The sequence below is a fragment of the Streptomyces sp. NPDC018693 genome, from assembly GCF_044391385.1.
GTDB lineage: Bacteria > Actinomycetota > Actinomycetes > Streptomycetales > Streptomycetaceae > Streptomyces.
In genome coordinates this window covers 226,315-339,276 of record NZ_JBIRZZ010000003.1, presented here as the reverse complement: position 1 = coordinate 339,276, position 112,962 = coordinate 226,315, and the positions used below count along the sequence as shown (strand labels likewise).

The window sequence follows — 112,962 nt, the reverse complement described above, 5'->3', positions numbered from 1 at the left end:
TCCGCGGGCACGCCCGTAGCGCCCGGCAGGGCCTCCGAGGCTGCACCCGCGCCATGCGAGACACCCGCCGACGCGCCCGAAACCACGCCTGCACCGCCCGACACACCCGCCGGGGCCTGCGGGGGCGCACCATCGACACCCGACACACCCACCGAAGCCTCCCAGGGCCCGCCCGCGCCGCCCGCGCCGCCCGGGACGCCCGCCGGGGCCTCCGAGGGCGTGGCCGCGTCGGTCCTCGGGGTATCCGGAGCTGTGTCCTCGGGGCGTGCCGGGGTGGGGGCGTCGAGGGGGGTGTTGGGGGTGTGGTCGGCGGTCACAGGACCGCTCCCGCTGTGACGGCCGCTTCGATCTCCGTGGGTGTGGGCATCGCCGATGAGCATTCCAGGCGGGAGGCGACGATGGCTCCGGCCGCGTTGGCGTGGCGCATGATCTTTTCCAGGTCCCAGCCGGCGAGGAGGCCGTGGCAGAGGGAGCCGCCGAAGGCGTCGCCCGCGCCGAGGCCGTTGAGAACGTTCACGGGGAGTGGCGGGACCTCCGCCGACTCTCCCTTGCTGTTGACGGCGAGCACACCCTTCGGGCCCTGCTTGACGACCGCCAGTTCGACGCCGGCGTCCAGGAGGGCGCGGGCGGCGGAGTGGGGGTCGCGCTCGCCCGTGGCGACCTCCACCTCGTCGAGGTTGCCGACGGCGACCGTGGTGTGGCGCAGGGCCTCCTCGTAGAAGGGGCGAGCGATGGCGGGGTCCTGCCAGAACATGGGGCGCCAGTCCAGGTCGAAGACCGTCGTGCCGGACTTCGCGCGGTGTGCGAGCGCGGCCAGCGTGGCCGTACGGCTCGGCTCCTCGCTCAGCCCCGTGCCGGTCACCCAGAAGACGCTCGCCTCGCTGATCGCGTCCAGGTCGAGGTCGTGCGCGTCGATCTCCAGATCCGGCGCCTTGGGCTGCCGGTAGAAGTACAGCGGGAAGTCGTCCGGCGGGAAGACCTCGCAGAAGGTGACGGGCGTGGGCAGCCCGGGCACGGACGTGACCCAGCGGTCGTCGACCCCGAAGCCGCGCAGCGCCTCGTGCAGATAGGCGCCGAACGCGTCCTCGCCGGTGCGGGTGATCACGGCCGTACGGCGCCCGAGGCGGGCCGCGGCGACAGCGACGTTGGTGGCGGAACCGCCCAGGAACTTCCCGAAGGACGACACCTGGGCCAGCGGAACCCCCGTCTGCAGCGGATAGAGGTCCACTCCGATCCGCCCCATGGTGATCAGGTCGTACGCCATCGGGTTCCCTTCGTTTCGACTCCTCCCGGTTGTAGTGCCGGACACTGAGCCCTGTCAATACTTTGTCCAGACATTCGGACCAGCCCTTGACAGCACGTACCGGGAGCTCCACGCTGACGCCCATGACGTCGTTGTCACCGCACTCCGCACTCTCCCGCATCCGGATCGGGTCGGCCCCCGACAGCTGGGGCGTCTGGTTCCCGGACGACCCGGTCCAGGTCCCCTGGCGGCGCTTCCTCGACGAGGTCGCCGACGCCGGCTACGAGTGGATCGAACTCGGCCCGTACGGGTATCTGCCGACCGACCCGGCCGTCCTCACCGAGGAGACCGCCAAGCGTGGCCTGAAGGTGTCGGCCGGCACGGTCTTCACCGGGCTGCACCACGGCGAGGCCGTCTGGGAGAAGACCTGGGCGCACGTCGCGGACAACGCGGCGCTGGCGCAGGCGATGGGGGCCCGGCACCTCGTCGTCATCCCGTCCTTCTGGCGGGACGACAAGACCGGTGAGGTACTGGAGCCGTCCGAACTGACGGCGGAGCAGTGGCGGAACCTGACCTCGCTGACCGAGCGGCTCGGCCGGGTGGTGCGGGAGCGGTACGGGCTGAGGATCGTCGTCCACCCGCACGCCGACACCCACGTCGACACCGAGGAGAACGTCGTCCGCTTCCTCGACGGCACCGACTCCGACCTGGTGTCGCTCTGCCTGGACACCGGGCACTACGCCTACTGCGGCGGCGACAGCGTCAAGCTCATCGAGACCTACGGCGAGCGGATCGGCTATCTGCACCTCAAGCAGGTCGACCCGGAGATCCTGGCGGACGTACGGGCCAAGGGCACGCCGTTCGGGCCGGCCGTCGCACAGGGCGTGATGTGCGAGCCGCCGGCGGGTGTGCCGGCACTGGGGCCCGTCCTGGAGGCGGCGCAGAAGCTGGACGTCGACCTGTTCGCGATCGTCGAGCAGGACATGTACCCCTGCGATCCGGACAAGCCGCTGCCCATCGCCCGGCGGACCCGCGCGTTCCTGCGGAGCTGCGGGGCATAAGGGCCTCTCCCGGCACCACCACGCCCCCTGGGCGAGCCCGGCGTGCGCCTTGCTGCGCCCGTGTCACAAACACCCCCTTCCTGTCACAGATGTCGCGTGTACGCGGGTTTCTCGTCACACGCGGCCAACAGCCGCTTGCCGTCGGTCACCGGGCGTCGTTCAAGGGGCACAGGGCTGATTGATCGCCGCTCGGCGATCGGCAGCGCGCCGCGGGGCTCCCCCGGGCGGCCTCCCGGCCGCCGTCCCGTGGGCGCAGGGAGGTGCGACTCATGTCCGACCAGAGGCTGTGGTCCTACAAGGAGATCGCGGCGCACATCCGGGTGCAGCCGGACACCGTGCGGTCCTACCGCAAGCACGGGCTGCTGCCCGCACCCGACCATGTGGAGGGCGGCAAGCCCTACTGGTACGCCGAAACCGTGCGCGCGTGGGTGGCCTCCCGGCCCGGGAACCGGGGCCGCCGACAGGACTGACGGGCCACGGCCCCGCCTCCGGAAATTCACTCTGTGCCCCACCGTCGCGTGGGGCACAGTGCTGCGCATGACCTTCTCCGGCTCCTCCGGCTCCCCCGGCCCCTCCAACCCCTCCAACCCCTCCGGCTCCCCCGACCCCTGCGACTTCTCCGTCAAACCCGTGCTCACCGGCGAGAGAACAGTGCTGCGGCCGTTCACCGAGGAGGACGCGACCGTGATGGCGCGGATCCTCGCCGACCCGGAGGTGATACGCCTCACCGGCAGCCCCGACGAGACGTTCGCACTGGACCGGCTGCGCGCCTGGTACGGCACCCGCAACGACCAGGCCGACCGGCTCGACCTCGCCATCGTCGACCGGGCGAGCGGCGAACTCGTCGGCGAGGCCGTCCTGAACGACTGGGACCAGCACAACCGCAGCTGCAACTTCCGCATCCTGATCGGCCCCGGCGGCCGGGACCGCGGCCTCGGCAGCGAGGCCGTCCGGCTGATGGTGGACCACGCCTTCGGGCGACTCGGTCTGCACCGCGTCTCCCTGCACGTCCAGGCCCGCAATCCGCGGGCCCGGCGCGCCTACGAGAAGGCCGGGTTCGTCGCCGAGGGCGTCGCCCGGCAGACCGTGTGGCAGGCGGGCGAGTGGATCGACGAGGTGACGATGGCGGTCCTGGCCCCCGACTGGGCCGCGCTCAACGCCACGGCTCGATGACCGTCACCCCCGCCCCGGGCGCCGTCCCCATCTCCGCCAGCGCCCGCGGTACGGCGTCCAGGCCGATCGTCGACGTCACCAGCAGGTCGGGGCGCAGCACTCCGGCGCTGACCGCGTCCAGCATCGCCGGGTAGGTGTGCGCGGCCATGCCGTGGCTGCCCAGGATCTCCAGCTCCAGGGCGATCACACGGGCCATCGGCACGGGCGTCGTACCGTCCGACGAGGGCAGCAGGCCGACCTGGACATGCCGGCCGCGGCGACGCAGCCCGCCCACCGAGGCCGCGCAGGTGGCCGGGGAGCCGAGGGCGTCCAGGGAGAGATGGGCACCGCCACCGGTCAGCTCACGGACGGCGGCGGCCGTGTCGGGCACGCCCGTCGCGTCCAGGCAGTGGGTCGCGCCGAACTCACGGGCCAGCTCCAGCGCCTTCGGCGACACGTCCACGGCGACCACGCGGGCCCCCGACGCCGCGGCGACCATCACCGCGGACAGGCCGACCCCGCCGCAGCCGTGCACCGCCACCCACTCCCCCACCGCGATCCGGCCCTGCTGCACCACCGCCCGGAACGCGGTGGCGAACCGGCAGCCCAGGCCGGCGGCGGTGGCGTACGACAGGTCCTCCGGGATCGCGACCAGGTTCACGTCGGCGTGGTCCAGGGCGACGTACTGGGCGAAGGAGCCCCAGTGGGTGAAGCCCGGCTGGGTCTGCTGCTCGCACACCTGGTGGTCGCCGGCCGCGCACGCCTCGCAGCTGCCGCAGGCGCACACGAAGGGGACGGTGACCCGGTCGCCGGGGTGCCAGCGGGTGACTCTGTCGCCGACCCGCTCCACGACGCCGGCGAGTTCGTGGCCCGGCACGTGCGGCAGCTTGATGTCCGGGTCGTGGCCCATCCAGCCGTGCCAGTCGCTGCGGCACAGGCCCGTGGCCTCGACGCGGACGACCACTCCGTGGGGGGCGGGTTCGGGGTCGGGCAGCTCCCGCACCTCGAGCGGCTCGCCGTACCTGTCGAAGACCACTGCCCGCATGTCTGCTCCCTTCCTCGATCCCTTCCTCGGCCTTGAACAGTAGACGGCGGGCGCACTCCTGGATTCATACCCCCTAGGGGTATACTCTGAGGAGTGGAGGGCCCCACAGGGTCCCCGTGTTCCCACACGCCTCGACGAGGAGTAACGACATGACCGCCCCCACCGACACCCCGGGTACCGTCACCACCGTCTACAAGGTGAGCGGCATGAGCTGCGGCCACTGCGAGGGCGCCGTCTCCGGCGAGCTCTCCCAGATCTCCGGCGTCAGCTCGGTGCAGGCCGTCGCCGCGACCGGCGAGGTCACCGTCGTCTCCGCCGCGGAGCTGGACGAGGAGGCGGTGCGCGCCGCCGTCGACGAGGCCGGCTACGAACTGGTCGGCCGCGCCTGACCCACCCCCTCCCCCTGCGGGCCGTACCGACCGGTTCACACTGGTCGCGTACGGCCCGTTCCGCTCCCAGGAGTACGGACACATGACCAGCACCACCGCGCCGACAACCGGCCAGGACAGCCCCGCCCACGAGGTCGAGCTGCTCATCGGCGGGATGACCTGCGCCTCCTGCGCGGCCCGCATCGAGAAGAAGCTCAACCGCATGGACGGCGTCACCGCCACCGTCAACTACGCGACGGAGAAGGCCAGGGTGACGTACCCCGAGGGCGTCGCGGTGGCCGACCTGATCGCGACCGTGGTGAAGACGGGGTACACGGCAGAGGAGCCGGTCCGCGAGGAGGTGTCGGACGAGCCCACCGCCGGCGACGCCGGCGACGCGGAAATCACCGCCCTGCGCCACCGCCTCCTCGTGTCCCTCCTCCTCGCCACGCCCGTCGTGCTGCTCGCGATGGTCCCGGCCGTGCAGTTCGACAACTGGCAGTGGCTGTCGCTGACGCTCGCCGCGCCCGTGGTCGTCTGGGGCGGATGGGGCTTCCACCGGGCCGCGTGGACGAATCTGCGGCACGGCTCCTCCACCATGGACACCCTTGTGTCGGTCGGCACGCTCGCCGCGTTCACCTGGTCGCTGTGGGCGCTGTTCTTCGGCGACGCGGGCATGCCCGGCATGCGGCACCCCTTCGAGCTGACCGTCTCACGGGAGGACGGCGCCTCGACGATCTATCTGGAGGTCGCCGCCGGCGTCACCGCCTTCATCCTGCTCGGCCGCTATCTGGAGGCCCGCTCCAAGCGGCGCGCGGGGGCGGCGCTGCGGGCGCTGATGGAGCTGGGCGCCAAGGAGGTCGCCGTCCTGCGGGACGGGCGTGAGGTGCGGATCCCGGTGGAGCGGCTGGCCGTCGGGGACCGGTTCGTGGTGCGGCCCGGCGAGAAGGTCGCCACCGACGGGACGGTCGTCGAGGGCGCCTCGGCGGTCGACGCGTCCATGCTGACCGGCGAGTCGGTGCCGGTGGACGTGACGGTCGGCGACCCGGTCACCGGGGCCACCGTCAACGCCGGCGGGCGGCTCGTCGTGGAGGCCACCCGGGTCGGCGCCGACACCCAGCTCGCCCGGATGGCCCGGCTGGTCGAGGACGCGCAGAACGGCAAGGCCCAGGTGCAGCGGCTCGCCGACCGGGTCTCCGGGATCTTCGTCCCCGTGGTGCTGGTGATCGCGGCCGTCACCTTCGGGGGGTGGCTGGGCGCCACGGGCGACACCGTCGCCGCCTTCACCGCCGCCGTCGCGGTGCTGATCATCGCCTGCCCGTGCGCGCTGGGGCTGGCCACGCCGACCGCGCTGATGGTCGGCACGGGGCGCGGCGCGCAGCTCGGCATCCTCATCAAGGGGCCGGAGGTGCTGGAGTCCACGCGCCGGGTCGACACCGTCGTACTCGACAAGACGGGCACCGTGACCACGGGGCGGATGACCCTCCAGGAGGTGTACGTCGCCGAGGGCACCGACGAGAAGGAGCTGCTGCGGCTCGCGGGCGCCCTGGAGCACGCCTCCGAGCACCCCGTCGCCCGTGCGGTCGCGGCCGGCGCCGAGGAGCGGGCCGGGGAGCTGCCCGCGGCCGAGCACTTCGAGAACGTGCCCGGTCGGGGCGTACGGGGGCGTGTGGAGGGGCGTGAGGTCGCGGTGGGGCGGCTGTACGACGCACTGCCGCCGGAGTTGGCACGCGCGCGTGACGAGGCCGAGCGGGAGGGGCGTACGGCCGTCGTGGCCGGCTGGGACGGAGTCGCGCGCGGGGTGCTGGCCGTCGCGGACGCGGTGAAGGACACCAGCGCCGAGGCGGTGCGTGAGCTGCGGGCGCTGGGGCTGACGCCGGTGCTGCTGACCGGGGACAACCGGACGGTCGCGGAGGCGGTGGCCCGGCAGGTCGGCATCGATGCCGGCGATGTCATCGCGGAGGTGCTGCCCGAGGACAAGGTGGAGGTCGTACGGCGGCTGCGGGACGAGGGCAGGGTCGTCGCCATGGTCGGCGACGGGGTCAACGACGCGGCCGCGCTCGCCGGCGCCGATCTGGGGCTGGCGATGGGTACGGGGACGGACGCGGCGATCGAGGCGGGCGATCTGACGCTGGTGCGCGGGGATCTGCGGGTCGCCGCGGACGCGATCCGGCTGGCGCGGCGGACGCTGACGACGATCAAGGGCAACCTGGTGTGGGCCTTCGGCTACAACGTGGCCGCGTTGCCGCTGGCCGCGGCGGGGCTGCTGAATCCCATGATCGCGGGGGCGGCGATGGCCTTCTCGTCGGTGTTCGTGGTGAGCAACAGCCTGCGCCTGCGGGCCTTTCGCTCGGGCGCGCGCCTCACATAAGCTCTTCACAAGGCTCGCGCATCTTCCTTACGCTTGGTCTCCGTTCGTCATATCGGTGCCCTTGCGCATCTAAGGGACATATGCAAGAGACGCAGATCACAGTGATGTGAACGTAACCATCGAAGGGGTTCGAAGGTCTAAGTTGGCGATGTCAGAAAGCGTCTTGGGGGGCGCGGACTGACATCTGGAGTTGTCTTGGGGGACTGCTCCAGAGATGCGTTGCCGGGGCACGTACACCGGGAAGCTTTGAGCGGCCCTCCCTGCGTGCGCTGTCCCGGCAGATGCACCACATCACACAGGAGTACGGCGGGTTCGCGCGTCGTGCTCAACAGCGATTCAGGCGCTGTGTCCTCACAGACGCCCGGCCGGATCCCGTGGGGGGAATCCGCACCGGGACATGGGAAGGCGCCCTGGTCGTCGGCCCGTGGGGGGACCGGCGCCAGGGCGCCTTCTGCCGTCTGCGTCAACGCCGCAGGGGCCGCCCTTCCTTCCGGACAGCCCCTGCGGTGCCAACGAGCGTCAGCGCTGCTCGACCGGGACGAAGTCGCGCTCGACCACGCCCGTGTAGATCTGGCGGGGGCGGCCGATGCGGGAGCCCGGCTCCTTGATCATTTCGTGCCACTGGGCGATCCAGCCGGGGAGGCGGCCGAGGGCGAAGAGCACCGTGAACATCTCGGTCGGGAAGCCCATGGCGCGGTAGATCAGGCCGGTGTAGAAGTCGACGTTCGGGTAGAGGCTGCGGGAGACGAAGTAGTCGTCGGAGAGCGCGTGCTCCTCCAGCTTCAGGGCGATGTCCAGGAGCTCGTCGGACTTGCCGAGGGCGGAGAGGACGTCGTGCGCCGCAGCCTTGATGATCTTGGCGCGCGGGTCGAAGTTCTTGTAGACCCGGTGGCCGAAGCCCATCAGGCGGACGCCGTCCTCCTTGTTCTTCACCTTGCGGATGAAGGAGTCGACGTCACCGCCGGAGTCGCGGATGCCCTCCAGCATTTCCAGGACGGACTGGTTGGCGCCGCCGTGCAGCGGGCCCCACAGCGCGTTGATGCCGGCCGAGATCGACGCGAACATGTTGGCCTGCGAGGAGCCCACCAGGCGGACCGTCGACGTGGAGCAGTTCTGCTCGTGGTCGGCGTGCAGGATGAGCAGCTTGTCCAGGGCCGAGACGACGATCGGGTCGAGGTCGTACTCCTGCGCCGGGACCGAGAAGGTCATCCGCAGGAAGTTCTCGACGTACCCGAGGTCGTTGCGCGGGTAGACGAACGGGTGACCGATCGACTTCTTGTAGGCGTAGGCCGCGATCGTCGGAAGCTTGGCGAGCAGACGGATCGTGGAGAGGTTGCGCTGCGTCTCGTCGAACGGGTTGTGGCTGTCCTGGTAGAACGTGGACAGCGCGGAGACGACCGACGACAGCATGGCCATCGGGTGGGCGTCGCGCGGGAAGCCCCGGTAGAAGTTCTTGACGTCCTCATGCAGCAGGGTGTGCTGCGTGATGTCGTTCTTGAAGGTCGAGAGCTCGTCGACGGTCGGCAGCTCACCGTTGATCAGCAGGTAGGCGACCTCCAGGAAGGTGGAGCGCTCGGCCAGCTGCTCGATCGGGTAGCCGCGGTAGCGGAGGATGCCCGCCTCACCGTCGAGGTAGGTGATCGCGGATTTGTACGCGGCCGTGTTGCCGTACCCGCTGTCCAGGGTCACCAGACCGGTCTGGGCTCGGAGCTTCCCGATGTCGAAGCCCTTGTCGCCGACCGTGCTGTCGATCACCGGGTAGGTGTACTCGCCGTCGCCGTACCGCAGTACTACAGAGTTGTCGCTCACGTCTTCCCTCACCGACGTTGTGCCTCATCTTCGAGGTTGCCCTGACTGTCTCTACCTTCCCCCATTTGGCGCAGGAGAGTGCACTCGGGGTCGACCATTGGGCTTGTCGACGGCACTCAGTGCCGCCAACTTGCTCATCCTGCCGCCTCCGTTCCGCTTCCGGAAGTGGTCTGTGACCTTCACGACTCATTTGATCGATCATTTGTTACGAAGCCTCACGACGCCACTCGTGGCCCGCCCCGCGCGGCACGGGGTCAGCCGCCGGAAAGCCGGTGGTCGAGCGCGGTACAGCGGCGTCCCGCCGAGACCGTGCGGACCGCCTGCGCGATCGCCTTGCGCGAACCGACCAGGACGACCAGCTTCTTGGCGCGCGTCACGGCCGTATACAAGAGGTTTCGCTGGAGCATCATCCACGCGCCGGTGGTGACGGGGATCACCACCGCCGGATATTCACTTCCCTGCGAGCGGTGAATGGTCACCGCGTACGCGTGCGCCAGTTCGTCGAGTTCGTCGAACTCGTACGTCACCTCCTCGTCCTCGTCCGTCAGCACCGTGAGCCGCTGGTCCACCGGGTCGAGCGAGGTGACCACGCCCACGGTGCCGTTGAAGACGCCGTTCTCCCCTTTTTCATAATTGTTACGGATCTGGGTGACCTTGTCGCCGACCCGGAAGACCCGCCCGCCGAACCGCTTCTCGGGCAGGTCGGGGCGGCCCGGGGTGATGGCCTGCTGGAGCAGGCCGTTCAGGGTGCCCGCTCCGGCGGGGCCCCGGTGCATCGGCGCCAGCACCTGCACATCCCGGCGCGGGTCGAGCCCGAACCTGGCCGGGATCCGGCGGGCCGCCACATCCACGGTGAGCCGGCCGGCCTCCTCTGTGTCGTCCTCGACGAAGAGGAAGAAGTCCTTCATGCCGTCGGTCACCGGGTGCTGCCCGGCGTTGATCCGGTGCGCGTTGGTGACCACGCCGGACTGCTGAGCCTGCCGGAACACGCGCGTGAGGCGCACGGCCGGGATGGGGCTCCCCTCGGCCAGCAGGTCGCGCAGGACCTCCCCCGCGCCGACGCTGGGCAGCTGGTCCACATCCCCGACGAAGAGCAGATGGGCGCCCGGCGGCACGGCCTTGACCAGCTTGTTCGCCAGCAGCAGGTCCAGCATGGACGCCTCGTCGACGACCACCAGATCGGCGTCCAGCGGCCGGTCCCGGTCGTACGCCGCGTCGCCGCCCGGCTTCAGCTCCAGCAGCCGGTGGACGGTGGACGCCTCGGCGCCGGTCAGCTCGGCCAGCCGCTTGGCGGCGCGCCCCGTCGGGGCGGCGAGCAGCACCTTGGCCTTCTTGGCACGGGCCAGCTCCACGATCGAGCGGACGGTGAAGGACTTGCCACAGCCGGGGCCGCCGGTGAGCACGGCGACCTTCTCGCTCAGCGCCAGCTTCACCGCCGCCTCCTGCTCGGGGGCGAGCTCGGCGCCGGTGCGGGAACCCAGCCAGGCCAGCGCCTTGTCCCAGGCCACGTCCCGGAAGCCCGGCATACGGTCCTGGCCCGTGCGCAGCAGGCGCACCAGCTGGGCGGCGAGGGAGAGTTCGGCCCGGTGGAAGGGGACCAGGTAGATCGCGGTGACGGGCTCGGAGTCGCCGTCCGGGCCGGGCACCTTCTCCCGTACGACACCCGGGTCCTCGCCCTCCTCGGGGGCCTCGGCCAGTGCGGCGAGGCACTCGATGACCAGCCCCGTGTCGACGGCCAGCAGCTTCACCGCGTCGGCGATCAGCCGCTCCTCGGGCAGATAGCAGTGGCCCTGGTCGGCGGACTGCGACAGCGCGTACTGCAGGCCGGCCTTGACGCGCTCCGGGCTGTCGTGCGGAATGCCGACGGACCGGGCGATCTTGTCGGCGGTGAGGAAGCCGATGCCCCAGACGTCGGTGGCGAGCCGGTAGGGCTGGTTCTTCACGACGGAGATCGAGGCGTCGCCGTACTTCTTGTAGATCCGCACCGCGATCGAGGTGGAGACCTCGACCGTCTGGAGGAAGAGCATGACCTCCTTGATCGCCTTCTGTTCCTCCCAGGCGTCGGCGATCTTCCTGGTCCGCTTGGGGCCGAGACCCGGGACCTCGACGAGCCGCTTGGGCTCCTCCTCGATGATCCTCAGGGTGTCGGTGCCGAAGTGCTGGGTGATGCGGTCGGCGAAGACCGGCCCGATGCCCTTGACCAGGCCCGATCCCAGGTAGCGGCGGATGCCCTGGACGGTGGCCGGCAGCACGGTGGTGTAGTTCTCCACCAGGAACTGCTTGCCGTACTGCGGATGGGATCCCCAGCGGCCCTCCATCCGCAGCGACTCGCCGACCTGGGCGCCGAGCAGCGCGCCGACGACCGTGAGAAGGTCGCCGGCGCCTCGGCCGGTGTCGACGCGGGCGACTGTGTAGCCGTTGTCCTCGTTGGCGTAGGTGATTCTCTCCAGAACGCCTTCGAGCACGGCCAGTCGTCGCTCCCCGTTCGCCGTCTGCTGGGACATGATCCGACCGTACCGCCCGGCACCGACAGTCCCGTCCGGCTAGGAGCAAGGAGGCGTCACGCGGGCCCCGTCACGCAGGTGCCGACCACGTAGCCGGTGATGCCGTTCTTGGTGACCTTCACCCAGCGGTTGCTGATGATCCCGCACGCGGTGTAGGAGCCGTTGTAGTACATCTGGCAGGGCGCCGACGCGCTCTGCCCCTTGTTGAGCTGGCCGAGCGCCGTGGTGCCGGTGCTGGTTCCGGACCGGATGATCACGGTCTCCAGGGCCGTGGTCGTGCAGGTCGCCGCGGCCGCGTGGGTGCCGCCGACGACGAGCGTGGTCCCGGCCAGGGCGACGGCCGCCATGGACGCGCCGAGGATCCGGCGTGCGCGCATATCTCAGTACTCCCCTGTCGTTTGGCGCGGGCATGCCACCCGCTTGGTCGGGTGCAGTTCATCACGATCCGGTTTCGGCATGCGATCGAGGGCTTGCCCCATCCGCGTGTAATCGATTCCAATCCTCCCTACGCGTGGATGTAATCGATTCCACGTGTTCCGTACGACCCACGAGGAGGTGGAGCGGGCGATGGCGAGCATCAAGGACGTCGCCGCCGAGGCGGGTGTGTCCGTCGCGACGGTCTCACGCGTCCTGAACGACCATCCGTCGGTCAGCGAGGACGCACGCGCACGCGTGCTGGCCGCCGTCCAGACCCTGGGCTACCGCCCGAACGCCGTCGCCCGGTCGCTGCGCACCGACCAGACCCACACCCTCGGGCTGGTCATCAGCGACGTACTGAACCCCTACTTCACCGAGCTGGCCCGCTCGGTGGAGGAGGAGGCCCGCGCGCTCGGCTACAGCGTGATCATCGGCAACGCCGACGAACGGCCCGACCTCCAGGACCACCACGTACGGAACCTGCTGGACCGCCGGATCGACGGCCTGCTGGTCTCCCCCACCGACGGCGGCTCCCCGCTGATGCTGGACGCCGCGCGCGCGGGCACGCCGATGGTGTTCGTCGACCGGTGGATCCCGGGCGTGGACGTCCCGGTGGTGCGGGCCGACGGCCGCGAGGCCGTACGCGACCTCGTCGCCCATCTGCACGGGCTCGGGCACCGCCGGCTGGCGATCATCGCCGGACCGGCGGCCACCACCACCGGCAGTGAGCGCGTCGAGGCGTTCCGCGCCGCGCTCGCCGAGCACGGGCTGCCCCTCCCCGACGCCTACATCGGGCAGGGCGACTTCCAGGCCGAGAGCGGACGCCGGGTCACCGACGGGTTCCTCGACCTGCCCGAGCCGCCCGAGGTCGTGTTCGCCGCCGACAACCTGATGGCGCTGGGCGCGCTGGACGCCGTACGCGCGCGTGGGCTGCGCGTGCCCGACGACATCGCGCTGGCCGCGTTCGACGACATCCGGTGGTTCGTGCACACCGACCCGCCGATCACCGCGATCGCCCAGCCGACGGACGAACTGGGGCGGGCTGCCGTGCGGGCGCTCGTCGACCGCATCGAGGGACGGACCCCCCGGTCCGTCACCCTCCCCGCCCGTCTCGTCGTACGCCGCTCGTGCGGCGAACCGGCTCACCCCGAGCCGACCTCTGCACAGGCCCCCGCTGTGCAGTCCCCCGTTCAAAGGAGCCAGTCGTGAGCAACCCGGACGAGTTGCTGCGCATCGAGGGCATACGGAAGACCTTCCCGGGCGTGGTCGCGCTCGACGGCGTGGACTTCGATCTGCGCCGGGGCGAGGTGCACGTCCTCCTCGGTGAGAACGGCGCGGGCAAGAGCACCCTGATCAAGATGCTCTCCGGCGCCTACCGCCCCGACGCCGGGCGGATCCTGGCCGGAGGCCAGGAGGTGCGCATCCACAGCGCACAGGACTCCGAGCGCCTCGGGATCGCCACCATCTACCAGGAGTTCAACCTGGTGCCCGATCTGACGGTCGCCGAGAACATCGTCCTGGGCCGGCAGCCGCGCCGCCTCGGCATGATCGACCGGACGCGGATGGAGGCCGACGCCGCCGTCCTGCTGGAGCGGGTCGGGGTGAACGTGTCGCCCCGCGCGCGGGTGCGCGAACTCGGCATCGCGCGCCTGCAGATGGTCGAGATCGCCAAGGCGCTCAGCCTGAACGCGCGCGTGCTCATCATGGACGAGCCGACCGCCGTACTGACCTCCGAGGAGGTCGAGAAGCTCTTCGCGATCGTGCGCAGGCTGCGTGAGGACGGCGTGGGCATCGTCTTCATCACGCACCACCTGGAGGAGATCGCCGCCCTCGGCGACCGCGTCACCGTCATCCGCGACGGCAGAAGTGTCGGCCAGGTGCCCGCGTCCACGCCCGAGGACGAGCTCGTACGGCTCATGGTGGGCCGGTCGATCGAGCAGCAGTACCCGCGTGAGCGCGCCGATACGGGGGCCGCCCTGCTGTCCGTCGAGGGGCTGACGCGCGACGGTGTCTTCCACGACGTCAGCTTCGAGGTGCACGCCGGTGAGGTCGTCGGCATCGCGGGGCTCGTCGGGGCGGGTCGTACCGAGGTCGTACGGGCCGTCTTCGGGGCCGACCCCTACGACAAGGGGGCCGTCAGGGTCTCCGGCGCCCCGGTCCCCCGGCACGACGTCAACGCGGCGATGACCGCGGGCATCGGCCTCGTCCCCGAGGACCGCAAGGGCCAGGGGCTCGTCCTCGACCAGACGGTCGAGCAGAACCTCGGTCTGGTCACGATGCGCGCCGCCACGCGCGCGGGGCTCGTCGACCTGAGGGGACAGCACGAGGCCGCCGAACGGATCGCGAAGCAGCTGGGTGTGCGCATGGCCGGACTCGGCCAGCACGTACGGACGTTGTCCGGCGGCAACCAGCAGAAGGTCGTCATCGGCAAGTGGCTGCTCGCCGACACCAAGGTGCTCATCCTCGACGAGCCGACGCGCGGCATCGACGTCGGCGCCAAGGTGGAGATCTACCAGCTCATCAACGAGCTCACCGCGCAGGGCGCGGCCGTCCTGATGATCTCCAGCGATCTGCCCGAGGTGCTCGGCATGAGCGACCGGGTGCTGGTGATGGCGCAGGGCCGGATCGCGGGCGAGCTGTCCGCCGACGAGGCCACGCAGGACGCGGTCATGTCCCTGGCCGTCAGCACTTCTTCTACTGAACTGGAGGCCCGCCGTGGCCGCTGACACGCTCAAGAGCACGACGGGCGCCGGTGGCGGCGCGGCGGCGGTCCGCCGGCTGCTGCTCGACAACGGCGCGCTCACCGCGCTGATCGTCCTCGTCATCGCCATGTCGGCGCTGTCGGGCGACTTCCTGACGACGGACAACCTCCTCAACGTCGGCGTCCAGGCGGCCGTGACCGCCATCCTCGCCTTCGGCGTGACCTTCGTGATCGTCTCGGCGGGCATCGACCTGTCGGTGGGCTCGGTGGCGGCGCTCTCGGCGACCGTCCTCGCCTGGAGCGCGACCCAGCAGGGCGTGCCGGTCGCGCTGTCCGTCGTACTGGCGGTGGTCACCGGTGTCGCCTGCGGCCTGGTGAACGGTTTCCTCATCGCGTACGGCAAACTGCCGCCGTTCATCGCGACGCTCGCGATGCTGTCGGTGGGCCGCGGTCTGGCGCTGGTGATCTCCGAGGGCTCTCCGATCGCCTTCCCCGACTCGGTCTCGCACCTCGGTGACACGCTGGGCGGCTGGCTGCCGGTGCCGGTGCTGGTCATGGTCGTCATGGGGCTCGTCGCGGCCTTCGTCCTCGGCCGGACGTACATCGGCCGCTCGATGTACGCCATCGGCGGCAACGAGGAGGCCGCGCGGCTGTCCGGCCTGCGGGTGAAGAAGCAGAAGCTCGCCATCTACGCCCTGTCCAGCGTGTTCGCGGCCGCCGCGGGCGTCGTACTCGCCGCCCGGCTGTCCTCCGCGCAGCCGCAGGCCGCCGACGGCTACGAACTCGACGCGATCGCGGCCGTCGTCATCGGCGGCGCCTCGCTCGCGGGCGGCACCGGCAAGGCGTCCGGGACGCTGATCGGCGCGCTGATCCTGGCGGTGCTGCGCAACGGCCTGAACCTGCTGTCGGTGTCCGCCTTCTGGCAGCAGGTCGTCATCGGTGTGGTCATCGCGCTGGCGGTGCTGCTGGACACGGTGCGGCGCAAGGCGGGGGCCCAGGCTCCGGCGGTGAGTGCCGGTGGCGGCGGGGGCAAGCAGGCGGCGACGTACGCGCTCGCGGCCGTGGTGACGGTGGCGATCGTCGGCGCGACCTCCTTCCTGCACAGCGGCAGCTCCTCGGCGGCGAACCCGAAGATCGGTCTGTCCCTGTCGACGCTGAACAACCCGTTCTTCGTGCAGATCCGCTCCGGCGCACAGGCCGAGGCGAAGAAGCTGGGCGTGGACCTGACCGTCACCGACGCGCAGAACGACGCCTCGCAGCAGGCCAACCAGCTGCAGAACTTCACGAGTTCCGGCTTCGGGGCGATCATCGTCAACCCGGTGGACTCGGACGCGGCGGGCCCCGCGGTGCGGGCGGCCGACAAGGCGAGGATCCCGGTGATCGCGGTCGACCGCGGTGTGAACAAGGCGTCGCTCGACGCTCTGGTCGCGTCGGACAACGTGGCCGGTGGCGAGCTGGCGGCGAAGACGATCGCCGAGAAGCTGGGCGGCACCGGCAAGATCGTGATCCTCCAGGGCCAGCCCGGCACCTCGGCGGCCCGGGAGCGGGCGGAAGGTTTCGCCAAGGGGCTGAAGGCGTTCCCCGGCATCCAGGTGGTGGCCCAGCAGCCGGCCGACTTCGACCGCACCAAGGGCCTCGACGTGATGTCGAACCTGCTCCAGGCGCACCCCGACGTCCAGGGCGTCATCGCCGCCAACGACGAGATGGCGCTCGGCGCGATCAAGGCCCTGGGCTCGAAGGCCGGCAGGTCCGTCCATGTCGTCGGCTTCGACGGAACTCCGGACGGCCTCCAGGCCGTTGAACAGGGCACGCTGTACGCGTCGGTGGCCCAGCAGCCGTCCGAGCTGGGCCGGATCGCCGTGGACAACGCGCTGCGCGCCCTGCAGGGCAAGAAGGTCGAGGAGATGGTGAAGGTGCCCGTGAAGGTGGTCACGAAGGAGAACGTGGCCGGGTTCGGCGGCTGACGGTCGGTGAGCGGGCGGGCGGTCGGGTGACTGTCCGCCCGCCTGCGGCCGTCCGCCCGCGTGTGATTGGGGAGTTGTGTGATGTACGACTACGACCTGCTGGTCGTAGGGTCGGCCAACGCCGACCTCGTGATCGGTGTCGAGCGGCGGCCCGGCGCCGGGGAGACGGTCCTCGGCTCCGACCTGACGGTCCACCCGGGCGGCAAGGGCGCCAACCAGGCCGTCGCGGCGGCCCGCCTCGGCGCCCGTACGGCGCTGCTGGCCCGCGTCGGCGACGACGCGCACGGGCGGCTGCTGCTGGACTCGCAGCGGGCGGCCGGGGTCGACACGGTGGGTGTGCTGGTGGGCGGGGCGCCGACGGGCGTCGCGCTGATCACCGTCGACCCGTCCGGGGACAACAGCATCGTGGTCTCCCCGGGCGCGAACGGCCGGCTGACGCCGGAGGACGTCCGGGCGGCGGGGAGTCTGTTCCATGCCTCGCGGGTGGTGTCCGCGCAGCTGGAGATTCCGCTGGAGACGGTGGTGGAGGTGGTGCGCCGCCTGGCGCCCGGGAGCCGTTTCGTACTGAACCCCTCGCCGCCGCGCGCTGTGCCCTCCGAGGTGCTGGCGGCCTGCGACCCGCTGATCGTCAACGAGCACGAGGCGAAGGTGATCCTCGGCGAGGAGTCGTACGACGTGGCGTCCGGGCCGGAGGACTGGGCTCGGCTGCTGCTGGCGAAGGGGCCGCGGTCGGTGGTCGTGACGCTGGGGGCGGAGGGCGCGTTGGTCGCCTCCGCTGAGGGCGTGCTGCGGGTGGACCCCGTGAAGGTCGACGCGGTCGACACGACCGGCGCCGGGGACTCCTTCACGGCGGCGTTGGCCTGGCGGCTGGGCGCGGGCGCGTCCCTGACCGAGGCGGCGGCGTACGCGGCCCGGGTCGGGGCGGTCGCGGTGACCCGGGCCGGGGCGCAGGAGTCCTTCCCCACGGCGGAGGAGGTGGCGGCGCTATGAAGAAGGCGGGGATTCTCCATCGCCATCTGTCCGGCGCACTCGCCGAGTTGGGGCACGGGCACGGGGTGCTGATCTGCGACGCGGGCATGCCGATACCGGACGGGCCGCGCGTGGTCGACCTCGCCTTCCGGGCCGGGGTGCCGTCCTTCGCGGAGGTGCTGGACGGGCTGCTCGACGAGTTGGTCGTGGAGGGGGCGGTGGCGGCGACGGAGATCCGGGCGGCGAACCCCGGGGCGGCCGACCTGCTGACCGGGCGCTTCCCCGCCGAGCTGACGCTCGTTCCGCATGAGCGGTTGAAGGAGCTGTCGGCGGGGGCGCGGCTGGTCGTCCGGACCGGGGAGGCGCGGCCGTACGCGAATGTACTGCTGACGTGCGGAGTCTTCTTCTGACTCCCTGAACCGACTCCCTGAACCGCATCGAGGGGCCCGATCCATCGACCGGGCCCCTCGGGTTGTCCCCCTCCTGCCAGAACCCCCGCGATCCCCCCGGATCCCCCTCCAGAAGTCCTGACGCCAACTACGACACGGTCGAGGTGGGGAGGGTTGCAGGATTCCCGAAGTTTTTCTCCGGCTCCGGAGCGCGACGGCTCACTCCCGCTGCGGGACACGCGCCCCCCTGCTCTCCGCGACGCGCTTGACGTCGCGCAGACAGTCACAGAGCCGCCGGGTGAGGTAGCGCAGCTCCGCCGCGGTCGCGCGGGGTTCGCTGAGGAGCGCGTCGGCGTGGCCGAGGAGTTCGACCGCCATGCTGAGCTGGACGGCCTCCATTTCGTCGGCGAGGCGTGCGATGGGGCCCGTGCCGTCGGTGCTCAGGTAGCAGGGTTTGCCGTCGGGGTTGGTCCAGGGCAGTAGGCGCAGGGCGGATTCGGATTCGTGGAGGGCTTCGTCGCTCACCTGTTGCTGTCCTCTCGCGGGAAGAACAGGGAGCCCATTCCGATGCCGCGGACATCAGGGGGCGGCGACGGTGTCGTGGGGCGGTGTGTGTGCGTCGGGGAGAGGAATCTCCGAAGCGGCTGGAAGAGACGTGCGATGCGCGCGGGCATGGCGACCTGCTTTCTCACCTGCGGCGACTGCGGACTGTTGCGAATCACTCACAGAGTGGGGTCGTCGGCGACTACGCTTCTAGGGGTGAGGACTTGACATCGCAATCGTCAAGAAGGGGGGTTGGCGGCATGAGCGAAGATCGTACGCCTCGCACTGCACGGGAGAAGTTCGGAGAGGAGTTGAGGCTGCGCCGGAAGGCGGCCAAGCTCACCCAGACGGAACTGGGTCTTCGGGTGAACAGCTCGCCCACTCTGATCAGTCACTTCGAGGCAGGAAGGCGGCTGCCCCGCCTCGACGACGCCGAGCGGATCGATCAGGCGCTGGCCACGGGCGATTTCTTCGCCCGCTGGCTGCAGGAACTAAAGTCGAAGTGGGCCTCCTACTTCGCGGCCGTGGCGGAGTTGGAGCGGCGAGCGACGCTGATCCAGCAGTTCGCCATCACCCTGGTTCCCGGCCTGCTCCAGACCCCCGCCTACGCGCGGGCCGTATTCAGGGCATACCGGCCCAACTACACGACAGAGGAACTTGACAGAGAAGTTGTCATTCGTACAGGGCGTGCCCAACTTCTGGATGGGCCGTTGAACCCTGTCATCTGGACGCTCCTCGACGAGTCCGTGCTCCGACGCCCCGTCGGCGGCCCTCGGGTGATGGCAGAACAACTGCGCAAGATCGCCGATATGGCCTCAGCCGGCCGCCTGCGGCTGCATGTGCTGCCCTACAGCGCTGGGGCCCACGCGCTTCAACAGAGTTGTCTCACTCTGATGAGTTTCGAGGACTCTGCCTCCGTGGCCTATGTCGAGGGATTCCTCACCGGCAACTTGATGCGCGATGCGGCGCTGGTGGAGGAGAGTCAGTCGGCGTACCGTCTCGCGCTGAGCGACGCGTTGTCGCAGCAGGAGTCACTGGCCTTCGTCAGGGCCGCAGCGGAGGAACACGCACATGGTCAGCAGTGAGCACACGGTTTCTGACTCGTCCACGCTCACGGGTTGGTACAAGTCCAGCTACAGCGGCGGCGGCCAGAGTGACTGCCTCGAAACAGCCCGCGGCCACGCCACCGCACCCGTCCGCGACAGCAAGACCCCCACCGGCCCGGCGGTGCTCTTCTCCGCAACCGCCTGGTCAACGTTCGTCACAGCCCTCAAGGACGGCTCGCCGCTGTCCTGAGGCGCGCGGCGAGGCTCCGCGCCGATTGGAGCGAATGTTCCACCCCGCCTCCCGGAAAATCGGCGTCCACGGGGCCAACGGCCGAGACGTTCGCTCCAGTCACCCTTCGAAGGACCCCGCGAGGACCCGGATCGATGCGCCTCGGTCGTTCAGCCAGCCTTCTAGGGCGGGGCCTGTCAGCTCGCGGGGGGGTGCGGCCGTTGGTCGCGATGCGGGCGGGGCCGTAGAGGGTGCCGGTCAGGCCGGTCACGAGCGTCCTGTCGTCGAGGGTCACCTTGAAGGAGGTCTCCTGGACCGTCGCACCGGTCAGGTCGGCGGATTCGAGGTGGGCGTCGATGAGCGTGGCGCCGGTGAGGCGGGCGGCGCGGAGGGAGGCTGAGCGGGCGTCGACGTCGACGAGGTCGGCGCGGCCCAGGTTGGCGCCGTCCAGTGTGGCGTTTCGGAGCGACGCGCCGTCCAGTACGGCCTTGGCCAGGCAGGAGTGGGTCAGATCGGCGCCGTCGAGGTTCGCCTCCTCCAAGTGGGCTCGGCACAGGCAGGCGCCGGTCAGGGGGACGCCGGTCAGGATGCTTCCGCAGAAGAGACCCAGGGCGAGGTCGGCCTCGCTGAGGTCGGCTCCCGTGACGTCGAGGCCGCACAGGTCGACGGTGGTGTCCGGCCGCTCGCTCCAGGAGCGGAGTTCGGCGGCGGCCTGCGGGTCGGCGGGGAGTGTTCGGGCGGCGCGGCGCACGTCAACGGTCGTATCGCGCACCTCGATCACCCTCCCCATCCGACACGCGGCCATCATCCCTCCCCCGACAACGCGGTCCACAGTCCGGGCCGAGGGGCAAGGGGCAGGGGAGCAAGGGGGCATGCCGGCCGCATCCGGCATGCCCCCGGACTCGCGTCAGGCGGCCACGTGCGTCACGAATCTCTCCGCCGTCTCCGCCAGTACCTCCCGGCCGTCCCGGGCCCACAGGCCGTCGTTGAACAGTTCGACCTCGATGGCGCCGGTGTAGCCGGCCGCCTCGACGTGGCCGAGCCATTCGCGCATGTCGATCGAGCCGTCGCCGATCTGGCCGCGGCCGGTGAGGACGCCCTCGGGCAACGGGGTCGTCCAGTCGGCGAGTTGGAAGGTGTGGATGCGGCCGGTCGCGCCCGCGCGGGCGATCTGGGCGGGGGCGTTGTCGTCCCACCAGATGTGGTACGTGTCCACCGTGACGCCCACCTGGTGCGCGGGGAAGCGTTCCGCGAGGTCCAGGGCCTGGGCCAACGTCGACACCACGCAGCGGTCGGCGGCGTACATCGGGTGGAGGGGCTCGATGGCCAGCTTCACGCCGTGCTGCTCGGCGTACGGGCCCAGTTCGCCCAGCGCGTCCGCGATGCGCTCCCGCGCGCCGTGCAGGTCCTTGGAGCCGGCGGGGAGGCCGCCGGAGACCAGGACCAGGACGTCCGTGCCGAGGGCCGCGGCCTCGTCGACCGCGCGGCGGTTGTCGTCGAGGGCCTTCGCGCGCTCGTCCGGGTCGATCGCCGTGAAGAAGCCGCCCCGGCACAGGGTGGTGACCGTCAGGCCCGCGTCGCGGACCAGCTTGGCGGTCGCCTCGACGCCGTAGGACTGGACCGGTTCGCGCCACAGGCCGACGCCGGGGACGCCCAGCTCCAGGCAGGTGTCGACCAGTTCCCGCATGCCGAGCTGCTTCACGGTCATCTGGTTGATGCTGAAGCGTTCGAGTCCGGTCACTGGGTCACCCCGTACAGCGCCAGCAGGTTCCTCATGCGCTCCTCCGCCAGCTTCGGGTCCGGGAACAGGCCGAGGCCGTCGGCGAGTTCGTAGGCGCGGGCGAAGTGCGGGAGGGAGCGGGCCGACTGCAGGCCCCCGACCATCGTGAAGTGGGACTGGTGGCCGGCCAGCCAGGCCAGGAAGACGACGCCCGTCTTGTAGAAGCGGGTCGGGGCCTGGAAGAGGTGGCGGGAGAGTTCGACGGTGGGGTCGAGGAGGGCGCGGAAACCGTCCGTGTCTCCCGTGTCGAGGACCCGTACCGCCTGCGCCGCCAGCGGGCCCAGCGGGTCGAAGATGCCGAGCAGGGCGTGGCTGAAGCCCTTCTCGTCGCCCGCGATCAGCTCGGGGTAGTTGAAGTCGTCGCCGGTGTAGCAGCGGACCCCGTGGGGGAGCCTGCGGCGCAGGTCGATCTCGCGCTGGGCGTCGAGGAGGGAGACCTTGATGCCGTCGACCTTGTCCGGGTGCGCGGCGATGACCTCCAGGAAGGTGTCGGTGGCCGCGTCGAGGTCGGACGAGCCCCAGTAGCCCTCCAGCGCCGGGTCGAACATCGGGCCCAGCCAGTGCAGGACCACCGGCTCGGACGCCTGGCGGAGCAGGTGGCCGTAGACCTCCAGGTAGTCCTCGGGGCCGGACGCGGCGGCGCACAGGGCGCGGGAGGCCATCAGAATGGCCTGGGCGCCGGACTCCTCGACGACCGCGAGCTGCTCCTCGTAGGCCGCGCGGACGTCGGCGAGGGTGCCGGACGCGATCTGGTCGGTGCCGACGCCGCAGGCGATACGGCCGCCGACCGCGCGCGCCTCGGCGGCGGACCGGCGGATCAGTTCCGCCGCGCCCGCCCAGTCCAGGCCCATGCCGCGCTGGGCGGTGTCCATGGCCTCGGCGACGCCGAGCCCGTGGGACCACAGGTGGCGGCGGAAGGCGAGGGTGGCGTCCCAGTCGACGGCGGCGGGAGAGTCGGGGCTCACATCGGCGAACGGGTCGGCGACGACGTGCGCCGCCGAGAAGACCGTACGGGAGGTGAAGGGGGTGCCGGGGGCCGGCGCAAGGGGCTCCGTGCGGGGCTCGTACGTCCTCAACGCCCCGGTGGAGTCGGGTAGTTGGATGGTCACAGCGAGATCTCCGGTACGTCGATACGGCGGCCCTCCGCCGAGGACTTCAGGCCCAGCTCGGCGAGCTGGACGCCGCGGGCGCCGGCCAGCAGGTCCCAGTGGTACGGGGCGTCGGCGTAGACGTGCTTGAGGAAGAGCTCCCACTGGGCCTTGAAGCCGTTGTCGAAGACGGCGTTGTCGGGGACCTCCTGCCACTGGTCGCGGAAGACCTCGGTGACGGGGATGTCCGGGTTCCAGACCGGCTTGGGGGTGGCGCTGCGGTGCTGCACGCGGCAGTTGCGCAGGCCGGCGACGGCCGAGCCCTCCGTGCCGTCCACCTGGAACTCGACGAGCTCGTCGCGGTTGACGCGGACCGCCCAGGAGGAGTTGATCTGGGCGATGGCGCCGCCGTCGAGCTCGAACACGCCGTAGGCCGCGTCGTCGGCGGTGGCGTCGTAGGGCTTGCCGTGCTCGTCCCAGCGCTGCGGGATGTGGGTGGCAGTGAGGGCCTGGACGGACTTCACCCGGCCGAACAGCTCGTGGAGGACGTACTCCCAGTGCGGGAACATGTCGACGACGATGCCGCCGCCGTCCTCGGAACGGTAGTTCCAGGAGGGGCGCTGGGCCTCCTGCCAGTCGCCTTCGAAGACCCAGTAGCCGAACTCGCCACGCACCGAGAGGATGCGGCCGAAGAAGCCGCCGTCGATGAGGCGCTTCAGCTTGAGCAGGCCGGGGAGGAAGAGCTTGTCCTGGACGACGCCGTGCTTGATGCCCTTCTCGTGGGCGAGGCGGGCCAGCTCCAGGGCGCCGTCCAGGCCGGTGGCGGTCGGCTTCTCCGTGTAGATGTGCTTGCCCGCGGCGATCGCCTTCTTGAGCGCCTCCTCGCGGGCGGAGGTCACCTGGGCGTCGAAGTAGATGTCGACCGTGTCGTCGGCGAGGACCGCGTCCAGGTCGGTCGAGACGTGCTCGATGTCGTGCTTCTCGGCGAGCGCCTTCAGGGCGTGCTCGCGGCGGCCCACCAGGATCGGCTCCGGCCACAGCACGGTGCCGTCGCCGAGGTCGAGTCCGCCCTGTTCGCGGAGGGCCAGGATGGAGCGGACGAGGTGCTGGCGGTAACCCATCCGTCCGGTTACGCCGTTCATGGCGATACGCACCGTCTTGCGTGTCACGTCGTACAGGTCCTTTCGTACGCGGGAGCGGCGCCGCGTACGCCCCTCCCATCTCACTGGCGAGCGTCACAGCAAGCGCTTTCTATGCGATAAAAGCTAGCCTCTGTGCAGTGGTCGCGACAAGACCGTGACGGGGTCGAGTTGTTCGAGGGGGCGAACAACGGGGGCGCGGGGGCTTAGGGTCTGGTCGACACGCCCGGAAGAGGCTCCGGGAGACTGTCCGGAAGACGGCCCGGAGACGGTCCGGAAGACGCCGGAACCGTGCCCCTGGCGGGGCTGTCTACGAGGGCGTACGAGGAAGTACGCCGTCGTACGACGAAGTACGGCCAAGTGCGGCCAAGTATGGCCAAGTACGGCCAAGTGCGGCGATGCACGACGGTGCACGACGAGGTGGACGAGATTGCGCGACCGGAGGACGACGAGATGACGGTGACCCTGGCGGACGTGGCGGCCCGCGCCCAGGTCTCCCCCGCGACGGTGTCGCGCGTACTGAACGGCAACTACCCCGTGGCCGCGTCCACGCGCGAGCGGGTGCTGCGCGCGGTGGACGAGCTGGACTACGTGCTCAACGGCCCGGCGAGCGCACTGGCCGCCGCGACGTCCGACCTGGTGGGCATCCTGGTCAACGACATCGCCGACCCCTTCTTCGGGATCATGGCGAGCGCGATCCAGTCGGAGATCGGCGGGCCGGGCGGCCGGGCGGGCGGCGAGCGGCTGGCCGTGGTGTGCAACACGGGGGGCTCGCCCGAGCGGGAGCTGACCTACCTGACCCTGCTGCAGCGGCAGCGGGCGGCGGCCGTGGTGCTGACGGGCGGGGCCGTGGAGGACGAGCCGCACGCGGCGGCCGTGGCCTCGAAGCTGCGCAAGCTCAGGGCGGCCGGGACCAGGATCGTGCTGTGCGGGCGTCCGCCGGCGCAGGACACGGACGCGGTCGCGCTGACCTTCGACAACCGGGGCGGGGGACGCGCGCTCACCGAGCATCTGATCGGGCTCGGGCATCGCCGGCTCGGGTACATCGCGGGTCCCGAGGAGCGGACGACCACCCGGCACCGGCTGGAGGGGCACCGTGAGGCGCTGGCGGCGGCCGGGATCGAGGAGGACCCCCGGTGGACCGTGCACGGGCCCTACGACCGGCGGGCTGGCTACGAGGCCACGCTGGAGCTGCTGCGGCGGGACGCCTCACTGACGGCCGTGGTCGCCGCGAACGACTCCGTCGCGCTCGGCGCGTGCGCCGCCCTGCGTGAGTCCGGGCTGCGGATCCCGGAGGACGTGTCGGTGGCCGGCTTCGACGACCTTCCCTTCAGCATCGACGCGGTGCCTTCTCTTACGACGGTGAGGCTGCCGCTCGCCGAAGCGGGGGCCCGGGCCGGGCGCATCGCGATGGGGCGGGAGGAGCCGCCGCCCGGCGGCATCGCGACGATCCGGGGGGAGCTGATGGTGCGGGGTTCTTCTGGGGTGCCTCGGGGGTGACCCGGGCGGGGAGGCGAAAGCGGTGTCGGGGCTGACCGGGGCTGACCCGGGGCTGACCGAGACTGGGAGGGTCGGGCGGTGTCGGGGCCGACCCGCGCGGGGGAGGGGTCGGGCCGCGTCGGGGCTGACCCGCGCCGGGACGCGACAGGCGGCGTCGGGACTGACCCGCACCGGGACCCGACAACCCACCACAAGCCGGCCCGCGCCAGGGAGAGCACCGTCCACCCAAGGGCCGACCCGCGCCGGGACCCGACTAGCCCAAGCCGAAACCGGCCCGCGCCGGGAGAGGACGGTGCGCCTCAGGGCTGACCCGGGTGAAAAGGCCACAGGCGGCGTCGGGGGACCCCGACGGAGAGGCGACGGCCTACCTCAGGGCTGACCCGCGCCGGGACGCGGCCCGCCCCAGGACGGACCCGCGCCGGAACTGCCACGATCCATCCCGGAACCGACCCATGCCGGAACCCGAGGTCCACCCGAGAGCCAACCACGCCGGAACCCGACAGCCTCACCCAGACCGCCCCGCGCCGGGAGGCGGCGGTCGGTGTCGGGAATCGGTGGGCCGGTTGCCGATGAGTTTTCTTCGGCGTTCCGGTCTGTACTGCTGAACGACCGATCAAGACCGAAGAGAAACCGGAGTGGATCCCATGGGTATCGTCGTCACCTCCTTCATCAGCCTCGACGGTGTCGTGCAGGCGCCGGGCGGGCCGCAGGAGGACACCGAGGGTGGGTTCGCGCACGGTGGGTGGACGGGGGCGTACTTCGACCCGGAGGTCGTGGGCGGGGCGTTCGACGCGGCGCTGGGGAAGGCGGAGGCGCTGCTGTTCGGGCGGCGGACCTGGCAGAACATGGCGGCGGCCTGGCCGGAGCGCGCGGGCGACCCCTTCGCGGACCGGATGAACTCCATCCGCAAGTACGTCGTGTCCAGCAGCCTCGCGGAGAGCGACCTGAGCTGGGACAACAGCGTGCTCCTGCCCGGCGGCGAGGCCATCGCGCGGGTGCGTGAGCTGCGCGACTCCGACGGCGGGGACCTGGTGGTCATGGGGAGCCCGAGCCTGGTACGGAGCCTGATCAGCGCGGGGATCGTCGACGAGCTGGTGCTGATGCGGATGCCAGTCCTACTGGGCGGCGGCAAGTCGATCTTCCCGGAGGACGGAGGCAAGCGGGGCTTCGAGCTGGTGTCCGCGACCTCCGCGAAGACCGGGGCCGAGGTGTGCGTCTACCGCGCTGCCGCCTAGGTGTAGCGCCGCTCCCCGTTCCGGACAGTAGGGTCCCTTCCATGAAGCTCGCCTTCTCCACTCTCGGTGTTCCCGGTCTTCCCCTCCCCGAGGTACTGCGGCTCGCGACCGCGCACGGATATCACGGTGTCGAGCTGCGGGCCCATCCCGAGGAGCCGGTCCATCCCGGGCTCGGTCCGGGCGAACGGGCCCAGGTGGCCGCGCAGTTCAAGGCGGCCGGGGTCAAGGTGCTGGGGGTCGCCGGATATGCGCGGGTGGCCGCGCCGGGGGATGACGAGGCCGTGGTCGGCGAGATCCGGGAGCTGCTCGATCTCGCCCGTGACCTCGGCGCTCCCTTCGTCCGCGTCTTTCCCGGAGGCGGTGCGGAGCAGTCCGACGCCGAGGCCGACGCGGTCGCCGCGCGCCGGCTGGCGAGCGCCGCCGAGTACGCCGGCGATATCGGCGTACGGATCCTGCTGGAGACCCACGACTCGCATCGCACCGGGGCCGCCGCGACCCGGGTGCTCGGCCTGGTCGGGCATCGGCAGGTGGGTGCGCTGTGGGACGTGATGCACACCTGGCTGGGCGGCGAGCAGCCGGTGGACAGCTACCTGGCGCTGGCGCCGTACCTCGGATACGTCCAGGTCAAGGACATCGCCTCGGCCGACGACACGACCCCGCTGCCGCTGGGCTCGGGGGTGCTGCCGCTCGCCGAGTGCGTGGAGGTGCTCTCCCGGCACGGCTGGGACGGCTGGCTGTGCTGGGAGCACGAGAAGCGGTGGTACGAGGCCGCCGAGCCGCTGCCCGGGCTGCTGGGCGGGGGGCGGGAGCATCTGGGGCGGCTGCTCAACGAGGCGGCCTGACCACATCCGAGGCGGTCGACTCGCTGCGAGGAGGAGAGAGCCATGGCCGAGCGAACCGGCAAGGTGATCTGCGGCATCACGATCTCGGCCGACGGGTACTCGGCCGGGCTCAACCAGACCGAGGAACGCCCGTTCGGCGACGACGGGGGCGACGGCTGGGGCAGCAGGCTGCACGCCTGGTTCTCCGAGACCCCCGAGGAGAACAAGGCCGAGATCGAGCGGATGCTCGCCGCCAAGGCATTCATCATGGGCCGCAACATGTTCGGCCCGGTGCGCGGCGAGTGGGACCGACAGTGGAACGGCTGGTGGGGCGACGAACCGCCGTACCACGCGCCGGTGTTCGTGCTCACCCACCACGCGCGCGAGCCACAGCCGATGGCCGGCGGCACCACGTTCCACTTCGTCACCGAGGGAATCGAGTCGGCACTGGACCAGGCACGCGCGGCGGCCGGTGACGGCGATGTCGCGATCATGGGCGGCGCGACCACCATCAACCAGTACCTCGCCGCCGGCCTGATCGACGAGCTGCGGCTGGACATCGTGCCGCTCACGCTCGGCGCCGGCACGCGGCTGTTCGAGGGTGTCCCGCCGCTGGCGCTGGAGCAGGTGAGGTCACGGCCGGCGAGCCTGGTCACCCACGTGACCTACCGGGTGCTGGGCACCCTCTAGGTCCGGGCCCGGAACTTCGCCTCTCCGTCCAGGCACCACTCCAGCACCGACGGCCAGGGGCCGTACCCCGCGTCCAGGTCCAGGTGGGCGGCGCCGGGGACGATCTCCGCGGTGAGGGCGAGGGGATCGCCGTAGACGGTCTGGGCGCCTTCCGGGCAGTACGGGTCGTCGTCGCCGGCCACCAGGCGGGTCGGGGTCGGCAGGCGCAGGCCGGCCGGCGGGGGCGGGGCGAAGCCGGCCACCTCCGGGTGGCGGGCGAGCACGGAGGGGGAGGGCGGGGCGACCAGCAGGACGCGGTCGATGCCGCCGAGGCCGGGCAGTTCCCGCGCCACCGCGTGCAGCCACAGGACGACGGACAGGCTGTGCGCCACGACGACCCGCTCCTCACCGCCGCGGGCGCCGAGTGCGGCGAGGTGGCGGCGGAGCTCGGTGAGCCAGGTCTCCAGGTCGGGGTCGTCCGGATCCGGGAGTTGCGGGTATGTCACCGGGTGGCCGTGGTCGGTGAGGCGGTCGGCGAGCCAGTGCTGCCAGTGGGGTTCGGGGCGGTGGTTCTGCCAGCCGTGGAGGATGAGGAAGGAGGTTGAAGAGGGGGTCGAGGAGGGTGTCATGGCTCCGATGATTCCTGGCCGCCGGGATTCCGGTCCAGTTAAACTTTTCCGATGGATCCCTTAAGCCCTGCCTTCACCATCGATCTACGGCGCCTCACCGTCCTGCGGGAGCTGCAGCGGCGCGGGAGTCTGGCCCGTACCGCCGAGGCGCTGCACCTGACCCCCTCGGCGGTCTCCCAGCAACTGTCGGCGCTGGCCCGGGAGTTGGGGGTCCCGCTCACCGAACGGGACGGGCGGGGCGTACGGCTGACCGGGCAGGCGCGGGTGCTGCTGGACCACGCCGATGTCATCGCCGCCCAGCTGGAGCGGGCCCGGGCCGACCTGGCGGCGTACGGAGAGGGCGGGCGGGGCGCGGTGACGATCGGCGGCTTCTCCAGCGGCATCCTCGGGTTGCTCCCGCCCGCCCTGCGCGCCCTGCGTGAGCGGCTGCCCCGGCTGCGGGTGGACGTGGTGGAGGCGGAGCCGCCGGACCTGTTCACCGCGCTGGACGGCGGGCAGGTGGACGTGGCGGTGGCCGTCGACTTCGCCGCCGCTCCCCCGCACACCGACCGCCGCTACAGCCGCGAGGACCTCCTCACGGACGTCCTGGACATCGCGCTGCCCGCCGGACACCGGCTCGCGGACCGCGACCACGTCGAGCTGCGCGAGCTGGCGGCGGAGCCCTGGATCGTGGGCGCGGCGCGCAGCTGCTGCGGTGCGGTGGCCCGCTCGGTGTGCGCGGCGGCCGGTTTCACCCCCGACATCCGGCACGCCGTGAACGACTGGTCGGCCCTGGCCGCCCTGGTCGAGTCCGGCCAGGGCGTCGCCCTGATCCCCCGCCTGGTCCACTCCGCCTACGCCCACCGCGACCTCGTCCTGCGCCCGGCCGCCGGTGAGCCGCCCTCCCGGAACGTCTTCGTGGCCGTACGAGCGGGCTCGGAGACGGACCCGGTTCTGACCGCGGTCCGGGAGGAACTCCGGGTGGCGGCAGCCGCCAGGTGACGGTGGTGACTGGAGCGAATGTTCCACCTGGGCGGCGCAAAGGGCCTGGTGGAGCGGGCGCCGGGTGCACCATTCGCTCCAATCCCTGCCGCCATCACCCCGGGACCCGGCGTCACGCGGTCGTCGTCCTGGCCGCGTGGCTCGCCACCCTCTCCGCCAGCTCCGCCTTCCTCTGCGGCCATTCCTCCGCCGTGATGGAGAAGATCGCCGAGTCGCGCAGGCGGCCCTCCTCGCCCGGCACCTTGGAGGTCTGGCAGTTGCGGAGGACGCCCTCGAAGTGGGCGCCGAGGCGTTCTATGGCCGCGCGGGAGCGAGTGTTGCGGGCGTCGGTCCTGAGGTCGACCCGGGCGACCTGCCACGCCTCGAAGGCATGGCGGAGGAGGAGGTACTTGGCCTCGGCGTTCACGCCCGTGCCCTGGGCCGGGGCGGCGAGCCAGGTGTGGCCGATGTCGACGGCGTCGAGGCGGTCGTCGGAGCGCCAGGAGCGCGGCTCGCAGTACGCCGTCGTACCGACCGCGCGGCCGGTGGCCAGGGAGACCTGCGCGTACGGAGCGACCCGGCCTGCCACCGCTCTGGCCGATTGCAGGTCGATGTACGCGCCGACCTCACCGGCCCTTGGCACCCAGGTGAAGCCGTACGTCCCCCGGTCCTGCTCCGCCGCCACCGCAAGGTCGGCCGCGTGCCGGTGGGTCAGCGGTTCCAGGCGAACCAGCGTGCCCTCCAGGACCGGACCCTCCAGCGTGAAACTCATCCCGTGATGTCCTCTCGCAGCCGTGCGAACGCCTCGTGGAAATCGGGGAACGTCTTGCGGACGCAGCCGGGGTCGTCGAACGAGATTCCGGGTGTGCGCAGGCCCGTCACGGCGAAGGACATGACGATGCGGTGGTCGCCGTGGGTAGTGATCTGGGTGTCGGGGGCGGGGGTGCCCGGGTGGATCTCGATCCAGTCGGGGCCGGTGGCCACGGGCACGCCCAGCCGCCGGAGGTTCTCCGCGCACGCCTCCAGGCGGTCGCACTCCTTCACGCGCGTGTTGGCGACGTCCTCGATGCGCACCGGGCCGGTGGCGTAGGGGGCGATGCCGGCGAGGGTCGGCATGGTGTCGGAGATGTCCCGCATGTTGACGGTGACGCCGCGGAGTTCGCCGGTGCCCTCGACGGTCGTCGCGTCCGGGCCGATGTCCACCTTCGCGCCCATGCGGCGCAGTACGTCGACGAAGCCGAGGTCGCCCTGGAGGGCGCCCTGCCCGAGGCCCTCGACGGTGACCCGGGCGCCGGGGGTGACGGCGGCGGCAGCGAAGAAGTAGCTCGCCGTGGACGCGTCGGGCTCGATCGGGTAGGTCGTGGCGCGGTAGCCGCCGGGCGGGACGACGAAGACGTCGCCCTCGCGCTCCACCTCCACCCCGAAGGCCCGCATCATCGCGATGGTGATCTCCACGTACGGCACGGAGACCAGGTCGGTGACCCGGATCCGCAGGCCGTGCCGGGTCAGCGGGCCCAGCAGGAGCAGGGCAGTCAGGTACTGGGAGGACTGGCCGGCGTCGAGGGTGACCTCGCCGCCCTCGACGCCCGCCGCGCGCACCGTCAGCGGATGGTGGCCCTCCGCCTCCTCGTGCCGCAGGTCGACGCCGAGGTCGCGCAGGGCGCGGGTGAGCGGGAGGAGGGGGCGGCGGCGCATCTGCGCGGAGGCGTCGAAGCGGTACGTGCCCCGGCCGGCGGCGGAGACCAGCGCGGGCAGGAAGCGGGCCGTGGTCGCGCCGTCCCGGCAGTACACGTCCGCCTCGGCCACCGCCGGGCCGTCCGGGCGGCCGTCGATCTGCCAGCTGTCCGGGGTGCGGCCGACGCGGTAGCCGAGGCGGGTCAGCCCCTCGGCGAAGCCCTCCGTGTCGTCCGAACGCAGCGGCCGCACGAGGGTGGTGACACCGTCGGCGGCGGCCGCGAGGAACAGGGCGCGGGCGGTGATGGACTTGGAACCGGGGATGTCGACGCGGGGCATGCCCCTCATGATCCCGTGCCGACGGCCTCCGGGGCGAGGCTGTCCACGGTATGAACGTCAGGTCGGACCGCCGCCGACCTCCGGGCGGGGCGCCGGCGAGGTCAGTGCCACTCCACCGACCAGCAGGACCGTCGCACACCGGCTCGCCACCACGCTGCCCCTTGCGAGTACGTCGTCAGCAGCCCGGCTGATTCCCATCCCGCCGGGCCTTGGCGAAGGCATCCGCCAGCAGACCCTGAACCTCCGATTCGTGGGAGGTAGTCCCAGCCCTCGCCGATCCAGGAGACCTGGTTGTTCGTGGCGGACGTACGGCCGTCCGAGGACTGCGAGTTGTAGCTGAGGGTGACGTTCGGGGTGGGGCCGGCCGGGACCTGCGGGGCGGCCATCGTGTACGAGTAGGCGAAGGCGCCGTTGGAGCCGCCCTGGGACCAGGAGCCGACGGAGACCAGCGGGGACGCGCCGAAGTCGCCCCCGGAGCCGGCGTCGTGGGAGATGCCGACGAGGAGGTCGCCGCCGTCACCGGAGGCGACCTGCTGGACCGCCGACTGCTGGGTGGAGCCCCGCCAGACGGCCGGGCTCACACTGCCGCTGTCGGTGGCCGCGGCGGTGGACGTGCCGGCTGGCTGGGCGGAGACCGCCTGGAGGTCGGCGGTGTCCACGGTCAGGTTGAGCAGGTCTCCGAGACCTGGACGGTGGTGGCGGTGCTGCCGCATCGGCATGGTCACCTCCACCTCCACCTCGGCGCCGACGACGTCCGCGACCGCGCTGGAGACGGACACGTCGCAAAGACCAGCGAGCTGTACATGTCGGCCAGGGGAACCGACCCGGACGGCGTCCTGTCCAAGCTGGAGTTCGAGTTCGGCAAGGACAACGACTGGCCCAACACCAAGACGTCGTACTTCCGCTCCATCGCCAACGGCGAGACCGGCTCGTACCGGCTCCCCAGCCTGCACGCTGTCCAGCAGCTTCGGCGCCCACAACAAGGGCACCCTGATCAAGGACAAGGGCACGGCGCCCCACATCTGGGACGGCGCCGGCACCTACGCCCTGGTCACCCACAACGGGGACTTCGCCCCTGCGGACGGCATCTCGGACTGGGTGGTCCGCACCCCCGACGGCCGCCTGTTCATCTACCCCGGCGACGGCTACGGGGCGATCGACGTGACCCGCAGGGTGGAGGTCCGGCTGCCGGCCGGAGCGCCATCCCCCGCGACCTTCTCGGAGATCAAGTCGGCGGGCGACATCACGGGGGACGGACAGCCCGAGCTGTTCGTGGCCGGCGGTGCCGGGGGCGCGGAGCTGTGGGTGTTCAGCGGTTACAGCGGCGGCTACTTCGAGACCGCGACCAAGATGACGTCGTCGGCCTGGGACACCCGGGACTTCGTGGCGATCGCCGACTACAACAACGACGGCGCCGCCGACCTGACGTACCGCACGGCCGCGGGCAACATCTGGCTCCGCAAGGGCAAGCTCGACGCGTCCGGCCACACGGATGTGAAGAGCCTCGGACTGGCCACGTCGAGCCTGGACGGCGACAACGCCTACGCCTCCGGCTACATGACCACGGCCGACTACCCGCTGCTCTACGGCAGTCCCGATGTCACCGGTGACGGCATCCCCGACGTCTGGGCGACCAACAGCGCCGGAGACCTGCTGCTGTTCAAGGGCGGCGCCACCTCCCTGGGCACCTCGACACGGCTGCGGACGGGCACCTGGGGCAATGTGAAGCAGCTGGGCTGACGCAACAACGGACGACCGGCCCCTGGGCGCATCCGCCCAGGGGCCGCTCTGTCACTCCCGTCCCTCCTCTCCCGACTTCCCGCGAACCACCCCCTGCCGGGAACCCATCCCCCGCGCCGCTCGTCCAACCGCCACAACCGCCGGAGAGTCTCCGCGGCGCGGTGTCGGCCCTCGCTGCTGGCTGCGATAGCTGACCACCCTCTCCGCCGCACCGCGGCCGGCGGCCCGCCGCCATCGGCGCGCCCCCCTCCAATGCGCCGATGGCGGCCCCTCGCCGGGCACCATGTCCCCCAGTTCCCTCAGTGGATCCTCCGGAAGGAGCGCAGGTGCCCTCCAGACGTACTCTCCTCACCGCCGGCGCCGGGCTCACCGCGGCCCTCGGCGTCGGCGGTTCCGCGCAGGCACGCGACGACGGCGGACTGCGGCGGCTGGTCTCCCGGATGACGACCGAGGAGAAGGTCGGCCAGGTCTTCGTCTCCCACGTGTACGGCCACTGCGCGACCGCCCCCGACCCGGCCGACGCCGACGCCAACCTCAGGGAACTGGGCGTGCGCACGGCCGCCGAGCTCATCGCCCGCTACCACCTCGGCGGGATCGTCTACTTCACCTGGGCACACAACACCCGCGCCCCGCGCCAGATCGCGGACCTGTCGTCCGGCATCCAGCGCGCCTCGCTCGCCCGACCGCGCGGACTGCCGGTGCTGATCTCCACCGACCAGGAGCACGGCATCGTCTGCCGCATCGGCAGACCGGCCACCCTCTTCCCGGGCGCGATGGCGATCGGGGCGGGCGGCTCACGCGGCGACGCCCACACGCTGGGGCGCCTCGCGGGCCGTGAGCTGCGCGCGATGGGCGTACGGCAGGACTACTCCCCCGTGGCCGATGTCAACGTCAACCCGGCGAACCCGGTCATCGGCGTGCGCTCCTTCGGCGCCGACCCGCAGGCCGTGGCCGAGCTGGTCGCCGCCGAGGTCCGCGGCTACCAGTCGTCCGGGGTGGCGGCGACCGCCAAGCACTTCCCGGGACACGGCGACACGGCCGTCGACAGCCACTACGGCTTCCCCGTCATCACCCACAGCCGCGAGCAGTGGGAGGAACGGGACGCGGTGCCGTTCCGGGCGGCGATCGCGGCCGGTGTCGACGCGATCATGACGGCCCACATCCTGATCCCCTCCCTCGACGACTCCGGCGACCCGGCCACCCTCTCCCGCCGCATCGTCACCGGCCTGCTGCGCGAACACCTCGGCTACGACGGGGTCGTGGTCACCGACGCGCTCGGCATGGCGGGAGTACGCACGAAGTACGGCGACGACCGCGTCCCCGTCCTCGCCCTGAAGGCGGGCGTCGACCAGCTCCTCAACCCGCCCAGACTGGACGTCGCGTGGAACGCCGTCCTCACCGCCGTACAGGACGGGGAGTTGGCCGAGGCACGGCTCGACGAGTCCGTCCTGCGGATCCTGCGCCTGAAACAGCGCCTCGGACTGCTCGACGAGCCGTACCCCGACCGAGCCGGTGTCGACCACATGGTCGGTGCCCCGGCCCATCTCGCCACCGCCGACCGGATCGCCGAGCGGACCACGACCCTGCTGGTCAACGAGGGCGCGCTGCTGCCGCTGTCCCCGCGCACCCGGCCCCGGCTGCTCGTCGTGGGCGCCGACCCGGCCTCCCCCTCGGGCACCACCGGCCCACCCACCACCGTCCTCGCCACCGCCCTCACCGAACTGGGCTTCACCGCGACCGCCCTGCCCACCGGCACCAGCCCCTCCGCCACCACCATCGAGCACGCGGTCGCGGCGGCCGGCGAGGCGGACGCGGTGATCGTCGGCACGTACAACGTCACCGCCGGCAGCCCGCAGCGGACGCTGGTGGAGCACCTCCTCACCACCGGCCGCCCGGTGGTGGCCATCGCCCTGCGCAACCCGTACGACATCGCCCAGCTCCCCGACGTCAAGGCGTACTTGGCCTCCTGCTCCTGGACCGACGTCGAACTGCGGGCCGCCGCACGGGTGATCGCCGGATCGGCGGCGCCGCGCGGCAGACTGCCGGTGCCGGTGGTCCGGGCGGACGACCCGGACCGGGTGCTGTATCCGATCGGGCACGGCCTGTCGTACTAGCTGCCTGTCAGCGGCGTACGAGGGCCGCACCCCACGCCGGTTGTGCGACCCGCACCACGCGCAATGGCCCTCCGCGCCGCTGGCGCACCCACGGCACCACCCGCCACGCTGGAGTGTGACATGCGGGGGTATGCGGGACTATGGGGGTGCGCGATGCGGGACAGACCTGGCCGCCCCCGGGCAACGTCCGTCCTCGCCGCCCTGGTGCTCTTCCTCGCCGGGTGCGACCGCCCCTCGGCGGAGAGCTCCGCCGCCCCCGCCTCCTCCGGCTTCGGTGCCGTCTTCCTCGGCGTCGGCGACTGCGGCTCCTCCGGGACGACGCACACCTACACCGAGGTGTCGTGTGCGAGTGAGCGGGCGGCGGCCCGGGTCGTCGCCCGGCACCCCGGCAAGCCGTCCGACGGCCCACCGTGCCCGGCGACCACCGACTTCGTCCTCCACATCACCGAACAGACGTCGTCCTCCGACGAGGACGGCGACGGCACCGTCCCGCAGGGCTACGCCTGCATGCGCAACCTCCGGCCCCCGCACCCCGGCGACCCGGGCGGCGGAGGCGGACCGCGCACCATCGTCGGCGACTGCGTGTACGGGCTGGGCGACGGTCAGGTCCGGGAGACGGCCTGCGACGGCTCGGGCGAGCGGCCGCCGCAGTACAAGGTGGTGAGGGCCGTGGACACCCGGGCACACTGCCCGGCGTCCACGGCCCTCTATGTCCAGCTCGGCGGCGGCGACCCGGTGGGCTGCGCCCGGCCGGTGTGAGCCACCGCGGGCGGCGGCGCTACGGCCGCAGCGCGGGCTCGCGCTCCACGTCGCGGACGTCCAGCTTCGCGTCGAAGGTCGCCAGCGGCTTGGCGCGCTGGACGGCGGTGGAGGAGACGCCCGCCCAGTCCAGGATCCTGGCCGTGGCCAGGGCCCTCTCGTCGGGTACCAGGCCGGCGACGTTGGCGCCGTGGTTCAGGCCGGGGGCGGTGAAGACGTAGGAGTCGCGGGCGCCCTTGCCGAGGTGGAAGGGTTCGGCGCCCCAGGGGTCGTTCTCGCCGTAGACGAAGAGCATCTGGCGGGCGTTGTCACGCACCCAGGTGTCGATGTCCCACATCGCCCACGGCTGGAAGGTCATGGGGATGTCGCGGGGCACAAAGTTGCGCGGAGGCTGGTAGCCGTAGCGGATGTGCTTGTTCTCGATGTGCGGGAAGCGGATGGTGGGGGCGCCGAGCTGGGTGCCCGCCTGGTAGTAGTACGGCGTGTACGGGGCGAGGCCCTGGTCGGTGTAGAAGGAGAAGCCGGAGATCTCGTCGACGGAGTTCCAGATCTCGTCGTCGGTGGCGCTCGCGGCGTTCGCCGGGATCGAGTCGCAGTCCGAGAGCAGGCTGTACTGCCAGAAGCCCCAGACGTAGTCGAGGACGACGGCCTCGTAGGCGCGGTCGAGGCTGCCGATGGTGTTGAAGGTGAAGCCTTCCGCCGCCGCGTACTGCGCGTACTTCTTCTCCAGCGGCTCGCGGCGTACGAGGGCCTCGCGCTGGACGGCGTTCAGCCGGTCGCGGCACTCCTTGGTGCCGACGGTGGCGAAGAAGCGGTCGTAGGCCGAGTCCTCCTTGTTCCACACGTCGTTGGGGGCGACGTAGGCGACGACGCCGTCCATGTCACGGGGGTAGAAGCGCTCGTAGTAGGTGGCGGTCATGCCGCCCTTCGAGCCGCCCGTGGAGATCCAGTTCTGGGAGTAGACCGGCTTGAGCGCCTTGAAGACACGGTGCTGGTCGCTCGCCGCCTGCCAGATGTCCAGCTTGGACCAGTCGGCCGGGTCGGGGCGGGACGGGGTGAAGAAGCGGTACTCCAGGGAGACCTGGTTGCCGTCGACGATCTGGGTCGGCTCGCTGCGGCGCGGCGTGGTGGAGACGTGGTAGCCGCTGGTGAAGAAGACGGTGGGGCGGCTGACGTCCCTGTGCAGCACGGTGAGGCGCTGCTGGAAGCTGCCCGCGGCCGGGTTCCGGTGGTCCACGGGCTGGGTGTAGGTGAGGACGAAGTAGCGGTAGCCGGGGTACGGCTTCTCCTCGACCAGGCTCATGCCCGGTATCGACAGGAGCCGTTCCTTGATGTCCGCCGGCTGTGGCTCGGCGGCGGTGGCCGCCCCCGCCGTGCTCAGCGTGCCTATGAGCACGGTGAGCGCCAGCAGCCATCTGAGCGCCTTGCGCATGCGCGTGCACCCTCCTTGTGAGACAGATGTGCGTGAGACAGATGTCCGCCGGAAGCTATCGGAGCAACTGCCTTCACACCAGGGGAAGTTGACGCGCATTCAGGGCATATCCGGGCAGGGGGGTCAGGCTTGTCAGCACAAGATCCAGCCGGAACTGACCGACCCGCTCCCGACCGAGCCGCGCACCCACACGCACCGCTGTCCCGCGCGCACGGTGACCGGGCCGGCGCTCAGCGGCGAGCGCACCTCACGCCGTACGGGACGGTGGCCGCGCGCCTGCACGCTCACCGTCATCCTGCGCTGCACGCCGGGCCACTTGGCGTAGGTCACGGCGCAGACGGAGCCGTTGCGCTTGAAGACGTAGACCGAGCCGGTGGAGAAGGACAGCGTCCGCGCGTGGCGGCCCGGGCAGGGGGCGCCCGCCGCCTCGGCCCTGCCCGGCAGGGCGAGGGCCAGCAGCATGGACACGAGCAGTACGGCCCCGCCGAGCGCCGCCCGCCGCCGTACCGTCCCTCCGATCACCGCCACCCCTCTCCGCACACGAGCCCCGTACTGGTGTACGGACGCGGGGGCGGTGCGCATGGTTGCGCACCCCGGCCCCCGCTCCCCGAAAGATGTGATGTGGTCACACTCACGTGGACGTGAGCGACTGCGACTGCGACTGCGACCGCGACTGCGACTGCGACTGCGACTGCGACAGGATGAACGTGCTGCCCCTGCCAGGCGCTGAGGGCCTGGCACAAGCGGTCGCGGCGGCTGCGCGACCGGCTGCCCAAGCTGGGCCGGATCTGGGCGACGGAGCGCACGGCCACGGCCGACGATCCCGCGAACGTGGTGGAACGGCTGGGCGGGCTCATCGCTCCCGCCATGCCGCCGGAGGAGACGGCGGCATGGCTGCGGGCGCGGGGCACCCACGGCCGGCGGGAGCCGGAGCAGGGTCAGACCGGTCCGGCGCCCACCGGCTCGCCCACGAACGTGCGCCACAGTTCGGCGTAGCGGCCGTCGCGGGCGAGGAGCTCCTCGTGGGTGCCGTCCTCGACGACCCTGCCGTGGTCCATGACGATCACCCGGTCCGCGCGGGCCGCGGTGGTCAGCCGGTGGGCGACCACGAGGGTGGTACGGCGGCCCGCCAGCCGGTCCGTCGCCTGGTTGACCTGGGCTTCCGTGGCCAGGTCCAGGGCGGCGGTGGCCTCGTCGAGGAGGAGGACGTCGGGGTCGACGAGTTCCGCGCGGGCCAGCGCGATCAGCTGGCGCTGGCCGGCGGAGAGGTTGCGGCCGCGCTCGGCGACCTCGTGGAGGTAGCCGCCGGTGAGCTGGGCGATCATCTCGTGCGCGCCGACCGCCCGGGCCGCCGCCTCCACCTCGGCATCGGTGGCGTCGGGCCGCCCGTAGGCAATGGCGTCGCGGACGGTCCCCGGGAAGAGGTACGCCTCCTGCGGGACGACGCCCAGACAGTGGCGGTACGCGGTGAGGTCCAGGTCGCGCAGGTCCGTGCCGTCGGCGGTGACCCGGCCGGCCGTCGGGTCGTAGAACCGTGCCACCAGCTTGACCAGGGTCGACTTGCCGGCGCCGGTCTCACCGACGAACGCGACGGTCTGCCCGGCGGGGATGCGCAGGTCGATGCCGGTCAGGGCCGCTTCCCCGGCTTCTTCGGCGCCGTACGCGAAGTGCACGTCCTCGAAGGCGATCTCGCCGCGCAGCGACCGCACCTGGCGGGGCTGCGGGGCCGGCTTCGTCGACGCCGGTTCCCGGAGCAGCTCCTGGATGCGGCCGAGGGAGACGGTGGCCTGCTGGTAGCCGTCGAAGACCTGGGAGAGCTGCTGGACGGGCGCGAAGAACAGGTCGATGTAGAGCAGGTACGCCACCAGCGCGCCGGCCGTCAGCGTGCCGTTCTCCACCCGCCCCGCACCCACGATCAGCACCGCCGCCGCGGCCGCCGACGACAGGAACTGCACGAAGGGGAAGTAGACGGAGATCAGCCACTGCCCCCGGATGCGCGCCAGGCGGTAGCTGTCGCTGGCCTGGGCGAACCGCCTGCCGCCGGAACGCTCACGCCGGAACGCCTGCACGATCCGCAGCCCCGCCACCGACTCCTGAAGGTCGGCGTTGACCACGGACACCCGCTCCCGGGCCAGTTCGTACGCCTTCACGCTCGCCCGGCGGAAGAAGTACGTGGCGATGATCAGCGGGGGCAGGGTGGTGAAGACGACGAGGGCGAGCTGTACGTCGATCACCAGCAGGGCGACCATGATGCCGAAGAAGGTGACGACCGAGACGAACGCGGTGACCAGGCCGGTCTGCAGGAAGGTGGAGAGCGCGTCGACGTCCGTCGTCATCCGCGTCATGATGCGGCCGGTGAGCTCCCGCTCGTAGTAGTCGAGTCCGAGCCGCTGGAGTTGGGCGAAGATCTTCAGGCGGAGTGCGTACAGGACGCGTTCGCCGGTGCGGCCGGTCATCCGGGTCTCGCCGATCTGCGCGGCCCACTGCACGAGCACGGTGAGCAGGGCGAGCAGCGAGGCCGCCCAGACGGCGCCGAGCGCCACCTGGGTGACGCCCTCGTCGATGCCGTGCCGGATCAGCACCGGCAGGAGGAGTCCCATGCCGGCGTCCACGGCGACCAGGCCGAGGCTGATGAGCAGCGGCAGCCCGAAGCCACGCAGGAGGCGGCGCAGGCCGTAGGACTCCTCGGGGCGGACCGCGCGTTCCTCGTCGATGTCGGGGGTGTCGGTCGCCGGGGGCAGCGCCTCCACCTGGGCGAGGAGTTCGGGCGTGGCCGGGGAGCCGGACAGCGCGGTGTCCTTCGGCTCCCGGTCGCCGGTCCACAGCCGGGGCGTGACCCCGCGCTCGGCGTCGAACTCGGCGTCCAGCTCGTCCCGTACTGACGTGTCCTCGACGGCGGCTTCCGGCCGGGCGTGGCCCGGGGAGACACCGCCGAGTTCGTCGGGGTCGGTGAGCAGGCGGCGGTAGAGGGCGGAGCGCTGCTGGAGTTCCTCGTGGGTGCCGAGGTCGGCGAGGCGGCCGTGGTCGAGGACGGCGATGCGGTCGGCGAGGTTGAGGGTGGAGCGCCGGTGCGCGATGAGGAGCGTGGTGCGGCCCTCCATGACCTGCTGGAGGGCCTCGTGGATCTCGTGCTCCACGCGCGCGTCCACGGCCGAGGTGGCGTCGTCGAGGACGAGGAGCCGCGGATCGGTGAGGATCGCGCGGGCGAGCGCGATGCGCTGGCGCTGGCCGCCGGAGAGGGTCAGGCCGTGTTCGCCGACCTTGGTGTCGTAGCCGTCGGGCAGCTCGGCGATGAAACGGTCGGCCTGGGCGGTGCGGGCCGCGGCCTCGATCTGCTCGTCGGTCGCGTCGGGACGGCCGTACGCGATGTTGTTGCGGACGGTGTCGGAGAAGAGGAAGGAGTCCTCGGGGACCAGGCCGATCGCGGCCCGCAGGGAGTCCTGGGTGAGCTCGCGTACGTCATGGCCGCCGATGAGGACGGCGCCGCGCGTCACGTCGTAGAAGCGCGGGAGGAGCAGGGACACCGTGGACTTGCCGGAGCCGGAGGAGCCGACGACCGCGAGGGTCTCGCCGGGGCGGATCTCGAAGCTGAGGCCGTCGAGGACGGGCCGCTCGGGGTCGTAGCCGAAGGAGACGTCGTCGAACTCGACGGTCGCGGGGGCGTCCGCCGGCAGCTCCTTGGTGCCGTCGGTGAGCGTCGGCTCGGTGTCGATCAGCTCCAGGACGCGTTCGGCACCGGCGCGGGCCTGCTGGCCGACGGTGAGGACCATGGCGAGCATGCGGACCGGGCCGACCAGCTGGGCGAGGTAGGTGGAGAAGGCGACGAACGTGCCGAGCGTGATGTGCCCGCGCACGGCGAGCCAGCCGCCGAGGGCCAGCATGGCGACCTGGCCGAGGGCGGGCACGGCCTGGAGGGCGGGGGTGTACCGGGAGTTCAGCCGGATGGTGCGCAGCCGGCCCGCGAAGAGGCGGCGGCTGACGTCCCTGATCTTCCCGGTCTCCTGCTCCTCCTGCCCGAAGCCCTTCACCACGCGTACGCCGCTGACCGCGCCGTCGACCACGCCCGCCACGGCGGCGGCCTGGGCCTGCGCGTACCAGGTCGACGGGTGCAGCCTGGTCCGGCTGCGCTTGGCGATCCACCACAGGGCGGGCGCGACGGCGATCGCGACGAGCGTGAGCGGGATGGACAGCCAGGCCATCACGATCAGCGAGATCAGGAAGAGGGCGAAGTTGCCGATCGTCATCGGCAGCATGAACAGCAGGCCCTGGATCAGCTGGAGGTCGCTGGTGGCGCGGCCGACGACCTGGCCGGTGGACAGCTCGTCCTGGCGGCGGCCGTCGAGCCGGGTGATCGTCCCGTACATCTCGGTGCGCAGGTCGTGCTGCACGTCGAGGGCGAGGCGGCCGCCGTAGTAGCGGCGGATGTAGGTGAGGACGTAGACGAGGAGGGCCGCGCCGATCAGGGCGCCCGCCCAGGGGGCCATCTCCCGGCTGCGGTCGCCGACCACATCGTCGATGATCACCTTGGTGATCAGCGGGACGATCGCCATGACCGCCATGCCGAGGAGCGACGAGGCCAGGGCCAGGACGACGTCCTTCGGATAGCGCCAGGCGTATCCGGCCAGCCGTCGTGCCCAGCCGGCTTTCTCCCGCCCGACCCCACCCCGTTGCGCTGTCACTCGGGTGCCTCCCGTTCGCCCTGATCTTCCGCAAGGCACCAACGCGGACGGCAGCGGATTTCATCCCTCGGACGTCATCTCTCGGACGTCCCCCTCGGACGTCATCCCTCGGACGTCAGTCAGCGCGTCCGTACGCGCAGGGAGTAGAAGCGGGTCGTCTGTACGGGGTTCTGGTTGTCGTCGCTGACGAGGAGAACGGTCAGGCGGTCCTTGGTGCGGCCGGTGACCGCCATGCCCTCGATGTTGTCGAGGAGGGGGTTGGGCTGGGGCTGCCTGGCGGTGGCGCCGAGGGTGGGACAGTCGGCGAGGTCGGCGAGGAGGGTCTTCCCGACCAGCCGTTCCCGCCCGGTGAGCCGGTCGATGCCACCGGTGTCGGTGGCGTGGCGGAGGTCGGCGAGGTAGAGGCGGACGGTGTTGCCGACGCCGGAGGTGTAGCCGCGCTCCAGGACGAGGAGGCGGCCGTCGGGGGTCGCCTGGACCTCCGGGACGCCGAGGCCGGGGTCGGTGCGGTAGCCGTACTGGGCGGCGAGGTCGAACCGGCCGCTGGGCCGGCGGGTCCAGGTCTGGAGGCGGACGGTGTCCGCCGGGTCACCGGCGAGCGCGCCTTCCATGGCGGCGAGCAGGGTGCGGCCGCCACGGAACAGGGTCAGCCCCTCGAAGGTCTGGTTGGCGGCGGCCCGCCCGGCGGGGGCGACCTTCAGCGCGTCCGGCACGGGGAGGCGGTCGAGGATCCGGCGGCCGTCGGCGCTGTGCCGGCGTACGGCGGGCTCGGTCTCGTCGGAGATGATCCGCGTGCCGTCACCATCGATCACCAGGCCCTCGGCGTCGAGCGCGCCACCGTTCTCGTCGGCGAGCGGGACGGCGGAGCGCGGGCGGAGGGTGCGGGGGTCCAGGGAGAAGAGGGCCGACCGGTCGGAGAGGGCGGCGAGGGAGCCGTCGCGGGGGTCGGTGGCGAGCGCGGAGAGGTTGCCGACGAAGGTGCCGCCGTACGTCGTCTTGTCGAGGGCGTCGGAGAAGCCGGTGAGGGAGACGGACGGCGAACAGGCGTGGGGCTGCTGGGCGTTCGCGGGTCCGGCGACGGAGAGGCAGGTGGCCGCCGTCAGGCCGGCGGTGACGGTGGCGAGTACGGTTCTCAGGCGCATGGGCGCCACCGTAGGGCGGGTGGGTGTCGCTCGGGGGGCGGTGCGGTGAAGCGCCTGGGGTTTCTCAGGGGATCCCGTATTCGTCGTGGCGGCGCAGCCAGTGCATGTCCGCGCCCTCCTCCTGGCGGCCCAGCGGGGCCCGGTCGAGGAGGCCGTAGTAGGGCATGGCGAATTCGAGGCCGCGCGCGGTGGTGACGTACGTGCGGTGGACGGTGCCGTCGGCGAGGGCGTAGGCGCTCAGCCCGGGGCCCTCGGTGACGTACTCCTGGACGCCCGTGCCGGTCGCCTCCGCCTGCTGGCGCACGACCGCCGGGATGTCCCCGTCGAGGAACGGCCTCAGCTCGTCCTCCGAGTAGACGAAACCGAGGTCGCGGTGGAAGTCGGGGCCGATGGTGGAGACCCAGTCGAAGCTCCAGCCCATCCGCTCCCGGTACGCGAGGAGCCTGTCGAGCGGCGCCCGGGAGGAGCAGACCAGCGTCACGTCGCGGGCCGTGAGGTGAACCGCGTTGGGGTCGAGGGTGTCCGCGATGGAGGAACAGACAGGGCAGCCCGCCTTGTACGGCGGGCCGAACATGAAGTGGTAGACGAGCAGCTGTGAACGCCCGCCGAAGAGGTCCGCGAGCGTCTGCGTCCCGCGTTCGCTCTCGAAGCGGTAGTCCTTCTCCACGGGCACCCAGGGCAGCTCCCGCCGCTTCCGGGCGAGTTCGTCGCCCCGCCGGGTGAGCTGCTTCTCCTCCACGAGCAGCTCCTGCCGGGCCGCCTCGAACTGCTCGGGTGTACCGATCCTGTGGTCGGGCATGGCGTCGTCCCTCCGGTGAGACCCCCTGAGGCAGCCCCATCTCCACCGTACGCGCGCGACGACCGGTCTTCTCACCCGCAGACGGCGGGCCTGTCGGTGCTTCGTCCTGAGGCGGTCTACCCAGATGGATCACGGAACATCAGACTGATCGCCGACGGCGACGACATGAAGGCTCTCAGTGACGACGCCGAAGCCGAAGCCGAAGCCGTGGGGACTGACGCGGATGAGGCCGTTTCCGGCAACGGCTGTCCTCGTGGCGCCTACGGTCGTACTCGATCCCGAGAGTCGGACCGGGCGGTGGATCGGACCGGGCGGTCCGGACGTTCCGTCCCTCGACCGGCACAAGCGCAGCGAGACGAGCAAGGAGACCAGGCCCAAGACATCGCTGGACGGCAACACGGACGAGGGCAGCGACCAGGAGGGGGACACCGATTGACTCGGACGTCGCCGGTTCTCGTGGTCACGCGGTTGGACGACTCGACGGCCGACCTGGTCATCGAGGAGCTGGGCAACCGGGAGGTGCCGGTCGTCCGGCTTGACCCGGCGGACTTCCCTGACACGGTCATCGTGACGGCTCGCGTGGACGACACCGGGTTGACGGGGAAGGTGCGGACGGCAACCCGAGCCTTGGCGCTGGAGGCGGTGCGGTCGGTGTACTGGCGTCGGCCACGGCCGTACTCCGCACCCGAGGGTCTGAACGGGCAGGACGCCCGCTGGTGCGCAGAGCAGGCCCGCTACGGGCTCGGCGGGATCCTGGCCTCACTGGCGGACGGGCAGTACATCAACCACCCGTGGCGCAACCGTGCCGCCGTGACCCTGCGGTCGCCGCGGGGCTGCGTCAGGCAGGGGTCCGCGCCGACACCAGGGCGAGGACCGGGCCGGTCACGGCCGCCACGGCCACGTGCAGGCCGGCGATCACCCTCACAGCCACCTGCGCGGTCTGCTCCTGCGTCATCTTTGGGCGCATGACGCTGCGGAAGTAGGCGATGCGGCCGCCTACGCCACTTCGCGTGTGTGCGGGGCATACTGGCTCCAGTTCGGTGCATCCATTCCGAACCGTACCCGCGCAGAGATGCCGCGTGGACCGTTACGGCACCACCAACCCTCTGTTGAGTGAGGCTCGTTCATCAGCGGCCTGCGATGGCCTGGAGTTCCATCAGGCTGTCGATACGCCAGTCAGCTGCTGCGGCCACCTCTGGGTCATCCGCCCAGAGATGACCCCATGGCCCGCGCCGCAGGTGAACCACACGCAATCCCGCCGCACGCGCGGGGAAGACATCGTTGGCCGGATGGTCCCCCACATACACCGTGGCCCTCGCCGGAGCCTGCGCCACCTCAAGCACGCGCTGGAAGAACTCCGGCTGCGGCTTGGCCACCCCCCACTCCCCCGAAGTGACGACGAGGTCTGCGGGCAGGTCCAGACCGCGCAGCAGCTCGCCTGCCCGCACCGTCTGGTTGCCCGCGATGACGACGCGCACGCCGACCGTCTGGAGGGCGGCCAGGGCGGGCCGCACGTCCTCGTACAGGTCGCTGTCGTCCAGGTGCTCACCATGACCGGCTGCCTCGCGCGCGCGGTACTCGGCGCCCACATCGATCCCGGGCCGCACCAGGCGGAGAGCCTCGGCATTGTCCAGGCCGCGTGCAACGACGACGCCGACGAGTGCCGAGAGGGTGTGCCGGGGAATGTCGAGCCAGTCGGCCCACAAGGCCCAGTAACGGTCGTCCCGGGTGATCGTCTCGCCGATGTCCAACACGATGGTCTCAATCACCATGTGAGCCTACGGCGCTGCGGCGGGTGCTCAAGATCCCGTTCGGCCGCCGAGGAGTACGTCCAGGAGACGATCTACCGCCTCGCCCCGTCTGACGTCAGCTGACAGCTGTTCCCCTGCGTCAACTCGCGTAGATCAGCCCTGATTTGCCGCTCCCCGTCATCCAATCGCCATGTTGGCTTCATGGACACACCCACATGTCCATGTCACTCTCCCGATTGCGCCCCCCACTCAACACGCGTAGATCGGACCCCACATGAAGCTGGCGACACGCATGGGCCGCTGGAAGTCGGTGGCACTGACGACCGCAGCGGTGATGGTCGGCCTCACCGCTCCCGCGCTGACCGCGACCCCGGCCGCGGCGACGACGACGGCGTACGACTCGACGTACTACAGGAACGCGGTCGGCAAGAGCGGGACGGCGCTGAAGTCCTCCCTGCACACGATCATCAGCAGCCAGACCAAGCTGTCGTACTCCGCGCTCTGGGACGCCCTGAAGAACACCGACCAGGACCCGAACAACAGCAACAACGTGAAGCTGCTGTACTCGGGCATCTCGCGGAGCAAGTCCCTCAACGGCGGCAGCAGCGGCAACTGGAACCGGGAGCACGTCTGGGCGCAGTCCCACGGCGACTTCGGCACCTCGGCCGGTCCGGGCACCGATCTGCACCACATCCGCCCCGAGGACGTGACCGTCAACGCGATCCGCGGCAACCTGGACTTCGACAACGGCGGCGGCAGCTTCACCAACAGCGGCGGCAGCCTCGTCGACTCCAACTCCTTCGAGCCGCGGGACGCGGTCAAGGGTGACGTGGCCCGCATGATCCTCTACATGGCGGTCCGCTACGAGGGCGACGACGGCTGGCCGAACCTGGAGCCCAACGACTCCGTCAACAACGGCGGCACCCGCTTCCACGGCCGCCTCTCCGTCCTGAAGGCGTGGCACCAGGCCGACCCGCCGGACGCCTTCGAGGAGCGCCGCAACCAGCTCATCTACAGCACCTACCAAGGCAACCGGAACCCGTTCATCGACCACCCGGAGTGGGTGGAGGCGATCTGGTAGCACCGGCCCGAGCCAGGGGCCCCGCACCGGCCGCCACCGGTGCGGGGCCCGCGTGCTGCCGCTCCCCGCGCCCCTGGATCATGGATGTACGGAACCGATGCGAACGGGGGAGCAACACGTGGGCCACAGCCTGGAGATGAGCACCGGCGACATGCGGACCGTCGTACGGCTGCTCACCGCGGTCGAGCGGACGCCCGAGCAGGACCGGCACCTCGAACGGGTCCGGGAGCGGTGCACGGCGCTCGACGTGCGGCTGGAGAGCCGGGGCGTGACGCTGGGGACATCGGTACGCCGTGCGCTCGACGAGCTGATCGAGGGTGACTACAGCTCAGCCATGTGCCCGTCGTACACCCACGCCTTCCACGAGGTCGTGGCCTCCTGCTTCTCCGACACGGTCGACCTCGGCAGCTGGCGGCGGATGTCCTGGTTCCAGACGGTGTCGAACGAGCTGGGCCGCAACGGCGTCCCGGCCGCCCTCCTGCCCGACGCGTACCTCTTCAACGGCCCGCCTCTGCGCATCCCGCACCCCGGCGACGTCCATCCCCAGATCGGCACCCTCCCGGTCCAGCGCGCGGCCGAGGCCGCCGACGCCTACGAGGCGGTCCTCGACCGCGTCCACCCCGACTGCCGTGACACGGCCCACCGCCTGACCGAAGTCCTCCGCTTAGAGGCGCAGGAGTGGGAGCGCGAGCAGAAGCGCGGCGGGACGGCGGACACGCTGTTCTTCTGGTTCAGCTGAGCGGGGGAGCAATGCCGTAGGGACCCAGGTTCAGGGGTCCTCAGGCATGGCCGGAACGCCGCTCTCGATGATGCAGTGGCGGTCCGGGGCCGCCGAGTGGGCCTGACTGTCACCCGGGGCGCCCGTACCGGTAGGGGACGGGGTGGCGGTGGAGTCGGCCGCCGGTCCGGAGGAGGAGGGGCAGGGCCGCGTCTCCTCCGGAGCCGTACCGCCGCCCCCGCCGCCTGTTCCTTCGGCTCCACAGGCCGTCAGCGCGCACAGCAGGACGGCGGTGACCAGGACGTACGTGCCGCCGCGTGCCGCTGCGCGCGCCATGATCTTCCCCTTTAGTAGGTGGAGTACTTGTTAGTAGGTGGAGTACTTGTTGAACGCGTCGCCGACCCAGGTCGCGAAGTACGGCGAGCGCATCTCGGTCGGGTTGGTCCGGCTATTGACGTTACTGTTCACGCCGTTGACCCAGCCGCTGTAGTAGACGTTGTCGTCCTTGCCGTAGATCCAGGGGCCGCCGCTCGACCCGCCGGTCATGTTGCACGGCATCTTGATCTGGTCGGTGGTGAACAGGCTGCGCTGGGAGGTGGTGGCGGCGCAATAGTACTGCCACTGCCCGTCGAACGGCGCGGCCTGCGGGTAGCCCATGGCCGTCATGTAACGGGCCTTGGGGTAGTTCCACTGGATGCCCAGGCCGCCGACGTTGTTGACGAGTTCGCCGCTGCTGTTCGGCCAGGTGATGACGATGCCGAGGTCGTAGCCGAAGTTCCCGTCGTTGATCCAGCCGTTGAAGGCGACGAGGGTCTTGGCCCACCAGGTGCCGTAGGGCCGGCTTCCGTGGTCGTAGTACGGCACGAACTGCCAGTTGGAGGACCAGGACTGGCCTGGGCCGCCGTGGACGCAGTGCCCGGCGGTGAACACCATGTTCTTGTTGGTGCTGTTGACGGCTGAGGCGGAGCAGACGTAGTCGACGCCGTCCGAGCCCCTGAAGAAGACCTTGCCGACGACCCGGGTCGCGGTCACCGCGATCTTGATCCCACCGGGCGCGGGCGCCACCCCGGCCACCGGGTCGGATCCGGTCGTCGCGGGCCCGGTCGGCCGCTGCGGCGCCTTCGGGGAGGCCGGGTCGGCCTTGGGGGCGCGGTAGGTCATGTCCAGCGGGACGGCATGGGCCATCCGCTCGGGGGTCCAGTACTGGGCGAGCCGCGCGGACTCATTGGCCGGTACGGCGTGCTCGACGGCCGCGCTGGGCGCGGGGGTCGTCTTGTGCGGTGCCTTCGGGGCCTCGGTCGCCTGGGCGGCGGCGGTCGGGAGGAGGAACAGCGCGACGACGGCGGCGAGGCCGGCGGCGTACGAGCGCGAACGTCTGTGGCGTATGCCTAACACGTGATACCTCGATCTCCATTGCTGGGCACAACCGACATGGACACGGCATGTCTAGAAGGCATGTGACCGAGCGTCAACGGAGTGTGAGGGGAATGGCCGGTTCGCCGGTCCGCATTTCAGCCGCCCGCGGCCCCGGCCCGGACCTTCCGCGACACGGGCCCCGGGGGTCACCGCCACCCCAAGGCGGCGACTACTGGCCCGGCGTCTGCTGAGCGAGATGTGTCGGTGCGAACATCCGTAGTACCGCCGGGAGTACGAGCACCGACGGGCCCTCGGACGACAGTGCCTTCGCCAGGTCCCGCTCCAGGGTTTCCGGGGTCGTGTGTACCCCCGGCACCCCGAAGGACTCCGCCAGGGCCGCGAAGTCCGGGCGGGTCAGTTCCGTGCCCGTCGGTTGGCCGTAGGTGTCGGTCATGTACTCGCGGAGGATGCCGTAGCCGCCGTCGTCGATGATCAGCCAGGTCACCGGCAGGTCGTACTGCTTGGCCGTGGCGAGCTCGGCGATCGAGTAGAGGGCGCCGCCGTCGCCGGAGACGGCCAGGACCGGGCGGCCCGGGTCCGCGATCGCCGCGCCGAGGGCTGCCGGGAAGGCGTAGCCGAGGCCGCCGGCGCCCTGGGCGGAGTGCATGGTGTGGGGGGACCCGGGGTCGAAGGCGGACCAGGCCCAGTAGGACAGGATCGTCATGTCCCAGAAGGACGGGGAGGCGGAGGGCAGGGCGCTGCGGATCGAGGTCAGGAGGGACTGTTCGAGGGTGAGGTCCTGGGAGTCGATACGGGCCCGCACCTTCGTCAGGACCTCACGCACCCGGTCGGGGGCCGACGCGTCCTGCCTCGGCTCCGCTGTCTCCAGGAGCGCCTGGAGGGCGAGGCGCGCGTCCGCGTGGATGCCGAGCGCCGGGTGGTTCGACTCCAGTTTCCCCAGGTCCGCCTCGATCTGGACCACCCTGCCCCTCGGCTGGAACGTGTGGTAGTTCGAGGAGAGTTCGCCGAGGCCCGAGCCCACCACCAGCAGGACGTCCGCGTCCTCCAGGAAGTCGGTCATATGGCGGTCCTCCAGCCAGGACTGGAGGGACAGGGGGTGCGTCCAGGGGAAGGCGCCCTTGCCGCCGAAGGTGGTGACCACGGGTGCCTGGAGCCGCTGCGCCAGCTGCTTCAACTTGCCCGACGCGTCCGAGCGCACCACTCCCCCGCCCGCGATGATCGCGGGGCGGGAGGCGTGGGACAGCCAGTCGGCCGCCACGGCCGTCAGTTCCGGGCGGGGGGCCAGTTCCTCCGGAAACGCGTCGACGCCCGTCACCACCGGGATCGCCGTCCCGGCCGCCAGTACGTCCTGCGGGATCTCCACCCACACCGGGCCGTGCGGGGCGGTCAGCGCCGACGTCCATGCCTCGGCGATCGCCGACGGGATCTGGGACTGGGTGCGGGCGGTGTGGACCGACTTGACCACGCCCCGGAAGGAGGCCGCCTGGTCGGGGAGTTCGTGGAGGTAGCCGTGGCGGCCGCCGCCCAGTCCCGCCCTCGGGATCTGGCTGCTGATCGCCAGGACGGGGGCGGAGGCCGCGGCCGCCTCGTGCAGCGCCGCGAGGGACGTCAGCGCGCCCGGGCCCGTCGACAGCAGCAGCGGTGCCGCCTCGCCTGTGATCCTGCCGTACGCGTCGGCCGCGAAGCCCGCGTTGTTCTCCACCCGCAGGCCGACGTAACGAAGGGACGAGCGGCGCACCGCGTCGAACATCGCGAGCGCGTGCTGGCCGGGCAGCCCGAAGACGGTCGTCGCGCCGAGCCCGGCCAGGGTTTCCACGACCAGGTCTCCGCCCGTGCGGCCGGGGGGCGGGTTGAGCGCCGCCCGCGTCTGCGCGGGCGTCGGGCGGAGTACCAGGTCGTGGTCGTGGGTCACTGTGCTGCCGAATCCTTCCGGGCCTCAGCGATCTGGCGGGACATGATCGTCGTCAGTTCGTACGCCGTGTGGGAGGCCGCCACCGACGTGATCTCGGCGTGATCGTACGCGGGGGCCACCTCGACGACGTCCGCCGAGACCAGGTTGCAGGACGCCAGGCCGCGCAGGATCTCCAGCAGCTCGCGGGAGGTCATGCCGCCGGCCTCGGGGGTGCCCGTGCCGGGCGCGTGGGCCGGGTCGAGGCAGTCGATGTCGATGGAGATGTAGAGGGGACGGTCGCCGATGCGCTGTCGCAGCTGGTCGGCGACCTCGTCGGCGCCGCGCCGGTAGACGTCCGCCGAGGTGACGATGCCGAAGCCCATCTTCTCGTCGTCCGTCAGGTCCTGCTTGCCGTAGAGGGGGCCGCGCGTGCCCACGTGCGACAGCGCGGACGTGTCGAGGATGCCCTCCTCCACCGCCCGGCGGAACGGGGTGCCGTGCGTGTACTCGGCGCCGAAGTACGTGTCCCAGGTGTCGAGGTGCGCGTCGAAGTGGAGCAGCGCGACCGGGCCGTGCTTCTTGGCCACCGAGCGCAGGAGGGGTAGCGCGATGGTGTGGTCGCCGCCCAGCGTCATCAGGCGGGCACCCGAGTCGAGCAGGTCGTCGGCGGCGGCCTCGATCGTCTCGACGGCCTCGTTGATGTTGAAGGGGTTGACGGCGATGTCGCCGCCGTCGGCCACCTGGGCGAGGGCGAAGGGGGACGCGTCCTGCGCGGGGTTGTAGGGGCGCAGCAGGCGGGACGCCTCGCGGATGGCGTTGCCGCCGAAGCGGGCGCCGGGCCGGTAGGAGACACCCGAGTCGAAGGGCACGCCCACGACGGCGACGTCGGCGCGGCCTCCGACCTCGTCCAGGCGGGGCAGCCGGGCGAAGGTCGCGGGGCCGGCGTACCGCGGGATGCGGGAGGAGTCGACGGGGCCGCGCGGTGTCGTCTCGTTGCTGCTCATGGTCGGGTGCCCTCTTTCTCTGTGCGTTCTTCGCACGTCGACCCTAGGTGGCCGGACAGCGACTGCGAAGTGTACGTTTCCTCCATTCCTGCCGTACGAAATGGATGAAGCGCACATCATGCCGTCGGACCCGACCGTCCCGCCGACACCGCCCGTACCGCTGTCCGCCCTCCTCGCCCGCGAGGATCTCGGGCTGCGGCAGATCGCCGGCCCCTCCGACCCGGAGACCGCCGTCCACTGGGCGCACGCCTCGGAGATGGCGGACCCGTACCCGTATCTGCTGGGCGGTGAGCTGCTGCTGACAGCGGGCGTGCACATTCCCAAGGACGTGCACCGAAGGACGCACTTCGACGCCTATGTCTCCCGAATCGTCGCGGCCGGCGGCGCGGCCCTCGGCTTCGGGCTGGCGCCGGTGCACGACACCGTGCCGGGCGGGCTGGTCGCGGCCTGCGAGGCGCACGGGCTGCCGCTGCTGGAGGTGCCGCCGGGGACGACCTTCTCGGGGGTGGCCCGCGCGGTCTGGCAGCTCATGGAGCGGGCCCGTACCGCGGAGCTGCGCCGTGTGACGGAGGCCCAGCAGAGCCTGGCGGCCGCCGCGTCCCGCCCGGACCCGGTGCCCTCGGTGCTGCGGCAGCTCGCCCGGCGGGTCGGGGGCCGGGCGGTGCTGTACGGGCCGGAGGGCGGCGAGATCGCGGCGGCGGGGCGGGCGCCGCTCGACGAGGTTGTGCGCGGCCCGCTGGCCGAGCTGGCCGGTGTCGTCACCGCCCGGGCGTCCCGTTCCGCCACGGACACCGTGCCGGGCGCCCATCTGTCCGTCTACGCCCTCGGTGCCGCTCGCGGCTTCGTGCTCGGGGTGGCCACCCCGCGCCGTGCCGCCGGGGACCACACCATCGCCTCGGTGGCCGCCGTACTGCTCTCCCTCCTCACCGGCGAGCAGCAGAGCGGCAGCGGCGCGGCCCGCTCCTCCGCGCTCGTACGGCTGCTGCTGGGCAGCGCGCCGGAAGAGGTGGCCCAACTGCTGGGCGAGGGCGAGCGGTGGACCGTCGTACACGCCCGCCCGGACACGCGACCCGCCGACCCCCTCACCGCGTCCGCCCTCGGCGCGGCCCTCGGCTCGCCGCTGGTCGACGTGGCGGAGGACGTCGTACGGGTGCTCGTGCCCGGTGACCGGGAGCCCGCGCCCTCCCCGGGGTGGACGCTGGGGGTCAGCGCCCCGGTCGCCCCCGCCGACTGGCCGGCCGGCGACGCGCAGGCGGCCCGCGCGCTGGCCCGGGCCCGGGCCACCCGGGTCCCGCTGGTCCGGGACGGCGCGCGGCCGGGGCTGGCCGAGCTGGTGCCGGCTGACGCGGCCGAGGCACACGCGCGTGCGCTGCTCGCACCGCTCGCCGCCACGCCCGCCCTGACCGACACCCTGCGCGCCTGGCTGTCGCTGCACGGCGGCTGGGACCGTACGGCGGTGGCGCTGGGCGTGCACCGCAACACCGTGCGGCAGCGGATCGCGCGGTGCGCGGCGCTGCTGGGGACGGACCTGGACGATCCGGACGTACGGATGGAGCTGTGGTTCGCGCTGCGGGAGCCACCGCGGGAAACCCCGGAAAAGCGCACGTGACCCGCGTCCCAGCGGGGGAAACAGCGCAGACGCGCACAGGTCGCTGCCTCACAATGGACACCATGCCGATACCCGGGACTCCCAGCCGTGCCGAGCTCGTCGACCACCTCGTGCACACGCGTATCGCGGGCAATGTCGCCACGCCGCGCGAGAACAACCTCTCCCACTACCGCCAGCTGGCGAACGGCAACCGGCACTACTGGCTCGGCCTGGAACTCGGCGACCGCTGGAGCGACGAGCAGGACGTGCTCGCGGTGATGGCGGAGCGGGTCGGCGTGAGCGACGACCCCGAGCACCGGTACGGGCAGGACACCATCGACCCCGAGCTGACCGTCGACGGGCTGGAGCGGATGGCGGGGCGGCTGCGCAAGGCGGCCGAGGACCGGCAGCGGGTGCTGTTCGCCACCGGTCACCCGGGAGGTCTGCTCGATGTGCACCGCGCCACGGCGGCCGCCCTGCGCACGGCGGGCTGCGAGATCGTGGTCATCCCGGACGGGCTGCAGACCGAGGAGGGCTATGTCATGCAGTTCGCGGACGTGGCGGTCCTCGAACACGGCGCGACCCTCTGGCACACCCACTCGGGCGAGCCGATGAAGGCCATCCTCACCGCCCTGGAGCACCTGGGCCGCCCCCTTCCCGACCTGGTCGTCGCCGACCACGGCTGGGCGGGCTACGCCGGCCAGCACGGCGTCGACTCCGTGGGCTACGCCGACTGCAACGACCCGGCGCTGTTCCTGGGCGAGGCGGAGGGCACCGTCCAGGTCGCCGTCCCCCTGGACGACCACGTCGTCAGCCCGCGCCACTACGACCCGATGACGGCGTATCTGCTGGCGGAGGCGGGGCTGGAGTGACGCGGCTGCGCCACGTCACGGCGGACGACGTCGACGCCTGGGTCCGTATGCGCTGCGAGCCCGTCATGATGGCGGACCCTGGCGGTCCCCTAACCCGCGAGGCCATGGCGGAGAAGGTCCGGCGGGACGCCCGGGATGCGGCGGCGGACCGTGCCGGTGGACCGTAGGCGCCCTGCTCGAACAGGCCGGAAACGACGACCGCCGGGGCGTTCCGCACGCCTTCCCGGCGCCGGGCGACGGGGCCTCGAACGGCGTCTGCCGACTGGCTCGGACTCCGGCTCGTCGGCGAACGCGACGTGACGTTCGCCGGTCGGGGCCTGCGCAGCGACCACTGGGTCATCGACCCCCGCGCCGATCCGGCCGACGCCGGGCCGGCCGGGCGGACCGTCAGCGCGGTACCCGGACCACGCCCTCCTGGATGACGGAGATCGCCAGGCGGCCGTCCTGGGTGTAGATGCGGGCCTGGCCGAGGCCGCGGCCGCCGTACGCCGAGGGGGACTCCTGGTCGTACAGGAGCCATTCGTCGGCGCGGAACGGGCGGTGGAACCACATCGCGTGGTCCAGGGACGCGCCGACCACGTCACCGACGGCCCAGCCGCCGCGGCCGTGGGCGAGCAGCACCGAGTCGAGGAGGGTCATGTCGGAGACGTACGTGGCGAGGACGATGTGCAGGAGCGGGTCGTCGGCGAGCTTGCCGGTGGTGCGGAACCAGACCTGGCTGTGCGGTTCGCGCGGCTCGCCGAACTGTCCGTACGGCGGCTCGTCGACATAGCGCAGGTCGATCGCCTCCCGCGCCTCCAGGAACCGTTCGACCACGTCGGGGTCGAGGTGGTCGTAGGCGCGCAGCCGTTCCGAGGAGGTGGGCAGTGCGGCCGGGTCGGGCGCGGGCGGCATGGGGGTCTGGTGGTCGAGTCCTTCCTCGTACGACTGGAAGGACGCCGACAGGGCGAAGATCGGCCTGCCATGCTGGACGGCGACCACCCGGCGGGTGGTGAAGGAGCGGCCGTCGCCCATGCGTTCGACGGTGTAGACGATGGGCGCGCCCGGGTCGCCCATGCGCAGGAAGTACGCGTGCAGCGAGTGCGGGGGCCGGTCCTCGGGGACCGTGCGGCCGGCGGCGACCAGCGCCTGGGCCGCGACCTGCCCGCCGAAGACCCGGGGGACGACGGCGGAGCGGGACTGCCCGCGGAAGATGTTCTCCTCGATCTGCTCCAGGTCGAGCAGATCGAGGAGATCCTGGAGTGCCTTGCTCATGGCTGACGGGTGATCGCCAGTGCCTTACAGGCCCATGTCCTTGGCGATGATCGACTTCATGATCTCGCTGGTGCCGCCGTAGATGCGGTTGACGCGGTTGTCCGCGTACAGGCGGGCGATCGGGTACTCGTTCATGTAGCCGTAGCCGCCGTGCAGCTGGAGGCAGCGGTCGATGACGCGGTGCGCGACCTCGGTGCAGAACAGCTTGGCGGAGGCGGCCTCGGCGGGGGTCAGCTCGCCGGCGTCCAGGGCCTCGGTGGCCCGGTCGGCGACGGCCTCGGCGGCGTCCACCTCGGCCTGGCAGGCGGCCAGCTCGAACTTGGTGTTCTGGAAGTGGGCGACCGGCTTGCCGAAGACGGTGCGCTCCTGGACGTACTGCTTGGCGAACCGGACGGCGGCCTTGGCCTGCGCGTAGGCGCCGAAGGCGATGCCCCAGCGCTCGGAGGCCAGGTTGTGGCCGAGGTAGTAGAAGCCCTTGTTCTCCTCGCCGAGCAGGTCCTCGGCGGGCACCTTGACGTCGACGAAGGCCAGTTCCGCGGTGTCGGAGGTGCGCAGGCCCAGCTTGTCCAGCTTGCGGCCGACGGAGTAGCCCTCGGACTTGGTGTCCACGGCGAAGAGGGAGATACCGAAGCGGCGGTCGTCCTCACGCGGGGCGGAGGTGCGGGCGCAGACGATGACCTTGTCGGCGTGAACACCGCCGGTGATGAAGGTCTTGGCGCCGTTGAGGACGTAGTGGGTGCCGTCCTCGCTCAGCTTGGCGGTGGTCTTCATGCCCGCGAGGTCGGAGCCGGTGCCCGGCTCGGTCATCGCGATGGCCCACATCTCCTCGCCGGTGACGAACTTCGGGAGGTAGCGCTTCTTCTGCTCGTCGGTGGCGAGCATCTTGATGTAGGGCAGGGCGAGCAGGACGTGCACGCCGGAGCCGCCGAACTGGACGCCCGCGCGGGCGGTCTCCTCGTAGAGGACGGCCTCGAACTTGTGGCTCTCCAGGCCCGCGCCGCCGTACTCCTCGGGCACGTTGATGCCGAAGATGCCCAGCTCACCGAGCTTGTAGTAGAACTCGCGCGGCGCCTGGCCGGCGGCGAACCACTCGTCGTACACCGGTACGACCTCGGCCTCGATGAAGGCCCGCAGGGTCTCCCGGAACGCCTCGTGATCCTCGTTGAACACCGTACGGCGCACGCCGCCACCTCCACGTACGTCAGCCGGCCCGGCCGAGCTGAAATGTCTAAGCGCTTGCTCAGAGCAACCGTACCGGCGAGTACCTAGGGCGTCCAGAGTGGTTTCGGGGGTCGGGGGGTAACGCTCGTCACCCCTGCGCGTCCGCCGCCGCGCCGAACGCGCCCCGCGCCATCCGGTGCAGCAGCTCCGCCGTGGCGCCCCGGCCCGGCAAGGAGCCCGGGCGGCCCAGGTGGGGGGTGGAGTTCAGGAGGCCGAAGACCGAGTGGACGGCCGAGCGGGCGGTGGGCTCGGTGAGGGTGGGGTACACCTCGCGGACGACCTCGACCCACAGCTCGACGTACTGGCGCTGGAGCTGGCGGACCAGTTTGCGGTCGCTGTCCCGGAGGCGGTCCAGCTCGCGGTCGTGCAGGGTGATGAGGGGGCGGTCGTCGATCGCGAAGTCGATGTGGCCCTCGATGAGCGAGTCGAGGACGGCCCCCGGCGTCCCCCCGTCGGCCTCCGCCAGGCGCCGCTTCGCACCGGTCAGCAGCTGGCCGCTGATGCCGACCAGCAGCTCGGCGAGCATCGCGTCCTTGCCCGCGAAGTGCCGGTAGAGCCCGGGGCCGCTGATGCCGACCGCGGCGCCTATCTCGTCGACCCCGACGCCGTGGAAACCGCGCTCGGCGAAGAGGCGGGCGGCCTCCTTGAGGATCTGCTCGCGGCGGGTGGGGGCGTCGGTTCTGGTGGCCATGAAAACAATTCTAGACAGCGAGGTTAGCGCTCGTTAACCTGAAGGAAATGGTTAACGCTCATTAACAGTCGATCACTGGGTGAGGGGACCGCAGGACATGGATCAGGCACCGGAGCTGACGAGCGCGGCCGACCCCGCGTCGGCGGCCTGGCGCGCCAACGAGCAGGCGCACCTCGCGCTGGTCGAGGAGTTGCGCGGCAAGCTGGCCGCCGCCCGGCTCGGCGGCGGCGAGAAGGCGCGCGCCCGGCACACCGCGCGCGGCAAGCTGCTCCCCAGGGACCGGGTGGACACCCTCCTCGACCCCGGCTCGCCCTTCCTGGAACTGGCGCCCCTCGCGGCCGACGGGCTGTACGACGGACAGGCACCGGCCGCCGGTGTGATCGCCGGGATCGGCCGGGTCAGCGGCCGGGAGTGCGTGATCGTCGCCAACGACGCCACGGTCAAGGGCGGCACGTACTACCCGATGACCGTGAAGAAACACCTGCGCGCCCAGGAAGTCGCGCTGGAGAACCGGCTGCCCTGTCTCTACCTCGTCGATTCCGGCGGCGCCTTCCTGCCCCTGCAGGACGAGGTCTTCCCGGACCGCGAGCACTTCGGGCGGATCTTCTACAACCAGGCCCGGATGTCGGGCGCCGGGATCCCGCAGATCGCCGCCGTGCTGGGCTCCTGCACGGCAGGCGGCGCCTATGTCCCCGCGATGAGCGACGAGGCCGTGATCGTCCGCGGCCAGGGCACTATCTTCCTCGGCGGCCCCCCGCTGGTGAAGGCCGCCACCGGCGAGGTGGTCACCGCCGAGGAGCTGGGCGGCGGCGAGGTGCACTCCCGGATCTCCGGTGTCACCGACCACCTCGCGGAGGACGACGCCCACGCGCTGCGGATCGTCCGCAACATCGTCGCCACCCTCCCGGCCCGCCGGGACCTCCCCTGGGAGGTACGACCGTCCGCCGAGCCCAAGGCCGACCCGTACGGCCTCTACGGCGCCGTCCCGGTCGACTCCCGCACCCCCTACGACGTACGGGAGATCATCGCGCGCGTGGTCGACGGCTCCCGCTTCTCGGAGTTCAAGGCCGAGTTCGGGCAGACCCTGGTCACCGGCTTCGCCCGGATCCACGGCCACCCGGTGGGGATCGTCGCCAACAACGGCATCCTGTTCTCCGAGTCCGCCCAGAAGGGCGCCCACTTCATCGAGCTGTGCGACCAGCGCGGGATCCCGCTGCTGTTCCTGCAGAACATCTCGGGCTTCATGGTCGGCCGGGACTACGAGGCGGGTGGCATCGCCAAGCACGGCGCCAAGATGGTGACGGCCGTGGCCTGCACGCGCGTGCCCAAGCTGACGGTCGTCGTCGGCGGCTCGTACGGCGCGGGCAACTACTCCATGTGCGGCCGCGCCTACTCCCCCCGCTTCCTGTGGATGTGGCCCAACGCCAAGATCTCCGTGATGGGCGGCGAGCAGGCCGCCGGCGTCCTCGCCACGGTCAAGCGGGACCAGTTGGAGGCGCGCGGCGAGGAGTGGCCCGCCGAGGAGGAAGAGGCGTTCAAGGCGCCGATCCGTGCCCAGTACGAGCGCCAGGGGAATGCCTACTACGCCACCGCCCGGCTCTGGGACGACGGGGTCATCGACCCGCTGGAGACCCGCCAGGTGCTGGGTCTGGCCCTGACCGCCTGTGCCAACGCGCCGCTGGGTGAGCCCCGGTTCGGCGTCTTCCGGATGTGAGGGGAGCGTCCATGTTCGACACCGTCCTGGTGGCCAACCGGGGTGAGATCGCCGTCCGTGTCATCCGCACGCTGCGGTCGATGGGCGTCCGCTCGGTCGCCGTGTTCTCCGACGCGGACGCCGACGCCCGGCACGTCCGGGAGGCCGACACGGCGGTACGGATCGGTCCGGCGCCGGCCGCCGAGAGCTATCTGTCCGCCGAGCGGCTCCTGGAGGCGGCCCGGCGCACCGGCGCCCAGGCGATCCACCCCGGGTACGGATTCCTCGCCGAGAACGCCGGCTTCGCGCGCGCGTGCGAGGAGGCGGGCCTGGTGTTCATCGGGCCGCCCGCCGACGCCATCGCGCTGATGGGCGACAAGATCCGCGCCAAGGAGACCGTACGGGCCGCCGGTGTGCCGGTGGTGCCCGGCGGACGCGATCCGGAGCTGGCCGAGGCGGCCCGCGAGCTGGGGGCACCCGTGCTGCTGAAGCCGAGCGCGGGCGGCGGCGGCAAGGGCATGCGCCTGGTGCGGGACATGAGCGTCCTGGAGGAGGAGATCGCCGCCGCGCGCCGCGAGGCCCGCGCCTCCTTCGGCGACGACACGCTCCTCGTCGAGCGGTGGATCGACCGGCCCCGGCACATCGAGATCCAGGTCCTGGCCGACGGCCACGGGGGCGTCGTCCACCTGGGCGAGCGCGAGTGCTCCCTCCAGCGCCGCCACCAGAAGATCATCGAGGAGGCGCCGAGCGTGCTCCTCGACGAGGCGACGCGCGCGGCGATGGGCGAGGCGGCCGTCCAGGCGGCCCGCTCCTGCGGCTACCGGGGCGCGGGCACGGTGGAGTTCATCGTGCCGGGCGGGGACCCCTCCTCGTACTACTTCATGGAGATGAACACCCGCCTCCAGGTGGAACACCCGGTCACCGAACTGGTCACCGGCCTGGACCTGGTGGAGTGGCAGCTGCGGGTCGCGGCGGGTGAGCGGCTGGGGTTCGCGCAGGACGACATCCGGCTGACCGGGCACGCCGTGGAGGCCCGTGTCTGCGCCGAGGACCCCGCACGGGGCTTCCTGCCGTCCGGCGGCACGGTCCTCAGGCTCCGGGAGCCGCAGGGCGACGGCGTCCGCACCGACTCCGGGCTCAGCGAGGGCACCGAGGTCGGCAGCCTGTACGACCCGATGCTCTCCAAGGTGATCGCCTACGGCCCCGACCGGCCGACGGCCCTGCGCCGGCTCCGCGCCGCCCTCGCGGAGACGGTCACGCTGGGCGTGCAGACGAACGCCGGGTTCCTGCGCCGGCTGCTGGCCCATCCGGCGGTCGTCGCGGGCGAGCTGGACACGGGGCTCGTCGAGCGGGAGGTGGAGGGGCTGGTCCTCACCGAGGTGCCGTCGGAGATCTACGCGGCGGCGGCCCTGCTGCGCCACACGGCGCTCGGCCCCGCCCGCGCCGAAACGTCCGGCGCCGGCGGGAGCACCGGCTGGGTCGACCCGTTCGCCGCCACGGACGGCTGGCGCCTGGGCGGTGAGCGGGCCTGGACGCCGCACCACCTGCGGGTACCGGGTCATGAGCCGGTCACCGTGCACATGCGCAGCACGCCGGACGGCGGGACGGAATTGCTGCCGCCCGGCACGGACCAGCCCCTCCGGGCGGCCGGCGGCCCGCCCCCACGGCGTGGGGCCGAGGACCGGTTCGTCTTCAGGCTCGACGGCGTCTCGCACACCGTCGCCGCGCTGCCGGACGGCACCTGGCTGGGCCGCGACGGCGACGCCTGGCAGGTGCGGGACCACGACCCCGTCGAGGCGTCGCTGAGCCGCGCCGCGCACACCGGTGCCGACTCGCTCACCGCGCCGATGCCCGGCACGGTCACCGTCGTGAAGGTCGCGGTCGGTGACGAGGTGGCCGCCGGGCAGAGCCTGCTGGTGGTGGAGGCGATGAAGATGGAGCACGTCATCTCCGCCCCGCACGCCGGCACGGTCACCGAGCTGGACGTGAGCCCCGGCACCACGGTCGCCATGGACCAGGTGCTCGCCGTGCTCGCACCGCACGCGGAGGTGGAGGCATGACAGGGCTCCCCATGGTCGTCCCGGCCCCGGACCTGCCCGCGCGGGTGCGGATCCACGAGGTGGGCGCGCGCGACGGCCTGCAGAACGAGAAGACGGCCGTACCGACCGAGATCAAGGCGGAGTTCATCCACCGCCTCGCCGACGCGGGTCTGACCACGATCGAGGCGACGAGTTTCGTCCACCCCGACTGGGTGCCCCAACTCGCCGACTCCGACCGGCTGTTCCGACTCCTCGGCGATCTGGAGGACGTGCACCTGCCCGTCCTCGTGCCCAACCACCGCGGCCTGGACCGCGCCCTGGCGCTCGGCGCGCGCCGGATCGCCGTCTTCGCCAGCGCCACCGAGTCGTTCGCGAAGGCCAACCTCAACCGGACACTGGAGGAGTCGCTGGCGGTGCTCGGCCCGGTCGCGGAGCGCGCCAGGGCGGAGGGGCTGCACGTCCGCGGCTATGTCTCCATGTGCTTCGGCGACCCCTGGGAGGGCGCGGTCCCGCTCCCCCAGGTGGTGCGGGTCTGCCGGTTCCTGAGGGACATGGGGTGCCACGAGCTGAGCCTGGGCGACACCATCGGCGTCGCCACGCCCGGCCATGTCCGCGCGCTGCTGTCCGCGCTCAACGAGGAGGGCGTGCCGACCGACGTCATCGGCGTCCACTTCCACGACACCTACGGCCAGGCGCTGGCCAACACCCATGCGGCGCTCCAGCACGGCGTCACCACCGTCGACGCCTCCGCGGGCGGCCTGGGCGGCTGCCCGTACGCCCGGTCCGCCACCGGCAACCTTGCCACCGAGGACCTCGTGTGGATGCTTCAGGGCCTCGGCATCGACACCGGAGTCGACCTCGGCCGGCTCACCGCCACCAGCGCGTGGCTGGCCGAACACCTGGGCCGACCCAGCCCGTCCCGAACCGTCCGCGCTCTCTCCCACAAGGACCAGTGATCCGCATGGACTTCCGACTCTCCCCCGAACTCGAGGAACTGCGCCGTACGGTCGAGCAGTTCGCGCACGACGTGGTGGCGCCCAAGATCGGAGATTTCTACGAGCGGCACGAGTTCCCGTACGAGATCGTCCGTGAGATGGGCCGTATGGGCCTGTTCGGGCTGCCCTTCCCGGAGGAGTACGGCGGTATGGGCGGCGACTACCTGGCGCTGGGCGTGGCGCTGGAGGAACTGGCCCGGGTGGACTCGTCGGTCGCGATCACGCTGGAGGCGGGGGTGTCGCTGGGTGCGATGCCGATCCACCTCTTCGGCACCGAGGAGCAGAAGCGGCAGTGGCTGCCGCGTCTGTGCTCGGGCGAGACGCTCGGCGCGTTCGGCCTCACCGAGCCGGACGGCGGCTCCGACGCGGGCGCCACACGGACCACGGCCCGCCTCGACCCGGACACCGACGAATGGGTGATCAACGGCACCAAGTGCTTCATCACCAACTCGGGCACGGACATCACGGGCCTGGTCACGGTCACCGCGGTCACCGGCCGCAAGCCCGACGGCAGGCCGCTGATCTCGGCGATCATCGTCCCGTCGGGCACGCCCGGCTTCACGGTAGCGGCGCCGTACTCGAAGGTCGGCTGGAACGCCTCGGACACGCGTGAGCTGTCCTTCGACGACGTCCGGGTCCCGGCGGCGAACCTGCTGGGCGAGGAGGGCCGCGGCTACGCCCAGTTCCTGCGCATCCTGGACGAGGGCCGCATCGCCATCGCCGCCCTGGCGACGGGTCTGGCGCAGGGCTGTGTCGACGAGTCGGTGAAGTACGCGAAGGAACGTCACGCCTTCGGCCGTCCCATCGGCGCCAACCAGGCCATCCAGTTCAAGATCGCCGACATGGAGATGAAGGCCCACACGGCCCGCCTGGCCTGGCGCGACGCGGCCGCCCGCCTGGTCTCCGGCGACGCCTTCAAGAAGGAGGCCGCCCTGGCCAAGCTGTACTCGTCGACGATCGCCGTCGACAACGCCCGCGACGCCACCCAGATCCACGGCGGCTACGGCTTCATGAACGAGTACCCGGTGGCCCGCATGTGGCGCGACTCCAAGATCCTGGAGATCGGCGAGGGCACGAGCGAGGTACAGCGGATGCTGATCGCCAGGGAGTTGGGGCTGGCGGGCTGAGCCTGCGGCGCGGTCGGGCGGCTGCCGGTCCCTCGGACGGCCACCCCTGTCGGGCGATGCGAACTCGCCGCGAATGCACGGGAGTTGAATCAGGCAGGCCGGGTGGCCTGAACCGACTGCGGACTGAGCCCCCACCCCTCTGCCCAAGGCGGTGTGATCCACCACCCTCTGGACAAGATCTGAGGTTAGGCTAACCTACCTTCGACTTGTCCGGCGGTGATCCGCACGTCCGAAAGCAGCCATACTCATGTCGAACGCCAGAGCCACCCACCTCACCCGCCGCGGCATCCTCGCCGCCGGCGGCGCCCTCGGCCTCGGTGCCGTGCTCGCAGCCTGCGGGGACGACGACGCGAAAAGCGGTGGCTCGGAGTCGACGGAGTCCGCGTCCGCGTCCGCCAAGTCCGGCCCCTGGACCTTCCAGGACGACCGCGGCACGACCGTGAAGCTGGACAAGACCCCCGCGAACATCGTGGCGTTCACCGGTGTCGGCGCCGCGCTCTACGACTACGGCATCCAGGTCAAGGGCGTCTTCGGCCCGACCAGGACGTCCGACGGCAAGGCCGATGTCCAGGCCGGCGACATGGACATCTCCAAGGTCGAGGTCATCGGCAACGTCTGGGACGAGTTCAACGTGGAGAAGTACGCGGCCCTCCAGCCCGACGTCCTCATCTCCACGATGTTCGACAACGCCGGCACCCTCTGGTACGTCCCCGAGACGTCCAAGGACAAGATCGCCAAGCTCGCCCCGAGCGTCGCCGTCTCCGTGTACGACCGTCAGCTCACCGCGCCGCTGGAGCGGATGTGGGAGCTCGCGGAGTCGCTGGGCGCCGACATGACGGCCGCGAAGGTCGCCGACGCGAAGAAGCGGTTCGAGACCGCCGCCACCCGGCTGCGTGCCGCCGCCAAGGCCAAGCCCGACATCAAGGTGATGGCCGGGTCCGCGAGCGCCGAGCTGTTCTACGTCTCCGGCACCAACCTCTCCATCGACCTGGAGTACTTCAAGGCCCTCGGCGTGAACTTCGTCGAGCCGCCGGAGAGCGCGAAGGCGGAGGGCGGCGGCTGGTACGAGTCGCTGAGCTGGGAGAACGTCGACAAGTACCCGGCGGACATCATCATGATGGACGACCGGTCGTCGACGATCCAGCCTTCGGCGATCACCGAGGCGACGTGGAAGCAGTTGCCTGCCGTCAAGGCGGGGCAGGTCATCGCTCGGTCGCCCGAGCCGATTCTCTCGTACGCGAAGTGTGTGCCGCTGCTGGAGAACCTCGCGGAGGCGCTGGAGAACGCGAAGAAGGTCGCGTAGCGCCGTTTTGGTGTCTGGCACGGGGCGACTGCGGGTCCGTCATCGGCTGATCGCGCAGTTCCCCGCGCCCCTAGCTCACCTTGCCCTGCATTTCATGGAGCCCTCTGTATGACCACCGCCGTCGAAAACCCCTTCCGGTTCTTCTCGCTGCACGTCGTGCGGACTCGGCGGCTCGGGCCGTCTCTCGTGCGGGTCACCTTCGGCGGGGAGGATCTTCGGTACTTCTTCTCCGACGGGTGGGACCAGTCGCTGTCGTTGTTCCTGCCGCACCCGGGGCAGGCCGAGCCGCGGATCCCCCACGAGCTCGGGGAGGGGTGGTGGCAGGCGTGGCGGGAGTTGCCCGATGACGAGCGGGCCGTCATGCGGTCGTACACCCTGCGCGGCCTGCGCCGCGAACCCGATGAGATCGACATCGACTTCGTGCTGCACGAGCCCGCCGGGCACGCCTCCGCGTGGGCGGCGCGGGCCGGTGCCGGGGACCGGGTGGTGCTGCTCGGGCCGGCCGTCGCGGACAACCGGGCCATTCGGTTCCGGCCGCCCGAGGACACGGACCTGGTGTTGTTGTGGGGGGACGAGACCGCGCTGCCCGCCATCGCGGCCGTCCTCGAAGCGCTGCCGGACGGGACGCCCGTGCGCGCCTGGATCGAGGTCCGCGACGCCGGGGACGTCCTGGAGCTGGAGACTCCGGCGGACACCGAGGTCACCTGGCTCGTCGGTACCCCCGCCGCCATGGCCCTCGACCCCATCCGCGACGCCCGACTCCCCGCCGCCCAGCACCCGTACGTCTGGATCGCCGGTGAGTCGAGTTCCGTCAAGGCGCTGCGCCGGCACTTCGTCGGGGAGCGCGGGATCGACCGGCGCCGGGTCACCTTCGTCGGGTACTGGCGGCAGGGCCTGACCGAGGAACAGCTGCGCGAGCAGGGCGAGTAGGCCCGCTCGCCGCCCCACGTGATCACGGTCACGGGTGAGGACCGCCCCGATCACAGGAACTTAGGTTAGGCTAACCTGAGTTGAACCTGAGGTTCCGCCACCCCTGAGTCCGTCCGCAGCGGACCCGTCCCCACCCCCGGAGGACCCCCACCATGCGCTCGCACCTGCTCAATGACACGACCGCGGAGCGGTACCGCCGCTCCGTGACCGAGGGCGTCGAGCGGGTGGCCGCCAAACTCGCCGCCACCGACCGTCCGTTCACCGGCGTCACGGTCGACGCCCTCGCCCCCGTCATCGACGCGATCGACCTCGACAAGCCGCTGCACGACACCACCGCGGCCCTCGACGAACTGGAGGACGTCTACCTCCGGGACGCGATCTACTTCCACCACCCGCGCTACCTCGCCCATCTCAACTGCCCGGTGGTCATACCGGCCGTGCTCGGCGAGGCGGTCCTCTCCGCCGTCAACTCCTCCCTGGACACCTGGGACCAGTCGGCCGGCGGCACCCTCATCGAGCGCAAGCTCATCGACTGGACGACCGCCCGCATCGGCCTCGGCCCGGCCGCCGACGGCGTGTTCACCTCCGGCGGCTCCCAGTCCAACCTCCAGGCGCTCCTCCTCGCCCGTGAGGAGGCAAAGACGAACGAGCCGGCCAAACTGCGGATCTTCGCCTCCGAGGTCAGCCACTTCAGCGTGAAGAAGTCCGCGAAACTGCTGGGCCTGAGCGCCGACGCCGTGGTCTCCCTCCCCGTCGACGGCGACAAGCGCATGCAGACCGTCGCCCTCGCCCGCGAGCTGGAGCGCTGCAAGCAGGACGGCCTCGTCCCCATGGCCGTCGTCGCCACCGCCGGCACCACCGACTTCGGCTCCATCGACCCGCTGCCCGAGATCGCCGAGCTGTGCGACCAGTACGGCACCTGGATGCACGTGGACGCCGCGTACGGCTGCGGACTGCTCGCCAGCGTCAAGTACCGCCACCGCATCGACGGCATCGAGCGCGCCGACTCCGTCACCGTCGACTACCACAAGTCCTTCTTCCAGCCGGTGAGTTCGTCCGCCGTGCTGGTGAGGGACGCCTCCACCCTCCGCCACGCCACCTACCACGCCGAGTACCTCAACCCGCGCCGCATGGTGCAGGAACGTATCCCCAACCAGGTGGACAAGTCCCTGCAGACCACCCGCCGCTTCGACGCGCTCAAGCTGTGGATGACCCTGCGCGTGATGGGCGCCGACGGCATCGGGCAGCTCTTCGACGAGGTGTGCGACCTGGCCGTCGAGGGCTGGCGGCTGCTCGCCGCCGACCCCCGCTTCGACGTGGTCGTCGAGCCGAGCCTGTCCACCCTCGTCTTCCGCCACATCCCGGCCGCCGTCACCGACCCGGCCGAGATCGACCGCGCCAACCTCCACGCCCGCAAGGCCCTGTTCGCCTCCGGTGACGCGATCGTCGCGGGCACCAAGGTCGACGGCCGCCACTACCTGAAGTTCACCCTGCTCAACCCCGAGACGAAGGCGTCCGACATCGCCGCCGTCCTCGACCTGATCGCCGGCCACGCCGAGCAGTACCTGGGAGAGTCCCTTGACCGCGCTTCCTGACACCAAGACCTACGATTTCGTGGGCATCGGGCTCGGCCCCTTCAACCTCGGCCTGGCCTGCCTCACCGAGCCCATCGCCGAACTGGACGGCGTCTTCCTGGAGTCCAAGCCCGACTTCGAGTGGCACGCCGGCATGTTCCTCGACGGCGCCCACCTCCAGACGCCGTTCATGTCCGACCTGGTCACCCTGGCCGACCCGACATCGCCGTACTCCTTCCTCAACTACCTGAAGGAGAAGGGCCGGCTGTACTCGTTCTACATCCGCGAGAACTTCTACCCGCTGCGCGTCGAGTACGACGACTACTGCCGCTGGGCCGCCGGCAAGCTGAGCGGCATCCGCTTCGACACGACGGTCACCGAGGTGACGTACGAGGACGATCTGTACGTCGTGAAGACCACGGCCGGTGACCGGTTCCGCGCCCGCCACCTGGTCCTCGGCACCGGCACCGTGCCGTTCCTGCCCGAGCCCTGCCGGGACCTCGGCGGCGACCTGCTGCACACCGCCGACTACATGCACCGCAAGGCGGAACTCCAGCAGAAGAAGTCGATCACGGTCGTCGGCAGCGGGCAGAGCGCCGCCGAGATCTACTACGAGCTGCTCTCCGAGATCGACGCCCACGGCTACCAGCTCAACTGGGTCACCCGCTCCCCGCGCTTCTTCCCCCTCGAATACACCAAGCTGACGCTGGAGATGACGTCCCCGGACTACATCGACTACTTCCGCGCGCTGCCCGAGGAGACCCGCTACCGGCTGGAGAAGCAGCACAAGGGCCTGTTCAAGGGCATCAACTCGGATCTGATCGACTCCATCTTCGATCTGCTCTACCAGAAGAACGTGGAGAGCGGCGACCGCCCGGTGCCGACCCGTCTGCTCACCAACTCCACGCTGAGCACAGCCCGTCACGAGCACGGCGCGTACACCCTCGGCTTCCGCCAGGACGAGCAGGGCAAGGACTTCGAGATCACCACCGAGGGCCTGGTCCTGGCCACCGGCTACCACTACGCCGAGCCGGAGTTCCTCGCCCCGATCCACGACCGCCTCGTCCGCGACTCCCACGGCCGCTTCGACGTCGGCCGCAACTACGCCATCGACGTCACCGGCCGCGGCGTCTTCCTGCAGAACGCCGGCGTCCACACCCACAGCATCACCAGCCCCGACCTGGGCATGGGCCCCTACCGGAACGCGTACATCATCCGCGAGCTGCTCGGCAGCGAGTACTACCCGGTCGAGAAGACCATCGCCTTCCAGGAGTTCGCCGTATGAGCGGCATCGGCACGCTGAGCATCCGCCCCCTCGACCCCCTCGAGGACGCCGAGCTGCTGCACACCTGGGTCACCCACCCCAAGGCGGCCTTCTGGATGATGCAGGACGCGAAACTCCAGGACGTCGAGCGCGAGTACATGCGCATCGCCGCCCATGAGCACCACCACGCCCACCTGGGCCTGCACGACGGCGAACCGGCCTTCCTGATGGAGCGGTACGACCCCCGGTACGTCGAACTGGTCGGCCTGTACGACCCCGAGCCCGGCGATGTCGGCATGCACTTCCTGGTCGCCCCCACCGACCGGCCGATCCACGGCTTCACCCGGGCCGTCATCACCGCCGTGATGGACGAGCTGTTCGCCGACCCGCGCACCCGCCGGGTCGTCGTGGAGCCGGACGTCGGCAACAAGGCGGTGCACGCGCTCAACGAGGCCGTCGGGTTCGTGCCCGTCCGTGAGATCGACAAGCCGGAGAAGCGCGCGCTGCTGAGCTTCTGCACGCGTGAGGACTTCCTGGCCGCCCGAGGAGTAGCAGCATGACCCCGTCCGACGCCGTGGCGCATCTGTCCCCCCACCGCTGGGCCCTGGCCAACCGCCTCCTGATCCGCAAGGCGCTCGCCGAGTTCGCGCACGAGCGGCTGATCACGCCGGAGCCGGAGGGCGGGAACGGGTACGTCGTCCGCAGCGACGACGGGCTCACCGCGTACCGCTTCACCGCCGTACGCCGGGCCCTGGACCACTGGCAGGTGGACGCCGACTCCATCAGCCGTAGCCGCGAGGGCGCCGAACTCCCGCTCGCCGCCCTGGACTTCTTCATCGAGCTGAAGCGGTCGCTGGGCCTGAGCGACGAGATCCTGCCGGTCTACCTGGAGGAGATCTCCTCCACCCTGGCCGGCACCTGCTACAAGCTCACCAAGCCGCAGATCACCTCGGCCGAGCTGATCGACGCCGGGTTCCAGGCCATCGAGACCGGGATGACCGAGGGCCACCCGTGCTTCGTCGCCAACAACGGGCGGCTGGGATTCGGCGTCCACGAGTATCTGTCGTACGCCCCCGAGACGGCGACCCCGGTCCGCCTGGTCTGGCTGGCCGCGCACCGCTCCCGGGCCGCGTTCACGGCCGGTGCCGGCATCGAGTACGCGTCCTTCGTACGGCAGGAGCTGGGCGAGGCGACGGTCGAGCGGTTCGAGCGGCAGCTGACCGGCCAGGGCCTGGACCCCGCCGACTACTTCCTCATCCCCGTCCACCCCTGGCAGTGGTGGAACAAGCTGACGGTCACCTTCGCCGCCGAGGTCGCCCGCCGGAACCTGGTCTGCCTGGGCGAGGGCGACGACGAGTACCTGGCCCAGCAGTCCATCCGTACCTTCTTCAACCGGTCGCATCCCGAGAAGCACTACGTCAAGACGGCCCTGTCCGTCCTCAACATGGGCTTCATGCGCGGGCTGTCGGCCGCCTACATGGAGGCGACCCCGGCGATCAACGACTGGCTGGCCGGGCTGATCGAGAACGATCCGGTGCTGAAGTCGACCGGGCTGTCGATCATCCGGGAGCGGGCCGCCGTCGGCTACCGGCACCTGGAGTACGAGGCGGCCACGGACCGCTACTCGCCGTACCGGAAGATGCTGGCCGCGCTGTGGCGGGAGAGCCCCGTGCCGTCCCTGGAGGACGGCGAGCAGCTCGCCACCATGGCCGCCCTGGTCCATGTCGACCACGAGGGCCGGTCGGTGGCAGGCGCCCTGATCGAGCGGTCGGGCCTGGCCCCGACGGCCTGGCTGCGCGCCTACCTCCAGGCGTACTACACCCCGCTGCTGCACTCCTTCTACGCCTACAACCTGGCCTTCATGCCGCACGGCGAGAACACGATCCTGGTGCTGAAGGACGGGGTCGTGCGGCGGGCGATCTACAAGGACATCGCCGAGGAGATCGCGGTGATGGACCCGCACGCGGTACTGCCGCCCGAAGTCGCGCGGATCCGCGTCGAGGTGCCCGAGGACACGAAGCTGCTGTCCGTCTTCACGGACGTCTTCGACTGCTTCTTCCGCTTCCTGGCCGCCGCCCTGGCCGCCGAGGGGGTCCTCCGGGAGGACGACTTCTGGCGCACGGTCGCCGAGGTCACCCGGGAGTACCAGGAGGCGACGCCCGAACTGGCCGACAAGTTCCGCCAGTACGACATGTTCGCGCCCGAGTTCGCCCTGTCCTGCCTCAACCGGCTCCAGCTGCGCGACAACAGGCAGATGGTGGACCTGACGGACCCGTCCGGCGCCCTCCAGCTGATCGGCACCCTGCGGAACCCGATCGCCGGGCTCTGACCCGTCATCAGGCTGCCGGTCCCACCGGTGGGCGCCCCCGAGTACGGTCCTCGCGGGCACCCACCGGCTTTACCGGGGCGGCCTCTTTGGAACAATCCCCTCATGGCGGAAATCATCCAGAAGGACGGCACGTGGGTCTTCGACGGTGACGCGTTACGGCTGACCCCGGGACGGGACAAGAGCGTCGGGCTGCTGCGCAGGGAGCTGGGCGAACTGGTCGTCCCCCTGGGCGCGCTGGCGGCGGTGTCGTTGGAGCAGGGCAAGAAGAACGGGCGGCTGAGGCTGCGGCTGCGGGAGGGCGCCGACCCCCTGCTGCTGGCCACCGGGGGCCGCCTCACCGAGCCCCACGACCCGTACCAGCTGGTCGTCGACTCCGACCGGTACGGCGTCGCCGAGTACTTCGTGGACGAGGTGCGGGGCGCGCTGCTCCTCGACCAGGTGCCCTCCGACCCGGTGCGTGAGTACCTGCTGCCCGGCCCCGCCCTCCCGCTGACCGTCTCCGCCGGGGACGGCACCGCCGGCTTCGACGGCGAGCGCGTGCGCCTGGAGTGGAACTGGAAGACGGAGGACGCCAAGGCGGCCGCCGGCGCCCGCAGTGTCGCCCTCGCCGACATCACGGGCGTGGAGTGGCATCCGTCGGTCGGCCTGGAGAACGGCTGGCTCCGCCTCACCGTGCGGGGCGCGGCCACCAAGGCCCCGCCGAAGTACGACCCGCACGCCGTCGAGCTGTGGGGCTTCAAGAAGGACCCGCTGATGGCCCTGGTCGCCGCGGCGGTGCAGGCCCGGCTGCCGCACCCCGCCGCGCCGCCCGCCCGACCGGAGCCGCAGACCGCCGCCGCCCCGTCCGGCGACGACCCCGACGCCCTGCTGCGCCGCCTGCGCGAACTGGGCGAACTACATCTCTCGGGCATCCTGACCGACGAGGAGTTCACCCTCGCCAAGCAGGCCATCCTCAGGCGGCTCTAGGGCCGCTCTGGCCCCCCTGCCCGAAATCGGGCAAGATTCTTGCGAAAGTCACTCCGCTACTCCAGGATCTACCGGGTGCACGACGAACTTGTTGATCATCTGACGCGTACCACGCCCCTGAACAGGGGCGAGGCGCTGCGGGTGGTACAGGACGTGCTCGCGTACTTCGACGAGACGACCGAGGAATACGTCCGTCGCCGCCACCGCGAACTCCAGGCCCAGGGCCTGGTCAACGCGGAGATCTTCGAACGGATCGAGGCGGACCTCAGATACCGGGCGGTGGCACCGCCGGAGCTCACCCTCCGGCAGCTGCGCCGCATCGTCTACGGCTAGGAATACCCATACATGTGCGGAATCGTCGGATACATCGGGAAGCGTGACGTCGCCCCGCTGCTCCTGGAGGGCCTGCAGCGCCTGGAGTACCGCGGCTACGACTCGGCCGGCATCGTCGTCAGCTCCCCGAAGTCGGCGGGCCTGAAGATGGTCAAGGCCAAGGGCCGCGTGCGCGACCTGGAAGCCAAGGTCCCGGCCCGCTTCAAGGGCACCACCGGTATCGCCCACACCCGCTGGGCCACCCACGGCGCCCCCTCCGACGTGAACGCCCACCCGCACATGTCGGCCGACAGCAAGGTCGCCGTCGTCCACAACGGCATCATCGACAACGCCTCCGACCTGCGCCGCAAGCTGGAGGCGGACGGCGTCGAGTTCCTCTCCGAGACCGACACCGAGGTCCTCACCCACCTCATCGCCCGCTCGCAGGCCGAGAAGCTGGAGGACAAGGTCCGCCAGGCCCTGCACGTGGTCGAGGGCACCTACGGCATCGCGGTGATGCACGCCGACTTCCCCGACCGGATCGTCGTCGCCCGCAACGGCTCGCCGGTCGTCCTCGGCATCGGCGAGAAGGAGATGTTCGTCGCCTCGGACATCGCCGCCCTGGTCGCCCACACCCGGCAGATAGTGACGCTGGACGACGGCGAGATGGCCACCCTCAAGGCCGACGACTTCCGCACCTACACCACGGAGGGCACCCGGACCACCGCCGAGCCCACCACCGTCGAGTGGGAGGCCGCCTCCTACGACATGGGCGGCCACGACACCTACATGCACAAGGAGATCCACGAGCAGGCCGACGCCGTGGACCGCGTGCTGCGCGGCCGCATCGACGACCGCTTCTCCACCGTGCACCTCGGCGGCCTCAACCTGGACGCGCGCGAGGCGCGCCAGATCCGCCGTGTGAAGATCCTCGGCTGCGGCACCTCGTACCACGCGGGCATGATCGGCGCCCAGATGATCGAGGAGCTGGCCCGGATCCCCGCCGACGCCGAGCCGGCCTCCGAGTTCCGCTACCGCAACGCCGTGGTCGACCCCGACACGCTCTACATCGCCGTCTCGCAGTCCGGTGAGACGTACGACGTGCTGGCGGCCGTCCAGGAGCTGAAGCGCAAGGGCGCCCGGGTGCTGGGCGTGGTCAACGTGGTCGGCTCGGCGATCGCCCGCGAGGCAGACGGCGGCATCTACGTGCACGCCGGCCCCGAGGTCTGCGTGGTCTCCACCAAGTGCTTCACCAACACCTGCGTGGCCTTCGCCCTGCTCGCCCTGCACCTGGGCCGCACCCGCGACCTCTCGGTCCGCGACGGCAAGCGGATCATCGAGGGTCTGCGCAAGCTGCCCGGCCAGATCGCCGAGATCATGGAGGGCGAGGCGGAGATCGAGAAGCTGGCCGAGGAGTTCGCCGAGGCCCGCTCGATGCTCTTCATCGGCCGTGTCCGGGGCTACCCGGTGGCCCGTGAGGCTTCCCTGAAGCTCAAGGAGGTCTCCTACATCCACGCCGAGGCGTACCCCGCCTCCGAGCTCAAGCACGGCCCGCTGGCCCTCATCGAGCCCGCCCTCCCGACGGTCGCCATCGTCCCCGACGACGACCTCCTGGAGAAGAACCGCGCCGCCCTGGAGGAGATCAAGGCCCGCCAGGGCCAGATCCTCGCCGTGGCCCACCAGAACCAGGAGAAGGCCGACCGCACGATCGTCGTCCCGAAGAACGAGGACGAACTCGACCCGATCCTGATGGGCATCCCGCTGCAGCTCCTGGCGTACTACACGGCCAAGTCCCTGGGCAGGGACATCGACAAGCCGAGGAACCTCGCCAAGTCGGTCACGGTCGAGTAGTCGGCCCTTTAGGGGCGCGGGGCTGTATCGACGTGCGGCTCCGCCGCGTGGGCGCGAGCAACCACAACGCGCCCGCAGAGGCAAGACCACAGAACGGACCCCCACGTGATGCCACCCATCACGCGGGGGTCCGCTGCCATTCAGCCGGCGGCCGTCACACCCCGACCGGCAGCCCGCTTCGGCAGCGCGGTGGGCCAGTGCGCGAGAGCCGCGGTCGCCGAGTACCAGGCGACCGCACCAGCCGCGACCGCGAACCAACCGCCCGCCTCGCCAAGGGCGTCCGCGTCGGCGAAGCGCGAGACCGCCATCAGCACCAGCGCGACCAGGAACAACCCGTAGGTACCCCGCGTCAGTTGGTCCCCGCCCGCCGCGGTCAGGGAGAGCGCCACGAGGGCGAACAGCAGCAGGAACAGCCCGGCCGCGTTGTCGGAGACCTGGCTGCCGGCCGACACGGCCCAGGTGAACCAGAAGGCACCGAGCGCCGCGTAGGCCGTACCCGTACCCGCGTCGCGGTCACGGAAGGCGAACAGGCCGGCGACGAACAGCGCGACGCCGCCGATGTAGTGGGCGATGGATACGGCGTCCGCCGCCGTCACGCCGTCGATCACGGCGGTGTTGCCGAGGCCGAAGGCCAACAGGGTGACGCCGAGGGCGAGTCGGCCGGCGATCGTGGTGGTGCTTCCCGCAGAGACGTCGTTGTCCACGGCGGGCTCCCTTCATGCATGTGCAGTTGTCGCGGTGACCGGTATATGCCCTTCACAAGGGCACAAACACCTCTACGCGCGAGTAGATTTACCCGGTCGCACAAGGGAGTTGCCGCTTCCCACGGCTCATCTCACCAGGGAAAAGGGGGAGTTACGGAATGACAACGACCGGCCGCTTGGCGCGCTTGGCGAGCCGCCCGGCGACGGAACCGAAAATCCGCCCCACGATGCCGTGCGTCGAGCCGACGACGATCGCGTCGGCCTCGTACTCGCGGCCGACCTCCTCCAGCTCGTGGCAGATGTCACCGCCGCGCTCGACGAGGATCCAGGGCACCTCGGCCAGGTAGTCCGCACAGGCCAACTCCAGCCCCAGCACCTCGGTGCGGTGGTCCGGCACATCCACGAAGACGGGCGGCTCACAGCCGGCCCAGACCGTGGTGGGCAGCCGGTTCGCCACATGCACGATGATCAGGCCGGAGCCGGAACGGTTCGCCATGCCGATGGCGTAGGCGAGGGCGCGCTCACTGGAGGTGGAGCCGTCGAAGCCGACGACGACACCGTGCTTGAAGGCGGGATCGCAACTGGGGCGTGTCTCTTCCGCCGCCAGGGGCTCGGCCGCCGTCGGGTCGGCGACGGGCCGCTTGCGGTCCGCGGGTTCGAAGAATTCGTGACCGGCCATGATTGTCTCGGCGTTCGGATCCTCGTGGGTGGGACAACAGTGAGCGGCGGAGCTGTGTCCGGGAATCATCTTCCCAACCCCATACCCCCAAGGGTACGGCGGCACTCCCTCCTCCGCCCAGATCCCGCACGGGCTGTGGGGGCGCCCCGCACACCGTGCGCGGGGTTCCAGGGAGCATGCACGAGGGTCCGCCCGTAACGCAACGGTCGCTGCCCCGTACAGGCGGTTCGCACAGCATTCACATCCGGAATTCACGCACCGGCCGTGGCCGACGCAGTGACCGAGTGATCGAACGGGCGTTGAACCAGGTGACCGAACGCCAGGAGCCCGTCATGCCCGCAGCACGCCGTACCGAGACCGAGACAGCCCCCAGCGACGAGAAGGTGACCGACCTCATCCGCTGGGCGGCCTTCAGCTGTGTGCTGGTTCCGGTGGTCCTGCTCTGGTGCGGCACCTCCCTGGCGGGCGCGGCCGGCACCGCGCTCGGTCTCGCGGCGGTCACCGCAGTGTGCAGGGTGCTGCTGCGGCAGTCGGAGCGGGGCGCGGCCCGGCTGCTCTCCGAGGAACACGCGTCGCAGGCGCCCCCTGGGGGCCTGCGTCACCGCACCGGGACGGGCTCCCGTCGAGGCGCACGTCACACTGGGGAAAACACACCGGTCGGCTGACCGGTTTTCGCGCACGTGCCCGTATCTTTTCAGCCAACTTCGCGCCTCCCTGTATCAGGGCCGCCCACCACCCCCCTCACCCCGTTTGACCTGCACGGAAAGGGTCACAGGGACGCTGCGCACCCTACGCGGATCGGCCACTGCCACGAGGCGCACTTCCCTGCACGACCCACGAGTGCAACGCTTCGTGATCGAATGCTTCACGCCAAGTTGCCATGTCGACAATGTGCCGGGTGGCGAACCTGGTCACCCCGGCACGACGCGACACAGTAGATTCGATCTTGACTGTCTACGGCGGGGGACTCGTGCAGGACCGAGGGGAAACGTGCAGGAGCCACACAACCGAGGAGCCGCGACCACCGAGGGGGGCTTAGCAGGATGAGCCACGACTCCACTGCCGCGCCGGAAGCCGCGACCCGGAAGCTCTCCGGGCGCCGCCGCAAGGAGATCGTCGCGGTGCTGCTGTTCAGCGGCGGCCCCATCTTCGAGAGTTCCATTCCGCTGTCGGTGTTCGGGATAGACCGCCAGGACGCCGGCGTGCCGCGCTACCGACTACTGGTGTGCGGCGGCGAGGACGGCCCGCTGCGGACCACAGGGGGCCTGGAACTGACCGCACCACACGGCCTGGAGGCGATCTCCCGGGCGGGCACGGTCGTCGTGCCTGCCTGGCGGTCGATAACGTCCCCGCCGCCGGAGGAGGCGCTCGACGCACTGCGCCGAGCCCATGAGGAGGGCGCCCGCATAGTGGGACTGTGCACCGGCGCCTTCGTCCTCGCGGCGGCGGGACTGCTGGACGGCCGGCCCGCGACCACCCACTGGATGTACGCACCGACGCTGGCGAAACGCTATCCGTCGGTGCACGTGGATCCCAGGGAGCTCTTCGTCGACGACGGAGACGTGCTGACATCGGCGGGTACGGCGGCCGGAATCGATCTCTGTCTCCATATTGTGCGGACGGACCACGGCAACGAGGCCGCGGGCGCGCTGGCCCGGCGCCTGGTGGTCCCGCCGCGCCGGTCGGGTGGCCAGGAGCGCTACCTCGACAGGTCTTTACCAGAGGAGATCGGCGCCGACCCGCTGGCCGAGGTCGTCGCCTGGGCGCTGGAACACCTCCACGAACAGTTCGACGTGGAGACGCTGGCCGCGCGCGCGTACATGAGCCGCCGCACCTTCGACCGCAGGTTCCGGTCGCTCACGGGCAGTGCCCCGCTGCAGTGGCTGATCACCCAGCGGGTCCTCCAGGCGCAGCGCCTGCTGGAGACATCGGACTACTCGGTGGACGAGGTGGCGGGCCGCTGCGGCTTCCGCTCCCCGGTGGCCCTGCGCGGCCACTTCCGCCGACAGCTGGGCTCGTCCCCGGCCGCCTACCGGGCGGCGTACCGGGCGCGCCGGCCGCAGGGCGAACGCCTGGAGAGCGAGCCGGCGCCCCCGCCGCTGTCCTCGGCACCAACCGCGTCCGCGTCGACCACGTCCACGATCGGCACGGCCCCCGGTCTGCACCACCCGGACCCCCCGGTCCCGATGCAGACCCGCCGCACCGCCGCGGCCGCGAGCGCCGTCGGCTCGGCGGCGGGCCTGTCGGCGGACCACGCGCGGGAGCCGTACGCGGCCCGAGTGGGGCTGCCGGGGCAGCGCAGCGGGGCGTGACGAAGTGAGTTGGCCGGGGTGGGGCACTTCCACCCCGGCCATCACATTCGCCCGGCTTTCTTCTTTGCCTCACCTCTTCACCCACTGGAAACGGGTGGCGGGTGGGCAAAGGCCGGGGGTCTGGGGGCGGAGCCCCCAGCGAGCCCAGCCCCCACGCAGGGCACCCAAAAGCGGACGCCAGCTTTAGGGTGGTCGCATGAACGATCGCATGGTGTGGATCGACTGCGAGATGACCGGCCTCTCGCTGTCCGACGACGCGCTCATCGAGGTGGCCGCCCTCGTCACCGACTCCGAGCTGAACATCCTCGGCGAGGGCGTGGACATCGTCATCCGCCCGCCGGACGCCGCCCTGGAGACGATGCCGGAGGTGGTACGCCAGATGCACACCGCGTCCGGCCTGCTCGCCGAGCTGCCGAACGGCACCACGCTCGAGGACGCCGAGGAACAGGTCCTGGCCTACGTACGGGAACACGTGAAGGAACCCGGCAAGGCCCCCCTGTGCGGCAACTCGGTCGGCACCGACCGCGGCTTCCTCCTGCGCGACATGCCGAAGGTCGAGGAGTACCTCCACTACCGCATCGTCGACGTGTCGTCGATCAAGGAGCTGGCCCGCCGCTGGTACCCCCGGGCCTACTTCAACAGCCCGGAGAAGAACGGCAACCACCGCGCCCTCGCCGACATCCGCGAGTCCATCGCGGAACTGCGCTACTACCGCGAGGCCGTCTTCGTACCGCAGCCCGGCCCGGACTCGGACACCGCGAAGGCGATCGCCGCCAAGCACGTCCTGCCTGCTCAGCACGGGTAACCCGGGCTCACGCACGGTCCCCGCGAAAGCCGTGCGCGAGCACCCCTTCGGACCCTGTACACTTTTTCTCGGCCGGTCGGGGAAACGACAACGTCAACCGCCGGTCATGGTGGGTGTAGCTCAGCTGGTAGAGCACCTGGTTGTGGTCCAGGATGCCGCGGGTTCGAGTCCCGTCACTCACCCTCACCATTCAGCCGGTGATCTCCTCCCGAGATCACCGGCTGATTGCGTTTCTCACCTCTCACATGAACCAGCAACACCCGCAGCACCCCGGATGGGGTGCCCCGGGCACCTGCACGGACGGCTCCCTCGGGGAACACCCCTACGACGACGCCCGCGCCACCAGTTCCGTGGCCACCATCACCTGGCGGCGCTCCAGGCCACGGGAGACCGCCGGGCGGCGGTCCGCGATCTCGGTGAGGAGGAGGTCGAGCATGCGGCGGCCCATGTCCTCGATGGGCTGGCGGACGCTGGTGAGGGGTGGGTCCATGTGGCGGGCGATGGCGGAGTCGTCGTAGCCGACCAGGGCGACGTCGTCGGGGATGACCCGGCCGGCCTCGCGCAGTGCCTGGCGGGCGCCGGCCGCCATGACGTCGGAGCCGGCGAAGACCGCGTCGAGGTCGGGGTGGCGGGACAGCAGGCGGGTCATCGCCTCGTGGCCGCCCTCCTCGGTGAAGTCGCCCGGCTCGATCAGGCTCTCCTCCACCTCGTGGCCCGCGTCGCGCAGCGCGTCGCGGTAGCCGTCGACGCGGCGCTGGGCGCCGTACACGTCGAGACGGCCGGTGATGTGCGCGATGCGGGTGCGGCCCCTGCCCAGCAGGTGCTCCACCGCCGAGCGGCCGCCGCCGTAGTTGTCGGAGTCGACCGAGGGGAGGGTCTCCGCGGCCGAGCGGGGACCGCTGATCACCGCGGGGATCTCCAGCTGGGAGAGCAGGTCGGGCAGCGGGTCGTCGGCGTGGACCGAGACCAGCAGGACGCCGTCGACCCGGTGGGCGGCCAGGTACTGGGCCAGGCGGCGGCGTTCGCGGTCGTTGCCCGCGAAGATCAGCAGGAGCTGCATCTCCGTGTCGGAGAGTTCGGCGCCGACGCCTCGCAGCATGTCCGAGAAGTAGGGCTCCGCGAAGAAGCGGGTCTCCGGCTCCGGCACCACCAGCGCGATCGCGTCCGTGCGGTTGGCGGCCAGGGCGCGGGCCGCCGTGTTGGGGACGTAGCCCAGTTCCGCGACCGCCGCCTCCACCGCCGCGCGTGTCGCGTCGCTGACCCGCGGGGAGCCGTTGATCACCCGGGAGACCGTGCCCCGGCCGACGCCGGCGCGTGCGGCGACCTCTTCCAGGGTCGGCCGACCGCCACTCCGGCCCCGCGCTCCGTGGCTTGACATGGGCTCCGCCCTTCCGCCGCTCTGTATCGCTGGCCTGGAATCTAACAGTCCTGTCCGTCCAGGCGACCGGGCCTCTTGCTCGTACGCCGGACGAGGTAATTGTGCTGAACTGGGTGAAATGTCCCTCCGCCCAGACCCTGTCCGCTCTCACCCCGTGGAGTTAGCTAACAGGCCGATAACTGAACACATCCTTCCGCGCCCCCACCCTTGACACCCCCGCCGGAACCGACGACTCTTCAACACATCACTTGTGGGAGCGCTCCCACGGTACCTGACACATACACATCCCGCACGTTCCCCGCCCGAGCCGCAGCGCAGAACTAACGGGCCCAACAATGCAGTTGGCCGGGGGGTCGGCACGTCAGGGCAACAGGAGGACGCAATGCGAGCACGTACCCGAACCACCCGCAGGGTGGTCGTCCTGGCGGCCGTCGCGTCGCTCGGCGCCGGGTTGCTGGCCGGCTGTGCCGACGACGGCGGCGACGACGACAACGGCGGTTCGTCGTCCGGCGGCGGCGGCAAGACCACGATCACGCTGGGTCTTTTCGGCACGATGGGCTTCAAGGAAGCCGGCCTCTACGCCGAGTACGAGAAGCTCAACCCCGACATCAAGATCGCCGAGAACGTCATCGAGCGGAACGAGAACTACTACCCGGCGCTCCTGAACCACCTCACCACCAACAGCGGTCTGATGGACATCCAGGCCGTCGAGGTCGGCAACATCGCCGAGGTCGTCGCCACCCAGGCCGACAAGCTCACGGACATGTCCAAGGTTTCGGGCGTGAACAAGAGCAACTGGCTGGAGTGGAAGTGGGAACAGGCCACGACCAAGGACGGCCAGACCATCGGCCTGGGCACCGACGTCGGCCCGATGGCCCTGTGCTACCGCAAGGACCTCTTCCAGCAGGCCGGTCTGCCCACCGACCGCGAAGAGGTCTCCAAGCTGTGGGCGGGCGACTGGAACAAGTTCGTCGAGGTCGGCCGGCAGTACAAGGAGAAGGGGCCCAAGGGCACCTTCTTCATGGACTCCCCCGGCGGTCTGATCAACGCCATCCTCAGCAGTGAGAAGGAGAAGTTCTACGACGCCTCCGGCGAGATCATCTACAAGACGAACCCGGCCGTGAAGGCCGCCTTCGACCTGACCGCGAAGGCCGCGCAGGAGGGCCTGGTCCAGTCGCAGACGCAGTTCCAGCCGTCGTGGGACCAGACGATCGCCAACAGCAAGTTCGCCACCGTGGCCTGCCCGCCGTGGATGCTCGGCACGATCAAGGGCAAGTCGAAGCCCGAGTCGGCCGGCAAGTGGGAGGTGGCCACCGCGCCCAAGGGCGGCAACTGGGGCGGTTCCTTCCTGGCCGTCCCGAAGAGCGGCAAGAACGTCGAGGCGGCGCAGAAGTTCGTGGCCTGGCTGACCGCGCCGGAGCAGCAGGCCAAGCTGTTCAAGGTGCAGGGCAGCTTCCCGAGCACCCCGGCCGCGTACACCATGCCCGAGGTGACCGGCGCGACCAACGAGATGACCGGTGACTCCCCGATCGGCGAGGTCTTCGCCGCGGCCGCCAAGGACGCCCCGGTGCAGGTGATCGGCCCGAAGGACCAGATCATCCAGCAGGGCCTGACCGACAACGGCGTCATCCTCGTGACGAAGGGCAAGTCGCCGAAGGAGGCTTGGGACACGGCGACCAAGACCATCGACAACAACCTGGACAAGTGACCCGTATGGCCACCCGCCACCACACCGCCGCGCCCCCCGCCGAGGAGGGGGGCGCGGCCCCGGCCCGCCCGGAGCCGGGAGCACCGCCCACCGAGGCGGACAAGCGGCGCCGGGCGAGGCTGTCCCGCCGCTGGCAGCGCGACATGCGCTGGAGCCCGTACGCCTTCGTCTCGCCGTTCTTCCTGCTGTTCCTCGCCTTCGGCCTGTTCCCGCTGATCTACACGGGCTGGGCGTCGCTGCACCAGGTGGAGCTGACCGCGCCGACCGACATGAACTGGGTCGGGATGCGCAACTACACGCGCATCTTCGACGACGACTTCTTCTGGAACGCGGCGCGCAACACCCTCACCATCGGCATCATCTCGACCGTGCCGCAGCTGCTGATGGCGATGGGCATCGCGCACATCCTCAACTACAAGCTGCGCGCCTCGACCTTCTACCGGGTCGTGATGCTGGCGCCGTACGCCACCTCGATCGCGGCCGCCTCGCTCGTCTTCGTGCTGCTCTTCGGGCGCGACTACGGCATGATCAACTGGGCGCTGGACGCCGTCGGGATCGACCCGGTCGACTGGCAGAACGACAAGTGGCCCTCGCAGATCGCGGTCTCGTCGATCATCATCTGGCGCTGGACCGGCTACAACGCGCTGATCTACCTGGCGGCGATGCAGGCGATCCCGCAGGACCTGTACGAGTCCGCGGCGCTCGACGGGGCCAGCCGCTGGCAGCAGTTCATCCATGTCACGCTGCCGTCGCTGCGGCCGACGATCCTGTTCACCGCGGTCGTCTCGACGATCGGCGCCAGCCAGGTCTTCGGCGAGCCGCTGCTGTTCGACGCGAACAAGGGCGCGTCGGGCGGCGCCGAGCACCAGTTCCAGACGCTGGGCCTGTACCTCTACGAGCAGGGCTGGGTGAACCAGCACCTGGGCCGGGCGTCGGCGATCGCCTGGACGATGTTCCTGATCCTCATCGTCATCGGGATCATCAACTACGTCATCTCGCGCCGGCTGCGCGCCAGTAGTTAAGGAGTACGGCCGTGACGACGACCCTGACGAAACCCGAGGACACCCCGCCGCCGAACGCCAGGAAGGTGCGCCGGCCCAAGTCGGCGCGGGCCGGCGGTCAGATGCACGCCGGGCCGGTCGCCTACGTGATCCTGGCCCTCTTCACGATCGGCTCGCTGTTCCCGCTGGTGTGGACGGCGATCGCCGCGTCCCGTGACAACAACCGGCTGGCGCAGACCCCGCCGCCGTTCTGGTTCGGCGGCAACCTCTTCGACAACCTCGAGATCGCCTGGACCGACGCGAACCTCGGCGAGGCGTTCATCAACACCACCTTCGTGGCCGGTGTGTCGGCGGCGACCATCGTCTTCCTGTCGACGATCGCCGGGTTCGCCTTCGCCAAGCTGCGCTTCAAGGGCCGTAACGCGATGATGCTGATCGTGATCGGCACGATGATGGTGCCGCCGCAGCTGAGCGTGATCCCGCTGTACATGATGGTCGCCAAGCTGGACTGGACGGACCAGCTGCAGGCGGTGATCTTCCCGTCGCTGGTGAGCGCGTTCGGTGTGTTCTTCATGCGGCAGTACCTGATCCAGGCGCTGCCCGACGAGATCATCGAGGCGGCCCGGGTGGACGGGGCGAGCAGCTGGCGAGTGGTGTGGCACGTGGTCTTCCCGGCCGCCCGCCCGGCGATGGCCGTGCTCGGCATGCTGATGTTCGTCCAGACATGGAACGACTTCCTGTGGCCGTTCCTGGTCCTGACCCAGACCGGCAACCCGACCGTGCAGGTCGCGGTGGCGGGTCTCGGCCGCGGGTACACGCCCGACCAGTCCCTGATCATGGCGGGCGCGCTGCTCGGCACGCTGCCGCTGCTGCTGGTCTTCGCGATCTTCGGCAAGCAGATCGTGGGCGGGATCATGCAGGGCGCGGTCAAGGGCTAGGCCCGCCGCCCCGCTTTCTCCAGGGGCCGGGTCACCGCAGCCTCGGCCCCTTTCTCCTTCCCTTCCTTCCTCCTGTTCGTTCTTCTCTCCTCCTCCCCATCCCCCCTCATTCCTCGTCGGTCTCGACGACCACCTATGGGAGCGCTTCCATGCCTGAGTCCGCACAGCCGGAGAACCCCGTGACCTTTCCTCCCGCCTTCCTCTGGGGCGCCGCGACATCGGCGTACCAGATCGAGGGGGCGGTACAGGAGGACGGCCGCACCCCGTCGATCTGGGACACCTTCAGCCACACCCCGGGCAAGACCGCCGGTGGCGAGACCGGTGACATCGCTGTCGACCACTACCACCGCTACCGCGAGGACGTGGCGCTGATGGCGGAGCTGGGCCTGTCCGCGTACCGTTTCTCCGTCTCCTGGTCGCGGGTGCAGCCGACGGGCCGCGGGCCGGCCGTGCAGCGGGGTCTGGACTTCTACCGCCGGCTGGTCGACGAGCTGCTCGCGCACGACATCAAGCCGGCGATCACCCTCTACCACTGGGACCTGCCGCAGGAGCTGGAGGACGCGGGCGGCTGGCCGGAGCGGGACACCGCGTTCCGGTTCGCCGAGTACGCGCAGATCGTCGGCGAGGCGCTCGGTGACCGGGTGGAGCACTGGATCACGCTCAACGAGCCGTGGTGCAGCGCCTTCCTGGGCTACGGCTCCGGGGTGCACGCGCCCGGCCGCACCGACCCGCTGGCCTCGCTGCGCGCCGCGCACCACCTCAACCTGGCGCACGGGCTGGGTGCCTCGGCCCTGCGCTCGGTGATGCCGGCCCGCAACCAGGTGGCGATCAGCCTCAACCCCTCGGTCGTACGGCCGCTCAGCCAGGACCCGGCCGACCTGGCGGCGGCGCGCAGGATCGACGACCTGGCGAACGGTGTCTTCCACGGGCCGATCCTGCACGGCGCGTACCCGGACTCGCTGTTCGAGGGGACCCGTTCTGTCACCGACTGGTCGTACGTCCTGGACGGCGACCTCCAGACCATCAACCAGCCCCTGGACGCGCTGGGCCTGAACTACTACTCCCCGACGCTGGTCTCCGACGCGCGGAACGCCCCCGACGGCCCGCGCGCCGACGGCCACGGCGCCAGCAGTCACTCCCCGTGGCCCGGCGCCGACGACGTCGCCTTCCACCAGACCCCGGGCGACCGCACGGAGATGGGCTGGACCGTCGACCCGACGGGCCTGCACGAGCTGATCATGCGCTACACGAGCGAGGCCCCGGGCCTGCCGCTCTACATCACCGAGAACGGCGCGGCCTACGACGACAAGCCCGACCCCGACGGCACCGTCCACGACCCCGAGCGCGTCGCCTACCTGCACGGCCACCTCTCGGCGGTGCGCCACGCCATCTCCGACGGCGCGGACGTGCGCGGCTACTTCCTGTGGTCCCTCCTGGACAACTTCGAGTGGGCGTACGGCTATGAGAAGCGGTTCGGGGCGGTGTACGTGGACTACGCGACGTTGAAGCGGACGCCGAAGTCCAGTGCGCGGTGGTACGGGCGGGCGGCTCAGTCGGGGGTGTTGCCGGCGGTGGATTCCGACTGAGTGCGCCCGGAGCCCCGCGCCCCCCTCAGGGGCGCGGGGCGACGCGTACGACCGCGATCTCGCCCGGTGCCAACCGCAGGAGGCCCTCCGGCACCGGCTTCCCGGTCAGGAGTTCCACGGCGTCGGCCGGCACCCGCACCTCCGCGCCCTCGCCCCCGTGGTCGATCAGGAACAGGTAGTCCGCGTCCTCGCCCCGGCGGCGGACCGCCTCCAGGTTCTCGGGGATCCCGTCCAGGACCGGGTGTACGTCCGACTCCGCGCACATGCGGGCCAGGAGTGCCGCCAGGGTGTCGGCGTCCGGGTGGGTCGCCAGGTACCAGGTCGTTCCGGTGCCGTGGGTGTGGCGGGTGACCGCGGGGACGCCTGCCAGGGGGCCGTCCGTGTACGACGTCACCGCCTCGGCGCCTTCCAGGCGGAGGCGTTCCGACCAGAGGGTCGCGGTGGCGCCGTCGGTGAGGGTGCGGGTCTCGCCGGGGAGGAGGGGGAAGAGTTCGTCGGTGCGGACGCCGAGGGCCGTGCGGAAGGCGCCCGGGTAGCCGCCGAGCCGGACGTGGCAGTTCTCGTCGACCATGCCGCTGTGGAAGCCGACGGCGAGGGTGCCGCCGCGCTCGGCGAAGGACGTGAGGTTCGCGGCGTCCGCGTCGGTCACCAGGTAGAGGCTGGGGGCGAGGACCAGGCGGTACCGGGAGAGGTCCGCGTCCGGGCGGACGAAGTCGACGGCGATGCCCGCCCGCCACAGGGGCTCGTACCAGGAGCGGAGCTGTTCCAGGTGGCGGAGCATCTCGGTGGGCTGGGAGGGGAGTTCCACGGCCCAGCGTGAGTCCCAGTCATGGACGACGGCCACTTCGGCGGTGCCCCGGCTGCCCTTGACCTCCGCCAGCGCCCGCAGGTCGGCGCCGAGTCGGACGACGTCCCGCCAGATCTGGCTGTCGGTGCCCGCGTGCGGGAGCATCGCCGAGTGCCACTGCTCTGCGCCGGCCTTCGCCGCCCGCCACTGGAAGTAGGCGATGCCGTCCGCGCCGCGCGCCACATGGGCGAGGGCGTTGCGGCGCAGCTCGCCGGGGTTCTTGGCGCGGTTGACGGGCTGCCAGTTCACGGCGCCGGTGGAGTGCTCCATCAGCAGCCAGGGGTCACCGCCCGCCAGGGAGCGGACCAGGTCGCCGCTCATCGCGATGTCGATCTGCGACGCCGGGTCGGCCGACATCAGGTAGTGGTCGTTGGAGACGATGTCCAGCTCGGCCGCCCAGCGCCAGTAGTCCAGGGCGTCGAAGCCACTCATCACCATGAAGTTGGTGGTGGCGGGGGTCGAGGGGGCCGCGGCCCGCAGGACGTCGCGTTCGGCCGTGCACAGGGACAGCAGCGCGTCCGAGCAGAAGCGGCGCCAGTCCAGCTGGTGGGTGGGGTTGGGGACGGCACCGGTCGGGCGGGGCGGGAGGATCTCCTCCCAGTCGTAGTACCACTGGCTCCAGAAGGTGGTGCCCCAGGCGTGGTTGAGGGCGGACAGGTCCTCGGCGTACTTCTCGCGCAGCCACGTCCGGAACGCCGCCGCGCTGGTGTCGCAGTAGCACTCGGCGTTGTGGCAGCCGTACTCGTTGTGGATGTGCCACATGGCCAGCGCCGGGTGGCCGGCGTAGCGCTCCGCGAGTACGCCGGCGATCCGCAGGGCGGCCTCGCGGTAGGCGGGGCTGGACGGGCAGAACGTCTGGCGGCTGCCGTACGACAGGGTGCGGCCGTCCCGGTCGACGGGGAGCGCCTCGGGGTGGGCGCGGAAGAACCAGGCCGGGGGTGCCGCCGTGGGGGTGGCGAGGTCGGCGGCGATGCCGTTGGCCTGCAGCAGGTCGAGGATCTTGTCGAGGCGGGTGAAGTCGTACTCGCCCTCGCGTGGCTCCAGCAGCGCCCACGCGAAGATGTTGACGCTGACCAGGTTGACCCCGGCCTCCCGCATCAGGCGCATGTCCTCGGCCCAGACCTCCTCGGGCCACTGCTCGGGGTTGTAGTCACCGCCGTAGGCGATGCCGTCGATGTTCAGCATGCGTCAGCTCCTCCCAGGAGACGGCGAGTCGTCTCCACTCCCCATTGGTCCAGCGACAGCAGGCGGTCGCTGGAGGCCATCAGGCCACCGGTCGCCTCGACGTGCGCGGCCCAGCGCTCACGGGTCTCCACGGCCGGACGGGCCATCAGACAGTCGGGGTCGTTGGTCCAGAGGCGGCCGTGCTGCCACTGGCGGGCAGCGCCCGTGAACTCGGCGGGGTCCTGGCCGGGCTGACTGTAGTCGTCGGCCTCGGGGCGGCGGTGCGGGGCCGTGTCGGGGCTGACCCGCATCGCGTCGAACAGGCCGATGGACGGCAGGATGGGGGCTCCGCAGCCGAGGAGGTAGGCGTCCTCGCCGATGGCCTCGCGGATCAGTGCCACGCCCGTGCGGTAAGCGGTCAGCGCGTCGGCGCGGGTGTGGCGTACGCCGTCCAGGGCGCCCGCGTAGAGGAAGTCGACCTTGAAGTAGTCGTAGCCCTCGGCGCGCAGGGTCGCGTAGACGTCGGTGAGCCAGGCCGCGGCGGCGGGGTGGGTGGTGTCGAGGACGCGCAGGTCGTGGCCCCAGTTGCGGCCGGCGTGGGTGAAGCCGCCGTCGGGGTCGCGGACCAGCCAGTCGGGGTGTTCGGCGGCCAGTTCGCTGTCCGGGTCGACCAGGAAGGGCGCCGTCCAGATGCCGGCCCGGCGGCCTCGGGCGCGGATCGCGTCGGCGATGCCGGCGCGGGAGCGGAAGCGGCCGGAGAGGGTGAGCCAGTCGCCGAGGGCCTTCTGGTAGCCGTCGTCGATCTGGACGACGTCGATGGGCAGGTCGAGGGTGTCCATCGCGCGGAGGTTCTCGTGGATGTCGTCCTCGGTGACGGCGGTGAAGTACTCGTACCAGGAGCACCAGACGGTGGGGGCGGGGCGCGGTGCCGATCGCCCCAGGGTCTCGGCCCAGGCGGCGAGCACCGCCTGGATGCCGTCCCCGGTCCACTCCTTCACCGGCCCGTCCGCGGTGATCTCCGCCGTGCGGCCGCCGTCCCGGACGGTCAGGCGGATGGACGGCACGGCGTGCTGCGGGTCCGGTGCCGCCCACAGCCGGACCGGGCCGCCGTCGCCGGGGTCGAGCGCCAGCAGGCCCTCCCCCTGGAAGGCGCCCGGCGGGACCGTGCGCCCCGGCCGGTAGCAGACCGTCGCCCAGTTGTCGTTGGTCGGACGGTACGGGGTCGCGTCGAGGGCGTAGGTGCCGCTGGGGCTCCAGGACTGCCAGCCCTCCTCGTGGACCCGGGCGCGGCGCGGGTCCACGGGGACGGTGGCGACGGGGGTGAAGGGGTTGTGCACGGGGGTCTCTTTCGATGAAGGGCTCGTCAGCCCTTGTTGGCACCCAGCGTGAGTCCGCTGACGAACTGCCGCTGGAGCACGAAGTACACGATCAGGGTCGGGATCGCGGTGAGCAGGGCGCCCGCGGCGACCAGGTTGGGGTCGGTGAAGTAGGTGCCGGAGAGGTTGTTGAGGGCCGAGGTGATCGGCATGTTCTCGCCGGTGGAGATCAGGACGAGTGCCCAGAAGAAGTCGTTGTAGATCCAGATGGACAGCAGGGTGGCGAGGGCGGCAATGGCGGGGCGGCACAGGGGCAGCACGATCTGCCAGTACTGCCGCCACACCGAGGCGCCGTCGACGAGGGCGGCCTCGGTCAGCTCGTGCGGCAGGGAGCGCATGTAGTTGCTGAGCACGAACGCGCAGAACCCGGACTGGAACGCCACATGGATGAGGACGAGGCCGAGCGCGGAGTCGTACAGCTTGCCGCTCATGGTGATGCCGGGCAGGTCGATGAGCAGGTACAGCCGGTACAGCGGGGTGATGATGACCTGCTGCGGGAGCAGGTTGCCGGCGGTGAAGACCAGCAGCAGGGCGAGGTTGAGGCGGAAGTCGAAGCGGCTGACGTAGAAGGCGACCATCGACGACAGGAAGAGGGTGAGCAGCACCGCCGGCACGGCGACAATCGCCGTGTTGACGAAGTAGTGCGTCATCTCCGACTGCTCGAACGCGTTCGTGAAGTTGTCGAGGTTGAGCGTGTCGGGGAGGGAGACGTAACCCTTCTCGCTCGTCTCCGCGTACGGCCGCATCGCCGAGTAGATCGCCCAGAGCAGCGGCGCCAGCCAGGCCAGGGCCATGCTGGCGAGGACGATGTGCAGCAGGATCCGTCCCGGGCGCATCGGCTTGCGGCGCTCCGGGTTCTTGAGAGCGAGGGTGCTCATGCGCGCCGCTCCTTCCGGAAGGTGGCCACCAGGTACGGGATGATCACGACGAGCGAGATGAGGAGGAGGACGACGGCGATCGCGGAGCCGTACCCGATCCGGCTGGACTCGCCGATGATGTTGTTGGTGACGAGGATCGACAGCAGTTCGGTGCCCTCGGCGCCCTTGTTGAAGACGAACACCAGGTCGAAGCAGCGCAGCGCCTCGATGATGGTGACGACCAGGACGACGGTGTTGGTGGGGCGCAGGGTCGGGAAGATGACGTTCTTGAACGTCTGCCACTCGTTCGCGCCGTCGAGCGCGGAGGCTTCCCGCAGGGACGGGTCGACGCTCTTCAGGCCGGCCAGGTAGAGGATCATCATGTAGCCGGTGTGCCGCCAGGAGGCGGCGATGAGGACGGCCCAGAGGTTGAGGTCCGGGTCGCCGATCCAGTCGATGTAGTGGCCGGGCTCGTTGGCGCCGATGATGCTGTTGATCAGGCCCGTGTCGGGGTTGTAGACGAGCTGCCAGACGAACCCGATGACCGCCATGGACAGCACGACCGGCAGGAAGAACGCGGTCTGGTAGACCCGGCTGAAGCGGATCTTCTTGTCCAGCTGGACGGCCAGGAACAGGCCGAGCGGGGTGGGGATCAGGATGAGGACGACGAACCAGACGACGTTGTGCTGGACGGCGGGCCAGAACTGCGGGTTGTTGGTGAACAGCTCCCGGAAGTTGTCCAGTCCGACCCACTGGATGGAGTCGAAGCCGATGCCGTTCCAGTTGGTGAAGGCGAGGGCGATCGAGGCGAGCGCGGTGACCCAGACGAGGGCCACGTGCAGGATCGTCGGCAGGCCGGCCATGAGGCCGAGCGTGAGCCGGTCTCGGGCGGTGAGCAGGCGCCGGTGGCCCCGCGCAGCTCGCCGCCCGGCCGGGGCAGCGCCCGGAGGCGGCACGGCGGCCGCCTCCGGGTTCTTCGTGGTGGTGTCGGTGGTCATGGGGACCGTCACTCCGACGCGAAGATCGTCTTCTTCTGCCGCTCGATCGAGGACAGCAGGCTGTCGACCCCCTTGGGGTCGCGGACGAACTTCTGCAGCGCGGGCTGCATCACGGTGGAGGTGAAGTCCGGCCGGCTGTCACGGTCCATGAACTGGGTGAGGCTCTTGGCGCCGCTGATCATCTCGAACGCCTTCTTCTGCAGCGGGGTGTACGCGGAGGTGTCGGCCTTGGTGGAGGCGGCGACCACGCTGGGGTCGGCCTTGAGGTAGATCTCCTCGGCGGCCGGGGTGCCCAGGTACTCCATGAGCTGGACGGCGCCCGTCTTGTTCTTCGGGCTCTTGCTCATCATGAAGCCGTCGGTGGGCGCCTCCACGGTGTCCTGCCCGTACGCCGGGTCGATCTCCGGGAAGGCGAAGAAGTCGAGGTCCTCCAGGGCGCTCGGGTCGGTGAACTGCTGGCCCACGAAGGTGCCCAGGAGGTACATGCCGGCCTTCTTCGAGGCCAGGGTCTGTGCGGCGTCCTGCCAGGTGCGGCCGACGGCGCCCTCCTGGTGGTAGGGGAGGATCTCGGCCCACAGGTCGAAGACGGAGCGCACCTTGGCGTCGGTCCAGGCGGCCTTGCCGGCCATCAGGTCGACGTGGAAGTCGTAGCCGTTCTTGCGGAAGTTGATCTGGTCGAAGGTGCCGAGCGCGGGCCAGGCGTCCTTGTCGCCGAAGGCGATGGGGACGAGCTTGTCCTTCTGCATCTGCTTGCACAGGGCGACGAAGGCGTCCCAGGTGGTGGGGACCTCGTAGCCGTACTGCTGGAAGACGCTCTTCCGGTAGAAGACGGCCCACGGGTACGAGTACAGCGGCACGAAGTAGTACTTGCCGTCCTCGCCCTTGCTCAGCTTGTGCATCGCCTCGGGGAAGTTGTCCCCGATCTTCGTCCAGACGTCGTCGATCGGGGTGGCCAGGCCCTTGGCCGCGAAGAACTGCATGCGGTAGCCCGCGAACCAGGTGAACACGTCGTCCGGGGTGCCCTGGAGGTAGGCGTTGATCTGCTCCTGGAAGGTGTTGGAGTCCTTGGTGTTCACGTCGACCGTGAGCCCGGACTCCTTCTGGAACGCCGCGTAGATCTCGGCGAACGCCTTCTTCGGCACCGGGTCCGACGCCTTGGAGCCGAGGGTGACGGTCTTGGGGTCGGACGAGGTGCCGCTGCCGCCACAGGCGCTCAGCAGGGGAACTCCGGCGCCCAGAACGGTGGCGCCTGCTATGCCGCGCAGCAGGGTGCGGCGGCTCGGGGAGGGGAGGGCGAGGGACATGAACGGCTCCTGGGGGTGTTGGCCAGGGGTGACCACATCGCATTCAGTCGTAACCGATCAGAAACAAACTAGACCGAACACGATGGGCGATATGACAGCCGTTTGTCCTGTCATGCGTCAAGAGCGGCCGGGGTCAGTTGTCGAAACGTAATCGGCAATGCCGAACGGGGCGCTCGAAAGCACCCCGTTCGTGGTGTTTTGCGACCGCCGGTGATCGATCAGCGGTGGGCCGCGAACGCCTTCGAGAACGCGAACGGCTCCTGGACGATCGAACTGCACGTCGCGTCCGCGTAGTTCTTCGCACCACCCGCGCACTGCCTGTCACGGGTCGCCGACCACATCGACAGCCAGCCGAGGCCCTTGGCCCTCGCGAAGGCCACCAGCTGCGACGCGTCGTCGACCCTGAAGACCTCCGTGGTGACGTCGTTGACACCGATCATCGGGGTGACGGCGACCGTCTTCCAGGCCGCGCTGTCGCTCAGCCCCAGCACGCTCTTGAGCTGCGCCTGGGTGGCCGTGGCCGCCTGCTCGGCGTAGGTGCCCATGTCGCCGCTGTACGCCGGCCCGTAGTCCATCGCCATGATGTTGACCGCGCCGATCCGCACGCCGTTCGCCTTGGCGTCCGCGAGCAGGTCCACGCCGTGCTGGGTGAGCCCCTCCGGCATCACCGGGAGCGTGAAGGACACGTCCAGGCCGGGGTGGCGCCGCTGCAGCTCGGCGATCGCCCGGGCGCGGCGGGTGTTGGCGGCCGCGTCGGGCAGCGCACCGCCCTCGACGTCGAAGTCCACCTTCGTCAGTCCGTACGCGTCCACCACCTTGCCGTACGCCGCCGCCAGCGCCTCCACCGAGGCGCAGGTGGTGCCCAGTTCCGAGCCGGCCGCGCCGCCGAAGGAGACCCGGACATCGCCGCCCTGGGCACGCAGGGCTCCGATCTGGGCGGCCACCGCGTCGCTCGCCAGGTCCGTCACCCCGCCCCACTTCGGTGTGCAGCCACCGCCGTCGGTGATGAAGGCGAGGTTGTAGTGCTTGACGCCGGTGGCGCGGGCGCTCGCCAGCAGGTCGAAGGCGGGGTGGAGGGAGGTGTCGACGTAGGGGGCGAAGGCGGCGGCGGTGGGGGTGCCGGTGCTCTGTGAGGGAGTGGGAGCGGGGGGCGCCGTCGAGGCGGGGGGCTGGGTCGGCGTCTGGGTCGGCGTCGGTGTCCGGGTCGGCGTCGGCGTCTGGGTCGGCGTCGGTGTCTGGGTCGGGCGGCCGCTGGGCTCGGGGGTGGCGCCGCCGTCGGCGGAGCAGGTCGCGCCGTCGATACGGCAACCGGTCGGGTCGGCCGTGCCGTTGACGACGAAGCCGACGGTGACCGACTCCCCGGCCGCCAGCCCGTCCGTGTCCCACGCCGGCGGCTTCACGGTGACATGCCGACCGCTCACGCTCGACTCGCCGTTCCACAGCGAGCCGATCCCCGCCCCGGACGGCAGGTCGAACTCCAGCGTCCAGTCGGCCTTCGCCCGGCCGCTGTTGTTGGTGACGACGTACTGCGCGGTGTACCCGGTCGACCACTCGCTGGTCCTCGTGTACGCGGCGCCGACCCCGGCGGCCTGGGCGGTGCTGGTGAACAGGACGACACCACCGCCGACGACGGCCGCCGCGACGACCCCGCCGATCACCTTGTTCCTGCCGCTGATCCTGCGCCGGTGCGTATTCATGGCGTGCCTGCCTTCGCTGCTCACGGGAGTGGGATGCGGCAGCACGCTAGTGATCCGGAATCGGGCAAACCGCCCGACCTGGACCGCCGTCGAGGATCTTAGGGTGCGCTTAAGGCAGGGATCGGGAACGGTTAAAGCCGATGACCGCCCGGCCCCCTCGGCGCCGCCGCACCGCCCCCCGATGCCCCCGCCGGGCGGGCGTCCGCCCCCGCCCGTCCAACTGGATCCAGATCCGCACCTCGGTCCCGCCCAGCACCGACGACCCGATCCGCACATCCCCACCGGTCGACTCCGCGAGCCGCCGCACGATGTCCAGCCCGAGCCCGGTCGAGCCGTCGCTCCCGGACCCCCGCCCGCGCGCCATCGCCGCCTCCGGGTCCGCTATGCCGGGCCCCGCGTCGGAGACGAGCACGATCACCGCGTCCTCGCCGTTGTGCACGTCGACCGCGAAGGCGGTGCCCTCCGGGGTGTGCCGGAAGACATTGCCGAGCAGGGCGTCCAGCGCGGCCGCGAGGTCGGCGCGGGCCACGGGTATCCGCACCGGGCGGTCCACCCCGGCCAGGCGCACCTTGCGGCCCTCGTCCTCGGCGAGCGCCGACCAGAACGCCATCCGCTCCCGCACCACCTCGGCCGCGTCGCACCCGGCGCCCGGACCGGCGGTCGCCGTCTGCGGCTTGGCCTCCCGGGCCGTACGGATGATGGTGTCCACCTCACGCTCCAACTGCGCGACCGCCGCCCGGGTCTGGTCGGCGGCCGGCGAGTCGCCGAGCGAGGCCGCGTTCAGCCGCAGCACGGTCAGCGGGGTGCGCAGCCGGTGCGACAGATCCGCCGCCAGCTCCCGCTCGTTCGCGAGGAGCTGTACGACCTGGTCGGCCATGGAGTTGAACGCGACCGCCGCCCGCCGCAGTTCGGTCGGCCCCGCCTCCGGAACCCGTGCGCCCAGCTGCCCCTCCCCCAGTTCCTGCGCCCCCTCGGCCAGCCGCCTCGCCGGGCGCACCATCCGTACACCCAGCCGGTCGGCGACCGCGACGGAGCCGACGACCAGCGCGGCGCCGACGGCGGCGAGCACCGCCCAGGCCGTGCCGACGCCGTTGGTGACCTCCGACTCCGGGACGAACACCTCGATCACCACGGTGCCCAGGCCCAGCGCGACCGGCTGCAACAGCGCGGAACCGCCGGGCACCTCGGTGGTGGAGGCCCGCCCCAGCTTCCGTACGGCCGCGATGTCCTCGGCGCCGGCCCGCTGCCGGCCGAGGTCGACGGCGGCCCGGCCCTCGCCGGCCGGTATGTGCACGGCCAGTCCGTCGTCCGCGCCCGCCGAGGCGACGACCCGCTCCAGCTGCTCGCGGTCGGTGGTGATGGACAGCGCGGGCACGACGACGGCGGCCTCCCGCTCGGCGTTGGAGAAGGCGCGGTCCCGGGCCATCTCCTTCACGACCAGCCCGAGCGGCACCGCGAACGCCACCACGACCATGGTGGTGACGGCCAGACAGACCTTGACCAGGGCCCACCTCATGGCATCGGCTCCGTCCCGCCCGGCGGTTCGAGCTTCACCCCGACGCCCCGCAGGGTGTGCAGATACCTGGGACTGGCGGCCGTCTCGCCCAGTTTCCTTCTGAGCCAGGACAGATGGACGTCGATGGTCTGGTCGTCGCCGTACGACTGCTGCCACACCTCCGCGAGCAGCTCGCGGCGCGGCACGACGACCCCTGGCCGGCCGGCCAGGAAGGCCAGCAGGTCGAACTCGCGGCGGGTGAGGTCGAGTCGTACGCCGTCGAGTTCCGCCTGGCGGCGCAGCGGGTCGACGGTCAGACCGCCGACGCGCAGCACACCGGCCGTCGACGCCTCACCGGCGCCCGCACGGGAGCGGCGCAGCACGGCGGCCATCCGGGCCGACAGGTGCTCGACGGAGAACGGCTTGGTCAGATAGTCGTCCGCGCCCGCGTTCAACAGTCGGACGATCTCCGCCTCGTCGTCGCGCGCCGTGGCGATGATCACCGGCACGTCGGTGATGCCGCGCAGCATCTTGAGCGCCTCCGAGCCGTCCAGGTCCGGCAGTCCGAGGTCGAGGATGACCAGGTCGAAGCGGACATGGGCGACCTCGCGCAGCGCCTCCAGCGCCGTCCCGACGCTGCGCACCGTGTGGGCGGCGTCGGTCAACTGCCGGATGAGCGCCGAGCGTACGAACTGGTCGTCCTCGACCACGAGCACACTTGCCATGCGCCGCACCGTACGCCATGCCACCGGGCCGGACCGGAGCCTGTGGACAACTCCGCCCCTGTGGACAACCGGACGACACCCACGGGGTGCGTGAGGCAGGATGGCCCGCGATGCGCAGAGGACTCGTACACCTACTGGCCTGGTCGCTCGCCACCGGCGCGGCGGCCACGCTGTCGTGGTGGGGTGTCCACACGGTGATGGCGGGCACGGCCTACGACCCGCCGCGCGCCCTGCCCATCACGGCGGGCGGCGAGACGACCACCGAGAAGCCGAAGGCGCTGCCACCGGCGACGAGCCGGCCGTCCCCGGCGCCCGACGCCACTTCCAGCCCCTCGCCGAGCCCGGCCCCCTCGTCCCAGGCGCCCGCCAAGAAGCCGTCCACCGCACCGCCCGCCTCCGGCCGCGTCAAGAGCTACGACACCGACGGCGGCCGGGTGGTCTTCGACCTGGGTACGACGTCCGCGAGCCTGGTCTCGGCCACCCCGGGCCCCGGCTGGTCGATGCAGACGTGGACCACCGAGAGCTGGATCCGGGTCGAGTTCACCTCGGGCGCGGACCGGGTGTCGGTGTTCTGCACCTGGCACGACGGGCCGCCCCGGGTGGAGGTCGGGACGTATTAGTCGGGACGTATTAGTCGGCACGTATGGGACGACCGGTGGGGCATTGCGGGCTACGGGTTCGCTACCGGAACACCGACGGCGGCGGTGCCGGTGAGGCCACGGCCGAGGCGTCGACGACGGGTACGGCACCGCCCGTGAAGTCGGTGAGCGCGCGGCCGTGTTCGACGCGGCTGGGGTGCGGGTCGGAGGCGGCGCGGCGGGTCAGTTCGGCGACCGGGAGGGGATGGTCGGCGGCCACCAGCACCGCGTTGCCGAACCGCTTGCCGCGCAGCACGGTCGGGTCGGCGACCAGGGCGAGCTCGGCGAACCGGGCGGCGGCGGTGGCGATCTGGCCGCGCAGATGGGCGAGCGGCGGGCCGTCAGCGAGGTTGGCGGCGTAGACGCCGTCGGGCCGAAGCGTCCTGCGGACGTCGTCGAGGAACTCGGTCGAGGTCAGATGGGCCGGGGTCCGGGCCCCGCTGAACACATCGGCGATGACCAGGTCGGCCCATCCGTCGGGCACCTTGGCCAGCCCCTCCCGGGCGTCCGCGGACCGCACCCGGATCCGCGCCGCCGGGTCCAGCGGCAGTTCCCGCCGCACCAGTTGGACGAGGCTCGCGTCCCGCTCGACGACCTGCTGGGTGGAGCGGGGGCGGGTGGCGGCGACGTACCGGGCGAGGGTGAGGGCGCCGCCGCCGAGGTGCACGGCGTGGATCGGGCGGCCGGGCGGCGCGACGAGGTCGATGACATGGCCGAGCCGCCGCTGGTACTCGAAGGAGAGATACGCCGGGTCGTCGAGGTCGACGTGCGACTGCGGCGCCCCGTCGATCAGCAGCGTCCAGGCCCGGGCCCGGTCCCGGTCGGGGATCAGCTGGGCGAGCCCGCCGTCGACGCTCTCGACGACGGCTTCGGCGGCGTCCCGCCCGCGCCGGGTGTTCCTGGACCTTCCCATCCGGTCATTTTCGCAGGCCGTGGGTGGTTGTGCGGGGTGGGCCCCCGGTCACTCACGTGGTCACTCTCGGCTGTCCGCCGCCTCGATCATCCTGGCCGCCTCGCCCAGCGCCCTGCGCAGCGCCGCCGGGTCGGTGGCGAGGTCGGCCTCGCCGGGGGGCAGCAGCCAGTCCGAGCCCGCCACCGGCGGCTCGGGGTTCAGCCGCAGTCCGCGTCCCTCGGTCTCCATGCAGACGCTGCCCGGCATGTCCCACGCGGCGGCCGTGCCCGCCGGCACCACGAACGCCAGAGTGTCGCCCCCGTCGTCGTGCAGCACCGGTCCGACGCCGTCGACCGCGCCCCGCCGCAGGATGTCCACCGCCTCCAGGCCCTGCCTCGCCGGCACGGTCACCACCTCGCACGGCGTACGGGGAACGTTGCCCTGGCTGGTCTCCATGCCGGCCTCCACGAACGGGACGGAACACCTCATTGCGGTCTACCGTGCTCAACGCCGAACCAAGTCAACGGCTACGGCGGAAGTCCGCCGCAAAGGATGGCAGTTCATGGCAGATCACGGATGAGATATCCGGTTTGTAGCTAAACACCGCGTGGCGGCCCGGCCACAGCAGGTACGTTCTTGCTCGCCGGGAACAGGGCGATCACATGGTTGAACTGATCGTCTCCGGCATGGTTCGACGGTTCGCACGAGAGGACCCGGCCATGGCGTCGTCAACGGTGCCCACGCCCCGGCCCAACCGGCCCCCACGGCCCAACCTCGCCTTCCGGAGCCTGCGGGGCCACCGCTCACCCGCCGAGTTCGCCGCGCTGGTTCGACGGGCCGCCCGGGAGATCGGCGAGCGGGTCAGCTGTGACGCCCGCTACATCGGACGAGTCGAGGCCGGCGAGATCCGCTGCCCCAACTATGCCTACGAACGGGTGTTCCTGCACATGTTCCCCGGCCGCACGCTCACCGACCTGGGTTTCGCGCCCCGCGCGTCGGTGCGCGGACGCGCGGCGCGCACAGCGCAGGACACGCCGGGCGCGCAGACCGTGCACCCGGCGTATGCCGCTTTCTGCGCGCCGGGCGTGAGTGAGACGCGCGGGGCGCGAGAGCCGTACGACACGGAGAGCCCGTATGAACCGCAGGACCCGATTGACGCGCAGGATGCGTACGACCCGCACGGAGCGTATGCCCGGCATGAGCCGTACGCCCTGCATGAGCCGCACAACCCGCACCACCCGTACGACCCGCACCACAACCACGAGGAGAGCGACGTGCTGCGTCGCGCATTCATGACCGGCGGAGGCGCCACCGTGGCCGCCGCCTCCCTGGGCCCCCTCGGGCTCGCCCTGGACGCGTCGGCCGCGCAGCGGCCGGTGCGCCGCGTCGGGGCGGGCGAGGCGAGCGCCCTGGAAGAAGCGGTCCGCAGGATCCGGCTGCTGGACGACCGGCACGGCGCCGACGGCCTCTACCGGCGCGCGGCCGCCCCACTGCGCGCCGCGTACGCGCTCCTGGACGCCGGCGCGACCCGGCAGGCGACCGCCGACCGGCTCCACTCGGGCGCCGGTGAGCTCGCCATCTCCGTGGGCTGGCTGGCGCACGACTCCGGCCGCTACGACGACGCGCGCTCCCACTACGCGGAGGCGCTCGCCACCGCGCGCGTGAACGGCGACGAGGCCCTGGAGGCGCACGCCTTCTGCAACACGGCGTTCCTGGCACGGGACGCGGGCCGGCCGCGAGAGGCGGTCCGGGCCGCGCAGGCGGCCCAGCGCGTCGCGCGCCCCCTCGGCTCCGCCCGGCTGATGTCGCTGCTCGCGCTGCGTGAGGCCGGCGGATGGGCGGGGCTCGCCGACCGCGCGGGCTGCGAGCAGGCCCTGGTGCGCGCGCACGCCCTGTACGGGCGCGGGCCCTCGGACGCCGACCCCGAGTGGATGAGCTTCTACGGAGAGGCCGAGCTGGAGGCGCTGGAGGCGCAGTGCTGGTCCGCGCTCGGCGACTGGCCGCGCGCGGCCCGCCACGCGGCCCGGGCGATCCGGCTCCAGGATCCCCACTTCACCCGCAACATCGCCCTCTACACGGCCGAACTGGCGGACGACCTCGCACGTGGCGGGCGCCCCGACGAGGCGGCACAGGCCGGGATGCGTGTCCTGGACCTCCTGGACCAGGTCCAGTCGTCCCGCGTCCAGACGATGCTGGCGGGCACGGCGAGGGTGCTGCTGCCGCATCGGCGGGCGGCGGGCGTCTCCACGTTCCTGGAACGGCATGCGGCGCGGCCGCGGGCGGTGTGAGCAGGGCACCCGGCGCCGCGGCTGGCCGGGGGTCGGTCGCGCGACTCGGCGCTGAAGAGGTGCGGCCGCGCCCACCCGTGCCGGCCTGCGGCACGACTGCCCGCGGCTACGCCAGATGTCCGAGGTCGTTCCAGCTCTCGATCGCCGGCACCCCATAGGCCCAGCCCAGCACGGACAGGGACGTCGGATTCAGGCGGATCCGCGCGGCGAAGTCCAGCGGCAGTCCCAGCCAGCGGGCGCCTATGGACCGCAGTATGTGCCCGTGGGCGAAGACAAGGACGTCGCGGTCGGCGGACCGGGCCCAGTCGACGACCTCGTCGGCACGGGCCGCGACCTCCGCGAGCGTCTCACCGTCCGGGACACCGTCCCGCCAGATGAGCCAGCCGGGGCGGACGCCCTGGATCTCGGCGGGGGTCATGCCCTCGTACGCCCCGTAGTCCCACTCCATCAGCGTGTCCCACACGGTGGCCCGCTCGCCGAACCCGGCAAGCTCGCACGTCTCACGCGCGCGTGCCAGCGGGCTGGTGCGCACCTCGGCCCCGGCCAGGCCGTCGTAGGGCGTCCGCTGGAGCCGCTCGCCGAGCAGCTTGGCGCCGCGGCGGCCCTCCTCCAGCAGGGGGACGTCCGTCCTGCCGGTGTGCTTGCCGGACAGCGACCACTCGGTCTGTCCGTGCCGGGCCAGCAGGATGCGCGGTGCCATGGGCGGCCTTTCCGGGTGAAATCAGAGGCAGAACCCCTCCATCATCGCTCACCCTGAACAGGGGCAACCCGGGGGGCGATCTCAGCGTCTTGTGGGCCGGGGGCGCCCGGAACCGGCGCGCACATACGCCGTAAAGTGACACGCTCGTGCGGCGGCACGCAGTGAGACACGACAGCACCCGCAGCAGCGACGACACCAGAGCGACCACAGAAGGGGGAGGCGATCGGATGCCCCACACCGAGTCACCGGGCACCGAGGCGGCCTCGCCGACACGGCTGCGCTGGTGGGCGGAGCTGCCGCTGATCCTGCTCGTCTACGGCTGCTACACGGCGGGCCGGCTGCTCGCGCGGGGCGACGTCACCACGGCCGTCGACCACGGACTGGCGATCCTGCGCATCGAGAAGTTCCTGTACATCAACGCCGAGCACCCGCTCAACCGGCTCTTCACCCGCGAGCCATGGCTGGGTGTCCCGGCCGACTTCTGGTACGCGTCGCTGCACTACGTGGTCACCCCGGCGGTGCTCGTCTGGCTGTTCCGCTCGCGCTCCCGGCACTACCGGGCCGCCCGCACCTGGCTGATGACGTCCACCTTCGTCGGCCTGATCGGCTTCACCCTGCTGCCGACCTGCCCGCCCCGGCTGCTGTCGGCCGGTCACGGCTTCGTGGACACGATGGCCCAGTACAGCTCGTACGGCTGGTGGGGCGGCGAGGCCAGCGCGCCGCGCGGGATGGGCGGCATGACCAACCAGTACGCGGCGATGCCGAGCCTGCACGTGGGCTGGGCGCTGTGGTGCGGCGTGATCCTGTGGCGCCACGGCGGCACGCGCCTGGCGAAGGTGGCCGCCGTCGTCTATCCGCTGGTGACGACGATCGTGGTGATGGGCACCGCCAACCACTACTTCCTGGACGCGGTCGCGGGCGCCGCCGTGATGGGCGTCGGGCTGCTACTGACGCCGCTGGCGCTGCGCGCGCTGGACCGGGTGCGGGCCCGTCTCGCCACGCGTGTCCCGGCGCTCGCGAAGGGCTCTTCCACCGCACAGACCTCGATTGTCAGTGGTGGATGCCAGACTTCCCCGGGTGAGCGATTTCCACGGCAGCGCGACCCACGGTTCGGACCGGGAGCCGAGCCGGACGCCTCTCCCACGGACGCGGGGGACGGCGCTCCGGCAGCAGCTCGCTGAGCTGCGCGGACCCGACGTACCGGCCAAGGCGCTGGACGCGCGCGCCCTCGCGGCGCTCGCCGCGAACCCCGGCTGCAGGCGGCGCGCGATCCTCGACGGCGCCGGGGTGGACAAGGCGGCCCTGGCGAGCGCGCTGGGGTCGCCGTCGGCTTTCGGCCAGTCTCAGTTCGCCCTGACGCGCGGCAACGCGTTCGAGGCGAAGGTGAAGGCGGACGGCGGCGCGGAGTTGCTGCGGCTGGTGCGTGAGCGGCTGGACCCCGCCACCGAGCCCCCGGTCTCCGCCGCCGTACCCGACCTGACGGCGATCGGCCCGGAGGGGCGCACGGCGCGTACGGCGCTGGCGTTGCGGGAGGCCACCGAGGCCGCCGCCGGGACACCGGGCGGCTGGACCCTGCTCGACCATCCGATGCTCGCCCTGGACGTCGCCGGGTCCCCCGCCTACCTGGAGCCGGACGCGGTCGTCGTCCACCCCGACGGCAGCTGGACCGTCGTGGAGATCAAGTCGTTCCCGATGCTGGACGGTGCGGCGGACCCGGCGAAGGTCGGCGCGGCCGCCCGCCAGGCCGCCGTGTACGTGCTCGCGCTGGAGGAGATCGCCGCCCGGCTGGATCCCGCGCCACGCGTGCGTGAGCGCGTCCTGCTGGTCTGCCCCAAGGACTTCTCCAACCAGCCGACCGCGTCCGCCGTCGACGTGCGCAAGCAGCGCGCGGTCACCGCACGCCAGCTGGCCCGCCTCACCCGCATCCAGGACATCGCCGACACCCTCCCCGAGGGCACCTGCTTCGCCCCTGACCTGCCCGCCGATCAGCTCACGGCCGCCGTGGAGAGCGTCCCTGCGACCTACGCCCCCGAGTGCCTGTCCGCCTGCGAACTGGCCTTCCACTGCCGCGCCCGCTCCCGCACGACCGGCGCGGTCACCACGCTCGGCCGCTCGGTCCGCGCCGACCTCGGCGCTCTGACCACGGTCGAGGACGTCCTCGCGGCCGCACGCGGCGATGCCGGCGACCCGGACGATCCGGCGGTGGCGGCCCTGAGAAGAGCGGCCACCCTGCGCGCGGAGGCACTGGGCGCGGTGCCGGTGGGAGGTGCGGCCCGGTGAGGAGGAGACCTACTCGCCCCGCGGAAGCGGCATCCGAGCAGACCGACGCCTGCGCCGGGAACACCCGCGTCCGCGCCACGAACACGCCCCTCCGCGCCCGGAACACGCCCACCACCGCCGTGGAGACGCCCGCCCGCCCGGAGGAATCCCGCACCCGCGCGGGAGGCGCCCCCGCCCACGCCGGGGAATCCCGCACCCGTGCCAGAGACACCCGCGGCCCGGCGGCCGCCGCCACCTCCTGGGCCGTCGCCGCTCACCCAGCCGCCGCCGACGGCTCCCGCCCGGAGGTCCGCCCGTGTCGCTGATCGCCACCCTCGCCCGGCTGGAAGCCGTCGCCGCCGGGCGGGCGCAGCCCGCCGCGACCGTGCGTCATCGGCATCTGTCGGAGCGGCCTCTGGTGTTCGTGCCGCTGACCACCGCCGGTGAGGCGGGCGCGCCGCTCGGGGCGCTCGTCGGCACCGAGCGAGAGGCGCCCCGGCTGCTGGTCGTTCCGCAGCCGCGCGACCGTGATCTGCGGTTCGCGTTCCTCGCCGATCTCGCGGACGTCGTGCTGCCGTACATCGACGCGTACACCGACGTCGTCGAGGCCGCCGAACGCAACGAGACCGACCCGGAGACCGGCAAGCGCGTCAAGGTCGAGGTCGAGCTCTGCGCGGACGCGCCGCAGCTGATCGTGCCGAGCCGCGCGGGCATCGACTTCGTCCGCCTGCTGGGCCGCTCCATGCGCTTTCGCCGCACGGCGGAGCAGGACCCGGAGTCCCCGCATCCCGCGCCGCCGCGCGTGCCGCTGCTCGGGCGGTGGCTGACCCACTACGGCGAGCGCGCCCGCGTCCCCGGCTCCGCGCTGCTGCTGGCGCTCACCGACCTGCTCGGCCGGCACTGGGCGACCGGGCAGTCCAGCCTGGAGGACCAGCACCTCGGGGCGCTGCTGGCGTGGATCGACCCCCCGGAGGGCGGCTCGGGCGCGGAGGCCGCCCGGCACGCGGAGCTGGCGCGGGACGCGGACGGCCAGTTGCTGTGCCCGCCGGCCGGTCCGGCGACCGACCCGGCGTTCGACAACAAGCTGCTCGCCCCGGCCATCGAGCGCTACGACCGTGCGCGCACGGCTCTCGCCGCCGCCGAGGACGGACTCCAGGCGGACGACCGGCTCGGCGTCCTCACCGCCGCCGAGCAGGAGATCCGCGACCTGGTGCTGAGCCGCACGCTGCCCACCTGGGAGAAGGTCTGGCAGGGCCTCGACCTGCTGCGCGCGCTGCCCGAGGGCGCGCATGTCGAGGAGCGGTGGACCCGCGACCGCTGGTCCTTCACCGGCCACCGCGACCGTGTCCTGGCCGGCGAGCCCCCGCAGCCGCGCCGCGACGACGCGGTGACCGCCGCCAACAAGCTCGCCACACGCGAGCGTGAGCAGGCCCGCCTGGAGGCACAGGAGGCCCTCGACGACCCGCTGGTGATGGCGGGGCGGCGGCTGGCCGGGGAGGCGTTCATGGGCGAGGTCACCGATGTCGTCATGACGTACAGCGAGGGCAGGCGGCCCAGCCCGCGCCCCCTGGTCACGGTCCGCACGGACGACCGGCCGCACCTCGGGGAGCGGGCGAAGGTCTACCGGTCGCTGGGCGGGAAGCCGCAGGCGGCCGAGTTCGTCGGGCGGGACGGGCGGGACGGGCAGGAGGAGGAAGGGCTGATCGTGCTGCGGATCGTGGACAAGATGGGCCGCGGCAAGGAACCCGAGGTGGGCTCCGTGCCCGAGAAGGGCGACCGGGTCTGCTTCACGCTCTTCGAGCACGAACAGCGCGGCGGCGCCAAGTTGCCCGACCCGGAGAACACACCGTGGACCCACGGCGGGCCGCCCGGCGAACAGGTGACCGAGGCCGCCGACCCCGTCACCGAGGAGGATCACCTGTGACCAGCCTCGTGCCCACCGAGGCCGACTTCGACCCCGGTGCGGCCGCCGCCCGCGCCACCGACGCGATCCTGGGTGACACCCTGCACGGCACCGCGCGCGGTGTCGTCGTCGACTCCCCGCCCGGCGCGGGGAAGTCCACGCTCGTCGTCCGGGCCGCGCTGGAGCTCGCCGACGCCGGACGCCCGCTGATGGTGGTGGCGCAGACCAACGCGCAGGTCGACGACCTGGTGCTGCGCCTCGCCGAGAAGTCCCCCGAGCTGCCGGTGGGCCGGCTGCACAGCAGCGACACCGACCCGTACGACAAGGCGCTGGACGACCTGGCGAACGTACGGAAGTCCGCGAAGGCGGCCGACCTCACCGGACTGCCGGTGGTGATCTCCACGGCGGCGAAATGGGCGCATGTGAAGGTCGACGAGCCGTGGCGGCACGCGATCGTGGACGAGGCGTACCAGATGCGCTCGGACGGGCTGCTGGCCGTGGCGGGGCTGTTCGAGCGGGCGCTGTTCGTGGGCGACCCGGGGCAGCTGGACCCGTTCGCGATCGTGGGCAGCGAGCAGTGGGCCGGCCTGTCGTACGACCCGTCCGCCTCGGCGGTGACGACCCTGCTGGCCCACAACCCGGACCTGCCCCAGCACCGCCTCCCGGTCTCCTGGCGGCTGCCGGCCTCCGCGGCGCCGCTGGTCTCCGACGCGTTCTACCCGTACACCCGCTTCCGCAGCGGCACGGACCACGGCGACCGCGGCCTCGCCTTCGCCGTGCCCTCGGACGGCTCCGGGCCCGACCGGGTGATCGACGAGGCCGCCGAGACCGGCTGGGGCCTGCTGGAGCTGCCCGCCCGGCACACTCCGAGGACGGACCCGGAGGCGATCCGCGCGGTCGCCACCGTCGTACGACGCCTCCTGGACCGCGGCGGCGCGTCGTTGTCGGAGCGCTCCCCGGACCCCGCCCCGCTGACCGCCGACCGCATCGCCGTCGGTACGGCCCACCGCGACCAGGCGGCGGCGGTGCGGGCGGCGCTCGCCGAGCTGGGCGTGCCGGACGTCACCGTGGACACCGCCAACCGCCTCCAGGGCATGGAGTTCGACGTCACGGTCGTCCTGCACCCCCTGTCCGGCCGCCCCGACGCCACCGCCTTCCACCTGGAGACCGGCCGCCTCTGCGTCCTCGCCTCCCGCCACCGCCACGCCTGCATCGTCGTCTGCCGCGCCGGCGTCACCGACCTCCTCGACGACTACCCGTCCACGGAACCGGTCCAGCTGGGCACGCTCGTGAAGTTCCCGGACGGCTGGGAGGCGAACCACGCGGTCCTGGCACACCTCGCGGAACACCGGGTGGCGTGGCGGCCATGACGCCCCGGCCGCTCGCCCCCACGCCCCACCACCGCCGGACGGAATCCGGCACGCCGCCACAGGCGGCCGATCAACACAGCCCCGCCTGCCGGCACGCGAACCACACAGTCCCGGCACACTCGCAGAACACCGGGTGCGGTGGCGACCATGACGCCGCCCCGAGCGCTCGCCTGCACGGATGGCGTAGCGGGGCGAGGCGGCGGCCGGATGGTGGGGATGTCGAGCGGGTCGAGGCGGTCTTGCGGGGCGCGGGAGAATGGAAGGTGGGCCGGGCCGATGTGTCGGGCGGGCCGGTAGCGACCGTACTAGGAGGTCAGGACATGGCGGAGCCCACGCCGCATCGTCACGAACCGCGGCTACGCCCCGCGCCCCTGCTGTTCGAGCCCGCGGAGGCCGCCGGAGATCCGGAGCACTTCTTCGATCTGGAGTCCATCGACGACCCCGGGGCGCTGCTGGCGCGGGCGACGGAGCTGACGCTCGCGTTCCGTGCGGCGGCCGACCGGGCGGTGGAGTTCCAGGCCATCGCGGCGGCCCAGCTCGCCGACCCGCGGCGGTTCGACCGGCTGACGGCGGCGGACATCGCCGAGCGGGCGGAGTGGACCGAGGACTACGCCAAGAAGATGGTCGAGTTCGGTCGCGATCTGCTGCGCGACGGGGAGGGGCGGAGCCCCGTCGACCCGGTGTAGTCGGACAACGTAGTCGGACAACGTAGTCGGACAACGCCCCGTGTAGGCGAACGACCTGCGTAGTCGAATATTCAAGCAGTTCCGGCATATGCCAGAACGGCACGATAGCCCCTCCCCCGCACCCCTGTCCCGGTTTCCGGCAACCGTTAGGAATCGCGCACTCACAGCCGGTAGACCTGTCAGGCATGAGCAGCGTATGGGACGAGACCTGGGACGAGAGCTTCGACGCCCCCGGCGCCGACCGGGACGGCGCCGCCTGGCTGGCCTCCGCCGGCGCGTATCCGCGCAGCACGCTCGCCCACTGGCGGGAGCGCCCGGACGCCCCCGTGGTGCTGCCCTGCGGCTCGGTGTTCGACGTCGTCAGCGCACCGGCGCTGTTCGGCCGCCGCATGCTCGACCGACTGTGGGACGAGGGCGCGGGGTCGGGCCCGGTGGCCGTCCACCGCGGCCGTGTGATGATGTTCGCCGCCCCCGGCACGGCCCAGCGGCTGCCGTCGCTGCTGGCCTGGGAGGAGTGGGGCGCCGGTGCGGGAAACCCCGCCGACGGCCCCGCGCCCGCCAGCCCCCGCACCGCCGCCGTCCCCCCGCTCCTCTGCCACGGCACCGGCGACGCCGTGACCGTCCCGCCCCTGGCCGGAACCGACCCCTCGGGCTCCCGCTGGCTGGTCGCGCCGGACACCCGTCAGCCCTGGCTGCCGGGCGCGGAGGTCCTGCTGTGGGCGGCCGTACGGGCGGCCCGTACAGCTGCGCGGATATCGATTTCACCCTGGCCGGATCAGGGTGCTAAGGTCTACGACGTCAGCAGGCGCCGCTAGCTCAGTTGGTTAGAGCAGCTGACTCTTAATCAGCGGGTCCGGGGTTCGAGTCCCTGGCGGCGCACGACATCGACAGCGAAACCTGTCCGCGGAAAGCGCGGACAGGTTTCGCTGTCTTTGCATTCTGCGCGGCTGCGCCGCGCGCTGTGGGGGCTCCGCCACCCACACCCCCTTGAGGCGGGCCCAGTGGCCCTCGGCCGAGACGTCACACCCCCGGCGTGATCCGCACCGTCCACGCCCCGGACGCCGTCCGCCCCTCCACCACCACCCGGACGTCCCGCGCGCCGCCCTCCCCGGGCACCGTGAAGCTCTCGCCCGCGCCGATCGGAGCGTCCGCGAGCGGCGGGTAGACGGAGTTCTCCCAGCACGCCTCCGTGCGCGGGTGGGCGTCGACCACCTCGACCGGGCCCCTCCCGGACTCGGTGCCGTTGCGGACGCGGTAGACGAGGACGCCGGCGCGGCAGGCGGCCCGGTCGTTGCCCACGGAGCCGCGCGCCTCGAAGGCGAGGGCGCTGCCCACGCCGGTGCGCACGACGGCGAGTTTGACGCCGCCCCCCAGCCCGAAGGCGGGCGATCCGGAGGCGCGGGTGAGGGGGATGCCCGGGCCGGCGGCGAGGGGTTCGAGGGTGAGGCGGGTCGGCTCGGCGCCCTGCACGCAGACCACCTGGCGGGGTTCCAGCCAGCCCAGCTTCCACTTGTGCCAGCCGAACAGGTCCGGGGCGAGACCGAACTGGCTGCCCATCAGGTCCCAGTCGCCGACATGGGTGTCCCAGTCGCCCTTGCCGTCGGCGGGGCGGTGGTAGAGGTCGGGCAGGTCGAAGACATGGCCGGTCTCGTGGGCGAGGACGAGGCGGTCCGGTGGGTGCTGCTCGAAGACGGTCACCACGCGGCGGATGTCGGTGCCGTCGGCGCGCAGCGGGCTCTCCAGGTTGACGACCTTCGTGGCGTCGGAGTCCACGCCGGGCGCGTCCGGGTCGGCGACGAAGTAGACGACGTCGTAGCGGGAGAAGTCGACCCGGCCGTCGCTGACGGCGAGCGCGTCGCGCAGGTAGGCGGCGCGGTGCTGGGGGTGCCAGTCACGCCGTATGGCGTACGCGGTGGACGCCTTCGGCATGCGGATCCAGTGGCGCATCGGGTGCGCGCGGAGGGTGAACCTGCCGTAGGACGCCTGGCGGAAGTAGCGGCTGGTGGCCGGGAAGTGGTCGGCGGTCAGTTCGGCGGGGCTGACCAGGGGGTCCCAGTCCGGGAAGGACAGGAAGACCATCACCGCGTCGAGGTCGCGGGCGGGCCGGGGGTAGGAGGGGTTCCAGGTGTCCAGGCCCTCGGAGTGGTGGGCTGTGGTGCGGGGCAGGGCGCAGGGCGCCGGGGAGAAGGGTTCGGCGACCGAGGGGGCGCCGATGAGGGAGGTCGCCGCGAGGGCCGAGAGGGTGGTGAACACGGCCGCGGTGCTGCGCAGTCGGGGACGCGGGAGCAGACGCGGGCGCAGGCGCGACACAGGGACCTCCGGGCGGTTCAGGGACACCGCCAACCAGCCTGTGCTGATTTGTCGTACTACGCCCTGTTTGTCTGCACCGGATGAGTGAGGGCCGGATGGCGGACCCGCGGATCCGTTCGAGTCGACACCCCCGGACCACTCACGGAACGTCACAAGCGGTCAGGCGCCCGCAGAACCGGTCCAGGTGCGGGCAGAAACGATCTGTCAGAACAGTGGTTGCTTCGGGGACACTGGGCAGTGGCTGCGCAACTCCGGGGCCAGCCTCTATGATCGGCACACTTTGCTGCGCGGACAGAGAACGAGTGCACTGCGGGAGCGAGCGGTGAGCGGAACGTCCGAAGGGCCGACGCCCGCGGCAGACCTCGACGGGTCCGCCGTCACAGAGAGTGACAGCACAGCCCCGTCCGGTACCGAGGGGGCCGTCGACCCGCGCGCCCCGGCCGCCCCCGACGACCCCCTGACCTACCGTTCCGTCTTCGCCGCCGCCCCCCTCGGGATGGCTGTCGTCGACCACGCGGGCCTGGTCGTCAGCGTCAACGACGCCCTCGGCGCGCTGCTCGGCCAGACGCCATCCGCGCTCGTCGGACAGGTCGCCGCCGATCTGCTGGACCTCTCCTCCGACGCCCGTACCTGGCACGCCTACCGCGAGCTGCTGCGCGGCCGGCAGGCGCGGGTGCGCTGCAGCCGGCGGCTGAAGCAGCCCGGCGGCCGGTCGCTGTGGGCGCAGATCACCGTCTCGCCGCTGGACGGCGAGGACCGGCCGGGACTGCTGCTGTCCGTCACCGACATCAGCGCCCGGCGCGACCTCCAGGCCCGGCTGCGCCACCTCCAGATGCACGACCCGGTGACCCGGCTGCCCAACCGCACCCTGTTCTTCGAACGGCTGACGGCCGCGCTGGAGACGGAGTCCTACGAGTACGAGCACGGCGGCACCGGCCGGATCGGGCTGTGCTACCTCGACCTCGACGGCTTCAAGGTGGTCAACGACACCCTCGGGCACCGCGTAGGCGACCGGCTGCTGGGGGCGGTGGCCGAGCGACTGCGGGCCTGCGCCGAGGAAGCGGGGAAGGGCAGGCCGGGCGTGCCGCTGGTGGCGCGGCTCGGCGGCGACGAGTTCGCGCTGCTGGTGGAGGACTCCACGGGCACCGACCAGCTGTCGGAGCTGGCCGAGGCCGTACTGAGGGCGTTGCAGGCGCCGTTCGACCTCGCGGGGCAGCGACTGGGGCTGTCGGCGTCTATCGGGGTGGTGGAGCGGCACGCGGCCGGGACGACGGCGACCGGGCTGATGCAGGCCGCCGACACCACGCTGTACTGGGCGAAGGTGGACGGCAAGTCCCGCTGGACACTGTTCGACCCGGAGCGCAACGCCCATCTGATGACCCGCCAGGCACTGGCGTCGACGCTGCGGCCGGCCGTCGAACGCGGCGAGTTCATGCTGGAGTACCAGCCGCTGGTCGGTATGGCGGACGGGCGGCTGCACGGGGTGGAGGCGCTGGTGCGCTGGGACCACCCCCGGTTCGGGCTGCTGCCGCCGAATCGGTTCGTCGCGCTGGCCGAGGAGGACGGCTCGATCGTGCCGCTCGGCCGATGGGTTCTGGCCACCGCCTGTCGACAGGCGCGCCGCTGGCAGCAGGACCATCCGGACGAACCGCCACTGTTCGTGAGTGTGAACGTGGCGGTGCGTCAGGTATGGGACTCCGATCTCGTGGCGGACGTGGCGGCGATCCTCACGGAGACCGGCCTTGCCCCGCATCTGCTGCAACTGGAGCTCACCGAGTCCGCGGTGATGGGGTCCGGGGGCCGCCCGCTCCAGGCCCTTCAGGCGCTCAGCGACATGGGCGTGCGGATCGCCATCGACGACTTCGGCACCGGCTACTCCAACCTGGCCTATCTGTCCCGGCTGCCGGTGTCGGTGCTGAAGCTGGACGGGTTGTTCGTACGGGGCTTCCAGTACGAGGGCCGCGGCGACACGGCGGCGCCGCCGAACCCGGCCGACGAGGTGATCGTCGAGGCGATGATCGACCTCGCGCACCGGCTGGGGCTGACGGTCACCGCCGAGTGCGTGGAGACGGCGGCGCAGGCGGACCGGCTGCGGCGCATCGGGTGCGACACCGGGCAGGGGTGGCTGTACTCCCGGCCCGTGTCGCCGGATCGTATCTCCGAGCTGCGCTACAGCGAGGCGTGCACGTGAGTCACGCGGTGGGCAGTCCGTAGGCGTCGGCGATGAGTTCGTAGGAACGCAGGCGCAGTTCGCCGCGGTGGGCGTGGCTGGTGAGCATCAACTCGTCGGCGCCGGTGCGCTTGTGCAGCTCGTCGAGGCCGGAGCGGACCTCGTCGGCCGTGCCGTGCACGATGTTCGCCGTCCAGGAGTCGACGAACTCCCTCTCCATCGGGCTGAGTTCGTACGCCTCGGCCTCCTCCGGGGAGGGGAACAGTCCCGGGCGGCCGGTGCGCAGGCGGACCATGTTCAGGCCGGTGGCGAGGACCTGGCGGCGGGCCTCCCGCTCCTCGTCGGCGGCCAGGGCGGAGACACCGATCAGGGCGTACGGCTCGTCGAGGACCGCGGACGGCTTGAAGGAGTCCCGGTACAGGTCGAGGGCCGGGACGGTGTTCTGCGCGGAGAAGTGGTGCGCGAAGGCGAAGGGCAGGCCGAGCAGGCCGGCCAGGCGGGCGCTGAAACCGGAGGAGCCCAGCAGCCAGATCGGCGGGCGGTGCCGGGACTGCACCCCGCCGGGCGAGGTGGCCTGGACCGGGCCGGGTACGGCGTGGATACGGCGGTAGGGGTGGCCGTCGGGGAAGTCGTCGTCCAGGAACCGGATGAGCTCCGCGAGCTGCTCGGGGAAGTCGTCCGCGCCCTCGTGCAGCGTGTCGGTGCGGCGAAGGGCGGCCGCGGTGGCGCCGTCGGTACCGGGGGCGCGGCCGAGGCCGAGGTCGACGCGGTACGGGGCGAGCGCCTCCAGCGTGCCGAACTGCTCGGCGATGACCAGCGGCGCGTGGTTGGGCAGCATCACGCCGCCCGAGCCGAGCCGTATGCGGTCGGTGTGGGCGGCGAGGTGGGCGAGGATCACCGCGGGCGAGGAGGAGGCGACCCCCGGCATCGAGTGGTGCTCGGCGACCCAGTACCGGTGGAACCCGCGCGACTCGGTCAGCCGGGCCAGCTCCACGCCGGTCCGCAGCGCGTCACCCGCGGTCCGACCGGAGCCCACGGTCACCAGGTCCAGCACGGAGAGCGGTACGGGCGCACCGCCCTGTGCCGTGCCTCGAATCTCGTCCACCGGGGAGCCTCCTGGGGTGTCCTGGGGTGTGGCGCGCGCATGCCCCGGGGACAACAGGGGACTGTCTCCGGATATTCCCCCCGGGGTGCGGGCGGGAGAGTTGCCGGAGGAGTGCGAGGGCTGCCGCCGAAGGACCGCGCGGCTGACGCCGCAGGCCATCCTGCGGGGCTGACGCCGGAAGGCCACACCAAGCTGACACCGCAGGACACGGCCGGACCGCCGCCACCGGACATGACCGGGCCGCTGCCACAGGCCACGCAGGACTGACGCCGAAGGATCGCGCGGCTGACGCCGCAGGCCATCCTGCGGGGCGGCGCCACAGGAAACACGAGCCCACTGCCGAAGGGCGCGCCCGGGCCGCTGCCACAGGCCACGCAGGACTGACGCCGAAGGAGCGCAGGGCAGAGGCCGCAGGATCGCGCGGCTGACGCCGGAGGCGGCCAGCCCCTGCCGCTCACAGGACATCTCCGGGCCTCTGCCGCAGAGCACGCCGAAGCCGCTGCCGTAGGACGTGCGGACTTGCCGCCGGAAGGGTCCGAGAACCCGCCGCAGAAAGGCCCGGAGCCCGGCCACCGGACAGCCCCGAGGACCGCCACCCAAAGGCCCCAGACCCCCTCCACCAGACAGACCCGACTACCGCCGCCCAGGCCCCAGACCCCCTCCACCAGACAGCCCCGGGACCCGCCACCGAGGTTCCCGGCCGTTCACCAGAGGGCTCGTCGGGGCGCGCCTGGGCGCGGGGCTCGTCGGCTCGTCTGCGCACGCGCGCCGCTCGCCGGCTCGTACCTGGACGTGCCGCTCGCCCGCTCAGCCACGCATGCCCCGACCACCCGCTCACACCTGTACCCGCGGCTCCCGAGTGAACAGTGCGCCGAGTTCCGGGGCGTGGACGCGGCGGTCTGCGAGGCGGAGGGCCTCGCGGACGG

At 71.5% G+C, this 112,962-nt stretch carries 99 protein-coding genes, 2 tRNA genes and 1 pseudogene (1 of these 102 only partly in view); 58 read left to right on the top strand and 44 right to left on the bottom strand.

The annotated features are described in order from the left end of the window. Positions 1 to 313 precede the first annotated feature (313 nt). The gene (gene iolC / locus ACH5AC_RS09920; RefSeq protein WP_398861223.1) at positions 314 to 1,264 is read right to left on the bottom strand and encodes a 5-dehydro-2-deoxygluconokinase; all 951 of its coding nucleotides are present in this window, start codon (positions 1,262 to 1,264) and stop codon (positions 314 to 316) included. Positions 1,265 to 1,386: 122 nt separating this feature from the next. Here iolC and ACH5AC_RS09915 point away from each other — a divergent pair, with 122 nt between their 5' ends. From ACH5AC_RS09915 to ACH5AC_RS09905, 3 genes are all read left to right on the top strand, one after another. Next, entirely contained in the window at positions 1,387 to 2,304 is a 918-nt protein-coding gene (locus tag ACH5AC_RS09915) for a sugar phosphate isomerase/epimerase family protein (protein WP_398861222.1), read from the top strand. A 269-nt stretch (positions 2,305 to 2,573) separates the two neighbouring features. Beyond that, complete coding sequence (locus tag ACH5AC_RS09910) at positions 2,574 to 2,774, top strand: helix-turn-helix transcriptional regulator (RefSeq protein WP_398861221.1); 201 nt, start codon at positions 2,574 to 2,576, stop codon at positions 2,772 to 2,774. A 67-nt stretch (positions 2,775 to 2,841) separates the two neighbouring features. Further along, positions 2,842 to 3,477, top strand: a complete 636-nt coding sequence (locus tag ACH5AC_RS09905; RefSeq protein WP_398861220.1) for a GNAT family N-acetyltransferase — start codon at positions 2,842 to 2,844, stop codon at positions 3,475 to 3,477. On the opposite strand, the gene ACH5AC_RS09900 is transcribed toward ACH5AC_RS09905, so the two are convergent. Then, entirely contained in the window at positions 3,458 to 4,501 is a 1,044-nt protein-coding gene (locus ACH5AC_RS09900; RefSeq protein ID WP_398861219.1) for a zinc-dependent alcohol dehydrogenase family protein, read from the bottom strand. The two genes, ACH5AC_RS09905 and ACH5AC_RS09900, sit on opposite strands and share 20 nt — an antisense overlap. 149 nt (positions 4,502 to 4,650) lie before the next feature. Here ACH5AC_RS09900 and ACH5AC_RS09895 point away from each other — a divergent pair, with 149 nt between their 5' ends. After that, a complete protein-coding gene (locus ACH5AC_RS09895) occupies positions 4,651 to 4,890 on the top strand; it encodes a heavy-metal-associated domain-containing protein (RefSeq protein ID WP_398861218.1) in 240 nt (79 codons plus the stop codon). 82 nt (positions 4,891 to 4,972) lie between these two features. Continuing rightward, positions 4,973 to 7,240, top strand: a complete 2,268-nt coding sequence (locus ACH5AC_RS09890) for a heavy metal translocating P-type ATPase (protein ID WP_398861217.1) — start codon at positions 4,973 to 4,975, stop codon at positions 7,238 to 7,240. Positions 7,241 to 7,759: 519 nt separating this feature from the next. Here ACH5AC_RS09890 and ACH5AC_RS09885 read toward each other — a convergent pair. The 3 genes from ACH5AC_RS09885 to ACH5AC_RS09875 all read right to left on the bottom strand — a co-directional run bounded on the left by ACH5AC_RS09885 (position 7,760) and on the right by ACH5AC_RS09875 (position 11,930). Beyond that, a complete protein-coding gene (locus ACH5AC_RS09885; protein ID WP_398861216.1) occupies positions 7,760 to 9,049 on the bottom strand; it encodes a citrate synthase in 1,290 nt (429 codons plus the stop codon). A gap of 254 nt (positions 9,050 to 9,303) precedes the next feature. Further along, positions 9,304 to 11,553: an ATP-dependent RecD-like DNA helicase gene (locus tag ACH5AC_RS09880; RefSeq protein ID WP_398861215.1), complete on the bottom strand. Its 2,250-nt coding sequence runs from the start codon at positions 11,551 to 11,553 to the stop codon at positions 9,304 to 9,306. A 56-nt stretch (positions 11,554 to 11,609) separates the two neighbouring features. Further along, a complete protein-coding gene (locus tag ACH5AC_RS09875) occupies positions 11,610 to 11,930 on the bottom strand; it encodes a hypothetical protein (protein ID WP_398861214.1) in 321 nt (106 codons plus the stop codon). Between the two features lie 190 nt (positions 11,931 to 12,120). Between ACH5AC_RS09875 and ACH5AC_RS09870 the strand changes: the two genes are divergently transcribed. From ACH5AC_RS09870 to rbsD, 5 genes are all read left to right on the top strand, one after another. Next, entirely contained in the window at positions 12,121 to 13,179 is a 1,059-nt protein-coding gene (locus ACH5AC_RS09870) for a LacI family DNA-binding transcriptional regulator (RefSeq protein WP_398861628.1), read from the top strand. After that, positions 13,176 to 14,696 (top strand): sugar ABC transporter ATP-binding protein, encoded by a 1,521-nt coding sequence (locus ACH5AC_RS09865; protein WP_398861213.1) that lies wholly within the window; start codon positions 13,176 to 13,178, stop codon positions 14,694 to 14,696. Before ACH5AC_RS09870 ends, ACH5AC_RS09865 begins: the two co-directional genes overlap by 4 nt. Continuing rightward, on the top strand, positions 14,686 to 16,635 hold the full coding sequence (locus tag ACH5AC_RS09860) for a substrate-binding domain-containing protein (protein ID WP_398861212.1): 1,950 nt from the start codon (positions 14,686 to 14,688) through the stop codon (positions 16,633 to 16,635). Before ACH5AC_RS09865 ends, ACH5AC_RS09860 begins: the two co-directional genes overlap by 11 nt. Before the next feature lie 81 nt (positions 16,636 to 16,716). Further along, a complete protein-coding gene (locus ACH5AC_RS09855) occupies positions 16,717 to 17,625 on the top strand; it encodes a ribokinase (protein ID WP_398861211.1) in 909 nt (302 codons plus the stop codon). Next, entirely contained in the window at positions 17,622 to 18,014 is a 393-nt protein-coding gene (rbsD, locus tag ACH5AC_RS09850; RefSeq protein WP_398861210.1) for a D-ribose pyranase, read from the top strand. Before ACH5AC_RS09855 ends, rbsD begins: the two co-directional genes overlap by 4 nt. Positions 18,015 to 18,212: 198 nt before the next feature. Here rbsD and ACH5AC_RS09845 read toward each other — a convergent pair whose 3' ends face one another. Beyond that, a complete protein-coding gene (locus tag ACH5AC_RS09845) occupies positions 18,213 to 18,518 on the bottom strand; it encodes a hypothetical protein (RefSeq protein ID WP_398861209.1) in 306 nt (101 codons plus the stop codon). 278 nt (positions 18,519 to 18,796) lie between these two features. Here ACH5AC_RS09845 and ACH5AC_RS09840 point away from each other — a divergent pair, with 278 nt between their 5' ends. Both ACH5AC_RS09840 and ACH5AC_RS09835 read left to right on the top strand, forming a co-directional pair. Continuing rightward, positions 18,797 to 19,621, top strand: coding sequence for a Scr1 family TA system antitoxin-like transcriptional regulator (locus ACH5AC_RS09840; RefSeq protein ID WP_398861208.1), 825 nt, complete (start codon positions 18,797 to 18,799; stop codon positions 19,619 to 19,621). Continuing rightward, entirely contained in the window at positions 19,608 to 19,832 is a 225-nt protein-coding gene (locus ACH5AC_RS09835) for a DUF397 domain-containing protein (RefSeq protein ID WP_398861207.1), read from the top strand. Before ACH5AC_RS09840 ends, ACH5AC_RS09835 begins: the two co-directional genes overlap by 14 nt. Here the strand turns inward: ACH5AC_RS09835 and ACH5AC_RS09830 are convergent. The 4 genes from ACH5AC_RS09830 to ACH5AC_RS09815 all read right to left on the bottom strand — a co-directional run bounded on the left by ACH5AC_RS09830 (position 19,807) and on the right by ACH5AC_RS09815 (position 23,848). Continuing rightward, entirely contained in the window at positions 19,807 to 20,583 is a 777-nt protein-coding gene (locus ACH5AC_RS09830; protein ID WP_398861206.1) for a pentapeptide repeat-containing protein, read from the bottom strand. The genes ACH5AC_RS09835 and ACH5AC_RS09830 overlap by 26 nt on opposite strands. Positions 20,584 to 20,718: 135 nt before the next feature. Continuing rightward, positions 20,719 to 21,519 carry a sugar phosphate isomerase/epimerase family protein gene (locus tag ACH5AC_RS09825; protein ID WP_398861627.1) on the bottom strand — a complete coding sequence of 267 codons (801 nt, stop codon included), beginning with the start codon at positions 21,517 to 21,519 and terminating at the stop codon, positions 20,719 to 20,721. 29 nt (positions 21,520 to 21,548) lie between these two features. Further along, entirely contained in the window at positions 21,549 to 22,700 is a 1,152-nt protein-coding gene (locus ACH5AC_RS09820) for a dihydrodipicolinate synthase family protein (RefSeq protein ID WP_398861205.1), read from the bottom strand. Further along, entirely contained in the window at positions 22,697 to 23,848 is a 1,152-nt protein-coding gene (locus tag ACH5AC_RS09815; RefSeq protein ID WP_398861204.1) for a Gfo/Idh/MocA family protein, read from the bottom strand. The genes ACH5AC_RS09820 and ACH5AC_RS09815 overlap by 4 nt, the downstream gene beginning before the upstream one ends. A 423-nt stretch (positions 23,849 to 24,271) precedes the next feature. On the opposite strand from ACH5AC_RS09815, the gene ACH5AC_RS09810 reads away from it, so the two are divergent. The 4 genes from ACH5AC_RS09810 (at position 24,272) to ACH5AC_RS09795 (ending at position 28,064) form a co-directional block, all read left to right on the top strand. Further along, positions 24,272 to 25,318 carry a LacI family DNA-binding transcriptional regulator gene (locus ACH5AC_RS09810; RefSeq protein ID WP_398861626.1) on the top strand — a complete coding sequence of 349 codons (1,047 nt, stop codon included), beginning with the start codon at positions 24,272 to 24,274 and terminating at the stop codon, positions 25,316 to 25,318. A gap of 644 nt (positions 25,319 to 25,962) precedes the next feature. After that, positions 25,963 to 26,553, top strand: coding sequence for a dihydrofolate reductase family protein (locus tag ACH5AC_RS09805; protein WP_398861203.1), 591 nt, complete (start codon positions 25,963 to 25,965; stop codon positions 26,551 to 26,553). Between the two features lie 41 nt (positions 26,554 to 26,594). Further along, positions 26,595 to 27,395, top strand: coding sequence for a sugar phosphate isomerase/epimerase family protein (locus tag ACH5AC_RS09800; protein WP_398861202.1), 801 nt, complete (start codon positions 26,595 to 26,597; stop codon positions 27,393 to 27,395). Positions 27,396 to 27,437: 42 nt separating this feature from the next. After that, positions 27,438 to 28,064 carry a dihydrofolate reductase family protein gene (locus ACH5AC_RS09795; protein ID WP_398861201.1) on the top strand — a complete coding sequence of 209 codons (627 nt, stop codon included), beginning with the start codon at positions 27,438 to 27,440 and terminating at the stop codon, positions 28,062 to 28,064. Here the strand turns inward: ACH5AC_RS09795 and ACH5AC_RS09790 are convergent. Then, positions 28,061 to 28,672 (bottom strand): RBBP9/YdeN family alpha/beta hydrolase, encoded by a 612-nt coding sequence (locus tag ACH5AC_RS09790; protein WP_398861200.1) that lies wholly within the window; start codon positions 28,670 to 28,672, stop codon positions 28,061 to 28,063. The genes ACH5AC_RS09795 and ACH5AC_RS09790 overlap by 4 nt on opposite strands. Positions 28,673 to 28,723: 51 nt before the next feature. On the opposite strand from ACH5AC_RS09790, the gene ACH5AC_RS09785 reads away from it, so the two are divergent. Then, positions 28,724 to 29,653 (top strand): LysR family transcriptional regulator, encoded by a 930-nt coding sequence (locus ACH5AC_RS09785; RefSeq protein ID WP_398861199.1) that lies wholly within the window; start codon positions 28,724 to 28,726, stop codon positions 29,651 to 29,653. Between the two features lie 112 nt (positions 29,654 to 29,765). Here the strand turns inward: ACH5AC_RS09785 and ACH5AC_RS09780 are convergent, their stop codons facing one another. From ACH5AC_RS09780 to ACH5AC_RS09770, 3 genes are all read right to left on the bottom strand, one after another. Further along, positions 29,766 to 30,404: a GNAT family N-acetyltransferase gene (locus ACH5AC_RS09780; RefSeq protein ID WP_398861198.1), complete on the bottom strand. Its 639-nt coding sequence runs from the start codon at positions 30,402 to 30,404 to the stop codon at positions 29,766 to 29,768. Beyond that, positions 30,401 to 31,645 carry a 3-phosphoshikimate 1-carboxyvinyltransferase gene (gene aroA / locus ACH5AC_RS09775; protein ID WP_398861197.1) on the bottom strand — a complete coding sequence of 415 codons (1,245 nt, stop codon included), beginning with the start codon at positions 31,643 to 31,645 and terminating at the stop codon, positions 30,401 to 30,403. Before aroA ends, ACH5AC_RS09780 begins: the two co-directional genes overlap by 4 nt. A gap of 101 nt (positions 31,646 to 31,746) precedes the next feature. Next, positions 31,747 to 32,424: a hypothetical protein gene (locus ACH5AC_RS09770; protein WP_398861196.1), complete on the bottom strand. Its 678-nt coding sequence runs from the start codon at positions 32,422 to 32,424 to the stop codon at positions 31,747 to 31,749. A 319-nt stretch (positions 32,425 to 32,743) separates the two neighbouring features. Between ACH5AC_RS09770 and ACH5AC_RS09765 the strand changes: the two genes are divergently transcribed. From ACH5AC_RS09765 to ACH5AC_RS09755, 3 genes are all read left to right on the top strand, one after another. Continuing rightward, a complete protein-coding gene (locus ACH5AC_RS09765; protein WP_398861195.1) occupies positions 32,744 to 33,385 on the top strand; it encodes an FG-GAP repeat domain-containing protein in 642 nt (213 codons plus the stop codon). Between the two features lie 326 nt (positions 33,386 to 33,711). Continuing rightward, the gene (locus ACH5AC_RS09760) at positions 33,712 to 35,499 is read left to right on the top strand and encodes a glycoside hydrolase family 3 protein (protein ID WP_398861194.1); all 1,788 of its coding nucleotides are present in this window, start codon (positions 33,712 to 33,714) and stop codon (positions 35,497 to 35,499) included. Positions 35,500 to 35,652: 153 nt separating this feature from the next. After that, positions 35,653 to 36,258 carry a hypothetical protein gene (locus ACH5AC_RS09755; protein ID WP_398861193.1) on the top strand — a complete coding sequence of 202 codons (606 nt, stop codon included), beginning with the start codon at positions 35,653 to 35,655 and terminating at the stop codon, positions 36,256 to 36,258. Positions 36,259 to 36,277: 19 nt separating this feature from the next. Here the strand turns inward: ACH5AC_RS09755 and ACH5AC_RS09750 are convergent, their stop codons facing one another. The 5 genes from ACH5AC_RS09750 to ACH5AC_RS09730 form a co-directional block, all read right to left on the bottom strand. Next, entirely contained in the window at positions 36,278 to 37,690 is a 1,413-nt protein-coding gene (locus tag ACH5AC_RS09750; protein WP_398861192.1) for a S28 family serine protease, read from the bottom strand. Positions 37,691 to 37,822: 132 nt separating this feature from the next. Then, positions 37,823 to 38,152, bottom strand: coding sequence for a hypothetical protein (locus ACH5AC_RS09745; RefSeq protein WP_398861625.1), 330 nt, complete (start codon positions 38,150 to 38,152; stop codon positions 37,823 to 37,825). A 476-nt stretch (positions 38,153 to 38,628) separates the two neighbouring features. After that, positions 38,629 to 42,369, bottom strand: a complete 3,741-nt coding sequence (locus tag ACH5AC_RS09740; protein ID WP_398861191.1) for an ABC transporter ATP-binding protein — start codon at positions 42,367 to 42,369, stop codon at positions 38,629 to 38,631. A gap of 119 nt (positions 42,370 to 42,488) precedes the next feature. Beyond that, positions 42,489 to 43,511: an esterase-like activity of phytase family protein gene (locus ACH5AC_RS09735; protein WP_398861190.1), complete on the bottom strand. Its 1,023-nt coding sequence runs from the start codon at positions 43,509 to 43,511 to the stop codon at positions 42,489 to 42,491. A 64-nt stretch (positions 43,512 to 43,575) separates the two neighbouring features. Then, positions 43,576 to 44,310 carry a DUF899 domain-containing protein gene (locus ACH5AC_RS09730; RefSeq protein ID WP_398861189.1) on the bottom strand — a complete coding sequence of 245 codons (735 nt, stop codon included), beginning with the start codon at positions 44,308 to 44,310 and terminating at the stop codon, positions 43,576 to 43,578. A 253-nt stretch (positions 44,311 to 44,563) separates the two neighbouring features. Between ACH5AC_RS09730 and ACH5AC_RS09725 the strand changes: the two genes are divergently transcribed. After that, positions 44,564 to 44,746 carry a putative ATP-grasp-modified RiPP gene (locus ACH5AC_RS09725; protein ID WP_398861188.1) on the top strand — a complete coding sequence of 61 codons (183 nt, stop codon included), beginning with the start codon at positions 44,564 to 44,566 and terminating at the stop codon, positions 44,744 to 44,746. A 20-nt stretch (positions 44,747 to 44,766) separates the two neighbouring features. Then, positions 44,767 to 45,090, top strand: a pseudogene (locus ACH5AC_RS09720) (MvdC/MvdD family ATP grasp protein); the annotation flags it as partial. Between the two features lie 347 nt (positions 45,091 to 45,437). Here ACH5AC_RS09720 and ACH5AC_RS09715 read toward each other — a convergent pair. Further along, positions 45,438 to 46,082: an HAD family hydrolase gene (locus tag ACH5AC_RS09715; protein WP_398861187.1), complete on the bottom strand. Its 645-nt coding sequence runs from the start codon at positions 46,080 to 46,082 to the stop codon at positions 45,438 to 45,440. A 253-nt stretch (positions 46,083 to 46,335) separates the two neighbouring features. Between ACH5AC_RS09715 and ACH5AC_RS09710 the strand changes: the two genes are divergently transcribed. Further along, the gene (locus ACH5AC_RS09710; protein WP_398861186.1) at positions 46,336 to 47,142 is read left to right on the top strand and encodes an endonuclease I family protein; all 807 of its coding nucleotides are present in this window, start codon (positions 46,336 to 46,338) and stop codon (positions 47,140 to 47,142) included. Positions 47,143 to 47,260: 118 nt separating this feature from the next. After that, positions 47,261 to 47,881 carry a hypothetical protein gene (locus tag ACH5AC_RS09705; protein WP_398861185.1) on the top strand — a complete coding sequence of 207 codons (621 nt, stop codon included), beginning with the start codon at positions 47,261 to 47,263 and terminating at the stop codon, positions 47,879 to 47,881. A 30-nt stretch (positions 47,882 to 47,911) separates the two neighbouring features. Here the strand turns inward: ACH5AC_RS09705 and ACH5AC_RS09700 are convergent, their stop codons facing one another. The 4 genes from ACH5AC_RS09700 to speB all read right to left on the bottom strand — a co-directional run bounded on the left by ACH5AC_RS09700 (position 47,912) and on the right by speB (position 52,132). Next, positions 47,912 to 48,196 carry a hypothetical protein gene (locus ACH5AC_RS09700; RefSeq protein WP_398861184.1) on the bottom strand — a complete coding sequence of 95 codons (285 nt, stop codon included), beginning with the start codon at positions 48,194 to 48,196 and terminating at the stop codon, positions 47,912 to 47,914. Positions 48,197 to 48,226: 30 nt separating this feature from the next. Next, positions 48,227 to 49,255, bottom strand: coding sequence for a hypothetical protein (locus tag ACH5AC_RS09695; protein ID WP_398861183.1), 1,029 nt, complete (start codon positions 49,253 to 49,255; stop codon positions 48,227 to 48,229). Between the two features lie 190 nt (positions 49,256 to 49,445). Next, positions 49,446 to 51,149 (bottom strand): thiamine pyrophosphate-binding protein, encoded by a 1,704-nt coding sequence (locus ACH5AC_RS09690; protein WP_398861182.1) that lies wholly within the window; start codon positions 51,147 to 51,149, stop codon positions 49,446 to 49,448. Beyond that, positions 51,146 to 52,132, bottom strand: coding sequence for an agmatinase (gene speB, locus ACH5AC_RS09685; RefSeq protein ID WP_398861181.1), 987 nt, complete (start codon positions 52,130 to 52,132; stop codon positions 51,146 to 51,148). Before speB ends, ACH5AC_RS09690 begins: the two co-directional genes overlap by 4 nt. Positions 52,133 to 52,232: 100 nt before the next feature. On the opposite strand from speB, the gene ACH5AC_RS09680 reads away from it, so the two are divergent. Beyond that, complete coding sequence (locus ACH5AC_RS09680) at positions 52,233 to 53,741, top strand: PucR family transcriptional regulator ligand-binding domain-containing protein (protein ID WP_398861180.1); 1,509 nt, start codon at positions 52,233 to 52,235, stop codon at positions 53,739 to 53,741. A gap of 62 nt (positions 53,742 to 53,803) precedes the next feature. Beyond that, entirely contained in the window at positions 53,804 to 54,592 is a 789-nt protein-coding gene (locus ACH5AC_RS09675) for a phosphatase (protein ID WP_398861179.1), read from the top strand. 387 nt (positions 54,593 to 54,979) lie between these two features. On the opposite strand, the gene ACH5AC_RS09670 is transcribed toward ACH5AC_RS09675, so the two are convergent. The 3 genes from ACH5AC_RS09670 to ACH5AC_RS09660 all read right to left on the bottom strand — a co-directional run bounded on the left by ACH5AC_RS09670 (position 54,980) and on the right by ACH5AC_RS09660 (position 57,758). Continuing rightward, entirely contained in the window at positions 54,980 to 55,846 is an 867-nt protein-coding gene (locus ACH5AC_RS09670; protein WP_398861178.1) for an acyl-CoA thioesterase, read from the bottom strand. A gap of 24 nt (positions 55,847 to 55,870) precedes the next feature. Then, the gene (locus tag ACH5AC_RS09665) at positions 55,871 to 57,028 is read right to left on the bottom strand and encodes an acyl-CoA dehydrogenase family protein (RefSeq protein ID WP_398861177.1); all 1,158 of its coding nucleotides are present in this window, start codon (positions 57,026 to 57,028) and stop codon (positions 55,871 to 55,873) included. Positions 57,029 to 57,155: 127 nt separating this feature from the next. Further along, a complete protein-coding gene (locus ACH5AC_RS09660) occupies positions 57,156 to 57,758 on the bottom strand; it encodes a TetR/AcrR family transcriptional regulator (RefSeq protein WP_398861176.1) in 603 nt (200 codons plus the stop codon). A 97-nt stretch (positions 57,759 to 57,855) separates the two neighbouring features. On the opposite strand from ACH5AC_RS09660, the gene ACH5AC_RS09655 reads away from it, so the two are divergent. The 13 genes from ACH5AC_RS09655 (at position 57,856) to glmS (ending at position 74,141) form a co-directional block, all read left to right on the top strand. After that, complete coding sequence (locus ACH5AC_RS09655; RefSeq protein WP_398861175.1) at positions 57,856 to 59,472, top strand: carboxyl transferase domain-containing protein; 1,617 nt, start codon at positions 57,856 to 57,858, stop codon at positions 59,470 to 59,472. Between the two features lie 11 nt (positions 59,473 to 59,483). Next, positions 59,484 to 61,511 (top strand): biotin carboxylase N-terminal domain-containing protein, encoded by a 2,028-nt coding sequence (locus tag ACH5AC_RS09650; protein ID WP_398861174.1) that lies wholly within the window; start codon positions 59,484 to 59,486, stop codon positions 61,509 to 61,511. Next, the gene (locus ACH5AC_RS09645) at positions 61,508 to 62,446 is read left to right on the top strand and encodes a hydroxymethylglutaryl-CoA lyase (RefSeq protein ID WP_398861173.1); all 939 of its coding nucleotides are present in this window, start codon (positions 61,508 to 61,510) and stop codon (positions 62,444 to 62,446) included. The genes ACH5AC_RS09650 and ACH5AC_RS09645 overlap by 4 nt, the downstream gene beginning before the upstream one ends. Before the next feature lie 5 nt (positions 62,447 to 62,451). Then, positions 62,452 to 63,612 (top strand): acyl-CoA dehydrogenase family protein, encoded by a 1,161-nt coding sequence (locus ACH5AC_RS09640; protein WP_398861172.1) that lies wholly within the window; start codon positions 62,452 to 62,454, stop codon positions 63,610 to 63,612. 247 nt (positions 63,613 to 63,859) lie between these two features. After that, a complete protein-coding gene (locus ACH5AC_RS09635; protein WP_398861171.1) occupies positions 63,860 to 64,915 on the top strand; it encodes an ABC transporter substrate-binding protein in 1,056 nt (351 codons plus the stop codon). A 108-nt stretch (positions 64,916 to 65,023) separates the two neighbouring features. Next, a complete protein-coding gene (locus tag ACH5AC_RS09630) occupies positions 65,024 to 65,845 on the top strand; it encodes a siderophore-interacting protein (RefSeq protein ID WP_398861170.1) in 822 nt (273 codons plus the stop codon). A gap of 152 nt (positions 65,846 to 65,997) precedes the next feature. Next, positions 65,998 to 67,440: a lysine decarboxylase DesA gene (desA, locus tag ACH5AC_RS09625; RefSeq protein WP_398861169.1), complete on the top strand. Its 1,443-nt coding sequence runs from the start codon at positions 65,998 to 66,000 to the stop codon at positions 67,438 to 67,440. After that, positions 67,424 to 68,704 carry a lysine N(6)-hydroxylase/L-ornithine N(5)-oxygenase family protein gene (locus tag ACH5AC_RS09620; protein WP_398861168.1) on the top strand — a complete coding sequence of 427 codons (1,281 nt, stop codon included), beginning with the start codon at positions 67,424 to 67,426 and terminating at the stop codon, positions 68,702 to 68,704. The genes desA and ACH5AC_RS09620 overlap by 17 nt, the downstream gene beginning before the upstream one ends. Beyond that, complete coding sequence (locus ACH5AC_RS09615) at positions 68,701 to 69,243, top strand: GNAT family N-acetyltransferase (RefSeq protein ID WP_398861167.1); 543 nt, start codon at positions 68,701 to 68,703, stop codon at positions 69,241 to 69,243. The genes ACH5AC_RS09620 and ACH5AC_RS09615 overlap by 4 nt, the downstream gene beginning before the upstream one ends. Beyond that, on the top strand, positions 69,240 to 71,012 hold the full coding sequence (locus tag ACH5AC_RS09610) for an IucA/IucC family protein (protein ID WP_398861166.1): 1,773 nt from the start codon (positions 69,240 to 69,242) through the stop codon (positions 71,010 to 71,012). Before ACH5AC_RS09615 ends, ACH5AC_RS09610 begins: the two co-directional genes overlap by 4 nt. Before the next feature lie 102 nt (positions 71,013 to 71,114). Further along, on the top strand, positions 71,115 to 71,978 hold the full coding sequence (locus tag ACH5AC_RS09605; protein WP_398861165.1) for a DUF4429 domain-containing protein: 864 nt from the start codon (positions 71,115 to 71,117) through the stop codon (positions 71,976 to 71,978). A gap of 75 nt (positions 71,979 to 72,053) precedes the next feature. Further along, entirely contained in the window at positions 72,054 to 72,311 is a 258-nt protein-coding gene (locus ACH5AC_RS09600; protein WP_398861624.1) for a hypothetical protein, read from the top strand. Between the two features lie 12 nt (positions 72,312 to 72,323). Then, entirely contained in the window at positions 72,324 to 74,141 is a 1,818-nt protein-coding gene (glmS, locus tag ACH5AC_RS09595) for a glutamine--fructose-6-phosphate transaminase (isomerizing) (RefSeq protein ID WP_398861164.1), read from the top strand. A gap of 140 nt (positions 74,142 to 74,281) precedes the next feature. Here glmS and ACH5AC_RS09590 read toward each other — a convergent pair whose 3' ends face one another. Together ACH5AC_RS09590 and ACH5AC_RS09585 are read right to left on the bottom strand one after the other, a co-directional pair. Further along, entirely contained in the window at positions 74,282 to 74,845 is a 564-nt protein-coding gene (locus tag ACH5AC_RS09590) for a GPR1/FUN34/YaaH family transporter (RefSeq protein WP_398861163.1), read from the bottom strand. 151 nt (positions 74,846 to 74,996) lie between these two features. Next, positions 74,997 to 75,524: a universal stress protein gene (locus ACH5AC_RS09585; RefSeq protein ID WP_398861162.1), complete on the bottom strand. Its 528-nt coding sequence runs from the start codon at positions 75,522 to 75,524 to the stop codon at positions 74,997 to 74,999. A 332-nt stretch (positions 75,525 to 75,856) separates the two neighbouring features. Between ACH5AC_RS09585 and ACH5AC_RS09580 the strand changes: the two genes are divergently transcribed. The 4 genes from ACH5AC_RS09580 (at position 75,857) to ACH5AC_RS09565 (ending at position 78,823) form a co-directional block, all read left to right on the top strand. Continuing rightward, complete coding sequence (locus ACH5AC_RS09580; RefSeq protein ID WP_398861161.1) at positions 75,857 to 76,189, top strand: hypothetical protein; 333 nt, start codon at positions 75,857 to 75,859, stop codon at positions 76,187 to 76,189. A gap of 378 nt (positions 76,190 to 76,567) precedes the next feature. Then, the gene (locus tag ACH5AC_RS09575; protein WP_398861160.1) at positions 76,568 to 77,836 is read left to right on the top strand and encodes a helix-turn-helix domain-containing protein; all 1,269 of its coding nucleotides are present in this window, start codon (positions 76,568 to 76,570) and stop codon (positions 77,834 to 77,836) included. 196 nt (positions 77,837 to 78,032) lie between these two features. Continuing rightward, positions 78,033 to 78,641 carry an oligoribonuclease gene (orn, locus tag ACH5AC_RS09570; RefSeq protein WP_398861159.1) on the top strand — a complete coding sequence of 203 codons (609 nt, stop codon included), beginning with the start codon at positions 78,033 to 78,035 and terminating at the stop codon, positions 78,639 to 78,641. A gap of 109 nt (positions 78,642 to 78,750) precedes the next feature. Beyond that, a tRNA-His gene (locus tag ACH5AC_RS09565) sits at positions 78,751 to 78,823 on the top strand. Positions 78,824 to 78,963: 140 nt separating this feature from the next. Here ACH5AC_RS09565 and ACH5AC_RS09560 read toward each other — a convergent pair. Continuing rightward, positions 78,964 to 80,019, bottom strand: a complete 1,056-nt coding sequence (locus ACH5AC_RS09560; protein ID WP_398861158.1) for a LacI family DNA-binding transcriptional regulator — start codon at positions 80,017 to 80,019, stop codon at positions 78,964 to 78,966. A gap of 382 nt (positions 80,020 to 80,401) precedes the next feature. Between ACH5AC_RS09560 and ACH5AC_RS09555 the strand changes: the two genes are divergently transcribed. The 4 genes from ACH5AC_RS09555 (at position 80,402) to ACH5AC_RS09540 (ending at position 85,252) form a co-directional block, all read left to right on the top strand. After that, positions 80,402 to 81,727: an ABC transporter substrate-binding protein gene (locus ACH5AC_RS09555; protein WP_398861157.1), complete on the top strand. Its 1,326-nt coding sequence runs from the start codon at positions 80,402 to 80,404 to the stop codon at positions 81,725 to 81,727. Positions 81,728 to 81,732: 5 nt separating this feature from the next. Next, on the top strand, positions 81,733 to 82,749 hold the full coding sequence (locus ACH5AC_RS09550) for a carbohydrate ABC transporter permease (protein WP_398861623.1): 1,017 nt from the start codon (positions 81,733 to 81,735) through the stop codon (positions 82,747 to 82,749). A gap of 11 nt (positions 82,750 to 82,760) precedes the next feature. Continuing rightward, positions 82,761 to 83,666 (top strand): carbohydrate ABC transporter permease, encoded by a 906-nt coding sequence (locus ACH5AC_RS09545; protein WP_398861156.1) that lies wholly within the window; start codon positions 82,761 to 82,763, stop codon positions 83,664 to 83,666. A gap of 149 nt (positions 83,667 to 83,815) precedes the next feature. After that, a complete protein-coding gene (locus ACH5AC_RS09540) occupies positions 83,816 to 85,252 on the top strand; it encodes a GH1 family beta-glucosidase (RefSeq protein WP_398861155.1) in 1,437 nt (478 codons plus the stop codon). 25 nt (positions 85,253 to 85,277) lie between these two features. On the opposite strand, the gene ACH5AC_RS09535 is transcribed toward ACH5AC_RS09540, so the two are convergent. From ACH5AC_RS09535 to ACH5AC_RS09500, 8 genes are all read right to left on the bottom strand, one after another. Then, positions 85,278 to 87,284 carry a beta-galactosidase gene (locus ACH5AC_RS09535; RefSeq protein ID WP_398861154.1) on the bottom strand — a complete coding sequence of 669 codons (2,007 nt, stop codon included), beginning with the start codon at positions 87,282 to 87,284 and terminating at the stop codon, positions 85,278 to 85,280. Then, a complete protein-coding gene (locus ACH5AC_RS09530; RefSeq protein ID WP_398861152.1) occupies positions 87,278 to 88,600 on the bottom strand; it encodes a glycoside hydrolase family 36 protein in 1,323 nt (440 codons plus the stop codon). Before ACH5AC_RS09530 ends, ACH5AC_RS09535 begins: the two co-directional genes overlap by 7 nt. A 26-nt stretch (positions 88,601 to 88,626) precedes the next feature. Then, a complete protein-coding gene (locus ACH5AC_RS09525; RefSeq protein ID WP_398861151.1) occupies positions 88,627 to 89,517 on the bottom strand; it encodes a carbohydrate ABC transporter permease in 891 nt (296 codons plus the stop codon). Continuing rightward, complete coding sequence (locus ACH5AC_RS09520) at positions 89,514 to 90,494, bottom strand: carbohydrate ABC transporter permease (protein WP_398861150.1); 981 nt, start codon at positions 90,492 to 90,494, stop codon at positions 89,514 to 89,516. Before ACH5AC_RS09520 ends, ACH5AC_RS09525 begins: the two co-directional genes overlap by 4 nt. An 8-nt stretch (positions 90,495 to 90,502) precedes the next feature. Beyond that, positions 90,503 to 91,798 carry an ABC transporter substrate-binding protein gene (locus ACH5AC_RS09515; RefSeq protein WP_398861149.1) on the bottom strand — a complete coding sequence of 432 codons (1,296 nt, stop codon included), beginning with the start codon at positions 91,796 to 91,798 and terminating at the stop codon, positions 90,503 to 90,505. A 218-nt stretch (positions 91,799 to 92,016) separates the two neighbouring features. Further along, positions 92,017 to 93,495, bottom strand: coding sequence for a cellulose binding domain-containing protein (locus ACH5AC_RS09510; RefSeq protein WP_398861148.1), 1,479 nt, complete (start codon positions 93,493 to 93,495; stop codon positions 92,017 to 92,019). 109 nt (positions 93,496 to 93,604) lie between these two features. Next, positions 93,605 to 95,011: an ATP-binding protein gene (locus tag ACH5AC_RS09505; RefSeq protein ID WP_398861147.1), complete on the bottom strand. Its 1,407-nt coding sequence runs from the start codon at positions 95,009 to 95,011 to the stop codon at positions 93,605 to 93,607. Then, positions 95,008 to 95,715: a response regulator transcription factor gene (locus ACH5AC_RS09500; RefSeq protein ID WP_398861146.1), complete on the bottom strand. Its 708-nt coding sequence runs from the start codon at positions 95,713 to 95,715 to the stop codon at positions 95,008 to 95,010. Before ACH5AC_RS09500 ends, ACH5AC_RS09505 begins: the two co-directional genes overlap by 4 nt. A gap of 110 nt (positions 95,716 to 95,825) precedes the next feature. Between ACH5AC_RS09500 and ACH5AC_RS09495 the strand changes: the two genes are divergently transcribed. Then, entirely contained in the window at positions 95,826 to 96,335 is a 510-nt protein-coding gene (locus ACH5AC_RS09495; protein WP_398861145.1) for a hypothetical protein, read from the top strand. Between the two features lie 61 nt (positions 96,336 to 96,396). Here the strand turns inward: ACH5AC_RS09495 and ACH5AC_RS09490 are convergent, their stop codons facing one another. Together ACH5AC_RS09490 and ACH5AC_RS09485 are read right to left on the bottom strand one after the other, a co-directional pair. Next, entirely contained in the window at positions 96,397 to 97,266 is an 870-nt protein-coding gene (locus tag ACH5AC_RS09490; RefSeq protein ID WP_398861144.1) for a spermidine synthase, read from the bottom strand. 60 nt (positions 97,267 to 97,326) lie between these two features. Next, positions 97,327 to 97,701, bottom strand: a complete 375-nt coding sequence (locus ACH5AC_RS09485; RefSeq protein ID WP_398861622.1) for a hypothetical protein — start codon at positions 97,699 to 97,701, stop codon at positions 97,327 to 97,329. Positions 97,702 to 97,964: 263 nt separating this feature from the next. Here ACH5AC_RS09485 and ACH5AC_RS09480 point away from each other — a divergent pair, with 263 nt between their 5' ends. Next, a complete protein-coding gene (locus ACH5AC_RS09480; RefSeq protein WP_398861143.1) occupies positions 97,965 to 99,533 on the top strand; it encodes a hypothetical protein in 1,569 nt (522 codons plus the stop codon). A 106-nt stretch (positions 99,534 to 99,639) separates the two neighbouring features. Here ACH5AC_RS09480 and ACH5AC_RS09475 read toward each other — a convergent pair whose 3' ends face one another. Continuing rightward, positions 99,640 to 100,233, bottom strand: coding sequence for a histidine phosphatase family protein (locus tag ACH5AC_RS09475; protein ID WP_398861142.1), 594 nt, complete (start codon positions 100,231 to 100,233; stop codon positions 99,640 to 99,642). Positions 100,234 to 100,460: 227 nt separating this feature from the next. Between ACH5AC_RS09475 and ACH5AC_RS09470 the strand changes: the two genes are divergently transcribed. From ACH5AC_RS09470 to ACH5AC_RS09435, 8 genes are all read left to right on the top strand, one after another. After that, positions 100,461 to 101,414, top strand: a complete 954-nt coding sequence (locus ACH5AC_RS09470; protein WP_398861141.1) for a phosphatase PAP2 family protein — start codon at positions 100,461 to 100,463, stop codon at positions 101,412 to 101,414. Continuing rightward, a complete protein-coding gene (locus ACH5AC_RS09465) occupies positions 101,311 to 102,513 on the top strand; it encodes a hypothetical protein (RefSeq protein WP_398861140.1) in 1,203 nt (400 codons plus the stop codon). Before ACH5AC_RS09470 ends, ACH5AC_RS09465 begins: the two co-directional genes overlap by 104 nt. Next, entirely contained in the window at positions 102,510 to 102,818 is a 309-nt protein-coding gene (locus ACH5AC_RS09460) for a hypothetical protein (RefSeq protein ID WP_398861139.1), read from the top strand. The genes ACH5AC_RS09465 and ACH5AC_RS09460 overlap by 4 nt, the downstream gene beginning before the upstream one ends. Beyond that, a complete protein-coding gene (locus tag ACH5AC_RS09455) occupies positions 102,809 to 104,416 on the top strand; it encodes a hypothetical protein (RefSeq protein ID WP_398861138.1) in 1,608 nt (535 codons plus the stop codon). Before ACH5AC_RS09460 ends, ACH5AC_RS09455 begins: the two co-directional genes overlap by 10 nt. Further along, positions 104,413 to 105,765 carry an AAA domain-containing protein gene (locus ACH5AC_RS09450; protein ID WP_398861137.1) on the top strand — a complete coding sequence of 451 codons (1,353 nt, stop codon included), beginning with the start codon at positions 104,413 to 104,415 and terminating at the stop codon, positions 105,763 to 105,765. The genes ACH5AC_RS09455 and ACH5AC_RS09450 overlap by 4 nt, the downstream gene beginning before the upstream one ends. 320 nt (positions 105,766 to 106,085) lie before the next feature. Next, positions 106,086 to 106,451 carry a hypothetical protein gene (locus tag ACH5AC_RS09445; RefSeq protein ID WP_398861136.1) on the top strand — a complete coding sequence of 122 codons (366 nt, stop codon included), beginning with the start codon at positions 106,086 to 106,088 and terminating at the stop codon, positions 106,449 to 106,451. A gap of 185 nt (positions 106,452 to 106,636) precedes the next feature. Beyond that, entirely contained in the window at positions 106,637 to 107,266 is a 630-nt protein-coding gene (locus ACH5AC_RS09440) for a bifunctional DNA primase/polymerase (protein WP_398861134.1), read from the top strand. Beyond that, a tRNA-Lys gene (locus tag ACH5AC_RS09435) sits at positions 107,257 to 107,330 on the top strand. Before ACH5AC_RS09440 ends, ACH5AC_RS09435 begins: the two co-directional genes overlap by 10 nt. A gap of 141 nt (positions 107,331 to 107,471) precedes the next feature. Here ACH5AC_RS09435 and ACH5AC_RS09430 read toward each other — a convergent pair. Then, a complete protein-coding gene (locus ACH5AC_RS09430) occupies positions 107,472 to 108,782 on the bottom strand; it encodes a M6 family metalloprotease domain-containing protein (RefSeq protein WP_398861621.1) in 1,311 nt (436 codons plus the stop codon). A 301-nt stretch (positions 108,783 to 109,083) separates the two neighbouring features. On the opposite strand from ACH5AC_RS09430, the gene ACH5AC_RS09425 reads away from it, so the two are divergent. Next, positions 109,084 to 110,952 carry a putative bifunctional diguanylate cyclase/phosphodiesterase gene (locus ACH5AC_RS09425; protein ID WP_398861133.1) on the top strand — a complete coding sequence of 623 codons (1,869 nt, stop codon included), beginning with the start codon at positions 109,084 to 109,086 and terminating at the stop codon, positions 110,950 to 110,952. Position 110,953: 1 nt separating this feature from the next. Here ACH5AC_RS09425 and ACH5AC_RS09420 read toward each other — a convergent pair whose 3' ends face one another. Then, positions 110,954 to 112,036 carry an LLM class flavin-dependent oxidoreductase gene (locus ACH5AC_RS09420; protein WP_398861132.1) on the bottom strand — a complete coding sequence of 361 codons (1,083 nt, stop codon included), beginning with the start codon at positions 112,034 to 112,036 and terminating at the stop codon, positions 110,954 to 110,956. 834 nt (positions 112,037 to 112,870) lie between these two features. Further along, a protein-coding gene (locus ACH5AC_RS09415) for a decarboxylase (protein ID WP_398861131.1) crosses the window boundary here: on the bottom strand, positions 112,871 to 112,962 show its 3' end. The gene runs 640 nt beyond the window's last position; 92 of the gene's 732 nt are visible here — the last part of the coding sequence; its start codon lies off the right edge, out of view; its stop codon occupies positions 112,871 to 112,873.

What these genes read in the sequence shown, in the direction of transcription:
- iolC (WP_398861223.1), bottom strand. Translation starts at nt 1,264, where the DNA reads ATGGCGTACGACCTGATCACCATGGGGCGGATCGGAGTGGACCTCTAT.
- ACH5AC_RS09915 (WP_398861222.1), top strand. Translation starts at nt 1,387, where the DNA reads ATGACGTCGTTGTCACCGCACTCCGCACTCTCCCGCATCCGGATCGGG.
- ACH5AC_RS09910 (WP_398861221.1), top strand. Translation starts at nt 2,574, where the DNA reads ATGTCCGACCAGAGGCTGTGGTCCTACAAGGAGATCGCGGCGCACATC.
- ACH5AC_RS09905 (WP_398861220.1), top strand. Translation starts at nt 2,842, where the DNA reads ATGACCTTCTCCGGCTCCTCCGGCTCCCCCGGCCCCTCCAACCCCTCC.
- ACH5AC_RS09900 (WP_398861219.1), bottom strand. Translation starts at nt 4,501, where the DNA reads ATGCGGGCAGTGGTCTTCGACAGGTACGGCGAGCCGCTCGAGGTGCGG.
- ACH5AC_RS09895 (WP_398861218.1), top strand. Translation starts at nt 4,651, where the DNA reads ATGACCGCCCCCACCGACACCCCGGGTACCGTCACCACCGTCTACAAG.
- ACH5AC_RS09890 (WP_398861217.1), top strand. Translation starts at nt 4,973, where the DNA reads ATGACCAGCACCACCGCGCCGACAACCGGCCAGGACAGCCCCGCCCAC.
- ACH5AC_RS09880 (WP_398861215.1), bottom strand. Translation starts at nt 11,553, where the DNA reads ATGTCCCAGCAGACGGCGAACGGGGAGCGACGACTGGCCGTGCTCGAA.
- ACH5AC_RS09875 (WP_398861214.1), bottom strand. Translation starts at nt 11,930, where the DNA reads ATGCGCGCACGCCGGATCCTCGGCGCGTCCATGGCGGCCGTCGCCCTG.
- ACH5AC_RS09870 (WP_398861628.1), top strand. Translation starts at nt 12,121, where the DNA reads ATGGCGAGCATCAAGGACGTCGCCGCCGAGGCGGGTGTGTCCGTCGCG.
- ACH5AC_RS09855 (WP_398861211.1), top strand. Translation starts at nt 16,717, where the DNA reads ATGTACGACTACGACCTGCTGGTCGTAGGGTCGGCCAACGCCGACCTC.
- rbsD (WP_398861210.1), top strand. Translation starts at nt 17,622, where the DNA reads ATGAAGAAGGCGGGGATTCTCCATCGCCATCTGTCCGGCGCACTCGCC.
- ACH5AC_RS09840 (WP_398861208.1), top strand. Translation starts at nt 18,797, where the DNA reads ATGAGCGAAGATCGTACGCCTCGCACTGCACGGGAGAAGTTCGGAGAG.
- ACH5AC_RS09835 (WP_398861207.1), top strand. Translation starts at nt 19,608, where the DNA reads ATGGTCAGCAGTGAGCACACGGTTTCTGACTCGTCCACGCTCACGGGT.
- ACH5AC_RS09825 (WP_398861627.1), bottom strand. Translation starts at nt 21,519, where the DNA reads ATGACCGTGAAGCAGCTCGGCATGCGGGAACTGGTCGACACCTGCCTG.
- ACH5AC_RS09810 (WP_398861626.1), top strand. Translation starts at nt 24,272, where the DNA reads ATGACGGTGACCCTGGCGGACGTGGCGGCCCGCGCCCAGGTCTCCCCC.
- ACH5AC_RS09805 (WP_398861203.1), top strand. Translation starts at nt 25,963, where the DNA reads ATGGGTATCGTCGTCACCTCCTTCATCAGCCTCGACGGTGTCGTGCAG.
- ACH5AC_RS09800 (WP_398861202.1), top strand. Translation starts at nt 26,595, where the DNA reads ATGAAGCTCGCCTTCTCCACTCTCGGTGTTCCCGGTCTTCCCCTCCCC.
- ACH5AC_RS09795 (WP_398861201.1), top strand. Translation starts at nt 27,438, where the DNA reads ATGGCCGAGCGAACCGGCAAGGTGATCTGCGGCATCACGATCTCGGCC.
- ACH5AC_RS09790 (WP_398861200.1), bottom strand. Translation starts at nt 28,672, where the DNA reads ATGACACCCTCCTCGACCCCCTCTTCAACCTCCTTCCTCATCCTCCAC.
- ACH5AC_RS09785 (WP_398861199.1), top strand. Translation starts at nt 28,724, where the DNA reads ATGGATCCCTTAAGCCCTGCCTTCACCATCGATCTACGGCGCCTCACC.
- ACH5AC_RS09780 (WP_398861198.1), bottom strand. Translation starts at nt 30,404, where the DNA reads ATGAGTTTCACGCTGGAGGGTCCGGTCCTGGAGGGCACGCTGGTTCGC.
- aroA (WP_398861197.1), bottom strand. Translation starts at nt 31,645, where the DNA reads ATGCCCCGCGTCGACATCCCCGGTTCCAAGTCCATCACCGCCCGCGCC.
- ACH5AC_RS09755 (WP_398861193.1), top strand. Translation starts at nt 35,653, where the DNA reads ATGCGGGACAGACCTGGCCGCCCCCGGGCAACGTCCGTCCTCGCCGCC.
- ACH5AC_RS09750 (WP_398861192.1), bottom strand. Translation starts at nt 37,690, where the DNA reads ATGCGCAAGGCGCTCAGATGGCTGCTGGCGCTCACCGTGCTCATAGGC.
- ACH5AC_RS09745 (WP_398861625.1), bottom strand. Translation starts at nt 38,152, where the DNA reads ATGCTGCTGGCCCTCGCCCTGCCGGGCAGGGCCGAGGCGGCGGGCGCC.
- ACH5AC_RS09735 (WP_398861190.1), bottom strand. Translation starts at nt 43,511, where the DNA reads ATGCGCCTGAGAACCGTACTCGCCACCGTCACCGCCGGCCTGACGGCG.
- ACH5AC_RS09730 (WP_398861189.1), bottom strand. Translation starts at nt 44,310, where the DNA reads ATGCCCGACCACAGGATCGGTACACCCGAGCAGTTCGAGGCGGCCCGG.
- ACH5AC_RS09715 (WP_398861187.1), bottom strand. Translation starts at nt 46,082, where the DNA reads ATGGTGATTGAGACCATCGTGTTGGACATCGGCGAGACGATCACCCGG.
- ACH5AC_RS09710 (WP_398861186.1), top strand. Translation starts at nt 46,336, where the DNA reads ATGAAGCTGGCGACACGCATGGGCCGCTGGAAGTCGGTGGCACTGACG.
- ACH5AC_RS09700 (WP_398861184.1), bottom strand. Translation starts at nt 48,196, where the DNA reads ATGGCGCGCGCAGCGGCACGCGGCGGCACGTACGTCCTGGTCACCGCC.
- speB (WP_398861181.1), bottom strand. Translation starts at nt 52,132, where the DNA reads ATGAGCAGCAACGAGACGACACCGCGCGGCCCCGTCGACTCCTCCCGC.
- ACH5AC_RS09680 (WP_398861180.1), top strand. Translation starts at nt 52,233, where the DNA reads ATGGATGAAGCGCACATCATGCCGTCGGACCCGACCGTCCCGCCGACA.
- ACH5AC_RS09675 (WP_398861179.1), top strand. Translation starts at nt 53,804, where the DNA reads ATGCCGATACCCGGGACTCCCAGCCGTGCCGAGCTCGTCGACCACCTC.
- ACH5AC_RS09670 (WP_398861178.1), bottom strand. Translation starts at nt 55,846, where the DNA reads ATGAGCAAGGCACTCCAGGATCTCCTCGATCTGCTCGACCTGGAGCAG.
- ACH5AC_RS09660 (WP_398861176.1), bottom strand. Translation starts at nt 57,758, where the DNA reads ATGGCCACCAGAACCGACGCCCCCACCCGCCGCGAGCAGATCCTCAAG.
- ACH5AC_RS09655 (WP_398861175.1), top strand. Translation starts at nt 57,856, where the DNA reads ATGGATCAGGCACCGGAGCTGACGAGCGCGGCCGACCCCGCGTCGGCG.
- ACH5AC_RS09650 (WP_398861174.1), top strand. Translation starts at nt 59,484, where the DNA reads ATGTTCGACACCGTCCTGGTGGCCAACCGGGGTGAGATCGCCGTCCGT.
- ACH5AC_RS09645 (WP_398861173.1), top strand. Translation starts at nt 61,508, where the DNA reads ATGACAGGGCTCCCCATGGTCGTCCCGGCCCCGGACCTGCCCGCGCGG.
- ACH5AC_RS09640 (WP_398861172.1), top strand. Translation starts at nt 62,452, where the DNA reads ATGGACTTCCGACTCTCCCCCGAACTCGAGGAACTGCGCCGTACGGTC.
- ACH5AC_RS09635 (WP_398861171.1), top strand. Translation starts at nt 63,860, where the DNA reads ATGTCGAACGCCAGAGCCACCCACCTCACCCGCCGCGGCATCCTCGCC.
- ACH5AC_RS09630 (WP_398861170.1), top strand. Translation starts at nt 65,024, where the DNA reads ATGACCACCGCCGTCGAAAACCCCTTCCGGTTCTTCTCGCTGCACGTC.
- desA (WP_398861169.1), top strand. Translation starts at nt 65,998, where the DNA reads ATGCGCTCGCACCTGCTCAATGACACGACCGCGGAGCGGTACCGCCGC.
- ACH5AC_RS09615 (WP_398861167.1), top strand. Translation starts at nt 68,701, where the DNA reads ATGAGCGGCATCGGCACGCTGAGCATCCGCCCCCTCGACCCCCTCGAG.
- ACH5AC_RS09610 (WP_398861166.1), top strand. Translation starts at nt 69,240, where the DNA reads ATGACCCCGTCCGACGCCGTGGCGCATCTGTCCCCCCACCGCTGGGCC.
- ACH5AC_RS09605 (WP_398861165.1), top strand. Translation starts at nt 71,115, where the DNA reads ATGGCGGAAATCATCCAGAAGGACGGCACGTGGGTCTTCGACGGTGAC.
- glmS (WP_398861164.1), top strand. Translation starts at nt 72,324, where the DNA reads ATGTGCGGAATCGTCGGATACATCGGGAAGCGTGACGTCGCCCCGCTG.
- ACH5AC_RS09585 (WP_398861162.1), bottom strand. Translation starts at nt 75,524, where the DNA reads ATGGCCGGTCACGAATTCTTCGAACCCGCGGACCGCAAGCGGCCCGTC.
- ACH5AC_RS09580 (WP_398861161.1), top strand. Translation starts at nt 75,857, where the DNA reads ATGCCCGCAGCACGCCGTACCGAGACCGAGACAGCCCCCAGCGACGAG.
- ACH5AC_RS09575 (WP_398861160.1), top strand. Translation starts at nt 76,568, where the DNA reads ATGAGCCACGACTCCACTGCCGCGCCGGAAGCCGCGACCCGGAAGCTC.
- orn (WP_398861159.1), top strand. Translation starts at nt 78,033, where the DNA reads ATGAACGATCGCATGGTGTGGATCGACTGCGAGATGACCGGCCTCTCG.
- ACH5AC_RS09560 (WP_398861158.1), bottom strand. Translation starts at nt 80,019, where the DNA reads ATGTCAAGCCACGGAGCGCGGGGCCGGAGTGGCGGTCGGCCGACCCTG.
- ACH5AC_RS09555 (WP_398861157.1), top strand. Translation starts at nt 80,402, where the DNA reads ATGCGAGCACGTACCCGAACCACCCGCAGGGTGGTCGTCCTGGCGGCC.
- ACH5AC_RS09550 (WP_398861623.1), top strand. Translation starts at nt 81,733, where the DNA reads ATGGCCACCCGCCACCACACCGCCGCGCCCCCCGCCGAGGAGGGGGGC.
- ACH5AC_RS09540 (WP_398861155.1), top strand. Translation starts at nt 83,816, where the DNA reads ATGCCTGAGTCCGCACAGCCGGAGAACCCCGTGACCTTTCCTCCCGCC.
- ACH5AC_RS09535 (WP_398861154.1), bottom strand. Translation starts at nt 87,284, where the DNA reads ATGCTGAACATCGACGGCATCGCCTACGGCGGTGACTACAACCCCGAG.
- ACH5AC_RS09525 (WP_398861151.1), bottom strand. Translation starts at nt 89,517, where the DNA reads ATGAGCACCCTCGCTCTCAAGAACCCGGAGCGCCGCAAGCCGATGCGC.
- ACH5AC_RS09520 (WP_398861150.1), bottom strand. Translation starts at nt 90,494, where the DNA reads ATGACCACCGACACCACCACGAAGAACCCGGAGGCGGCCGCCGTGCCG.
- ACH5AC_RS09515 (WP_398861149.1), bottom strand. Translation starts at nt 91,798, where the DNA reads ATGTCCCTCGCCCTCCCCTCCCCGAGCCGCCGCACCCTGCTGCGCGGC.
- ACH5AC_RS09510 (WP_398861148.1), bottom strand. Translation starts at nt 93,495, where the DNA reads ATGAATACGCACCGGCGCAGGATCAGCGGCAGGAACAAGGTGATCGGC.
- ACH5AC_RS09505 (WP_398861147.1), bottom strand. Translation starts at nt 95,011, where the DNA reads ATGAGGTGGGCCCTGGTCAAGGTCTGTCTGGCCGTCACCACCATGGTC.
- ACH5AC_RS09500 (WP_398861146.1), bottom strand. Translation starts at nt 95,715, where the DNA reads ATGGCAAGTGTGCTCGTGGTCGAGGACGACCAGTTCGTACGCTCGGCG.
- ACH5AC_RS09495 (WP_398861145.1), top strand. Translation starts at nt 95,826, where the DNA reads ATGCGCAGAGGACTCGTACACCTACTGGCCTGGTCGCTCGCCACCGGC.
- ACH5AC_RS09490 (WP_398861144.1), bottom strand. Translation starts at nt 97,266, where the DNA reads ATGGGAAGGTCCAGGAACACCCGGCGCGGGCGGGACGCCGCCGAAGCC.
- ACH5AC_RS09485 (WP_398861622.1), bottom strand. Translation starts at nt 97,701, where the DNA reads ATGGAGACCAGCCAGGGCAACGTTCCCCGTACGCCGTGCGAGGTGGTG.
- ACH5AC_RS09480 (WP_398861143.1), top strand. Translation starts at nt 97,965, where the DNA reads ATGGCGTCGTCAACGGTGCCCACGCCCCGGCCCAACCGGCCCCCACGG.
- ACH5AC_RS09475 (WP_398861142.1), bottom strand. Translation starts at nt 100,233, where the DNA reads ATGGCACCGCGCATCCTGCTGGCCCGGCACGGACAGACCGAGTGGTCG.
- ACH5AC_RS09470 (WP_398861141.1), top strand. Translation starts at nt 100,461, where the DNA reads ATGCCCCACACCGAGTCACCGGGCACCGAGGCGGCCTCGCCGACACGG.
- ACH5AC_RS09445 (WP_398861136.1), top strand. Translation starts at nt 106,086, where the DNA reads ATGGCGGAGCCCACGCCGCATCGTCACGAACCGCGGCTACGCCCCGCG.
- ACH5AC_RS09440 (WP_398861134.1), top strand. Translation starts at nt 106,637, where the DNA reads ATGAGCAGCGTATGGGACGAGACCTGGGACGAGAGCTTCGACGCCCCC.